Source organism: sulfur-oxidizing endosymbiont of Gigantopelta aegis (assembly GCF_016097415.1).
GTDB lineage: Bacteria > Pseudomonadota > Gammaproteobacteria > GRL18 > GRL18 > GRL18.
Map to the genome: position 1 here is coordinate 2254990 of NZ_JAEHGE010000001.1, position 115343 is coordinate 2370332.

Genomic DNA, 115343 nt, shown 5'->3' on the forward strand with positions numbered 1-115343 from the left:
AACCCAGTGGGATGCTATTAATAATTTTGGGCTTGGCATCATGGGTTGCGTGAATGCTTGCAAGATCGAGGATTTTTAATGTGCTAACAGGATTTTTTTCTTTGTCACGAAGGATCATGACCTTAGGAAGCAATTTATAGTGGGTGTTTTGTTCGATAATAACGGCAATCTCTCTGGAGTTTAACTCGATTAATGAGCCAGCAGGATAAATTCCAATGGATTGAATGAATTCTTCAACCAGATCGGACTGGAACTTGCTGTTGCGAAGCGCATACAAGTGTTCCATTGCCCTTGTTGCGTCCAATGATTTGTAGCTATCGCGCTGATTGGTTATTTTTTCATAATAACAAACGAGTCCTGCAATCTGTGCCGGAAAGATAATTTGATCCTGAGATAATTTTCTCGGGTAGCCCGTGCCATCATAGCGTTCACAATGGGCAGCAATGGTTTCAAGAATTTTTTCTGAGAATCCGCCCATTCTTTTTAATAGGTTTACGGATAAATTGATATGCTTGCGATAGACAGATAGTTTAGCGCCTTCTATTTCGTCAGATTCTTCTAAAAGTTGCCTAGGCAGACGTGCCTTACCAATATTGGCAAGTAGTACCGCGATGGACAATTCAGTGAGTTCTTTTTTCGGTAAGGATAAGTGTCTGCCAAAGGCGATAGCCCAAATAGTGGCTCGGATAGAGCGGTTATGAGTATGGGTGTCTTTGGCTTTAAGGCGAGACAACCATAAAAAAGCATCAGGATTGCGAATGATGCTGTCAACCATATTGCCCGCTGTTTGCTTTATTTGCTCGATATCAAAAAACTTGCCCCTAGAAGCCTGATTCATGATTTCGGTTGCAGTGAGAGTAATATTTTCATAGAGCTTGTGAACGGTTTTAAATTCTTTTTCGAAGGCTACTTTTTCGATATAAAGACTATTGTTACGTTTAAGCTGCTGTTTTTTTGGTTGTAGTGCTTGTGCTTCAATTGAAGGGGCGTTATTAAAGTAACTATCCTGCTTAGCAAAGACTGTCCGTGCTGTTAATTTACTCGTGTTAGCGCCTATTTGTTCTAATTGGCTAATATCAACACGTAATTTAGTGAGGTCTACATCAATGTAAACATGCTGACAAAGTGCAGAAAGTTGTTGAATGTCGTTGTTATCACGAACATAAAAGCCTTCGATAGGATAGGATGTGTAAATCCATGGACGATCCAGTTTTGAGATATACATACCCTGAGTCAGAGATTTGATATCAATTTTTTTACTATTTACCGCCATGATTGAATTCTCTAGCTATACGCACTTGGATTATTATTTTATTTGGGAATATGGTTACTCCCAATAGTATTAGGGTAAATTATAGTAAGAAAATGATTTAAAAGAAGTTGAGTCAATCACAAATACGATAAAAATCTTAAAATTAGCTCACATTTTGATAAAGCAATTGAATTTCTTAGGGAAATTGTCTATATTGATCAATGAATATCTATTTAAAAGTGACTTTAAATAGGTTTTTTGTAAAGAAGTTACAATAATGGATAATAAATAGAACAATAAACCGTTTAACGGTATAACTGCTTGTGATGGAATACGCAGTAAAGTAAAAGGATATTTTAAATTTTTTGAGCACTTTTGAGCACTTTTGAGTAATTTTGAGCAATGTGAGGTTCGTTTATACTGAGTAAGAAGCCTATTTTTAAGCTTTTTATCGATAACTTTTTTATAATAGTGTAAGCAAGGTGACCTAAATAGAATTCGTTGTACCGCACTTTTTGCGGAGAAATTCTGCTAGCATTTGAGCTTATTTAGCTATTGCTGTGTCGAAATTGAGGGTACATGAATTTTTCATGGATAATCACACCATAAACGCTGTATTATTAACCGATTCATCAACCATTGATGGTTTAATTACCTCCTTGCTAGATGGTCATCGATTTAAAATTAAAGCCATTAATTCTGTCGAAGCAGACTATTTTCAACAGATCGTGGATGCTAAGCCTGAATTGATCTTTATTCGCGCCATGCTGGCTAATTTAGATGGGCTTTCTGTTTGCGATCGCATTCGTTCTCACCCAAAATTATGTCAGGCTCGACTGATTTTTATTTCCTCTGACACCTTGAATCGTGAACACGCAATTGATCATCGTGCCAATAAATTTCTCCAATTACCCTTTTCTCGTCAGGATTTAAGTCAGGCGATAACGCCCTTATTTGAGCAAAAAACCAAATTATTATTGGTCGATGACAGTAAAACCTGTCGTCGCCTGATTAAGCCCTCTTTAGAGCAGGAAGGCTATGAAGTCATCGAAGCCGGTAATGGTGAACAGGCTTTAAAAATTATCCGTTCAACGAATATTGATATTATTGTCAGTGATGTTGAAATGCCTGTGCTAGATGGTATTACCTTATGTCGTATTATCCGCCAACAAGAAAAACTCTCGACACCGGTTTTATTATTGTCCTCTCAGCAAACCGATAAGGCAATTATCAGTGGTTTTAATGCCGGTGCGGATGATTACATTATCAAGTCTGATCATTCTGCAACCCGCAAAATAGTCGTGCCCGAATTGTTGTCTCGTATTGAACGCTTATTGAATGCGCAAAAGTCACAGGGGCGCCCAGAACGAATTTTAGTGGTGGAAGATTCTGCCACCATGTTACACCAATTAAAGAATTCTTTGAAAATTCAGGGTTTTCAAATTGATGTAGCTAGAGATGGCTTATCGGCATGGGAAAAGCTGAATGCCAATCAATATGATATGGTGTCACCGACTATGATATGCCTTATGTGGATGGCTTAGAGCTATGTACGCGTATTCGTCAATCAAACAAATTTAATAATCTACCCATTATTATTGAAACCAGCAAGGACTCCAAAGCCGATCAAGTAAAAATTCGCTCTATTGGTATTCAGGCATTCATTACTAAACCCTTTTCACCGGATAGATTAATCGCCGAGGTGGAACGAGTTTTAGCTGAAACCCGCTTAAAGCATAATCAAAATGCCATGAGTCGCTACTTGCCTGATTCAACGATAACACGCATTTCTGCCACTGAAAACAGCCAACATGGCACTATCGCAGAAGATAAATTTCGTACCTTATTATTTTCTGATATTGTGCAGTTTACTCATATTACGGGTCAGCTGACTTCTATGAAGGTGGTTGATTTTCTTAATACCTACTTTGATCGCATGGTGGCAGAACTGATGCATTTTGATGCCACGATTGATAAATTCATTGGCGACGGTATTTTTGCCTCATTTGGCTTACAGGAAGAGGGGGCTTTTCGTGCTGTTTGCGCCGCCGCCGCTATGCTCAAAGCCTTGCCGGAATTAAGAAAATCCACGGGCTTAGATGTGCATATGCGCATTGGTATCCATTCTGGTCACGTGATTATGGGGGATATCGGTAGTCGTTTATCCAGACGGGATTTCACCCTGATTGGTGAAAACGTTAATATCGCGGCACGTTTGGAACATTTGGCCAAGCATGATGGCATTTTGATTTCACATGCAACCTATAAAATGATCAAAAATCGCATTACAGTCATCCCCATTCCGGCTTTAAAATTAAAAGGCATTAAAGAGCCTATGAAGGCTTATTTAGTTAAATCCATTAAATCATATCACTCTTTTTCCAAGTCAATGGATTTGGTTTCTAGTTCAAATAATGCTAGAAAAAATTCAATTGAGAAGGTTTTTAACTCACACTGATGAAGAATCCTGAGGCTAAAATACGCCTGCGTATCATTAGCAAAAGCTTGATTTTATCTGGGCTGTGTTTTTTGCTGTTATTCTCATTACCCTCTCTGGCCAAAGAAGATGCTAGCTTCTATCTAAAGCAAGCTTCTCAGGCCTATAACCAAGGAAACTACCGCAAGGCTGAGGAAGCGTTTCGTCACTTAGTGAAAATGAAAGTGAATTTACATGAAGATTTTTATTATTTTTATGGCAAGACACTTTATCATAATGGACAATACCAAAAGGCCGCTGATAACTTAAACACCTATACTGAAACAGTAGGCAGTAAAAATAAATACTATCGCGATGCAAAGCGTTTACTCTTGCGCTCAGAAAAAAAACTGGCGAAAAAAAATCACCCAGAATCCCAAAAATCATCTGCGTCACAGCAGCGTACTTCTACCAAAGAGTCTCGGTCTGTAAAAAATAAAGAGTCCTTAACTAAGAATGAGTCCTTAACTAAGAATGAGTCCTCAACTAAGAAAGAGCCCTTAACGGATAGAAAATCCTCAACTAAGAAAAAGCCCTCAACCGTTAAAAAATCAACTGCTTCTAAGCCACCCATTCCAAAAATGAAAAAACTCCCCTCTGGTCGGTTCACCATGGGGACAAATCATGGTGCAGATGATCAGCGTCCCCCTCATAAAGTGTCACTCAAAAAAGCCTTTGCCATTGGCCAGTATGAAGTCACTTTTGCACAATATGATGCCTATACCAATGCCACAGGAAAAAAGCAGGCCGATGATCTGGGCTGGGGGAGAGGTAATCGTCCGGTAATCAATGTCACCCTGAAGAACGCTCAGGATTATGCCCGATGGTTAAGCAAAAAAACCGGGCGCACTTTTCGTTTACCGACAGAAGCAGAGTGGGAATATGTGGCACGTACCGGCGTTAAAGCCCAACTCGGTTTTAAGGACTTACTTGGCTTGGGGGATGCAAATTGTGATGATTGCCGATATTTTTGGCAGAGTGATAGCACGGTAGAAGTGGGTGAATATGAGGCGAATAAATACGGTGTTTATGATTTATTCGGTAATGTTTGGGAGTGGACCTGTTCTATTTACACCAAAAAATATTATGGTCAGGAAAAAGTGTGTGCTGACAATCGTCGTTTGTTGGGAAAAACTATAGCAGTACGAGGCGGTGGTTGGGACTCGTTCAGCGCCACTTTGAAATCCTATGTTCGTTATAATAACTTCCCGAATTACTCAAGCCATGACTTAGGTTTTCGTTTAGTTGAAGAATTGAAGTGAAGTGAAGTGAACAACTACTTTAACACAGCGCTTAATATTTATTGATTCTTGTACAATTGTATTCCATACTATTCAAAGTTTATACCGAGCTGATTTTTTTAGGTTAAAGGTGAGAGTTTGCCAATCAGAGGCGTATGACATAGAATTTCTGCAGATATTTCAAAGCGTAGACATATTACATCTGAATTGTGGTGAAATAACATCCATTAATGCATTGGGCTAAAATGCGTTTAATTTACTCAAGACCAAATATAAGAATAAGGTTAAATAATACATGGTAGCAAGTTCCTATGATGCTCAGGATATCGAGGTTTTAAATGGCCTTGACCCCGTAAAACGCCGTCCGGGTATGTATACCCAAATTGAACGTCCTAACCACTTGGCACAGGAAGTCATTGATAATAGTGTTGATGAGGCTATGGCTGGATTTGCGCATCGCATTGATGTGGTCTTATATAAAGATGGCTCCTTGTCGGTTAAAGATGATGGCCGTGGTATGCCAGTTGACCTGCATCCGGAAGAAAAAATTCCCGGTATTGAACTTGTACTGACCCGCTTGCATGCGGGGGGTAAATTCTCCAATGACAATTATCAATTTTCCGGTGGTTTACATGGGGTTGGAGTCTCAGTGGTTAACGCCCTATCGGTGAAGTTAGAAATATGGGTACGCCGTAAGGGTGAAGAGTATCACATGGCTTTTGCCAGTGGTGATAAAACTCAGGATTTGGAAGTTGTTGGTGAAGTGGGTAAACGCAATACCGGTACGACAGTGCGTTTTTGGCCGGACAAGCAATACTTTGATACCATTAAATTTTCTGTACGCCGTCTAAAACATGGTTTGAAAGCTAAAGCCGTTTTATGCCCAGGGCTGGAGATTAATTTTAAAGATGAAAATACTGGCGAAACTGAACGCTGGTATTATGAAAAGGGTCTGTCAGATTATCTCATTGATGAAATAGATGGCCGCGACTGTTTGCCCGCTATTCCCTTTACCGGCCATCTTGAAGGCAACAATGAACAAGCAGAGTGGGCGGTACTTTGGTTAGACAGGGAGACTGAAAACTGGGATGGCACACCGATTATGGAAAGCTATGCCAACCTGATCCCAACACCGCAGGGTGGTACGCATGTGAATGGTTTTCGCACAGGCTTAACAGAAGCCATTCGAGAATTTTGTGAATTTCGTAATTTACTCCCACGGGGAGTTAAGCTAACACCAGACGATGTTTGGGATAGTTGTTGTTATATTTTATCGGTAAAACTACAAGATCCCTTATTCTCTGGACAGACGAAAGAGCGCTTATCCTCTCGTGAATGTGCTTCCTTTGTTTCCGGAGTAGTCAAAGATGCATTTAGCTTATGGTTGAATGAAAACACGGAAGATGGAGAGCGTCTTGCTGAGCAAGTAATCAACCGCGCGAATCAGCGTATTCGTGCGGGCAAAAAAGTCATCCGCAAAAAAGTCACTCAAGGCCCGGCACTGCCGGGTAAGCTGGCAGATTGTACCTCTTCTGATTTTAATGAAACTGAGTTGTTTTTGGTGGAAGGCGATTCAGCCGGCGGTTCGGCCAAACAAGCACGGGATCGCTATTTTCAGGCAATTATGCCCTTACGGGGTAAAATCCTCAACACTTGGGAGGTGGACTCATCTCAGGTGCTCGCTTCTAATGAAGTACATGATATTTCTGTGGCGGTCGGTGTCGAGCCGGGCTCAAGTGACATAAAAGGTTTGCGTTATGGCAAAATCTGTATTTTAGCGGATGCTGATTCCGATGGTTTACATATTGCTACGCTATTGTGTGCATTATTTATTCGTCACTTTATGCCCCTAGTGAGTGCGGGTCACATTTATGTGGCTATGCCGCCCTTATTTCGTATTGATATAGGCAAGCAGGTTTTCTATGCCCTGGATGAATCAGAAAAGAAAGGCATATTAGATCGCATTGAAGCGGAAAAAATTCGTGGTAAAGTCAGTGTGCAACGCTTCAAAGGACTGGGTGAAATGAACCCTTTGCAGTTAAGAGAAACCACCATCGCCCCCGACACCCGACGATTGGTGAGACTTACCGTTGAGGAAGGTGATGAGACACATTTGATGATGGATATGCTCTTAGGTAAAAAAAGAGCCGCTGATCGTCGATCTTGGCTTGAAAAAAATGGCGATCTAGCCGATATTTAATAGACGATGCTATTTCGTCTGTTTTTTATCGATTTGGGGACTCTATGAATGTTTTGGTGGCGGAAGACAGTGATGTGATCCGCGCAATTATTATGCAAATTATATCGGAACTGGGTCATACAGTTTGTGCGGCAGAAAATGGGCTTGAAGCAGTCGAATTATTTAAAGATCAAAATGCCGAAAAAATCGATCTCATTGTCATGGATGCAGAAATGCCTATCATGGATGGTATGACTTCAACATCACAAATCCGCACTCTTGCCGGTGATGATTGGCTACCCATTATTTTTCTCAGTGCTCACTCAGAAGATAGCTATCTACAAAAAGCGCTGGATTCGGGTGCTGATGTTTATTTGCGAAAACCCATCAATAAAGTTGAATTGGCGGCACAAATTAAGGCCATGGGTCGTATTGCTGAAATGAAGAACAAGTTGGATGAAGTAAATGTTCAATTGCATGATCTGGCTAATCAGGATGGTTTGACTAAGATCGCAAATCGTCGTGCTTTTAATGAACGTATTAATTATGAGCTAAAACAAAGTCATCGTAACAAAATTCCCTTTAGCTTAGTGCTCTGTGATATTGATTATTTCAAATTATATAATGATACTTATGGACACCTAGCCGGTGATAATTGCTTAAAGAAGGTGGCCAAAACCATTGAGCGTTCGTTTCGGCGTGAGACGGATATGGTGGCACGCTACGGCGGTGAGGAGTTTGCCGTCTTATTACCCGGCACTAACTCAGATGAAGCTCGGCCATTGGTGGAAAATATGTTGAAAAATATTAATGCTTTGGATATTCCACATAGTTCATCCGAAGTGGCCAAGCACATCACTATCAGTGCCGGTGTTGTGACACATAATGATGAAGAAAATGAAAAAACTTCCAGCACTTTTATTCATTTAGCTGATAAAAATCTCTATAAAGCTAAAGAAGGAGGTCGTAATCAAATTATTGTCTCTGCTTAGTACCCTATTCCTGCTTGTATTTGTCGGATTTATTCATTAGTATCACTGCTATATAACTCAATAATTTCAATGAAAAAAATAATAATTTATGTCTGAAACAATCTTCCAGAACGATGGGGCTGAGTCACAGCCCATTAAAAATTTTTCCGAGCAGGCTTACTTGGATTATTCCATGTATGTCATTTTGGATCGTGCCTTACCGCATATTGCCGATGGCTTAAAACCCGTTCAAAGGCGCATTATCTATGCGATGTCTGAACTGGGCCTTAAGGCTGGTGCGAAACATAAAAAATCGGCTAGAACAGTCGGTGATGTGCTCGGTAAATATCACCCTCATGGTGATACTGCTTGTTATGAAGCAATGGTGCTGATGGCACAGCCTTTCACTTATCGTTATCCTCTGGTGGATGGACAGGGCAATTGGGGGTCATTGGATGATCCGAAATCATTTGCCGCGATGCGTTATACCGAATCAAAACTATCCGTTTTTTCCGAAGTCTTATTGGATGAACTGGGACAGGGCACCGTTGATTGGGAACCCAACTTTGATGGTACGCTAGATGAGCCACGATTATTACCCGCACAAGTGCCCCATATTCTGCTTAATGGTACGACGGGTATTGCCGTGGGCATGGCAACGGATATTCCTGCACATAATCTCAATGAAATAGTCAATGCCTGTATTTTATTATTAGAGACCCCTACGGCCACTTTAGACCAAATTTGTGAAGAGGTTAAAGGCCCTGACTATCCTAGCGATGCAGAAATTATCACCGCCCGCGAAGATATTTTAAAAATGTATCGTACCGGCAATGGTTCAATTCGCATGCGTGGCTGCTATGAAAAAGAAGGCAGTGATATCATTGTTACAGCGCTGCCACACCAGACCTCAGGCAGCAAGGTCTTAGAGCAAATTGCCGCGCAAATGCAGGCAAAAAAATTACCCATGGTATCGGATCTCAGAGATGAGTCGGATCATGAAAACCCCATTCGTTTAGTCATTACGCCACGTTCTAATCGGGTTGATATTGAACCCTTGATGCAACACTTATTTGCCACTACCGATCTGGAAAAGACCTATCGGGTCAATATGAATATGATTGGTCTGGATGGTCGTCCGCAAGTCAAAAATCTGAAAATGATTCTTGAAGAATGGTTGATGTACCGCTTTGAGACCGTGCGCAGACGTTTGCAATACCGTCTTGATAAAGTGAATGAAAGATTGCACTTGCTTGATGGCTTCATGATTGCGTTTTTGAATATTGATGAAGTGATTCATATTATTCGTACGGAAGAAAAACCCAAAGCGGTCTTAATGGCACGTTTTTCTTTGAGTGATATTCAGGCTGAAGCAGTACTCAACCTGAAGTTACGTCATCTTGCTAAGTTAGAAGAGATGCGTATTCGTGAAGAGCAGGATGAATTACGTGTTGAAAAAGATTGGCTGACCAAAACCCTGGGTTCTCGTCAGCGGATGAAAACAGTGATCAAAAAAGAACTACTAGCCGCTGTAAAAAAACATGGTGACAAACGACGTTCGCCCTTAGTGTCTCGTGATGCAGCCAAAGCGATGGAAGAAACTGATTTGGTCGGTGCTGATCCGATCACGGTGATATTGTCTGAGAAAGGTTGGATACGTGCTGCCAAAGGTCATGACACCGATGTCGTTGCATTGAACTATAAGGCCGGGGATGAATATAAGTCCAGTGCCTTGGGTAAAAGTAATCAGCAAGTGGCTATTTTAAGTAGTGATGGACGCAGTTATTCTTTGCCGGGGCATACCCTGCCATCAGCAAGAGGGCAGGGGGAGCCGTTGACGGGACGTTTAGCACCAGCCAATAATGTGAACTTTGTTTCGGTGTTAATGAATAGCAATGAAGAACAAATGTATTTGTTTTGTACCGATGCGGGCTATGGCTTTGTTGCCAAGCTCAAAGATATGTTCAGTAAAAATAAAAAAGGTAAGGCATTGATCAAAGTGTCTAATGGTGCGCGAGTCATGGCACCTATTCCGGTGAATAATTTTGATACAGACAGAGTTGTCGCAGTCAGCAATGAAGGGCGTTTAATTATTCATTCATTGTCAGAGCTGCCTGTTTTGGCTAAGGGCAAGGGGGTGAAGATCATTTCAATTCCTTCATCCCGTGTCGCAGAACGTGAAGAATTTGTTGAAGCGATTATTATTTTACCTGAGGGTGAGAAGCTGACAATTATTTCTGGCAAACGTCATCTGACCTTAAAAATGGCTGATCTGGAACATTATATTCATGAGCGCGGACGTCGAGGGAATAAATTACCCAGAGGCTTGCAAAAAGTGGATGCTATCTATGCAGGTGAAAAGGAATAGTGGCTAAAAAGGAATAGCAAAGTACTTGAATGAATAATCTAACCTATGAATAATTGGCTTATTTAAAAAAATCTTGAGAAATCAAATTCTAGCGATTCGCTGGCTTCATGTAAGAAGGTACCCTGAATAAAGTGTGATGTGTCAACACTTTTCCGGACAGTTTTCTAAATATTTTTTTGGCTGTTTCAAGTGATTTTTGTCATTTTGTATTTCCTATCATTTTAGTTTCTCATGTTAACTTTAAACAGATGAAGAGAAAGGGCTTTGCCCTCTGGAACGATAGAGCCGTTCCATTCACCCAAGGTATTTTCACAACGGTAATGATCCTGTTACAATATCTTCACGGCACAGGCTGAGGAGCCGATGGCCGTCAACGGTAATGGGCGGCATTTATGTCGCCTTTTACCCCTCTTCAATCAATCGATTTAAGCTATTTCCTGCTGTATTTCATAATCGACTGGTGACAAATAATCATTAGCCGAATGAAGTCGCTCCCGATTATAAAATACCTCAATATATTCAAATATTGCCTGCTTTGCTTCTACTCTGGTTTTGAATCGACAATGGTGCGTCAATTCAGTTTTCAAACTATGAAAGAAGCTCTCTGATACAGCATTGTCCCAGCAATTTCCTTTGCGGCTCATAGACTGAATTATGTTATGATCCGACAATATTTTTCTATGACTATCAGAGGCATATTGGCTACCTCGGTCAGTATGCCAAAGCAATCCATCCATTGGTTTACGCTTCCATATGGCCATCAGTAAAGCATCATTGACTAGCTTGGCTTTCATTCGCTCATCCATCGACCAGCCAACAATTTGCCTAGAGAATAAGTCAATGACAACCGCTAAATATAACCAGCCTTCCTTGGTGGCAATATAGGTAATATCACCCACATAGTAGCGATCAGGTTGAGAGACAGTAAACTCTCTTTCCAGTAAATTTGGAGATATACGCTTATTATGCTTGGAATTAGTCGTCGCTTTAAAGCGTCTCTTCGTTTTACAAAACAAACCGGCTTTTTCATTAATCGACCAATTCTCCGGCGGCTTATATGAACGCCTTTTTCAGCCAGTTTTCTTTTTAAGACGACGGGTTCCATAAGTCTTGCGACTGTCTTCAAACAGTTTTTTAGCTGCTCAGTAAGCGCTTCATTTTCTTTCTCTCTATCCGTTTTAGGAGAGCTAACCCAATCATAATAGCAACTACGGGAAACATCCATAAAACGGCACAGAATCGTTACCGGGTAATCTTTAGCCTGATCAGTTATCCATGCGTACTTCACAAAGTTTCCCTTGCAAAGTACGCTGTGGCCTTTTTAATAAATCACGCTCCTGAATCACTTTTGCCAATTCTTTTTTCAGACGTTTTACTTCATCATAAATGTGTTCATCACTTCTATTGGCTACCGTCTTCACCGGTTTGGAATATTTACTGATCCAGGTATGTAGAGTATTTACATTAACACCTAGCTCCCTGGCAGTCTGAGAAACGGGTTGATCCGTCTCATTAGCTAATTTGACAGCTGATTCTTTAAATTCTGATGTATAGCTTTTATTCGGTTTTTTTGTTTGATCATTCATTTTAGGTCACACTTTTTATCTTTTAGTTGTTTTAAGTTGTGTGTCCGGTTAAGTATAGCCACATTAGTGCGCGCCAGACTGCCAAATCACAGATAAAGCTCCAGCCTCTTCGACGAAGGGCACTAGGGTTTTTATGTCCATATTATTAGCCTGGGAACAAACCTGATTAAGGGCTTCAAGTTTTTCGGGCTTGTTGGAAATATCTTGTACCAATTCAAGGTCGAGCTTTAAAAAATCAACCTTTATATGTTTTAAAAGGGTAAATGCATTGGTCTCATTACCAAAATGTTCTAAAGAAAACAGGCAGCCTAAATGATGTAGTTGTTTGATCAGCAATTGCGTATGACGCATGTTTTCAGCGGCCTGCTGAGCCTGAACCTGAAAGATAACGGATTCAGGTGTGATTTTATAGCGTTCTAAATTGTGCTTAACCCAGACAATAAATTTATCATCTGAAAGTGAAGCACGGCTTAATTTAATAATAAACCGGTTGTTATAACCCGCTTTCACTCGCTCAGATAAGGTACGCATTGCTTCGGCAATAATCCAACGGTCGATATGGATAGAATGGTTGGACATTTCGGTGAGAGGCAAAAACTCTCGGGGGAAAATGGTATCGCCCTGTTCATTGCGCAAGCGAATATAAAGCTCATAATTTTCGCTATTGTCACCTAATAAATTCACAAAGGGTTGAAAGACCAAAAACATTCTGCGCTGTTTAATGGCATTATCAATTTCATTTTCCCAATATTTGACGCGTTCTTGATCGTCCATTTCATTGGTGTCGGGCACATGTTGATGGACTCGATTACCACCTTCATCAATTGCCTGTAAACACGCTTTTCTGACATAGGTTAAGCTACTTTGAGCGCCATTGCTGGATGAATCGATGAGTAATATACCAATGCTACAAGTTGTGGCTACACTCCTATCATTTACATCGGCGATATGATCATCTACGGCTTTACGAATTTTTTCTGCCATGGTTAAAATGACTTCTTCATTGTCAGTTTTCATGATTGCAGTAAATCGAGATGTCTCATAGCGGGCTAAAAAGGTATTATCAGTACATGTTTTTTTGATTAAATGGGCAATCTCAACAATGACTTGATCGCTATTGATCTCACCCATTTTTTCTTTAATATCGGTGAAGTTATCCAGAGCAATAAAAAATAAATAGGCCTTGGTTTTATTGTCAATGGCATCTTCGACTGTTTTTTCTAAGTTTTCCAGAAAATAGCGGCGGTTATAGAGGCCTGTTTCCTGACACTGAGCATTCAGTGTGGCTAATTTTTCCTGTAATTTTTCCTGTGCTTTTTTGCTGAAACCATCGTTGCGTATAATGAGTTGAATACAGGTTTCACCGGACATACTGGCAGGTTGAAATTCCATTTTCATTTTAAATTCACTACCGTCATCTTTGATGCCAGTGACTTGTAAGGGATGTTCAAAACGTTCGTTTGCATCAGGTTTGACTGGGGCATTATTGGAGACTTCTGAATAGTGACGTAAATATTCTTTTAATTGACTACTGTCATTTGAAGAAACCAGATCCATAATGGGCATGGCTTCAATGTCATCACGGTCTTGATAGCCAAACATTTTGTAATAAGGATCATTGGAAAGAATGTGCATGCCTTCGTGTATATAAGCAATGGCATCACGAGAACTATCAATTAATTGTTGGCAACGTGATTCTGAATCTTCCAGTTGTTTGCTTAATTGTTGTTCACAACGTAAACCTTTTAAGGCATTGAACTCTTTTTTAATGATGAGTCCTACGAGCTCTTCAGGCTCCTCTGGAATGACGCAAGTGATGCCCATGAGCATATAATCCAGAGTTTCTTGTGCGTTGTAGTTACCACTTAATATAAAGGCTGCACCGATTTGTGTTGATTTGACCTGCTCCATAGCTGTATTCAGATCAAGGACATCAATGTTGGCAGTAAATAAAATAATATCAAAATTCTTTTTATTAATTTGCTTATTGAATTGTTCTGCATTAGAAACGATTCTTGGGCTTAATGTTAAGCCGCTATTACGCAAAGTATTTGTTATTTCTACCGCATCATTTTCAGACTTGTTAACCAATAGTAGTTGAATGATATTATCCTGTTTCACTTATTGTCCTGTCAGTTTGTATTGGTTTGCTCATAAAATATGAGTAAATTTATGAGTTAAATAATTTACTTAACTTATAAAAAAATAAGGTATTATAAGTCGTCCCATATTGAGTCAAATTCAGTGTCACTATCAAGGGATAAAGTTTCCTTGTCATTGTGGTCAGATGATTGCTTTTGATTGGTACCGTAATAATCTTCAGCCAGACAATATTTAAAACGTGAGAAATGTGAGCTGATTTCTAAAGTATCTAATAAGACCACTTTGGTTTCTACACTGGTGATATTAGCGTTGACCAAACGGTATTCATCGAGAATAACCTGGTCTCTTGCCTCATAACCGAGTGCGGTGGTAATAATGGTTTTGGGTTGTTTTAAAATAGGAATTGCGGGGAGCATGATGGCTCGGGATTTCATGCCTTCTTGCATGCTGACATATTTGGCCGTGCCAATGGCAATGGCATTCGGTGCAATAATCTGTACACCGATTTGAATTCTATTTGTTTTGATGCAACGGACCCAACGAATGGTGCCAACAAACCAATAGCCTTCTTTTTGTCCCGAGCCATAACTGATGGCAATGATTTCACCGACTTTAGCATTGATAGAACTATTATGATCCCATAATAGGCAATAGCCTCCAATACTTTCATTAACCATTGACCAATCTTTAGGCGCTTTTTTAGTATTGCTATGGGCTTCATTAAGATCCAAGTCGTTATTGCCGATGTTGTTGGATGCGGCTTTGCTTTGAAAAACCTCACCCCAGATATCACTGACTTTTATTGTTGATTCTATGGTGCGGGAACTAAAATTGTGAGCGGGTAAATTTTCACTGAGAATTAAATCCTCGCCTTTATAGGGGGCTTCATCTTGTAACCAATGTGGTGTCGTATAGCCATTAAGGACATAGTGAACATTGTTGAGCCCAATGGCTACTTTAAGCTGGGATTTTGCCGGACGACGACTGTGTTGACGGGTAGGTGCAATGCCCCAGGATAATGATAATTGTTTTAGAAACTCAATATTGATTTCAGTTGTTTGTATTTCCTGACCGTGAAATTGCTCAATCAGGTGCGCATAATCTAATTTGGATGTATCAATGGTCCAGAGATCTTTGGTTTCTTTAATGTCTTGGGGTGCTATAAAAGCAGGTAATGAATCGTTGGATAGATCGATCACCAGAGCATTCTTATCACTGTCTCTTTTATAGGGACTGATGTCAGCCAATAAGGCCCACTCTTCCAATTGTCTAAAAATTGAGTAGATATGGTGCTGAGCCATACGAAAGGGGTCGGCAATGGAAACCAGAAGTATTTGTAGATAGGCATTCTTAATCGTTATCTCATCACTGCTTTGTAAGGATGGGTCGCCTATTTTTTTATTGAGTAGCTTGGCTTTATAAGCAATGAGGAATAAATGATGTATTTCTTTCCAATGATTTTTTTGCGGTGTATTGTAGAGCTGATACTCTGCAATAAGTGCCAGACTATGGTGTCGCATCATGCGCTCAATCACTAATGCCTTGGTCTTGCGACGATTTGGACAGAGAAAAAAGAGGCGGCAATTAATTAAATCTTTTAAAACGTAAAGGTAACCAAGAATGATTTGCTTGTGCAATTTTTGTACAAGTGTGGCGATACGAGCATGCTTTTCATCTAAGGGGAGTTCTCTATTGAGATTCAGTTTTCTTAAATTAGCAGAGAGCTCAACAATCGTTTCATGAATTTTTTCTAAGAAATAGAGGCGTTTTTTGTAGGGAATCTGCTGTAAGTTACTATCCTTAAGGGTTTTGTAAATCGTTTTTGTGGACACACGAATGTTTGCAAGTGGTAGGGTGTCGAACCATTTATCTATCGCATTGGCTTGAAACTTCAAACCATTTTGAGCTGGTTTGCTTTGTTTCGGCAGGTTTTTAATTAAGGCTTGCTCAGTCGTTTGCAAGTCAGTTCTCCACAAAAGCTATTCTATTGATTTTTATGCCAAAATATAAGAAATCCTTCTCATACATTCTAAGCAAAGACTTAGGAAATGACTATTATTGGTAAAAGTATAGCAGTTTTGTTGTTTTTTTAAAGCTAGAATGACTTAATATCTGAATTAAATCAAAAGGATAAATAATTGATTTAAAAACATTCATTGCTATACGGGCTTTGTTTGTTGTATTGATTCAGTAAAAATATCTAATTTACTCTTTTCTCCGGCAACTTCTCTGACTAAGCGTGGCAACATGTAGCCAGGCAAAATCTCTCTCAATTGTTGGTGTAGTCTAATGGCCACGGCATCACTGATTTCAAAATGCGCACTGCCCTGAACATGATCTAACATATGTAGATAATAGGGGACAATATGGTGTTTAATCAATGTTTCACTGAGTGTTTTTAAAACCTGGACATCATCATTAACGCCTTTTAATAACACCGACTGATTGAATAAGATGATTTGCTGCTCCTGGAGTTTTTTTAGCGCTGCTGCAGTATCAGTGGCAATTTCCTGAGCATGATTGATATGCAATACCATAATGACGCTTAGGCGTGTACTGCTTAATAATTGCAGTAGTTTAGCCGTGACTCGTTGTGGTTCAACCACAGGAAAGCGAGTATGTATTCTTAAACGCTGTAAATGTGGAATGGTCTCTAATTGTGCAATGAGTTCCGCTAGACGTGCATCAGAAAGAGATAATGGGTCGCCACCACTGAGTATCACTTCGCTAATGGAATCATCTTGTTGAATTAACTGAATGTTTTTGTGCATCTGTTTAGCTAAATAGCCTTTATCTTCATAAGGATAGTGACGGCGGAAGCAATAACGACAATTAATGGCGCAACTCGGTGTAACCAAAAGTAATGCTCTGCCATGATATTTTTGTAACAAACCGGGTTGAAATAAACTATTGGCTTCGGCCAATGGGTCTCGGACATAATCAGGGTGAGAGTTTAGCTCTGCCTGAACGGGTAATATTTGTAGTAATAATGGATCTGTGGGATCGCCAGACTGAATTTTATTGACATAGGCTAGCGGTACTTTAAAGTGAAAGTCTTGTGCAGCGGCTTCTGAAAACTGTAGTGCCTCGGGGCTTAAATTGAGGTGCTCCAGTAATTCCAAAGGCTTGGTAAAATACTTTCTCGTCTGGTTTCCAATTGACTTTCGGGGTATCATAGCGTATTAATTTTATCGTGTAATTTTACAAAGAGCATTATCATAGCGATTTTCTTCTTAAGAATATATTTTAAAGAGTAATTTATGGCAAGCTACAGCACAAACGAGTTTCGTTCGGGGTTAAAATTAATGATCGACGGCGACCCCTGTTCGATTGTTGATAATGAAGTGGTTAAACCCGGCAAAGGTCAGGCTTTTAATCGTATCAAAATCCGTAATTTAAGGTCAGGCCGGGTTGTAGAGAGAACCTATAAGTCGGGTGAGTCTGTCGAAGCCGCAGATGTGATGGATACCGATCTACAATACTTGTATAACGATGGCGAGCAATGGCACTTTATGCACCCTGAAACCTTTGAGCAAATGGCGGCGGATAAGACTGCGGTAGGTGAAGCGCATTTATGGCTAAAAGAACAAGATATGTGTACGGTCACATTATGGAATGGTAATCCACTGGCTGTAACACCACCTAATTTTGTGGTGCTATCAGTTACCGATACCGATCCAGGCCTAAAAGGTGATACTTCGGGTGGTGGTGGTAAGCCCGCAACACTAGAAACCGGTGCTGTAGTCCAAGTGCCTTTATTTATTGCCATTGGTGAAGACCTGAAAATTGATACCCGCACGGCCAAGTATGTTTCTCGTGCTAAGGACTAAATAACTCGTTAAATTGATTTATTACTATAACGTTATGACACTATGATAAAGTGGCAAGCCTCAGCATCGTTGCCGCAGATACAACTCCGAGCAGCGGTGCTGAAACAAATCCGTACTTTTTTTGCGCAGCAAGGCGTATTGGAAGTCGATACTCCTTGCTTGTCAGTCTCCACCACCCCAGACCCCTTTATTGAAAGTTTTCACAGCCGCTATACCCCTCTGACGCAAGTCACAGCCAATGAAAACTACTATCTGCATACCTCGCCTGAATTTCCTATGAAGCGTCTTTTGGCTTCGGGTAGCGGTTCTATTTATCAAGTCTGCAAAGTATTTCGTCAAGGCGAAATAGGGCGCAAGCATAATCCAGAATTTACCTTGTTGGAGTGGTATCGTGAAGGCTGGGATCACCATCAGCTAATGCAAGAAGTCGGGCAATTGCTAGCAGACTTAATTGCCCCGTATCGACACTTGTCAGGGGTGTCCTTACTCACCTATAAGGCCGCTTTTCAGCAGAAATTGGGCATTAATCCTCACACCGCAAGTCAGGCAGAATTAATTGCTTGCACGCAGAAAGTGGGTTTGGATAAGGTTTTGGATGCAGATGAACATCGCGACCGTTATTTGGAATTGTTATTTAGCCATGTTATTGAACCGGAATTGGGCATTGACAACGGTATGACATCAATCTGTCTGCTCTATGATTATCCTGCCAGCCAAGCCTCATTAGCACGAATTAAGCGTCACGATGGTGATTTAATCGCAGAGCGCTTTGAAGTCTTTATTGAGGGCATGGAATTGGGCAACGGTTTTCATGAACTGAATGATGCCAAGGAGCAAAGAAGGCGCTTTATTACTGATAATCAAATGCGTCAAGCAAGGGGAATGGATGAAGTGCCTCTGGATGAAAATTTTCTTGCAGCGGTAGGGCATTTACCCGATTGCGCTGGTGTTGCCATTGGTTTAGAACGTTTATTAATGGTCATTAGTCAGGCGCAACATATTAACAATGTCATCAACTTTCCTTTTCAGCGAGCATAAAGATGCACAGTCAGTATGCAATGGTGTTTTATCCCCAGCCAATAGGCTTGAACAACCTTTCGCAGGCAGCGGTTGAACAGATTTTGACGGCATTAAGTGATGCCGGTTTTCTGGGTGATTTTTTTACTAAGGAATATGCGAACGAAACGAATGAAGTGCAGAGTGGTTATTTAATTGGTAGCGATTTTTTACAACTCATTACTTTTTTGGGATGTGCGCCACACATTGAAATTGTCATACCGGAAGAGGCATCAGCCTGGAAGCAATTTTGTCACATTGAAATTCAGCAATATCAGCAGTCAATCTATTATAAGGGACTCAATAACCCCAAATGTAGTTGCCCGCATTGTACCGCTCGTGTGGCAAAAAACTTACCGGATTCATTTAAACATGATAGTCAATGGCAAGCCAATAAGCTCTATATTGAATGCCCGAAGTGTCATGAGAAAAGTTTGGTGGAAAATTTAAACTGGCGTCATAGTGGCGGCTTTGGAGCGTTTTTTATTGTGGTCAATAGTATTTATCCAAATGAAGCAGTACCGACAGAAAAATTGCTTCAAATTTTACAGCAGGCGTCTAAAGGTGTTTTTGCTTCCTGGGATTATTTTTATAGTGAAAATTAATTTTGAATAGAACCTAGGGTGTGCCCTAGACTTGCTCCTTGTTCATTAATGTTATGATGGTCAGAGATAAAAGCTTAGCTACAAAAATATAAATAATTATAACAATCAATGAGAAACCGTTTATGCCATTAAAATTCTATTTTTTATCGACCACTACTTTGTTGATGCTATCATCATTTTTGATGACTGCCAATGCTGCTGTTGTAGTTCCTTGTAGTGGTCTTAATTATGCGAATAATAAACCAACTGAAGCAGATGGCACAAGTTGTCTTGAAATGAATTCATCCGGTGATGCTTATAGTGCTTTATTAAGAGAAGGCAATGGAGCATCGGATCTTGCCGTGCTTTTTTTGCATGGTCGTAACAAGAAACTAGCGGGTCAGGCAATGAAAAATCACCCTAATGGTGATGTTGTAAGGCAATTAAGAACTTATCTTAATACTTCGCTTGGCCTGACAACACTATCAATTGAAACCCCCAATATTTCCAATGATCTTAATAGTAATAATCGTGCTGATTTTTTTGAATATGACGCTGCTGAAGCGATTGTTTTTGATCAGATGCAAGCACGTTTTAATACGGCACTAGATGGATTAAAAACGCAGGGTATTAAACGTGTCGTGGTAATGGGGTTCAGTATGGGTTCGCGTTATGCAACGGCTTTGACGGCAGCTGCTGATCAGGGTGTGCTGGGTAATGGTTTAGATCTGGTTGGTCTTATTGGCACGGGTATGTATATTAATTCTGCAAATTCGACCACTGGGCCAAATGATATTCGTGGTTTTGATACCCTAGGTAACCTAGCTCTAATTGACTCTATTCCTGTACTGGATGTGTTTGGGGATTTGGATGCGCCTGCTGCCAATTCAGCTACTGCCCGTAAAACTGCCTATGCTGGGGCGACAGGATTATATTCACAAGTCTCATTAGCCTGCCCTGATTATGTTAATAATGCCTATTATACCGGTGGTGGTTCCAAAACTTATACCAAGGGAAATTGCCATCAACTCCGTGATGCTCAAGATGCAAATGGCAATACGCTAGTGGATGTGCGGGGTACGGCTAACTCTCCTTTAACGACAACAGTTATCAGTTGGTTTAATAATACTGATTTTGATGCAGTGAAAAGTAATGTTATCAGTGTGCCAGAGCCTTCAACTCTGGTATTGTTATTATTGGGTGTTGGTTTTCTAGGGCGCAAATCGCTGCAAAAATAATTTTGGCAGCGGCTTATCTTCCGGTTTAAACGTTTAAATTTTCATGCTGTATTTTCCCTAGCAATTGCCCAAGCTGCACAGGTAAGTTAGGTTGTAAAGTTGTCTGCCATTTAATTGCATCCTTAGCAAACAATAACACCACTGTTGAGCCCATATTAAAACGACCCATTTCTTGGGCTTTACTGAGTTTATCTTGATCCTGATACTGCCAACGCTGCACCTGTTGACGACGTGGTGGCGTGACCACACCTTGCCAGATGGTTTCAATGCTGGCAACAAAAATCGCCCCTACTTGGATTAAAGCCATAGGTCCAGCTGGAGTATCAAAGATAGAAATAACCCGTTCATTGCGAGCAAATAACCGTGGAATGGTTTTCACTGAGGCATTATTGACCCCGAATAATTGTCCGGGTACATGTAACATTGCTTGCAAGGTACCGTCGATAGGCATGTGAATTCGGTGATAGTCTTTGGGTGAAAGATAAATGGTGGCAAATTTACCATTACGAAAAGTGGTCGTTAATTTGTCATCACCACCGAGTAATTCATTTAATTCAAAATAATGCCCCTTGGCCTGAATTAAACGTTCCTCTTCAATATCACCTAGCTCACTAATAGCCCCGTCAACGGGACAGCAAAGTTCATTTCTTTGGGTCTTATCAAGCCGTGCATCGGCTTTTAATTCCCGGGTAAAAAAATGATTAAAATCTGCAAAATCGCTCGCATTTTCATACACAGATTCACTCATATTGACCTGAAATAATTTGATGAATTGGCTGATTTGAAAATTCTTAAATTCCGTATGCTTAATGCGCATAAAACGATGCATTAATGCCGATAAAAGGTGTTGGGGCAGTAAAAATAATGGCCAGGTTTTAAAGTAATCCAATAAAGACGCTTTAGCGATGTTGGTTTGACTGTCTGATTGTGATGCATTCATGGGTGATTCAATACTCCAAGGCATGAATTTTTAGTAAAATTAAGGTATGATCCCGAAACTTGGCGTTTGGCAGTATCATTATACCCATGATACTTGAAAATGTAGACTTCGTTATTTTAACTAAAAGCCTCAATCATGTAGTGCTTATACACTCAATCGGCTCTTAGTCAAAATGCCTTGCTACATTTCCAAATATCACGGGTATATCTACTTTTTTGTTTGTAAATGATGCTTGCCGAAGCACATAATTTCAGTTTTCTGCTTAATGCAAAAAATTTACGCGCTATTTTAACCTAATTTTATAAGGAATCCTCATGTTTACGAAAGATATGACAATTGCTGGCTATGATGACGAGCTTTGGAATGCAATGCAACGTGAAGAAGTTCGGCAGGAAGAGCATATCGAATTGATTGCGTCAGAAAACTATACTAGCCCTCGAGTCATGCAGGCTCAGGGTTCTGTACTCACAAATAAATATGCCGAAGGCTATCCTTCCAAACGTTATTATGGTGGTTGTGAAAATGTCGATGTGGCTGAACAGTTAGCCATCGACCGGGCAAAAGAATTATTTGGCGCTGATTATGCCAATGTTCAGCCTCATTCTGGTTCTCAGGCCAATGCTGCAGTCTATTTTGCCCTATTAAATGCCGGTGATACGATTTTAGGCATGAGCCTGGCGCATGGTGGTCACTTAACTCATGGTTCTAAAGTGAGTTTTTCCGGTAAATTATTCAATGCCGTTCAATACGGTTTAAATGAAGCAACCGGCGAAGTGGATTATGACGAAGTCGAGCGTTTAGCCAAAGAACATAAGCCAAAAATGATAATTGCCGGCTTCAGTGCTTATTCCCGTGTGATGGATTGGCAGCGTTTTCGTGATATTGCCGATTCAGTCGGTGCCTACTTACTGGTTGATATGGCGCATGTTGCTGGTTTAGTCGCCGCAGGTGTTTATCCAAGTCCCGTACAAATTGCTGATGTCACCACATCAACAACCCATAAAACCTTGCGTGGTCCTCGTGGTGGTATTATTTTAGCCAAGTCAAATCCTGATTTGGAAAAGAAATTAAGCTCTATGATTTTCCCCGGTATTCAGGGCGGTCCTTTGATGCACGTGATTGCCGGTAAGGCGGTTGCCTTCAAAGAAGCGATGGAAGATGACTATAAGGTTTATCAAAAGCAAGTGATAGAAAATGCCCGTGCGATGGCTGCTGTAGTACTTGAGCGTGGTTATGACGTGGTTTCCGGTGGTACCGATAATCACTTATTTTTAGTGAGCTTGATCAGTCGTGAACTGACGGGTAAGGCCGCCGATGCTGCTTTAGGTTTTGCCAATATTACGGTAAACAAAAACTCTGTACCCAATGACCCACAATCACCCTTTGTGACCAGTGGCCTGCGTATCGGATCACCTGCTATTACGACCCGTGGTTTTAAAGAACAAGAGAGTTCAGATTTAGCCGGTTGGATTTGTGATGTTCTGGACGAATTGTGTTCAATGGACGAAGCGGATCGTGTGCCTGAAAAAATCGCAGAAATGAAGACAGTTAAAGAAGTGAAGCAAAAAGTACTGGATTTATGCAAGCGCTTTCCTGTTTACGCCTAATTTAATCCACAGGAAAGTTATTATGCGCTGTCCGTTTTGTAATGCACCAGAAACCAAGGTAATAGACTCTCGTCTGGCCAATGAAGGTGATTCAGTGCGTCGCAGACGGGAATGTTTGACCTGCTCGGAACGTTTTACGACCTTTGAAATGGCCGAATTAGTCATGCCACGCATTATTAAAAGTGATGGCTCTAGAGTACCTTTTGATGAGCAAAAACTTTTACAAGGCATGTCCAAAGCCCTAGAAAAGCGCCCCGTGTCAATGGAAACCATTGAACAGGCAGTAAACCATATCAAATATAACCTGCGTGCGACGGGTGATAGAGAAGTGCCTGCAGAACGTTTGGGTGAATGGGTGATGGACGAATTAAAGATGCTGGATCAAGTGGCCTACGTGCGCTTTGCTTCGGTCTACCGTAGTTTTCAAGATCTGGATGAATTTCGCCAGGAAATTGAACGTCTGGAATCGCCCCAAGGCGTTAACGAATAAGGTGTTAACGACTAATGTGTTAACTGCTAAGCGCTTAACTGACGAATACTACATGGCACGGGCGATTAGCCTAGCCAAAAAAGGCTGGTATAGCACCCATCCTAATCCTCGAGTAGGCTGCGTTATTGTGCGTGAGCAGTCTATTCTTGCCGAAGGCTGGCATCAATATGCAGGCCAGGGGCATGCTGAAGTGAATGCTTTAGCACAATTGAATGATCAGGCTGAGGCTGCGACGGCCTATGTGACTTTAGAACCCTGTAGCCATTTTGGTAAAACGCCACCCTGTAGTGATGCCCTGATTAAGGCAGGCATTAAACGTGTCGTCATTGGCATGGTTGATCCCAATCCCTTGGTGTCGGGCAAAGGCGTGCAACGTTTGCAGGAAAATGGTCTGGAAGTGCTCAGTGGTGTACTGGAAAGTGAAGCAAGGGCACTTAATCTTGGCTTTATCCAACGCATGAGCAAACAGCGTCCGCGAATACGCTGTAAAATGGCGATGAGTTTGGACGGGCGCACAGCAATGGCCAGTGGTGAAAGCCAATGGATAACCGGTGCCGAAGCCCGTGAAGATGTGCAGCGTTTACGGGCAGAGAGCTCGGTAGTTTTGACCGGGATCGGTACTGTATTAGCCGATGATCCCGCAATGAATGTCCGCTCAGCGCAGTATATTGAGAATAAGCGACAGCCTGATAGGTTGGTATTAGACTCTCACTTGAGAATGTCGCCACAGGCAAAAATGCTAGCATTAGCGGGCAATACCCATATTGTGATGGCAGATTTACATAAAACTGAGAAGCAAGGTGAAATTCAGGCCTTGCAGGCTAAGGGTGCAACAATACACTTTTTGCAACAAGCCTTGGAGAAAAAGGCGAGTGGGCCTGCACTGCCTTTAAGTGCTGTGATGCAACTTATGAATACCTTGCAATACAATGAAGTATTGTTAGAAGCCGGTGCGACCTTAACGGGTGCGATGTTGCAAGCAGGCTTTGTTGATGAATTGATTATTTATATGGCACCGAATTTAATGGGTAGTGAGGCACGGGGTTTGTTCAATCTACCCGGCTTAGACACCATGAAACAACGTATTGATTTACAAATTGAGGATATTCGTTCTGTTGGTAGGGACTTTCGTATTACGGCGCGTATTACAGCGAATGCTTAACAAAGCAAAATCAACAGGGCTATAAGAAAAAATGTTTACCGGTATTATACAAGCGATTGGCCAGGTGGCGACGATTGAAGCCAAAGGTCTGGATAGCCGTTTTTATATTAAAACAGGCGCTTTGGATCTCAGTGATGTCGCCATTGGTGATAGTATTGCCACCAATGGTATTTGTCTGACTGCGGTTAGTCTGCCTGGTGATGGGTTCTGGGCTGATGTGTCGGGTGAAACCTTGAAAAAAACCAGCTTTAAACAAATTAAAGTGGGTAGTCGGGTTAACTTGGAAAAGGCAGTATTGCCGACAACGCATCTCGGCGGACATCTGGTCAGCGGCCATGTGGATGGTCTGGGAAAAATAATTGAACGTAGTCATGCGGGACGCTCGATTCATTTTAAGATTAAAGCACCGGATACATTAGCAAAATACATTGCTGCCAAAGGCTCTATTTGTGTCAATGGCATTAGTCTGACAGTTAATGAAGTGAATGGCGCAATGTTTGAGCTGAATATTGTACCGCATACTTTAGACGAAACGACTTTATCCAGCGCTCAGTCCGGTGATGAAGTTAATCTTGAAGTCGATATTATTGCCCGTTATCTGGAGCGTTTATTACTCGGTGATAAAGCCGCAGAGACAACGGGACAACAGGGTGTCACTATGGCTCTATTGGCTGAAAATGGCTTTTTAACCTAAAATAATCAGTTGAATCGTAGCGAGAGCGACTTAGGTGCTGAAGATTAAGGGTTTTACAGGTTATTTTGGCTTTATTCGTAGTCACCCTACGGGTGAAGTCAAAATGTTCTGGAAAATCCTTAAGATTCAGTGCATAAGGCGGTCGCAGTAGGTTCAACTGATTATTTTAGGTTTAAGCCGCTAAAAATTCTGAAGCTGGGCTGTGTCCAGCCTATACATTACATTGTAAAAAAAGATGATAAAACACTATGGCAAATTTTAATTCGATTGAAGAAATACTGGAAGATATCCGACAGGGAAATATGGTTATCATCGTAGATGATGAAGACCGTGAAAATGAAGGCGATCTTTTGATGGCGGCAAGTAAAGTCACCCCGGAAGATGTAAACTTTATGGCCACCAATGGCCGTGGTTTGATTTGTCTGACCTTGACACAACAACGTTGTAAGCAATTACAAATACCGTTGATGGTTGATAGCAATACCGCAGAATACGGTACTAACTTCACCGTATCCATTGAGGCAGCGGCAGGTGTAACGACAGGTATTTCTGCCGGTGATAGGGCTGTGACGGTGCAGGCTGCCGTTGCCCCCGGTGCAAAACCTTCAGATATCGTGCAACCGGGACATATTTTTCCCTTAGAAGCGCAACCTGGCGGTGTTTTGACCCGTGCGGGTCATACTGAAGCGGGCTGTGATTTAGCACGTATAGCTGGCTTGGAACCATCAGCGATGATTGTTGAAATCCTCAATGAAGATGGCAGCATGGCCAGAAGACCAGATTTAGAAGCCTTTGCTGACAAGTTTGATTTAAAGATTGGTACCATTGCCGATTTGATTGAATATCGTCTGAAAAATGAACATTCAGTGGAAAAAGTCAGTGATTGTATTCTGCCGACAGATGCCGGTGATTTCCGTTTAGAAGCCTATCATGATGCTATTTCAGGTCAGGTACACCTTGCCATGATTAAGGGTGAGATTAATCCCGATGAGCCGGTTTTAGTCCGGGTACACATGGAGAATTCCTTCTGTGATATGTTGGGCGCAAAAATGGATGACTGTGGATGGCCTCTCAGTGATGTAATGCAACGCATGGACAAAGAAGGCAGCGGTGTCATTGTTATTTTACGCAGCAATGAAACCAGTTCAGAACTCACTCATCGCATGGATCATTATCAGAAATTACAACAGGGAAAACTGTCTTCTCACCCTGGCAAAACCAAAGATTTACGTACCTATGGCTTAGGTGCACAAATATTGAAATCTATCGGGGTTAAGCACATGAAAGTCATGTCAGCACCGAAAAAAATACATGGTCTATCCGGTTTTGGATTGGAAGTAGTGGAATACTACAACTCAAAAGTTTAGAATTTAAAGACTAGAAAAGAATTAAATCAGGATTGAAGAATGAATATAAAAACATACGAAGGTGAAATGGTTGTAGAGGGTGCTAAATTTGGTATCGTCATCAGTCGTTTTAATAGTTTTCTCGTGGAGTCTTTACTTGATGGTGCATTGGATACTATCCTAAGACATGGTGGTAAAGAAGATGATATCGAAATTGTTCGTGTCCCCGGTGCGGTAGAAATACCGCTGGCGGCCAAACGTATGGCGGCTAGTAAGAAATACGATGCAATCATTGCACTGGGTGCTGTTATTCGTGGTGGCACACCGCATTTTGAATTTGTTGCCAGTGAAAACTCAAAAGGTTTAGCGCAGGTTTGTATGGACTATGACTTACCCGTGGCCTTTGGTGTATTAACCGTTGATACCATTGAACAAGCCATTGAACGCTCTGGTACTAAAGCGGGTAACAAGGGCACCGAAGCTGCCTTATCAGCCATTGAGATGGTTAACCTTCTGAAAAACTTTGCTTAAATTTTAACTAGGAAAGTCATAGTGAAAAATCGAACCAAATCACGTCAATTTGCCGTTCAGGCACTTTATTCGTGGCTACTGACGGAACAGAATGTCTCTGATGTTGAAGTTCATTTTATTAATGATCACGATATGGAAGATGCTGATGTGGCCTATTTTCAGGAAATTTTGCATTTTGTGACGACACATAAAATGGCTTTGATTGACCATATGGAAAGTTTTTTGAGTCGTGCCTTTGCCAGTGTTGATCCGGTTGAACAGGCTATTTTATTGGTCGGTGTTTTTGAATTGGAACAGCGCTTGGACATTCCTTATCGCGTGTCCATTAATGAATCGGTTGAATGTGCAAAAGTTTTTGGTGCAGAAGATGGCCATAAATTCATCAATGGTATTATGGATAAGGTTGCCGGAAAATTACGTGCAGCAGAAATGAATGCACCGCGTAAAAAGAAAGCAAGAAAGAAATAAATAATACGCTAAGGGTCAAATGTCGAAATCAGAATTTCAACTTATAGAAGCTTATTTTTCTGATCCGACTCCTGTGTCTCGTGATGATGTCATACTCGGCATCGGTGACGACTGCGCCATTGTTGCGCCACGTAAACAATCTCAATTAGCAGTATCTATTGATACCCTAATCAGTGGTGTGCATTTTCCTCACAATACCTCTCCTGATGCGATTGCTTATAAAGCACTGGCGGTAAATCTGAGTGACTTAGCCGCCATGGGAGCAGATCCCGCATGGTTTACCCTGAGTTTGAGTTTACCTGAAACGCTACCTTCGTTTTCACGTGAAGCATGGCTGGCACAATTTTCCAGTGCATTATTTTCCCTGGCACAACAGTATAATATTCAATTAATTGGTGGCGATACAACCAAAGGCTCTCTATCAATTACGATTCAGGTGACGGGTTATTTACCCCCCGACGCTCAAATGAAACGGGCTGGTGCTCAAGTCGATGATTTAATTGTGCTGACGGGGGTTTTGGGAGCTGCTGCTATCGGTCTGGATATCGCGTTACAACAGAATGAGTCGTCCTATGCTTGTTTGAGTGAAGCCGAGAAGGCATCGGCGCTTAAGGCGCTGAATTACCCAATACCAAGAGTTGAAGAAGGCTTAAGTCTGCAAGGCATCGCCCATGCTGCATTGGATTTGTCAGATGGTTTATTATCTGATCTGGGGCATATTTTAACAGCGAGTCATGTAGGGGCAGAGATAAGCCTGGAAAAAATCCCTCTGGCAACCTCTTTGGGCTGTTTAGATAAAAACACTGCCTGGGAAAAGGCTTTGACGGGTGGTGATGATTATGAATTGTGTTTTACCATCGCAGCAGCAGACTGGCCTGAACTAGAAAATAAATACCCGCATTTTACTGTGATTGGCCTTATTTGTGCCGAACAAGGCCTGCGCCTGCTGGATCAAGAAAAAGAAATTAAACTATCAATACGAGGCTATGACCATTTTGGATAAGGATGAAATACGCAGTCGTCATCAGGTCTGGACAAATCCCTGGCATTTTCTCGGCTTTGGCTTTGGTTCAGGCTTAGCTAAGTTTGCTCCCGGCACCTTCGGTACCTTGGCGGCCATTCCGCTCTATCTTTTATTGGTGCAATTACCCTGGCTTGCCTATGCTTTAATCACTATCATTGCGTTTTTTATTGGCATCAAAATTTGCCAGATCACATCGGATGATTTAAAAGTGCATGATTTCTCAGGTATCGTCTGGGATGAGTTTGTAGGTTTTTGGATCACCATGTTTCTTATTCCCTTGGATTGGAAATGGGTACTAATCGGCTTTATTCTCTTTCGTTTCTTTGATATTGTGAAGCCGTGGCCCATTCGTTATCTGGATAAGCACGTTGAAGGTGGCTTTGGGATCATGATTGATGATGTATTGGCAGGGATATTTGCCTGGATTTGCCTGTATTTGATCGTTAGTTATTGGTAAATTGAGTATAACTCCATACTAATTTTACACTTAAAATGTAGGATGTGGTGAGGTACGAACCGCATCAATGGTTTAAATAGGAAATTGGTTTAAACAAACATCTATGATGCGGTTCGTGCCTCACCACATCCTACGAATGAAAAGATAAATTGGCTAAAGGATTGTGTGTGAAACGAGTAAAATGGAAACACTTTAACAACTGCAGCTTGGCGGCTCTACTTTTCTTCCTTTGGACTGGAAATAGTTTTGCCAGTCATAAAATAAAAGTCATGGCTTTGTTTACCGATAAGGCGATGGTCATGATTGATGGTCAGACAAAGGTACTAAAAAAAGGTAAAACCTTTAATGGCATTACCCTGATCAGCTCAGATAGTGATGCAGTGGTTTTGCAACTGCATGGGCAAAAAAAATCATTTAAACTAGGCTCTGAAATTTCTACCAGCTTTAAGAAAACTGACCCCTCTAAGGAACTGATTGTCTGGAAAGATTCCCGCAATATGTTCCGTATCGATGGCAGTATCAATAATAAGGCCATGCAGTTTTTGGTTGATACGGGGGCATCATCTATCGCGATGAGTTCTCATGCCGCTAATCGTATTGGTTTGAGTTATAAGCAGGGGGCTTTGATGCAAGCAAGCACTGCATCAGGTGTTGCAACCGGCTATCGTGTTAAACTGGATAAAGTGAAAATAGGCCATATCCTGCTCTATAATGTTGATGCAGTGGTGTTAAGTGGTGCTTATCCTAATGAGGTGTTGCTAGGACAAACCTTTCTCAGTCGTATTCACATGATACGTGATGGTGATAAAGTGCGCTTGAGAAAGAAATTTTAGTGATATTTATAACGGCTCAGGATTCTGGCCTCGTGACCTTTTGATACAAGCACTCCGCCTTTAAATTAGCGCAAAAACACCCAATCATTGGCCGTCGATAATTCAGCATTATAGGCATAACCCGCTTCGCTGAATTCTTTGATTTTCTCAACATCAATGATGTGATTTTTCAAAATATAAGCACTCATCATCCCACGGGCTTTTTTTGCATAAATGCCAATGATTTTATAACTGCCATCATCGCGTGTTTCTTTAAAGACAGGGGTGATGAGCTGACCCTGTATTTCTTTAGTTTTAACGGATTTAAAGTATTCATTTGAGGCCAGATTCACTAAGGTATCACTGCCTGCTTTTTTGAGTTGCTTGTTCAGCAATTGGGTGATTTGACTACCCCAGAATTCATAAAGGTTTTTCCCCCGCTCATTCTCCAGACGAGTACCCATTTCTAAGCGATAGGGTTGCATCAGATCTAAAGGGCGTAGTAGACCATATAAGCCGGATAAAATACGCAGGTGATCTTGCGTGAAGGCGAGATCATCATCAGAAAAACTTTCAATGTTAATGCCCGCATAGACATCACCTTTAAAAGTTAAAATTGCTTGTTTCGCATTTTGCGGATTAAAGGGCTGACTCCAATCATGGTAGCGATCAAAGTTCAGCTTGGCCAAATTACTGCTCAGGTGCATGAGCTTTTCTAATTGCTTGGCAGAGTAGGGCTTCAAGGTTTCGATGAGTTCACTCGCATCTGACAGGCAATCAGGCAGGGTAAAATCATCAGTTTGAGGCAAGCTATCAAAATCCAGTTTCTTAGCGGGTGAAATCACAATAAGCATTATAAATAACCTGTTAAATACTTTAAAAATAGAAGACTATAAAGGACAGATCAAATAAGCCCATTTATCTTTACACTTGTAGGATGTGGTGAGGAACGAACCGCATCAAAAACGTTTGTTTAAAGCCCCATTGATGCGGTTCGTTCCTCACCACATCCTACATTTGAAGTGCAAAGCAGGTTGATCTGTTCTCACTATAGCTATTATCCTAAAATAATCAGTTGAATCGTAGCGAGAGCGACTTAGGTGTTGAAGATTAAGGGTTTTACAGGTTATTTTGGCTTTATTCGTAGTCACCCTACGGGTGAAGTCAAAATATTCTGGAAAATCCTTAAGATTCAGTGCATAAGGCGGTCGCAGTAGGTTCAACTGATTTTTTTAGGATTATACTAACCAGTGTTTCTCATACCACCAGCAATGGCATTAATTGAGCGCAATAAGGGGCTGAGCCAGATATCTTGTTCTTCGTTGGTTAGCAATTCATTTCGATAGCGTTTGAGCAAAGTGAGCTGCACATGTACTAATGAATCTAAATAGGGCTGACGGCGACCCAATGAAAGCCCTAGTGTTGGATTATGTTCCAATAATTCATTAATTTGAGCAACTTTAAATATACTCTCAACAGTTTGCTGATATTCATCACGAATAAGAGGGTAAATCGTATCACGGGTATTATCATCCAGACACAATTCAGAATACTCTTTGGCAATGTTCATATCTGCTTTATAAAGCGCCATCTGGGTATTATCCAGCAATGAATTGAAATAAGGCCAATTCTGATACATTTCACGTAGCCGTTGTAAGTTAGCTTCATCCTGTTGAATATACTGACTCAAGGCCGCACCAATGCCATACCAGGCAGGCAATGTATGGCGAGATTGTGCCCAGCCAAAGACCCAGCCGATAGCACGGACAGAGGTTTTCGAGCGATCGCCGGTTTTTCTATGGGATGGACGTGAACCAATGTTCATCAGGCCAATTTCGCTCACCGGTGTGGCTTCATAAAAATAATCTAAAAAGCCCGGGGTGTTATCGGTGAGTGTGCGGTACTGATGTTCACCAATTTTTGTTAATTGCGCCATGGTTTCCAGATAGTCAGGATTGTCATCCCGCTCAGCCTTAATCAGGCAACTACTGGATTTCATGAGGCCACTAATGCCCATGGTCAATTCGTAGACTGCTGTTTCACTATTACTGTATTTATTGGACAATACTTCACCCTGTTCGGTGAATTTAATTTGTCCATGTACTGAGCCAAATGGCTGTGCCAAAATAGCTTCATGGGTTGGGCCGCCACCGCGACCAATGGTACCACCACGGCCATGAAACAGTCGAATATCAATGCTCTTTTCTTTGGCTAATTCAGTGATGCGACGTTGCGCACCATACAAATTCCAGCTGGAAGCGAGGATACCGCCATCTTTACAGGAATCAGAATAGCCCAGCATGACTTCTTGTAGGTTTCCGGCAGAGCGCAGGTATTTGATGTAAGTATCATTATCAAACAAGGCCAGCATCACCGGCTCGATATGCTCCAGATCTTCTACGGTTTCAAATAAGGGTGATACGGTGATATAGCAAAATGGCTGTCCGTCTTTATCTTTGCCTAAGAGACCGCTGAGGCGAGATAACAACATGACTTCCATGACATGACTGGCAGTATGGGTCATGGAAATAACATATTGATTAAAGAGTTTCGGGCTGATTTCACGACGCAGACGCAATACGACATCAAATACTTGAATAATATTGGCCGTGGCTTCTGATAGCTCACCCTGATTAAAGTGTGGTAATTCATCTTGATCGATCAGGCGAGCTAAAAGTGCCATGCGTTCATCTTCATTGAGACTAGGGTAGTCAGCCTCTAGGCTCATGCATTGTAATAATTCAGCTACCGCATCGCTGTGATAATTTGATTCTTGACGAATATCCAGTTGTTCCAGAAAGAAACCAAAGGTTTCTGCGAGTCGAATGACATTTTTTAACGGCCCAAAGGCTAATTCACAATCATTATGAGAGCATAGTGAGTCTTGAATTAGAATCAAATCCTGATAGAAATCAGCTTCATTTTCATATCCGCTATAATTGGATTGAGCACGTTGTCCCTTAATTTTTGCTTGCACCTGAGCCATACGGTATTCGAGTTTATTGCGCATAATAAATAATTTACGGCGATAGGGCTCAGTTGAAAAAAGATTGGGACGGTTTTCAAATAAATGCTTATAGGTTTTATTATCGTGTTCTAAAGAAGCTGAAAATGCATCGTTTGGGGTACATAAAGCACTGGAATGTGTTAATTGGTGTGATAGCTTATCAACATCACTGATATAACGCTTAAGTATTTCCCGGCTTTGGTAACGTGCAGTGGTTTCGGTAATTTTTGCGGTAACAAAGGGGTTGCCATCGCGATCACCGCCAATCCAAGAGCCAAATTGTAGAAAAGCCGGTATTTTAAAGTTAGCCGCTTCTTCAGGATAGACACGTTGAATTGCACGCTCTAAATATTGATATATAACAGGAATGGCATCAAATAAGGATTCACGGAAATAATATAGGCCATTTTTAACTTCATCAATGACTTGTGGCTTCTCACTGCGTACTTCATCGGTTTTCCATAATACCTGAATCTCGTTATTGAGTTCCTGAGTAAGGCTTTCTTTTTGGTAGGGCCCTAAACGTGGATCATCGAGCTTTTTAATATCAATAAAAATACGTCGCAGACACTCTAAAATAGTACGGCGCTTAGCTTCCGTTGGATGAGCAGTGAATACCGGCATATAGGACAGGCTGTTTAAGAGTTCTTGAAATTGTTCGGCAGAAATACCCTGTTGTTTGAATTCTCTTAGCGTTTCGCTAAATGAGCCTTCCCATAAGGCTTCACCACCATTGGCCTGGCGACGGCGTTCTTTATGTTGTTGAGTTTCTTCCACCACACTGACAAGGTTAAAATAAGTACTGAAAGCACGAATAACCTGTTCAAGTGTCTGTGAGTCAAGTTGCTCGATGAGTTGCATCAATTGTTGACGCTTGTTTTCATCGGGTTCTTTTCTTAGCTCAATGTGACCGGTGCGTAGCTCTTCAACCACATCAAAAACAGTTTCGCGGGTGTGATTTTTTAAAATATCACCCAAGGCCGAGCCAATTTGTTTCACTTTTGAGCGTAGTTCTTTATCGCCGTACATAATTTATCGCCTTAAGACTCGATTGTTAGTGAGAGTCTTCTCTTCGGTTAATAGTATAATTATTGGGTTAAATCGTTGGAATATTTTTGCGGAATGATATGAATGAAATTAATTTAACCCGAGTCAAAATAGGAATAATGGCGGGTATTATACTCTATTTTTATTATAAAGGGTTAATGACAATACGCTTCGCTAAGCAGCGATATCCTATATCAGAGACGTATTAAAAAGTAGGATGCTGCTGAGGTACGAAGCGCATCAAGTATGCAGGGATATTAGTTATGGGGTTCAGGAGGAGGATATTACTATTTTACAGCTAAGCGAATGCTTTTCAAAGAGCGGAATAAACTATACCGCTCTTAAAAATAAATATTGCTATTCAGTTAATAAAACCATTTTCATTATCGTCGTCATCTTCTTCTTCAGAACCACCTGATACCTGAGTAAACGCTTTGTAGTATGCCGTTGGTGTAGAAAATAACTTACCAAAACCATGTTTACCAAACATTTTCAAATCGTAGAAATAAGCCGCAATTCTAAAACGAGCATGTAAGGCAATGATTTTATTATCAGTTACCATGATTTCATAAGGTAAAATAAGCAGTACGTTTAAGCGGTAAATAGTCAACAATATCCATGGTTTTACGGGTATTGAGTGCTTCTTCACCGGTTTCTCTATCATTCATAGATACGCCATAAATAACCTGATTTTTACCCGGTATCTTTATTTTATATACTTTATTGATGCCACTATTGTCTTTCTTAAAGCCTTCTTCCAGCGCTTTTATCGCTGCTGAATGCGTTTTATACTCAGGTAATTCGTAAAAAGAGTGGAAGCCTTCAAGGCCAAAGCTATACTTATAGCGTTTCAATTTTCTAGCAGTTAAGCCTTCACCACCGAAGAATTGTTCAAAACCAAAGGCGCGGGACATTTGATCCAGGATGGGTTGGAGATCAATGTTTTTCATGCGATAAGCATGCTGCATATCATAGGCTGGACCTTAAGGAATTATGAATTTTTAACATCATAAATTTACGCTCCATATAGAGGGTTTAGCCCCAGTTTTGATCGCCCAGATTTTTTATCTCGCTTTATACTATCACGCCGAGTATTGTTTTTAAAAATAGAATCGCTTTTTCAAGAGCCATTCTGATTTTATCGGGGTCATGTATTATTGAATTCATAATATCACCCATAAAGTAACAAGCAGATTTAGCCACTTTGTGTGTTGAAATGGCAACGCCTGTCGCCTTTTGAGCAACATGGGCAATAAACCTTTTAAAATGGCCGCACATAAGGAAGCCCAAATCAGCCCCTCAACAATGGCTTCTTTTTCAGTGACAAATGTCCTCAGATTGGCAAATGATTTCCATTCTTTAAACATCAACTCAATTTGCCAGCGAAGTCGGTACGCTTCAATAATATGTTCTGGTGAAAATGTATCTCGTGGCAAATTTGTCGTTAAATATTGAAAGTAATTGGCCTGGGGTTCCAACTAACAATCATTCGGCAATTAATTATTTTATCTTTTTCTTCCCATTGAATATCCATATCAATTACATCAGTTTTAGATAATTTTTTCTTTTATGTCTTTGAGCTTTTTATTTGAAAATTTCTTAAGCTGTTTATCATCGATCAGTACTTTTTTAACATTAGGGTTTATTGCTGAAGTCGCTTTAATGATGCAATAAACACTGCTTTGTTGTAATACACGATACATGTAATCCTTTTTAAAATAGCCTCTGTCTCCCATAATTAAAGTGTCTTCTAATTGCTCAGGCTTTGGTAAATATTGGGCTTCAGCATTTGTGTCGGGAGTTAATATAATCGTCTCAGGTGTTTCTGAATATAAATCCAATGCAACATGCAACTCAACTGCCGCTGGGTTATAGTGGCTGAAACGACCAGGAAGCTTGTCTTTTAATTTGGGATTAACAGCAAAAGAAGAACCATCCTGTAATAGGATTTTCTTAAATATTTCAAATGGACTACCTTTGTTAAATGCCAGTGATTGATAGGCAAACTCATTGAGTAAATGTTCTAACATATGACGCATAAAAACAGGGAATTGCTTCTTTCGTAGTTGGTTATGAAATGGCTTATAAGCAATATTGATCCCAAACAGATTATTAAATCCTCGATGAAGATCTGCTATTGTTTTTATCTCATGTTGTGAAAGAACCGTTATAAAAGCCATGCCCAATCGGTAAGGTGTTATTTGCCTACAGCGTGATGCCAGTTTTAAGGATTTCCCCAAATCATTTAATGTCTTTTCTGAAAAAACTTTTTGCATTTATTTCCAAGTTGTTTAATATAGATTTTGTTCATTTGATCAGTTCGCTATAAGTATTGGTCTACTTGATCTGATCATTTGAACGCCTAATAGTTCAACTTAAATGCTTAAATATAGCTGTTTTTTTACTCTTTTTTATATTTTTAAAATAATAGCTTATAAATCAATAGCTTTAAAGATCCAGCCTATGTGCTGCATATATACCGGATTAGTATAGGCGATTTGTATTTGGTTATTAACCAGAGTAATACTGATACGTTGTGGCGCTGCAAAACCACCATACTGCGCTTCCGAGGCGAGAGATTTTAGCTCATCACTGGTAATAACGTAGATATGAGCATCGTCATAGGGTGAATATTCAGCAACTAAAGTGAAGGGAGATTGTTGAATTTGTTGGGCAACTTTTTCCTGTGCATCAGCCATTGATATATTGGTTTGTTCGGCAAGCACAAAAGGTTTGAATGTTTCTTTATTAGCGGCTTGCGAAGAAACGCTAAGAGAACATAAAAAGAGGAAAAGCAGTGTTATTACAGAATGGTGAATATTTCGCAAAAACAACATAAATGAACTCCAGGCCTATTTAAGTATTATTATTATTTTAAAATGGATAGAATTGCTCATTACCTTCCATGATTGATTCTTTTTGTACTGACTTCCATTTGTTATGTAAATAATAGATAAGTATATGCTTATAGAGTGGTTTTCTAACTTACCGTGTTTATTATTTATTCCTGTAATTTAACTCAAGTTTTAAAATATTCAAAGCTTATTCAAGAAAAAATGCGCTTTTTATACTATAAATTGTAAAATAGCGTTCAGAAATAAGAAAACAACTTTATCCAGTAAATATTAGCATTTAAAAATAGGGAATAAATGGGGAACTTAACGAAACAACATCAGTTTCTAGATAAACTGATTGCCTATCAAATAAAGGGGCAACTCAATACTGAACAGGCTGAAAATTTATATGAGCTTGTTGAGTCTTTTCTAAAGTCGCCACAGGCCTCGGATTATACTCTAGAGATAATTGCAATTCGTATCGTAAAAATGAGTGTCGATTATGAGGCCTATGTGTCGGCATTGATTTTTAAAATGTTGCCAGATGAATTTACCAAAAAAGAATTGGTGAAGCTGGAAGAGGAATTGTATCACTATATTGAAAAAGAACTCTATGGCAAGGGACTGGATAAACGCATTACCGCGAAGCTAATTGAGCAAATCAGTAAGCAAAACCCAAAACTGAATGAAGCAATGGCTGAAAAAAAGGCGATGGGGAACTGGGGCTGGTTGCTTCCCCATGCTTTGACACAATTAGTTATTGACCAAATTGTTGCAGCCATTGATGAAGCAAAAATAGAGGCTAATCGTGGTAAAAAGAAGGGCAGAAAGATTCGTATTAAAAAAATGGATTGAGGGGGTATTCAACGGACAAATTAATTATCGTCTAATCAGGGGGCGTAAGTTAATCGCTGTGTCATTTCACACATCTATTCAGAGCTAGTTTATCTTTTGCTTAAATAGACTAAAATTAAGTCATGAAGAAACAAACATTGCTTATGTTCCTGCTCTCAGGCGCATTAATACTGACTTTGCTTTTTGCTGGTTATGCCAATGTCGGCAAGCCAACGACGGATACCCTGATTACTTGGCTGGGCTCCGATCCATCCTGTGATTTACAACAAAAAAACTGTAGTTTACTGACGCCAGATGGTGCTCAGATCAGCTTGCTTATTGCCAATCGTCCAATTCCCATGGTCAAACCTTTTCAGATTAAGGTGCAAGTGAGTAATATGGATGTGCAGGAAGTTGCTGTTGATTTTAAGGGTATTGGCATGGATATGGGGCCGAATAATATTACTCTTGAGCAATTAACGCCGGGTGAGTTTTCTGGTACAGGCATTTTACCGGTTTGTGTCCGAAACCACATGGAATGGCGTGCAGATGTTTATATTAAAACCGCCAAGGGTATTGTGGTCGCCCCCTTTCTATTTGCCAGCTCACATTAGCTCACATTTAGAGCAGTCTAATCTCTGCGAATATTTTTGACGTTATCATAAAATACATTGTCTTCACGCTCTTCATAAGTTTTTCGTTCCAACTGACGTTTTTTGTAGAGCTTAATACCAAGAAAAATGAATACAATGATGATTATAGCTAAATAGAAAAGTTGACCTGCCATAGAAAAAATTAACCCCGTTATTTTTTATCTTATCCTATCTTTTACTTTATTCCATATTGCGCAACAGACAAATAATATGCCTCGAACAAGATAATTAACTGTAAGAGGAGCGGGGCGCTTCGATAGATGAGAAAAATTAACTTTTGTTATCGAATTACAATTTTTGGACTTCATACCTGAACAATACTAGAAGTAACGCCTCAAAAGATAGGAAATTGTCAGTGACAGTAAAAAATAAAATTGTTTTATAGTGATTTGGCTTCGACTCAGGTTTCTTCGCTAAGACTTACTTTTGAACTACTTTATTGATTGCGTTTGGATTGATTGTAGCTGGTTGAAAAATAAATGGTACCGATGGGCGGACTCGAACCGCCACGCTATTGCTAGCGGGGGATTTTGAATCCCCTATGTCTACCAATTCCATCACATCGGCATTTAATTGGAAGCACTATTATAGGGAATTATATTTATCTGACAAGTTTTATCTCTGGTTTTTAGTAGAATATCTCGTTTAGATGGTGGTTATTAGGCCGTTATGAATGCTCTTCGCGTTTATATTTGTTAAAATGCCGTCCTATGAATTTATCTGAATTTAATTTTGACCTACCTGAAGAGTTAATTGCCCAATATCCCTTGGCTGAGAGGACGGATAGCCGTTTGCTCTGTTTGGAGGGTGATATGGGGCATTTGACGGATCGTATCTTTAAATCATTGCCGGAATTATTACACGCCGGTGACTTGTTAGTTTTTAATAATACCGAGGTTATTCCGGCGCGCTTGTTTGGCCGTAAAAGCACAGGTGGTAAATTAGAAGTGTTGGTTGAGCGAGTATTGGATGAGCAATCCTTTTTAGCACAAATACGCGCCAGTAAGTCACCGAAAGTAGGTGCTGTGCTGGAACTAGGCATTGATGCTGAAAATGGGGATAGCTTTCAGGTGACGATGCTTGCCCGTGAAGGGGACTTATTTCATCTGCAATTGCTGGATGCAAAAGAACAAACGGTATTTTCTGTGCTGGATCAATTCGGTCACATGCCTCTACCACCTTATGTGGAGAGGGATGATGATAAAAATGACTTGCAGCGTTACCAAACGGTTTATGCGAAAGAAAAGGGGGCTGTGGCAGCACCGACAGCAGGTTTGCATTTTGACGAAGCCTTATTGGCATTACTTGCTGAACAGGGCATAGAATCTGCCTGGGTAACCTTACATGTCGGGGCAGGTACATTTCAGCCGGTTAGAGTAGACAATATTCTGGATCATAAAATGCACTCTGAATATGTTGATGTACCTGCTGAAACAGTTGCTAAAATAACACAAACCCATGCCAATGGTGGGCGAGTCATTGCCGTAGGGACAACCGCAATGAGAAGTCTTGAAAGTGCCTCAATGAATGGCAGTATTGCTGAATTTCATAGTGATACTGATATTTTTATCTATCCGGGCTATGAATTCAAAACGGTGGATGCCATGGTGACCAATTTTCATTTGCCGCAAAGCACTTTGATTATGTTGATCAGTGCTTTCGCTGGGCTGGAGAATGTTAAAAAGGCTTACCAGCATGCTATTGCCGAAAAATATCGTTTTTTCAGTTACGGTGATGCCATGTTTATTACTCCAAAGAGTGCTCGATTGGATAAGCATAAGGTTTAGACACGTAATAAGCTTAATTATTATACGTTAAAGAAAGGTTGTATCTGTATTATGAAATTTGATTTGTTCACCACCGATGGCACGGCACGAAGAGGCGCGATGACGTTTCCTCGCGGCACGATTCAAACGCCTGCTTTTATGCCAGTCGGCACTGTTGCCACAGTAAAGTCCATGACGCCAGAAGATGTGCAAAGCATTGGTGCAGAGATTATTTTGGGTAATACCTTTCACCTCTTTCTCAGACCGGGTATGGAGGTTATTAAGGCACATGATGGCCTGCATAATTTTATGCACTGGCATAAACCTATTTTAACTGATTCGGGTGGTTTTCAAGTGTTTAGCTTGGGTAAATTACGTAAAATCAGCGAAAAAGGGGTGACATTCGCCTCGCCCATTGATGGACGAAAAGTTTTTATGGGACCAGAAGAATCTATGCAGGTGCAACGAATTCTGGGCTCTGATATTGCGATGATTTTTGATGAATGTACGCCATATCCGGCGACTCATGAAGAAGCAAAAGTTTCGATGGAGCTTTCCCTGCTTTGGGCACAGCGTTCTAAAGATGAGTTTTTCTCGGCCTCATTAGCCCCTAAAGGGGATGATAGTGCTGCCTTGTTTGGTATTATTCAGGGGGGCATGTATCCAGAGCTACGTGATGTTTCCCTGAAGGCATTGACGGATATTGATTTTGATGGTTTTGCGATTGGCGGTTTATCAGTCGGCGAGCCAAAAGAAGAGATGATTAAAATTTTAGAACATACGACGCCACAGATGCCACAGGATAAGCCGCGTTATCTGATGGGGGTTGGCCGCCCGGAAGATCTCGTTGAAGGAGTACGTCGGGGCATTGATATGTTTGATTGTGTTATGCCGACACGTAATGCCCGTAATGGCCATTTATTTACCCATCAGGGCGTGGTTAAAATTCGTAATCAAAAGCATCAGTTCGATACGCGCCCTCTGGATGAAACTTGTCAGTGTTATACCTGTCAAAACTACTCGCGTTCCTATCTGCGTCACTTGGATAAAACCAATGAAATGCTCGGCTCGCATTTGAATACCCTGCATAATCTTTTTTATTATCAGGAGCTGATGCAAGGTATGAGAGATGCGATAGCGGCACATCGTTTTGATGACTTTGTTGATGAATTTTATGCTAAGCGAGAACCGGCGAGCTAAATAGAATGTGTAAAATGTGCTAGGTGCTTTCCCTAAGTTAGGGAAAGTCCCTTGAATTTGTGACATAATAGCGCCACTTTATAGGCTGTAAAGCTGTATAACAAAATAAAATTAAGCAAAAATTTAGTAATAATTAAGTAAATTGAGGATATACAATGAGTTTTTTTATCGAAGATGCCATAGCAGAAGGTGGCGCGGCCGCCTCAGGTGCGCCTGATTTAATTTCACAACTAATGGTTTTTGGCGGAATTTTTCTAATTTTCTATTTGCTGTTCATTCGTCCTCAAAACAAGAAAATGAAAGAACACAAGCAAATGGTAGAAGCGCTGGTCAAGGGTGATGAAGTTGTGACCAATGGTGGTATCTTGGGTAAAGTTGTTGCCCTGCATGATAGTTTTGTGACTTTAGAAGTTTCTCGTGATGTGATGGTGAATGTACAACGTTCAGCTGTAGGCGCTATTCAGCCTAAAGGCACTATTAAGAGCATTAAAGACTAATTAATCTGCTTTGCAAAATGTGCAGCAAATGATTTGTTGCACATTATTATCGATCAAATAAAGAAAACAATATGCTAAATCATTACCCTATTTGGAAATACCTGTTAATCCTTCTGGTGATTGTGGCCAGTGCTTTTTACGCTTTACCGAATCTTTATGGTGAAGATCCTGCCTTACAAGTGGCTGCTTCAGCCCGAGGCGTTGAAGTTGATGGTCAAACCCTGAGCCGTGTGGCAAAGAAATTTGAAAGCGAGGGCATACAATATCGCAATGCCAAGCTATTAAGTACCGGCTTGTTATTCCGTTTTGCCAATAAGGCCGAACAGGAGAAAGCAAAAAAGGTGGCAGAAAAAGAGCTGGGTGATGATTACGCAGTAGCACTCAATTTAGCGACAGCCACACCCCAGTGGTTGTTGGATATGAACGCTGAACCCATGTATCTAGGATTGGATTTACGTGGTGGTGTTTACTTCCTGATGCAGGTAGATATGGAAGCTGCCGTCATCAAATCAGTCAATACTTATGTGAGCGACTCGCGCTCGATTTTGCGTAAGGCTAAGGTACGTTATTTAGGTAGCAAGCGAGTGGCGAATGATATTGTCATTCGTTTTAAATCCGCTGACTTACGTGAAAAAGGCTATGAAATTCTGCGCCGTGATATGCGTGACCTGAGTTTCACTGAAAAAGAAAGTGGCAGCACATTTATGTTGCAAGGTCGTCTGAGCGAAGCGAAGCTGAAAGAATTAAAACTGTTTGCCCTGAAACAAAATATCACCACGCTAAGAAAACGTATTGATGAAAAATTTCATGGCCTAGTCGAGCCAATTATTCAACAACAGGGTGATGATCGTATTGTCATTCAATTGCCGGGCATTCAGGATACTGCGGGTGCTAAGGATATTCTGGGCGCAACTGCGACCTTAGAATACCGTGCCGTTGATGAAGAGCATACGGTAGAACAAGCTTTAAATGGTCGTGTGCCTGCGGGCTCAAAAATCTACTATACCCGTGAACGTCATGAAGGCAGTCGGGTGATTCCTTCTGTGCCGGTATTACTGAAAAAACGTGTCATTGTTACGGGTGAACATGTTACCAATGCGCAAGCTGGTATCGATCCGGATTCGGGTGGTGCGAAAGTAAATGTTTCTTTGGATGGCTATGGTGGTAAGCGTATGGGTGCTTTCACCAAGGAAAGCGTTGGCAAGCGTATGGCGGTCGTTTATCTGGAAACAAAACAAGAAACCATGTTGGATAAGCAGGGCAATATTGTTAGAGATGAAAATGGTAAGGCGAAAGTTAAGCGCCATACCACTGAGGAAGTGATCAGTAATGCGGTTATTCGTGGACACTTCTCTAATCGCTTTGAAACCACTGGACTTGATAGTGTCCAGGAAGCGAATGACCTTTCACTCTTACTCAGAGCGGGCGCATTGGCCGCGCCGGTTTATATCATTGAAGAACGTACGATTGGTCCAAGTTTGGGACAGGACAATATTGATAAAGGTTTTAGCTCGGTCATTATTGGTTTTATAGCGGTCTTATTCTTTATGGCATTTTGGTATCGCAAATTTGGCATGATTGCTAATCTGGCGCTGGGCTTGAATCTAATTATTATCGTTGCAGTATTATCTTTATTACAAGCCACTCTGACCTTGCCGGGTATTGCCGGTATCGTACTAACAGTCGGTATGGCGGTTGATGCCAATGTCTTAATTTTTGAGCGTATTCGAGAAGAATTGCGTAATGGTAATTCACCTCAGAACAGTATTCATTCAGGCTATGAAAAAGCTCTGATGACAATTGCTGATGCTAATATTACGACATTGATCGCGGCCTTTGTCCTTTTTGTTGTCGGCACAGGCCCCATCAAAGGCTTCGCTGTCACTTTATCCATCGGTATTATGACCTCTATGTTTACCGCTATTATGGTGACGCGCGCAGTGGTTAATTTATCCTATGGTGGCAAGCGTATTAAAGATATTTCTATTTAATATCTTTCTAATTAATACCTTTGCTATTCGAATCTTACATAAAACATAAACGTAAAAATATAAAACTATGCAAATATTGACAGATACACATATTAATTTCATGGCACAGCGTAAAGTCGCCATGCTTATTTCTGCTGTTTTAATCGTGATTTCATTGGTATCATTAGCCACTCGCGGCCTGCAGTTTGGCTTGGACTTTACAGGGGGCACTTTACTAGAAGTTGCTTATCCTGCTGATGTGAAACTTGCGCCCATTCGAGATGCTCTGCACAGCAACGATTTTAAAGATGCTATTGTGCAGCATTTTGGTACTGAACATGAAGTGCTGGTACGAGTTGCACCCAGAGAAGGCCTATCCAATGCTGATATTTCAACGCATTTGTTTGAGCTGCTTCGAGAGCAAAATTCAGCGGTAGAAAATCGTCGGGTAGAATTTGTCGGACCTCAAGTGGGTGAAGAACTGACTGAAACAGGTGGCATTGCGATGCTGGCGGCTTTAGTGTGTATCTTAATTTATGTTGCCCTGCGTTTTGAATACCGTTTTGCTTTGGGCTCGGTGGCTGCTTTGGCACACGATGTTATCATTGTGCTCGGTTTGTTTTCTGTCTTTGGTATTGAATTTGATTTAACGGTTTTGGCTGCTGTGTTGGCGGTGATTGGTTATTCCTTGAATGATACCATTGTGGTCTTTGACCGTATCCGTGAAAACTTTCGTAAAATTCGCAAGGGTGATGCGATTGATGTGATTGATGCCTCATTAAATCAGACCTTGTCTCGGACATTAATTACTTCCTTAACGACCCTCTTAGTATTGTTTGCTTTGTTTGTTTTCGGTGGGGAATTAATTCATGGTTTTGCAACGGCATTACTTGCCGGTGTTTTAATTGGAACCTACTCATCGGTTTATGTTGCCAGTACCGTATTAGTGGCAATGAATGTCAGTAAAGAAGATCTTGCACCAGTGAAAAAAGAAGGTGAGCAGGAAGAAGAGGTTTACGAAGAAGTATAAGTCATTTCAATATAGCTAAATGCCTCACTGAGCCTTGAAAAAATTACCCTTGGGGTATTTTCAAGGATTATTCTAGGATTATAGGTATATCACATTATTTTCTTGGTATGTTGGTTAGAATGGTATTTTAACCACTCCAGAATAGATTTTATTCTGCTCTGAAAAGAGGACATGCTATGAAACCATCAGCACTGAACGCCATAAAATATCTCTCATACAGCTTGTTTGTTAGCCTGAGTGCCAGCCACTTTGTTGTTGCTCAAAGCGTATCTCAAGGTGAGCAAATACAAGAAAAAATACATCAACAAGAAAAATCCTATCATTCTCAGCAGCAAAAATTAATGGCACTGGATAACAAGCAAGATACCTTGCAAGAAAAACAAAGCCAAAGAGAAAATGAACTTCGGAAGAAAGAGCAGAAACGGTTGTCGCAAGAAAAAAATGCTTATTTAAGCACTGTTGCTGATCAAGAAGCTGACGAATTGGCAGAAAAAGAAGCACTAGAAACAATGTCCCAGCCGGAAATGGAGACCGCTTATGAAAAAGAGCAGAAGTTTAAGCAGTATGATGATAGGTTAGAGATGCAGGGGAGCTATTAGAAAGGAGAGTTATTAGAAGTCGTTATTTAAGCGTTATCTTAATGGGTTTTAATGTAAACGTCAATTAAAACCCACGTTCACAATAAGCTTCAGTTAGCTCAAACTATGATCTTCAATTCGTAATTTGGAGATACAAATGAGCAACCATTCAAAAGATGCTTCGATGAAGCAACACATAGAGGCCTGCCAAGCCAGTAACTTAAGCCAGGCAGTTTATTGTCAACAACATAAGATACCCTCTCATATTTTTAGCTATTATCGAAAGAAGTTGGGTTATGTTAGCTCATCAAAACAGGTCAACACCAACAATCAACTCATTCCCATTAATTTACTGGCCAATTCCCCCACAAGCAATGCAATTAAAGTAAGCCATACCAATGGTTTCAGTTTGGAAATCAATTCTGATACGAACCTGAATCAGCTCAAGTCCATTCTGGATTTGCTCAGGACTGTTTCATGATAACGGGCATCACAGTCAATCAGGTTTATCTGGTTTCTGGTGTTACCGATATGAGAAAAGCAACCAATGGGCTATCACTGATTGTCTCAGAGCAATTGGAACACAATCCCTTTGATGGCAGTGTCTTTGTTTTTTGTAATCGTCAGCGAGATAAACTTAAAATACTGTACTGGGAGCGTAATGGTTTCTGGCTTTACTATCGTACACTTGAAAAGGGAAATTCCAGTGGCCGATGGAAAAAGAACAACCCACTCTTTCGTTAACACTGAGAGAATTACAGTGGTTACTGGATGGTTTATCTTGCACACAACACCATGCTCACCCTGAAATTCATGGTCTGGAAAACAACTAAAAAAGTCCCTTTAGATGCGCATTAAACAGAATAAATACAAGCATTTAACGCTCATTTTTAGTATAATATAACGCATGAGTTCAACAGACAAAATACTACCAGAAGAGATACCAACGCTCAAAAACAGGGTGCTTGAACTCCAGTCAAAAGTGGACTGGTATGAGGAACAATTTCGTCTGTTGCAACATAAACGGTTTGGTACTTCCAGTGAAAAAGTTCACCCCGACTTCTTTAATGAGGCAGAAACGTTCGCCGAAGAAGCACCGGAAGTCCGTGAAACCATTACTTATGAGCGTAAAAAGCCCGGTCGTAAGCCTTTACCTAAAGACCTACCTCGTAAAGTTGTTCGTCATGAGTTATCTGAAGCAGAACAAGTCTGTGACTGCGGTCATCACTTGCATGAAATTGGTGAAGAGACCTCAGAGCAACTGGAAATTGTTCCTGCTCAGGTATATGTTGTAGAACATGTTCAGGTTAAATATGCCTGTCGTGCTTGTGAGGAAGGCGTTAAAACTGCTCCTAAGCCTGCACAGCCCATTCCTAGAAGTTTTGCATCACCCAGCCTGCTGGCCTATATCATTGTTTCTAAATTCCTAGACAGCTTGCCTCTCTATCGACAGGAAGCGATATTTAAACGCTATAAGATAACACTTTCCAGAGCCAGTATGTCCAACTGGGTGCTTAAATCAGCTGAATTACTCAAACCCTTTTATAATCGGTTGTTGTATTATCTCATTAGGCAGAAAATCATCCAGGCCGATGAAACAACGATGCGAGTGATCCATGATGGACGTGAGAATTGCCCTAAATCTTATATGTGGCTCTATCAAAGTGGCGGCTATCATTCCAAGTGTCCCATTGTTTTGTATGAGTATCAGCCTACTCGTGCAGGCCAACATGCCAAAACCTTTTTAACGGGGTTTTCAGGTTACCTGCAAACGGATGGCTTTCCGGTTATCATATATTCGAAAATGAGAACAGTGAAGTCACTTTATTAGGCTGCATGGCACATGCTCGTCGCAAGTTCCATGATGCCTTAAAAGCATTACCCAAGAACAGTCAGAAAAAGCCTGGCATGGTACAAATGGCGATCAGTAAAATTGCTAAATTGTATGCGATTGAAAAACAAATCAAACCGCTCAATGCTGAACAACGTTACCTGATCCGTCAGGAAAAAAGCAAACCACTACTGGATGACTTTAAAAAGTGGTGTGATGATAAAGTGACTAAAACAACAAAAGACAGTAAGTTGGGTGTCGCTATTCGTTATGTGATCAATCAATGGAAGTATCTGACTGTCTATCTTGAAGAGGGCAACCTCCAGATTGATAATAATATGGCAGAGCGGCGGATCAAACCCTTTGTGATTGGGCGCAAAAACTGGGTCATGAACCAAAATCCTCGTGGTGCTGAGGCCAGTGCTATTTTATATTCAATCGTGCAAACAGCGAAAGCAAACAACCTAGAGCCCTTTGCCTTTTTAACACACATTCTGACTGAGTTACCTAAGCTGGGCAGGCATTATGATGATGAGGCTTTAGAGCAATTGTTGCCATGGAATTTGACTGAAAAAATTCAGCCTTTAAATAAAGTGGAATGATACGTCAACGTGGGAAGTTTTGACGTATACTAATAATCTATATATCAATTCATTGATTCCATTATTGTCGTTGGGACGTAACCTAGATGAAATACGTGAAATGTTAGATGGAGATAGTGATAACTCCTCCTTGATTAGGGACTTAATGAATTTTTCAGAGAGAGTGAACAAGCCAGAACTATCAGAGAATTATTACGATTTTGATGGCACGATTGAAACCTTTCCAGAAATTGCTAAGAAGATTAATAATGGTACTTTTTTTGAAACTAATTTGAGTGCTTACTATTTGCTCAGGAAATTAGACATAGATTATGCTCGTTATCGGGAATATCCAAGACCTTAGGTATGAAAATGAATAAATTATTAATTAATATTTTTCTTGTGTTTTTAATGGCTGTAAATATTAGTTTTGCCAAAATTGTGACAGATGATCCAATTGAGCAGGCAGCTATTGAAGCACTTTTGAAAGATGCAAAACTTGGCTGGAATGAAATAAAGCTGACTAAAAACTTAATTGTTGAAGGCCGAAGAAATGGCATACTTTTAGTGCATAGAAAAGGACGGGATAAAAGATGGAAGATAACGAATATTAGTGATAAAAGAATTTATTTTGATATTAAGGGGAATGTAATTGCTATAAATCTAAATAATACTAAATTTAAGAATCTCTCATTAATTAATTCTTTTAAATCTCTGATTCATTTTTCTTGTAAATGTAGAAGTCTTAAGGAATTTAAAAAAATTGAAGGGTTAGTTTCTTTAGAAGGTCTTGATTTTCATCTTTCGAAAATAACTAAAATAGGTGTGCTTAAAAATCTACCCAAATTGATACTTTTAGATTTGGAAAGAACTTATATTTCAAAAATAGAAAATCTTGATGGTATTCCTTCTTTGAAATTTCTTATGTTGAAAGGTACCGACATAAGAAAGCTTGAGGGATTAGACAGCTTAATAAACTTGGAAGTCTTGAGTTTAGATGCAAGTAATGATAGTGACAGAAAAATAATAAAAATTGAAAATATTGGAAATCTTGAAAATTTAAAAAACTGGAAATTAGATTTCATAAAGTTGAAAAGTTAGAAGGATTGGAAACCTTGGTTTCACTCGAAGATTTAACCTTACTTGATTACAGTGCCGACAAGCCTTATTTAAATGGAAATTTCCTGATGGATTTGTTTGCCCAGAGTGTGGCAATAAGACTTATTGCACTCTAGAACATCGCCATCTTTATCAGTGCCACCATTGTCATCATCAGACATCAGCAACCTGTGGGACAATATTTGATAGTACCAAACTGCCTTTATCTAAGTGGTTTTTAGCGATTTGTCAAGACAGCTTTCTCAAATATTAAGATATAATTCTGTTGGTTATTTATAGTATTATTTCTTATCCACATATCCACAGGTCTGCCAGTAGTCCAGAGACGCTTGCGATATATCTCAGGGCTACTGGCTTGGCCTGTGGATATGTGGACAAGGCGGTTGCCAGTAAAGTTGATTATCCTCTCATCATGCTGCCCGTTTTAAGTCTGGAACAACTTCTTTCATCACGCCATAGATCTCGCAGGCGTTTTTCCACCGTGTGTACTGTGTGGTCGTTCATGGTTGTAAAACTCAAAATATTCCTTTAATGAGCTCTTTAGCTCATCAATACTTTGGTAATCCTTGAGGTAAATTTCCTCATATTTTACACTTCGCCAGAGTCGTTCAATCATAATGTTATCCATTGCTCTGCCTTTGCCGTCCATGCTGATTTTTATATCATTGGCCTTTAGAACACCTGTAAATGCTCTGCTAGTATATTGAGCACCTTGATCCGTATTGAAGATTTCTGGCTTTCCATATCGTCGCAGTGCTGTTTCCAGACTACTGATACAAAAGCTTTCTTCCATGCTGGTTGACACTTCCCAGGACAGCACAAAACGGCTACTCCAGTCCATAACAGCACTTAGGTAGACAAATCCATGTGGCATCCGTAAATACGTGATATCTGTGCACCAAACCTGGTTATTCCTATTAATATCAATTCCTTTGAGCAAATATGGATAGAGGTTATTTACTTTGCAAGGCTTGCTGGTATTGGGTTTTGGTGCCACTGAAACCAATCCCATGATCCGCATAAGCCGTTGAACTTTTTACGATTAATTTTATAACATTTCAATCTTAATGCATTACGAATTTGACGACTGCCATAGAATGGATGTTTTATGTACAACTCATCAATCAAATTCATTAATGTTAAATCTTTATTTTGCAGAGGCTTTTTAGGTTGATAGTAATAGCTTGAACGGTTCAGGCCGATAAGCTCACATTGTTTTTGATGCTCAACTGAGGGTGCTCTTTTTCTATGCAACACCGCTTTTCTGCTCTACTCAGTTGAACATCTTCAACTTTTTTGACAGCCAGTCAGCCTCTACTTTTAGTTGACCTATTTGGCTGTACAGGTGTTCTTTTTCCTTTTCATGTTCAGCATCTTTATTCTCTAATTTTTTTTTGAAAAAGTATCGGCTGCACCATCAAGCATCTGCTTTTTCCAGCTATTGACCTGGGTGGTGTGCACTTCAAATTCTGACGCAATTTCTGCGACTGTTTTTTGACCTTTCAAAGCCTCAATGGCTACTTTTGCTTTAAATTTGTTGTTGAATGTTTTTCTTTTTGTGCTCATTTTTTGTTCCCCGTTAGGTTAGCTCTTATATCTTAACCTATTGTCCAGTTTTCGGGGTCCACTATATTAAATGGGAAATGATTGACTGTAAACAATCACCTTCATCTTTTATGTCTGGCAGTGTCAGAATAAGCCCAATTATTCTATCGTTATTTGGCCATCAAATTGGCTAGGTCGCGTCTGACAGATTGTGCTAGCTCATTATCATTGGGCGCAATCATATTGGTAATGGTAATAATCGTATACGTCAAAACTTCCCACGTTGACGTATCATTCCACTTTATTTAAAGGCTGAATTTTTTCAGTCAAATTCCATGGCAACAATTGCTCTAAAGCCTCATCATCATAATGCCTGCCCAGCTTAGGTAACTCAGTCAGAATGTGTGTTAAAAAGGCAAAGGGCTCTAGGTTGTTTGCTTTCGCTGTTTGCACGATTGAATATAAAATAGCACTGGCCTCAGCACCACGAGGATTTTGGTTCATGACCCAGTTTTTGCGCCCAATCACAAAGGGTTTGATCCGCCGCTCTGCCATATTATTATCAATCTGGAGGTTGCCCTCTTCAAGATAGACAGTCAGATACTTCCATTGATTGATCACATAACGAATAGCGACACCCAACTTACTGTCTTTTGTTGTTTTAGTCACTTTATCATCACACCACTTTTTAAAGTCATCCAGTAGTGGTTTGCTTTTTTTCCTGACGGATCAGGTAACGTTGTTCAGCATTGAGCGGTTTGATTTGTTTTCAATCGCATACAATTTAGCAATTTTACTGATCGCCATTTGTACCATGCCAGGCTTTTTCTGACTGTTCTGGTAATGCTTTTAAGGCATCATGGAACTTGCGACGAGCATGTGCCATGCAGCCTAATAAAGTGACTTCACTGTTCTCATTTTCGAATATATGATAACCGGGAAAGCCATCCGTTTGCAGGTAACCTGAAAACCCCGTTAAAAAGGTTTTGGCATGTTGGCCTGCACGAGTAGGCTGATACTCATACAAAACAATGGGACACTTGGAATGATAGCCGCCACTTTGATAGAGCCACATATAAGATTTAGGGCAATTCTCACGTCCATCATGGATCACTCGCATCGTTGTTTCATCGGCCTGGATGATTTTCTGCCTAATGAGATAATACAACAACCGATTATAAAAGGGTTTGAGTAATTCGTATACGTCAAAACTTCCCACGTTGACGTATCATTCCACTTTATTTAAAGGCTGAATTTTTTCAGTCAAATTCCATGGCAACAATTGCTCTAAAGCCTCATCATCATAATGCCTGCCCAGCTTAGGTAACTCAGTCAGAATGTGTGTTAAAAAGGCAAAGGGCTCTAGGTTGTTTGCTTTCGCTGTTTGCACGATTGAATATAAAATAGCACTGGCCTCAGCACCACGAGGATTTTGGTTCATGACCCAGTTTTTGCGCCCAATCACAAAGGGTTTGATCCGCCGCTCTGCCATATTATTATCAATCTGGAGGTTGCCCTCTTCAAGATAGACAGTCAGATACTTCCATTGATTGATCACATAACGAATAGCGACACCCAACTTACTGTCTTTTGTTGTTTTAGTCACTTTATCATCACACCACTTTTTAAAGTCATCCAGTAGTGGTTTGCTTTTTTTCCTGACGGATCAGGTAACGTTGTTCAGCATTGAGCGGTTTGATTTGTTTTTCAATCGCATACAATTTAGCAATTTTACTGATCGCCATTTGTACCATGCCAGGCTTTTTTCTGACTGTTCTTGGGTAATGCTTTTAAGGCATCATGGAACTTGCGACGAGCATGTGCCATGCAGCCTAATAAAGTGACTTCACTGTTCTCATTTTCGAATATATGATAACCGGGAAAGCCATCCGTTTGCAGGTAACCTGAAAACCCCGTTAAAAAGGTTTTGGCATGTTGGCCTGCACGAGTAGGCTGATACTCATACAAAACAATGGGACACTTGGAATGATAGCCGCCACTTTGATAGAGCCACATATAAGATTTAGGGCAATTCTCACGTCCATCATGGATCACTGCATCGTTGTTTCATCGGCCTGGATGATTTTCTGCCTAATGAGATAATACAACAACCGATTATAAAAGGGTTTGAGTAATTCAGCTGATTTAAGCACCCAGTTGGACATACTGGCTCTGGAAAGTGTTATCTTATAGCGTTTAAATATCGCTTCCTGTCGATAGAGAGGCAAGCTGTCTAGGAATTTAGAAACAATGATATAGGCCAGCAGGCTGGGTGATGCAAAACTTCTAGGAATGGGCTGTGCAGGCTTAGGAGCAGTTTTAACGCCTTCCTCACAAGCACGACAGGCATATTTAACCTGAACATGTTCTACAACATATACCTGAGCAGGAACAATTTCCAGTTGCTCTGAGGTCTCTTCACCAATTTCATGCAAGTGATGACCGCAGTCACAGACTTGTTCTGCTTCAGATAACTCATGACGAACAACTTTACGAGGTAGGTCTTTAGGTAAAGGCTTACGACCGGGCTTTTTACGCTCATAAGTAATGGTTTCACGGACTTCCGGTGCTTCTTCGGCGAACGTTTCTGCCTCATTAAAGAAGTCGGGGTGGGCTTCTTTTTCACTGGAAGTACCAAACCGTTTGTGTTGCAACAGACGAAATTGTTCCTCATACCAGTCCACTTTTGACTGGAGTTCAAGCACCCTGTTTTTGAGCGTTGGTATCTCTTCTGGTAGTATTTTGTCTGTTGAACTCATGCGTTATATTATACTAAAAATGAGCGTTAAATGCTTGTATTTATTCTGTTTAATGCGCATCTAAAGGGACTTTTTTAGTTGTTTTCCAGACCATGAATTTCAGGGTGAGCATGGTGTTGTGTGCAAGATAAACCATCCAGTAACCACTGTAATTCTCTCAGTGTTAACGAAAGAGTGGGTTGTTCTTTTTCCATCGGCCACTGGAATTTCCCTTTTCAAGTGTACGATAGTAAAGCCAGAAACCATTACGCTCCCAGTACAGTATTTTAAGTTTATCTCGCTGACGATTACAAAAACAAAGACACTGCCATCAAAGGGATTGTGTTCCAATTGCTCTGAGACAATCAGTGATAGCCCATTGGTTGCTTTTCTCATATCGGTAACACCAGAAACCAGATAAACCTGATTGACTGTGATGCCCGTTATCATGAAACAGTCCTGAGCAAATCCAGAATGGACTTGAGCTGATTCAGGTTCGTATCAGAATTGATTTCCAAACTGAAACCATTGGTATGGCTTACTTTAATTGCATTGCTTGTGGGGGAATTGGCCAGTAAATTAATGGGAATGAGTTGATTGTTGGTGTTGACCTGTTTTGATGAGCTAACATAACCCAACTTCTTTCGATAATAGCTAAAAATATGAGAGGGTATCTTATGTTGTTGACAATAAACTGCCTGGCTTAAGTTACTGGCTTGGCAGGCCTCTATGTGTTGCTTCATCGAAGCATCTTTTGAATGGTTGCTCATTTGTATCTCCAAATTACGAATTGAAGATCATAGTTTGAGCTAACTGAAGCTTATTGTGAACGTGGGTTTTAATTGACGTTTACAGTAATTCAGCTGATTTAAGCACCCAGTTGGACATACTGGCTCTGGAAAGTGTTATCTTATAGCGTTTAAATATCGCTTCCTGTCGATAGAGAGGCAAGCTGTCTAGGAATTTAGAAACAATGATATAGGCCAGCAGGCTGGGTGATGCAAAACTTCTAGGAATGGGCTGTGCAGGCTTAGGAGCAGTTTTAACGCCTTCCTCACAAGCACGACAGGCATATTTAACCTGAACATGTTCTACAACATATACCTGAGCAGGAACAATTTCCAGTTGCTCTGAGGTCTCTTTAATGTGGCTATACTTAACCGGACACACAACTTAAAATAACTAAAAGATAAAAAGTGTGACCTAAAATGAATGATCAAACAAAAAACCGATCTCCTAAAACGGATAGAGAGAAAGAAAATGAAGCGCTTACTGAGCAGCTAAAAAACTGTTTGAAGACAGTCGCAAGACTTATGGAACCCGTCGTCTTAAAAAGAAAACTGGCTGAAAAAGGCGTTCATATAAGCCGCCGGAGAATTGGTCGATTAATGAAAAAAGCCGGTTTGTTTTGTAAAACGAAGAGACGCTTTAAAGCGACGACTAATTCCAAGCATAATAAGCGTATATCTCCAAATTTACTGGAAAGAGAGTTTACTGTCTCTCAACCTGATCGCTACTATGTGGGTGATATTACCTATATTGCCACCAAGGAAGGCTGGTTATATTTAGCGGTTGTCATTGACTTATTCTCTAGGCAAATTGTTGGCTGGTCGATGGATGAGCGAATGAAAGCCAAGCTAGTCAATGATGCTTTACTGATGGCCATATGGAAGCGTAAACCAATGGATGGATTGCTTTGGCATACTGACCGAGGTAGCCAATATGCCTCTGATAGTCATAGAAAAATATTGTCGGATCATAACATAATTCAGTCTATGAGCCGCAAAGGAAATTGCTGGGACAATGCTGTATCAGAGAGCTTCTTTCATAGTTTGAAAACTGAATTGACGCACCATTGTCGATTCAAAACCAGAGTAGAAGCAAAGCAGGCAATATTTGAATATATTGAGGTATTTTATAATCGGGAGCGACTTCATTCGGCTAATGATTATTTGTCACCAGTCGATTATGAAATACAGCAGGAAATAGCTTAAATCGATTGATTGAAGAGGGGTAAAAGGCGACATAAATGCCGCCCATTACCGTTGACGGCCATCGGCTCCTCAGCCTGTGCCGTGAAGATATTGTAACAGGATCATTACCGTTGTGAAAATACCTTGGGTGAATGGAACGGCTCTATCGTTCCAGAGGGCAAAGCCCTTTCTCTTCATCTGTTTAAAGTTAACATGAGAAACTAAAATGATAGGAAATACAAAATGACAAAAATCACTTGAAACAGCCAAAAAAATATTTAGAAAACTGTCCGGAAAAGTGTTGACACATCAAAGCTTTGTGTGGTCTTAGTTCGTTCTATTATTGCCGTAATCCTAGTCTTTCCCTGATACAAACTTAAAGGCTTATCACTAAAATCAAGTTTAACAGTTTCAGGCATGGGGTAGTGTATTTTTTTGAGCTGCCATTGACTATTGTCAGATAATTCAATTTTACTGGCGATGAGATTATCTTCTAATGGTTGGTTTGAGTTAATATGCCAGGGTTTTTTTATATTAATGTCAATGACTAATAAATACTCATCATTTGGTTGTTCTTTTAGCGAGGCAGTAACGACTAGCTTACCCCTAGCACCATAAACAGGTAGTTGATGCTCACCCTGACGTAATTCATGGGCGGCGATATGGAGACTGGAAAAAGCACTGGGTGTTTGCTTTGCATCACTGGCAAAGGCTGATAATATACGTTTGGCATCGTCCTTATATTTTTGTTCACCCGTTCTGCGGGCTAGTCGAAGCAACATTTTTGCTGCAATGGCATTGCCCGATGGCAGAATTTTATCAAAAGCGGATTTGTTACGAATGGGTAAGGGGGCTTTCTTATCAATCGCAGTCTTATAAAAACCGCCTTTTTTAGCATCCCATAGTTGTTGTCGCATCACCTCTAATAATTGTTGTGCACGTTGAAGCCAGAGTGTATTTTGAGTTGCGTCATAGAGGCCGATTAAGGCCTGCAAATAGAAAGCATAATCTTCTAATTGTGCCGGTTCTGAATTATTATGCTTAAAATTTACCCGATACCATGATTGTTGATCATCCTGAGCCATTTTCTGCCAAATGAAGTCAGCGGCTTTTTTCGCCACTGATAGGTATTCTGGGTGCTCTAAGGTTTGGCTAGCCTGTGTCAGAGCACTGATCATTAGCGCATTCCAACTCATAATGATTTTTTCGTCCCGATGGGGTTTGCTACGCTGATTGCGAGCCAGTAATAAGATGGAGCGCAGTTTATCCACATAAGGATAGAACTTTTCCTCCGGTATTTTGAAATCTTGAGCAAAACCAGCGAGTGATTGTGACAGATATAAAATATTATCCTGTTGTAACTCACCATAGGTATCGACAGCAAAAATTTCACGGGAAATTTCTTTATCTATTTGTTGCTCATTATTTTTCTCACTATTTTGCTTATAGTTGTAATCATTTAATACTTGTTCAAATTCACCCAATGTCCAAAGGTAATATTTACCTTCTTCACCTTCAGTATCTGCATCCAAAGCGGAATAAAAAACCCCTTCAGGTGAGTGTAATTCGCTTAAAACAAAGTCAAGTGTTTGCTTGGCCACGCGTAAGTAATTTTTATTGGCTGTGAGCTGGTGAGCTGATAAATACAAGGGCACTAATAAAGCCTGGTTATACAGCATTTTTTCAAAGTGAGGAATTTTCCAATAAGGGTCAGTGCTATAACGATGAAAGCCTCCACCTAATTGATCATAAATACCACCACGTGCCATATAGTCCAAACTGGTCGTCAAAGCAGTCAACGAATCATTGTTTTTTACATAATCATAGCGATAGCTATCATCTAAAAATAAGTCTAACCAAGGTTCACGAGGAAATTTCTGACTTTCACCAAAGCCACCATGATAACCATCAGTAAAACTCAATAAATCTTTAATTGCACGTCTTCTGAGTGGTTCATCTAATGAGCTACTCTGCTGATTGCTTTGACTGTGTTGATGCAAATCCTTAATTAATTGTTGAGCTTGCTGAGTTAATTCCTGTTGTTTGTTTTGCCAGTCATTGTTTTGTGTTTGTAACAATTGCTTAAACTCAGTGAAAGAATAATAACCCCCACCAAAAAAAGGTTCAGCATTGGGCGTTAAAAATAAACTCATTGGCCAGCCTTGCTGCCCCTGAAAATACTGCACCGCCATGGCATACAATTCATCAATATCAGGACGTCGCTCACGATCCACTTTAATGGCAATAAAATGTTGATTAATGAATTGCGCAATTTCAGGATTATCAAAACTTTCTTTTTCCATACGATGACACCAATGGCAGGTGGCATAGCCAATGGATAGAAAAATAGGCTTGTTTTCTCGTTGGGCTTTTTGTAAAGCCTCTTCACCCCAGGCAAACCAATTGATGGGATTATGGGCGTGTTGTAATAAGTAGGGCGAGTCTTCAAAGATCAAACGATTGATATAACAGGGCTGCTTTGTCCCACAAAAATGCTCAGTGTGAGCCTGATAATCGGAATTTTTAGCTTTATAGGCTTGTATCAGCTTATTTTCAAGTTGTGGTGTGATATCGGCTGCAAAGGGAAGTTTTTGTGCTAATGATTGAGAGAATATACCAATTAAAAAAATCACTAGACTGATAGAACAAATATTGTGGTTCATGGGTAGCTTCTTAAATAACGCTTCTTAAATAACGAGTGTTGAGATAACTATAACAAAATAAAAAGCGTTTTTAAAATTTCATAGACTGATACCGTTCGGGGCGTAGAGTGGGCACAAAAGACGTGCCCACGCTACGAAGCTAGCTTGGTTAAATGTTCATTTTTTGTACTTTATCTCATAAATGTTTTCTTAATCGCTTATGATATTAAAAAATAGCATGAATGTTTACTGGGGTAGTCGTTATGAAATACAAAAAAAAGCATCAGCATATCGTTGCAGCACTATTATTAGTCCCGTTCTTTATTGTTTTGAGCGGTACACAAGCAATTGCTGCAACGGCTGTATCAAACACGGGCATGACCAGTCATTTAAAACTGTCTATCATGACCACTGCCAATGACGTCATTGCCCCCTCAATTCCTAAGCAGCTCAAGTCAATATCGGCCAATAATAGCTCTCAAGTTATCATTCAATGGAATGCCGCCAGTGACAATATTGCGGTATCAGCCTATCGTGTTTACCGCAATGGACGCTTGTTAAGTAATGTCAGCAATGGTCAGCAATTGATTGATACCGATATTAGCCCCGGTCAAAGTTATGAATATCAGGTTTCAGCTATAGATGCGAAAAACAATGAATCTAAATTATCTGCGGCACTAAAAATCACAGTCAACTTTGATACGAAACTTTTAATTCCCTCAGAAGGTGGTGAAGGTAAAGCCTTTAATGATGGCGCATCATGGACACATTTTAATAAAGGTGCTGGCTTAATTTGGAAAAATAAAGGCGGTGATTATATCGATGCCAATGGCGTGGCTCAAGGCACAAGCCCTTGGGCTGAGCAAACCATTATTGATACCAATTCGACCAAGCCTATCATGTGGAATGTAACGACGTTAGTGCAAGCATGGAACAATCAAGACTACCCCAATCGAGGTTTTCATCTGCGTCAGGTGTCGGGTTCAACCGGCCCTGTTGATTATGTAACACAAGAGCATAGTGATAGTGCTTTACGCCCCTTGCTGACAGTCACGACAAAAAATTCAGGCACACTGACTTTTTCTCCGCAAGTGGATACTCACCTTACCTCCTATACTTCTACGCTGACAGCGGGTCAAGATACCGGTATGCGGGTGCGTAATAATACCAATAATATCATCTTATGGTTTGATCTAGAGTCACTGAAAGGCAAGCTCATCAGCAGCGCTGAATTAAAACTAACCACCACCGCACAATATACCAATAGTGATTCCGTGCATGGCCTATTCGCCGTGACCACGACACAATGGGATAATACTGCTCCGGTTCAGGGGTTGGCTGCACAGTATCCCAATGATAAAGGCATTGCCAATCATCCTGATGTGTATTTGCACGATTCATTTGATAGCAATGATGTCGTGGATGGAGGACAATATTTATCGCCTACGGCAACCGGTGGTCATGCCAAAAACTATTGGTCATGTGATGATTTATCCCCCGTTGGCCGACAAAAAGATGGCAGTCAATCGACTCCTGCACCCGGCATTCCCGGCTATAAAGCAATGGATAATGGCAATGCGCTCTGCCTGCGAATCAAATATGAAGACGGGCCTCCCAATACTCAGGGTTTGGGAAATTATGGGGTCAGTATTGGCGAGAAAGTAGGTAATTTTTCCAACCAGCAGCAAACCGACGAATTGTTTGTGCGGATCTACATCTTTCTCGGTGAAACCTGGGGTGAAAACATTAAACAACAAGGTGGCAAACGTCCTGGTGGTATCTCTGGACGACAAGTTAACACAGCCTATGCCGCAGGCTGGGGCGGTCGAACCACTAACGGCGCTAATGGTTGGTCTGCCCGTGGCGGTTATGCCGAAGAAGTTCCCTTTGGCAATAATCCATTAGAGGGCTATACCCCATTCACCACCTATTTATATCATGCCGATCAAAGTGGTGCTTATGGTGATGCTATCCGGTGGAACAAAACCCCCAATGGTTTGATCAAAAAAGGTCAATGGCATAGCATTGAGCAACAAGTCACCATGAATACCCGCGATGGCAAAAACATCAAAGGTTCATCCGGTGCCAAAGATGGCATAGTCCGAGGCTGGGTTGATGGTCGTTTGGTGTTTGAAAAAACCAATGTGCGTTTCACTGACATGGACTACATTAATATTGATGTCGCCGACTTTGGTTTATATTATGGCGGTGTTAAAAACACCCCCTATGATCAACACATGGCCATTGATAATATCGTGATTTCCAAATCCTATATCGGCCCGATGAAAAGGCAATAAGCTCAGGCTAATATAAATACTGTTTTACTTGCTCATAGTTTTCCAATACCAGTTGCTGTGCTTCGGGAGACTGTTCGGGGAGGCTGGGTGTCATGCGCAAATATTGCAAATAATAGTTGGCCAGTGCTGCCCGAGTCGTGATTTCTAAGGTTTGCTTCTTCATATTATAATCACGAGCAATAATACTTTGTTGAAATTCAGACAAACGTGGATCGGGAATAATGTTTAAGATAATGTGTGTGTTCCATGCGATATCACCCTCAACCCCATGCTCCGAAGGCAATACTACTTCGGGCACCGAACTAATACGAGACAAAACAAAATCACGATAATCATTGTTTTTTTCACAATGCGCACGTACATGCCAGCGATAACCCGAATACACCAATGAATGAGGAGTGATAACACGCCCTTCATCTGTGCCAGAGGTAAAAGATGAATACTGAATATCAAGTCGGTCAATCTGATAGATTGCAGCAATAATCGGGCGAATATTTTCAGGTACAATATGTCTTGCAGGTGAAAAAATGACTTCTGTATTAGCTGCCTCCATTTTCAAATAGCTGAGATGAGCGCTTAAATCATTGTTACTATTAAGCAATTGCATATATTCATCAAAAGAGCCCTTTGTCACAACGGGCTTAAAATTGTCAGTGGGCTTAAAACCTTTGAGGTGTTTGTCATAAACCAAATTCTCATCTGATATTTCAGTTCTATAACGTTCAATAATTTTCGAGCCCTGTTGACGTCCAATCGCAAACGCATTGACTAAATGAGTCGCTGTTAAACGACCTTCCCATAATGCCATGATTTCTATCAATTGATATTTGAGTAACAAACTTAAACTATAGGTTTCTTGATTACCCACAAAGCTCCGCCATATTTCGATAATTATACTATAATTATACTATAATTATACTATAATTATACTATAATTATACTATAATTATACTATAATTATACTATAATTAAAGTATAGATTATGTGTGGAGTAGAATGATGTCAAAAAATAAAATTCAGTTTCAAGAAGGTTATAGTTTATTTGAGCTTTTTAATGATTATGGCACTGACAAACAGTGCCGACAAGCCTTATTTAAATGGAAATTTCCTGATGGATTTGTTTGCCCAGAGTGTGGCAATAAGACTTATTGCACTCTAGAACATCGCCATCTTTATCAGTGCCACCATTGTCATCATCAGACATCAGCAACCTGTGGGACAATATTTGATAGTACCAAACTGCCTTTATCTAAGTGGTTTTTAGCGATTCATCTTATGACTCAATTGAAGACAGCGGTTTCAGCATTAGAATTAAAGAGACAGCTTAAGGTAAGCTACAATACAGCCTGGAGTATGAAACAAAAGATCATGCAGGTTATGAAAGAACGTGATGACAGTAAACCTTTATCAGGCATCATTCAAATTGATGATGCCTACTGGGGGGTGGTGAGCACAGAGGCGGCTCCAGAGGTCGTGGTTCAGAAAATAAAACACCGTTCGTTGCAGCCGTTTCTACTAATGAAGATGGACACCCGATTGCAATGAATTTAAATGTGCTTAAAGGGTTTAAATCCAGTGAAATAAAACGATGGGCACAAACTCATTTAACACCTGGAAGTACTGTTTACTCAGATGGGTTAAATTGTTTTCCTGCGGTTAAAGAAGCTGACTGTAAGCATGTTCCAATCGTCACGGGTGGTGGTGCGGCAAGTGTTGATAAAATTGAGTTTATCTGGGTTAACACTATGATAGGTAATATTAAAAACTCTATGAAGGGAAGCTATCATTCCATTAACTCAAAACATTTACCTCGGTATCTTGCTGAATTTTGTTATCGGTTTAATAGACGCTTTAACTTAAAAGACATGATGCCAAGGTTTTTATGCGTGGCGATGAAAACGCCACCTATGAATGGAAAGCTCCTAAAAATGGCGGAGCTTTATGGGTAATCAAGATAGGTTTTGTTGATATTATTTTTACCTGTCATTGCGCTTCCCGCTTAAATCGCTATTCCATAACAATACCCCACAATAATGGCATGTGCCTGAAAAAGCGACATGTCACTTTTTGCATCGTATACACCGACAATAAATAAGGATACTCTATCTTATAGCCTTATTAAATGAAAAAGGAAAAGAAAAAGGACAACATCATGCAAAATAGACGTTCACTACTAAAGAACTTTCTTAGTCTACCGCTGTTGTTTGGTTTCCAACAACAAAGTCAGGCATTACCGGTACAGAAAAAAACCGTATTAATTAACCGTTTTTCTATTGCGGGCTTTCAATACTATGATGGCCAATCATGCCTTAAAGAAATAAAGCAAAATGACGTCCTATTATTGTCAGAAGAACCGGATAATCAGTATGATAAATATGCGGTTGAAGTGTCATTCCAGAGTAAAAAGCTGGGTTATGTCCCCAGAACTGATAACAAACATATCAGTCGAATCCTACAGTCAGGAGGAAAATTAACTGTTAAGGTAGATGAGATTGATTCAGAAAAATATGCTTGGGATGCGGTCAGGGTGTTGGTTTATATGGAAGTTTGAATGGTTCAAGTTGCTGATTAAAAAGATAAAATTTAATGTTGAAGGCTGCAGATAAAATAGTGTGATATCTAAAAACTAATTTAGGATTAGAGAGACTGTAAAATTTGTCAAATTACAAAATAGATAGAATTAAAGTTGCACATGTAAAATTAAAAGAAAATGATGAATGGGATGAGCCACATATACTGGATGATCATTTGCGTTGTGTAAAAAAGTTAGCTGCAGAATTTGCCAAGGATATTGATCCTGATTGGGCAGTTTTGTCAGGGATTTGGCATGATTTGGGCAAATATCGAAAAAGATTTCAGGATTATATTCGCTTACAATCAGGCTATGAGCAAGAAAATGCGCATATTGAAAATGGTAAAAGAGCACCTCATTCAACGGCAGGGGCAATTCATTCGACTAAAATGTTACCTCTAGGCTTAGGCCATATTATTTCTTATTTGATTGCAGGTCACCATGCAGGTTTGCCTGATTGGGATGGTGGTAAAGGCAGTCTTAAATACCGGCTTGTAGATGGAATTGAAGAATATCAAGAAGCTCTGGCAGAAAATATACCTGTGGATATCCTGCATGGAGAATGTCCCGAACTACCTGAAGTAGCAAAATCAGTTGAAAGTATCTCTTTATGGATGAGAATATTGTTTTCCTGCTTGGTTGATGCGGATTTTCTGGATACAGAATTATATATGCAACCGAAAAAATCGGCACAAAGAAATACTGGTGCAAGCCTTGAGTTACTTCAAACTCGTTTTACATCTGAAATGGAAGTATTAAAGAAAAACAGTATTAAGTCTGAATTAAATAACATTCGAAATAATATTTTGCGTGAAAGTATGCTTGCCGCGCACTGGCAACCGGGGTTGTTTAGTTTAACGGTGCCGACAGGGGGAGGTAAAACACTATCTAGCCTGGCTTTTGCATTGGAACACGCTCGAATTCATAATAAGAAACGTGTTATTTATGCTATTCCATTTACCAGTATTATTGAACAAAATGCAGATGTATTTAGACGTTTTATCGGTGATGATGCCGTGTTGGAACATCATAGCAGCTTGGATGTTGCGCCTAACAAAGAAAATAACAAATCAAGATTGGCTGCCGAGAATTGGGATGTACCTTTAGTTGTGACCACTAATGTTCAATTATTTGAATCTTTATTTGCATCACGTACCAGCCGTTGTCGTAAACTACATAATTTGGTTAATAGTGTCATTATATTGGATGAGGCGCAACAAATTCCACGGGACTTTCACGCGCCTATTACACAGGTGATGCAGCAGTTATCTGAACACTTTGGTGTGACATGGGTGTTATGTACGGCAACACAACCTGTACTAACTGAGTCAAAAAATACCTTCGGACAGGTTTTATTAAAAGGTTTAAATAATGTTCGTGAAATTGTATCGAATCCGATTGAGCTTTCCATGCAATTAAAGCGCGTTGAAGTGAAGCTTCCAGCAGCGGATGAGCCAAAATTAAGTTGGGATGAATTGGCTCTTAAACTTAAAACAGAGGATAGTGTACTTACTATCGTAAATACCAGAAAGCAGGCTAGGAAACTTTTTGAATTACTGCCTGATGATAAAAATAATCTACACCTATCTGCAAATATGTGCGCACAGCATAGAACAGAAATAATTGAGCAAATTAAAGAACGATTAGAAGAAAGAAGAAATGGAGGTCAAAGGCCATTAAGAGTTATTAGTACGCAACTAATTGAAGCTGGGGTTGATGTGGATTTTCCTGTCGTTTATCGTGCAATGGCTGGGCTTGATTCAATTGCACAATCAGCAGGTCGTTGTAATCGAGAAGGTAAATTAAAAGAATTGGGTAAAGTGATTGTTTTTAAAGCTGAGCATCCATCTCCACCAGGTTTTTTGAAACAGGGTGAGGAAATAACCAGTGAATTAATAGCATCGGGTCAACTCGATGAACCATTGTCACCCAATAGTTTTGCAAAATATTTTTCATTGATGAATGCAAAAGGTGATAGAGATAAACATGGTATTTTGGATTTATTGAGGGCTAGTCAAAGCAGTGACGCACCTCTTGCTATTCAGTTTCGAACTGCGGCAGAAAAGTTTAGGTTAATTGATAACAATGGCGTGTCAATTATTGTGCCGTTCAAACCCGATGGCTCTGATTTAAGTCCGGTAGAGGGATGGATTGGTCAGCTTGAGGCAGATCCTTTGCAAAAATGGGTTTATAAAAAGCTACAACGCTATACTGTTTCAATAACAGAAAATATGGCTAAGCAATTTCAGGTAAATGGCTGTATTGATGTCAGAGCTGGATTGTTTGTACTACTTGATAGTTTTTATCATGTACTTTGGGGTGTTGATACACCGGATATATTGATTTCACCAGAAGATAGTGTGTTTTAAATTAGGGGGGGCTATGGGGTTTTGCTTAGAAGTGACAGGGGATTATGCCTGCTTTACTCGGCCAGAAATGAAAGTAGAGCGAGTTAGTTATGATGTGATTACACCGTCTGCTGCTCGGGCTATATTCGAAGCTGTTTTATGGAAGCCTGCGATTGAATGGCATATCCATAAAATTGAAGTCTTAAAACCGATTCGTTGGGTCAGTATTCGACGTAATGAGGTTGGTGCTGTATTACCTGTTGGCAATATTAATAAAGCCATGAAAGGAGGGGCATTACCTGCTTTATATGTTGAAGATGCTAGGCAACAAAGGGCGGGATTATTTCTAAAAAACGTGGCTTATCGACTTCATGGTAGCTTTTCATTAACAAAAAATGCAGGCGATTCTGATAACGTCGGTAAATTTGTGGAAATGTTTAAACGCAGAGCAAAGAAGGGGCAGTGTTTTAATCAACCTTACTTAGGTTGTAGAGAATTTTCCTGTGATTTCCGACTAATTGAGGAGCTTGAAAATGAAAACTCCACAATTGAGGAAAGCAGGGCACTAGGCTGGATGCTATATGATATGGATTATCAGCAATCAAATAATCCCATGCCATTATTTTTTAATGCTGTTATGAACAATGGTGTAATAGATGTGCCAGAAAAACAAAGTGATGAGGTTCGAGGATGATATTGCAAGCCTTATGTGATTACTATGATCGTAAGCAGGATGATTTACCTCCATTCGGCTTTGAAGAAAAAGCGATCCCCTTTATCGTTGTTATTGATGAAGCCGGTCAATTTATTCAACTAGATGATAATCGAGAAATAGAGGACGGTAAAACCACCATAAAGCCAGTCCGAGTACCAAAAGCATCAGGTAGAAGCGGTGCTAAATCTTATGAAACGGCATATTGTTTGTGGGATCACTATGGTTATATTGCTGCGCAACCCAAACTAGCAAAACCTGCAGATACGCCTAAAGAAAAAGAAATAGAAGATGCAAAAAAACAGCATAGAAGTTTTAAAAATCTAGTTTCTAATTTAAGTAGTGAACTATCTGAAGATTCTGGCGTTAAAGCCGTCGATTTATTTTTAAATTCAGAAAATGAAGTTGAAAAACTGAAAGCACACGAAACATGGAAGGAATGTTTGAAAATAAAAGGGTGCAATTTAACTTTTAGATTATCAGGGAATTCTCATTTAGTTTGTCAATCTCAACAGGTTATTAATTGGGTTGAGCGGCAAGCATTGCCTGAGTCTAGTGTGCACGATGGCTTTTGTTTAATTACAGGAAAAAAGAGTAAGATTGTTCGGTTGCATGATTCTGTGAGTGGTGTTAATCAAAAACCTGCACCCCTAGCGGCTATTAATGAGCCTGCATATACTTCATTTGGAAAAGATAAGGGGTTTAATTTTCCCGTTAGTGCAGAATCTTCTTTTAAATATGCAGCTACATTAAATTACTTGTTACGTAAATCATCACAAACAAAATTTCGTATCGGTGAAACCTCATATGTGTGCTGGTCTGATAAAAATAATGCTTTGGAGAATACCTTAGTTTCAATATTTACAGATGCAAAAGATGATCCCGATGCAACTACTCAGGCTGTAAAGAGTTTATTTTCTACTATTCATAATGGGGCTTATATTGAAAATGATGGTAATGATAAGTTTTTTGTATTGGGGCTAGCGCCAAATTCAGCTCGCATTGTCGTAAGGTACTGGCAAGTAGATACTATAGCAGAGTTTTCTGAAAAAATTGCACAATGGTTTAATGATATTGATATTAGTGGACGCGATCATTCTGGCTATCCACCATTAAAGAAATTACTTCGTACCACTGCACTTCAATATAAAGATGACAATATATCTCCTAATTTACCAGCAGATGTTATTCGAAGTATTTTAACAGGAACAAGGCTACCTGATACATTTCTTCAAGCAACATTACGAAGAGTTAGAGCCGAGCAAGGCAAAGTCAGTTTTAATCGTGCTTGCATAATAAAAGCCTGTCTAAATCGTAAATACCGTTTCTCAACTACTAAGCAGAGGGAATTAACCGTGTCACTCAATAAAGAAGAAAAACGACCAGGCTATTGCTTAGGTCGTTTGTTTGCCGTGTTAGAAAAATTACAGGCAGATGCACAGCCAGGTATCAATGCTACTATTCGAGATCGTTACTATAGCAGCGCAAGTTGTACGCCAAAATCTGTGTTTGGCACATTAATGCGCTTATCAACTCATCATCTTAAAAAATTGGAAAACCCGGGCTGGAGAATTAATGCAGAGAAGCGCATTGGCGAAGTCATGGGCTGTATTTCTGAATTTCCATCGCATCTTAATCTGGAAAATCAGGGGCTGTTTGCCATTGGTTACTATCACCAAAAACAAGATTTTTATACTAAGAATTTGGATAAAGGGGAATAATTATGGGTCTTAATAATCGCTATGAATTTGTTTTGTTATTTGATGTAAAAGATGGAAATCCAAATGGAGATCCGGATGCCGGAAATTTACCACGTATGGATGCAGAAACAGGTATGGGGTTGGTTACGGATGTTTGTTTGAAAAGAAAAGTGAGAAACTTTGTTCAAATGACGCAAACTGATAATGCAAACAGAAAAATATTTGTTCGTGAAAAAGCAATATTGAATAATATGATTGATGAATCACATGAGCAAGAAGGGGTAAAAGATAAAGAGAAAGGTGATAAAACAGAAGCTGCAAAAAATTGGATGTGTAAAAATTATTATGATGTTCGTACTTTTGGTGCTGTTATGAGTACGGGAAAAAATGCCGGACAGGTTCGAGGGCCAATACAAATGACTTTTTCTCGATCAATTGATCCAGTTGTTGCATCTGAGCATACTATTACACGCATGGCCGTCACTACATCTAAAGAAGCAGAGGCTCAAAGTGGTGAAAACCGTACCATGGGTCGAAAATTCACCGTCCCCTATGGTTTGTACCGTTGCCATGGGTTTATCTCTGCTCATCTGGCAAAACAAACAGGCTTTGATGAAGATGATTTGGAATTATTCTGGCAATCATTAATGCAAATGTTTGATCACGATCGTTCTGCCAGCCGTGGTGAAATGAGTGCTAGAGGCTTGTATGTATTTAAACACAGTAATGCGCTTGGCCATGCACCAGCAACAGTATTGCTTGATCGAGTTCAGGTACAGAGAAAAGAAGAATGTGATATTGCCAGAAATTTCAATGACTATCAGGTGGAAATTGATGATTCAAACTTACCTGAGGGTATAGAACTGATTAAATTGTTAGGTTAAAAATAAATGTTTAAGTGACCCATCTCTAAATTAATTATCTACAAAACTCAAGACAAGCCCGAATGAGCAGAAAAAAAATCACAAGCAACCCTACAAATTTATTTACGGAGTTTATTCTCTATACCACGCCAGATAATAAAGTAAAGGTTGAGATATTTTTAAAAGATGAGAATATTTGGCTGACTCAGGATAAAATTGCCGAACTTTTTGGGGTGCAGAGACCGGCAATCACTAAGCACCTGAAAAATATTTTTGCATCTAGTGAGTTAGTTAAGGATTCAGTTAGTTCCAAAATGGAACTAACTGCCCAAGATGGTAAAAACTACAAGACTAATTGTTACAATCTTGATGCAATTATCTCTGTGGGCTATCGTGTCAACTCAATACAGGCAACACATTTTCGCATTTGGGCAACGGAGCGCCTTAAAGAGTACATTATCAAGGGTTTTACCATGGATGATGAACGACTTAAGAACCCTGAGCGTGTCTTTGGCGAAGATTACTTTGAAGAACAGCTGGAACGTATTCGCGATATTCGTTCTAGTGAACGTCGTTTTTATCAGAAAATTACAGATATCTTCGCTCAGTGTAGTGTGGACTACAGGAAGAACACGGAAGAAACAAAACGATTTTTTGCAACAGTTCAAAATAAACTACATTGGGCTATTACCCAACAGACGGCTGCAGAAATTGTTCATGAACGGGCTGATAGTCGAAAACAGAACATGGGGCTTAATTCATGGAAAAATGCTCCCGCAGGCCGAGTTCGAAAACCTGACGTTTGGATTGCGAAAAATTACTTGAATAAAATAGAGCTGGATGAGTTAAACCGTATTGTAACAATGTATTTGGATTATGCTGAAATGCAAGCCAAGAAGATGCAAGTCATGAGCATGCATGATTGGTCTAAAAAATTGGATGCATTTCTTCATTTTAATGAAAGGGAAATTCTGGAAAATGCAGGGAAAATCACTGCTGAAGTAGCTAAAAATTTTGCTGAGTTAGAATTTGAAAAATATCGCATTGTTCAAGATAGATCATTTAAATCAGACTTTGATGAACTGCTAGAGTCACAGAATAAAGATAAGAATAAATGAGCGATGATGCACAAACTATTATGCTCTCCGCCCTACAACATTACGCTTACTGTCCACGGCAGTTTGCTTTAATTCATATTGAGCAGGTTTGGGCTGATAACTATTTTACGGCTCACGGCAATCTATTACATGAGCGTGTTGACAGTTGTGAGCCTGAACAACGCGGTAATGTGCGCTATGAACGAAGTGTTGCGGTAAAATCAAAGCACTTACGTATTACTGGAAAACTCGATCTGTTGGAAATTGAAGGTAATCCTCCGGTGCGATACTTTCCGGTGGAATATAAGCGTGGTAAACCAAAAATTGAAAGCTGGGATAAAATTCAACTATGTGCTCAAGCCCTTTGTCTTGAAGAAATGCGTAACATTACGATTGATAAGGGTGCACTATGGTATTGGCAAGTAAGAAAGCGTGAGCAGGTATCATTGGATGATAAATTGCGTTCTGAAACAATAGCTGCCATTGATGATGCTCATTTGATTTTAAGTTCAGGGAAAACACCATCGCCAACTAACCAAACAAAACGTTGTAGAGCTTGTTCTCTCGTTGATTTGTGCGAGCCTGATACCTTTAGAGAAGATCATTCCAAAAGTTATATTAATGAATTATTTGAACAAGTAAGAAAATAAGGAATACTGTATCAGAATATTATGAAAAAATTACTGAACACTCTTTATATTACGCGCCAAGAAAGCTATCTTCATAAAGAGCGTGAAACTATTATTATAAAAAAGGGCAAGGATAAACTCGGTCAGTTTCCGGCTATCAATATTGCTAACATTCTTTGCTTTGGACAAGTATCTGTATCCCCTTTTCTTATGGGCTTTTGTGGAGAGCAGGGAATTAATCTCTCTTTTTATAGCGAATATGGTAAATTTCTTGCCCGAGTACAAGGTAAACAGTCAGGTAATGTTTTACTGAGGCGAGCCCAATATCGTTGGGCAGATGATACTGAGAAATCAGTCTCTATTGCTCGTTTGATAGTAGCGGCTAAAATTGCCAATAGTCGTGCAGTGCTATTGCGTGAAATACGTAATCATGGCGAAAACATGAAATTATCCGAAGTTTCTACACATTTAGCTGCAAGTATACGTCATGCTCAGCATGCAGATAGTATCGGTGAATTGATGGGAATAGAAGGTGATGCGGCAAGTGCTTATTTTTCAGTTTTTAATGAGTTATTAATTGCTAGTGATTTTAATTTTAGTGTTAGGGTTCGCCGTCCTCCCACAGATGCTGTCAATGCATTGTTATCGTTTGCCTATACTCTGATTGGTAATGAATGTGCATCAGCCTTGCAAGGTGTTGGATTGGATCCTTATGTTGGCTATTTACATCAGGATAGGCCAGGGCGAACCAGTCTCGCTCAGGATTTGTTGGAGGAATTCCGAGCTTCTTGGGCAGATCGTTTTGTGTTGACGCTAATTAACCGTAAACAGATTAAAGCTAATGATTTTATCACTGAAGCGAGTGGTGCTGTTCGCTTAAAAGATGATGCTAGGAAAATATTTTTGACCGCATGGCAAAAACGTAAGCAAACAGAAATACTGCATCCCTATTTGAATGAACAAATTCCTATTGGACTGTTACCTCACTGTCAGGCAATGCTCTTAGCTAGACATATTCGGGGTGACACTGAATTTTATACCCCCTATTTGGTTAAATAATTATGCTTGTACTTGTTACTTATGATGTTAGTGTGATTTCTACCGGAGGACAGCGTCGCTTACGACGAATTGCTAAAACGTGTTTAGATCATGGCATGAGGGTGCAAAATTCTGTTTTTGAATGTGAAGTCACACCTGCACAATTTGTTCAACTTAAAAGCGAGTTAGTAGATATTTTTGATTCAAAAAAAGATAGTTTGCGTTTTTATATGCTTGGGAAAAAAGGACGTCAGAAGGTTGAACATCTTGGAGCAAAGCCTGTTTTAGATCCCATCAATGATGCTTTAATTCTTTAATCGCTAACCCTTCGTTCTCATTCATTCCCCGACAGTTTAGCGGAGCAATAAGTGACTGTTTTTTAAATGAATTTAAATGTAAATCATTTTATGATTAATTTCCTCTGTTTAAGTTTTAAGGTTAGCGGATCCTATCGATTTGTTTTTTTAATTTCAATAGGTTAGACTCGAATATGTCGCGCCTTCACGGGCGCGTGGATTGAAACCCGATTTTCCTTTTTTAAATGGCATTTTTTTAGTGTCGCGCCTTCACGGGCGCGTGGATTGAAACATCTTCGATAACTGTTTGTAATGTTCTTTTCATGTGTCGCGCCTTCACGGGCGCGTGGATTGAAACTCTTGCAATATCAAATTTTCCAGAGGTTGCATTATAGTGTCGCGCCTTCACGGGCGCGTGGATTGAAAACATCGTTATACATTTGAAATGACATTGCTATTAGTGTCGCGCCTTCACGGGCGCGTGGATTGAAACACATTCTGGCAAAAAACACAATCGATGAAATTGTTGTCGCGCCTTCACGGGCGCGTGGATTGAAACAATAAGCGTATTATTAGACTTGTTGTAAAACAATTGTCGCGCCTTCACGGGCGCGTGGATTGAAACTTGAAATAACGCCCGCAAATACCTCAAAAATGATGTCGCGCCTTCACGGGCGCGTGGATTGAAACAAGGCACAACGAGCCTCAAGGTATATTATATCAATGTCGCGCCTTCACGGGCGCGTGGATTGAAACTTCTTAAAGGCGAAGATTTAGGTTTCGGCGTTGGTGTCGCGCCTTCACGGGCGCGTGGATTGAAACTAATACGGATATCTCCCCGCTCCCAAAAATTATTGTCGCGCCTTCACGGGCGCGTGGATTGAAAAACAACATGAACGGGGCAATTGTTGATCTGTTCTCTAATGTCGCGCCTTCACGGGCGCGTGGATTGAAACATTAAATTTTGTAAATTCAGCAATAGATTGTGTCTGTCGCGCCTTCACGGGCGCGTGGATTGAAACACTAAATCCCGCCAACGATCCTAAAATCTCATTTTGTCGCGCCTTCACGGGCGCGTGGATTGAAACATAAAAAATCTGTATCAATCATTAATACAGACTGTGTCGCGCCTTCACGGGCGCGTGGATTGAAACATTACGTCGATTTGCGAGTGCTGTGATATTATCAATGTCGCGCCTTCACGGGCGCGTGGATTGAAACAAGGGAAAAAATTAGTTAATCTTTATCAAGCACCAATGTCGCGCCTTCACGGGCGCGTGGATTGAAACAGAACAAGAAATAGAACATTATTTGCAAACAGAGGTCGCGCCTTCACGGGCGCGTGGATTGAAACTCAAGTCGAACGTCGATTTTTTGATTTATGGAACTGTCGCGCCTTCACGGGCGCGTGGATTGAAACTTAAATTCACCTAACGTTATCGTTCCGCTATTTTGTCGCGCCTTCACGGGCGCGTGGATTGAAACGAGACGATAAACGGTCACATCCCACGCATCAGGGATGTCGCGCCTTCACGGGCGCGTGGATTGAAACCGGACCGGGCAAGAAGTGCATGGAAATCGGAAATGTCGCGCCTTCACGGGCGCGTGGATTGAAACCCGAATTGACAGTAACGACTGCACCTAAAGTTTTTGTCGCGCCTTCACGGGCGCGTGGATTGAAACAACAATTCGGCAATACGTTTTTCTTCATTTTCTGGTCGCGCCTTCACGGGCGCGTGGATTGAAACTGGAGATATAAAAATGATAGAACAAAAAAAATCATGTCGCGCCTTCACGGGCGCGTGGATTGAAACTATTGTTTTTAATAATGACTCTAATCGTATCAATTTGTCGCGCCTTCACGGGCGCGTGGATTGAAACGAGTGAAAATGGGGCAAGTCAAAAAAACATTAGTGTCGCGCCTTCACGGGCGCGTGGATTGAAACAATTACGCGCTGATTTATCAGACTTATATCAAACGTCGCGCCTTCACGGGCGCGTGGATTGAAACAAATTAAGTGAGCCCCGAGGGGATATAAAAATTGTGTCGCGCCTTCACGGGCGCGTGGATTGAAAACACCTGCTAAACCCCGCAATAATTTTCTAAAATTATTGTCGCGCCTTCACGGGCGCGTGGATTGAAACTGATCACAATCTTGCCAATAATGTAAAAGTTACAAGTCGCGCCTTCACGGGCGCGTGGATTGAAACAAATAACAATTAATTCCGCCATCGCCAATAGTATTGTCGCGCCTTCACGGGCGCGTGGATTGAAACATCAGTCAAATTGACGGGTTTGTATTTTTTAAAATTGTCGCGCCTTCACGGGCGCGTGGATTGAAACTGTTGTTATATCTGGTCATCATGTTGATCCATCTTGTCGCGCCTTCACGGGCGCGTGGATTGAAACCATGCACTTCTTGCCCGGGAAGGAAGCCCATTGGTGTCGCGCCTTCACGGGCGCGTGGATTGAAACACCACTCCCGCCACGTAGTAAATGGCCTGAAAGATGTCGCGCCTTCACGGGCGCGTGGATTGAAACAACTCAACAAATAAAAAAGAAATAGATAATATCGTCGCGCCTTCACGGGCGCGTGGATTGAAACAATTAATCAATGATATTGATTATGATTTTTTATATGTCGCGCCTTCACGGGCGCGTGGATTGAAACAAGAAATTATTACTTTTTTCAGGCAAACAACTCAGTGTCGCGCCTTCACGGGCGCGTGGATTGAAACTTTTGGGTGAGCGTAGCGAGGGGCAAAGCCCCTTGTCGCGCCTTCACGGGCGCGTGGATTGAAACACCACTTCCTCCGCGTAGCAAATGACCTGAAAGAGTCGCGCCTTCACGGGCGCGTGGATTGAAACAACTATTTGATAGGGATCATTTTTCAATCGATAAGTCGCGCCTTCACGGGCGCGTGGATTGAAACCCAATACCTTTGCTTTCCTAAATGTTTTCTACAAGTCGCGCCTTCACGGGCGCGTGGATTGAAACAGAAGATTTAGCGACAAAATTTAGTACTGTTAAGTCGCGCCTTCACGGGCGCGTGGATTGAAACAAAAAATGATATTGATAAATTTATAGAAAAAATGTCGCGCCTTCACGGGCGCGTGGATTGAAACCGAAATTGTTTGTGCTCTTGATTTTAATTTTTTTGTCGCGCCTTCACGGGCGCGTGGATTGAAACCTTTTCCGGTTTTTACTTCAATAAAAAAATACGGTCGCGCCTTCACGGGCGCGTGGATTGAAACTGTTGTTGTATCCGGTCATCATGTTGATCCATCGTCGCGCCTTCACGGGCGCGTGGATTGAAACCATGCCCCATTGATCCGGGATGCCCAATTAATAAGTCGCGCCTTCACGGGCGCGTGGATTGAAACCTCCATCGCCAATAGTATAAGCGACAAATTCCCCGTCGCGCCTTCACGGGCGCGTGGATTGAAACAGTCATTTCTCCTTTGTTCGCATATGAAATGGGATGTCGCGCCTTCACGGGCGCGTGGATTGAAACAGTGATATCATTAATAAAACTATTAAATTCATTAATGTCGCGCCTTCACGGGCGCGTGGATTGAAACTTTGCTGATGAAACCGACGTTGGCATCAATATCGAGTCGCGCCTTCACGGGCGCGTGGATTGAAACTTGAAATAACGCCCGCAAATACTTCAAAGAATGGTCGCGCCTTCACGGGCGCGTGGATTGAAACATATCCAGATCAGGTTCATATCCAGATCTAGGTTCGTCGCGCCTTCACGGGCGCGTGGATTGAAACCAGCGCTGCAGTGTAAACTCGATAATTGCTTCTTGTCGCGCCTTCACGGGCGCGTGGATTGAAACAACTCAACAAATAAAAAAGAAATAGATAATATCGAGTCGCGCCTTCACGGGCGCGTGGATTGAAACATTTTTAAATTATGTTGATACAGCGAGCCAAGCGCGTCGCGCCTTCACGGGCGCGTGGATTGAAACGTCCCATTCCGCCGCAGTTAATGTACTGCTCGTCGTCGCGCCTTCACGGGCGCGTGGATTGAAACAGTGGGGTGAGGGAACTGGAACTAGGTCGGAAGTGTCGCGCCTTCACGGGCGCGTGGATTGAAACCTATCTTTTTTGACTTAAATATAAGTCAAGATCGTCGCGCCTTCACGGGCGCGTGGATTGAAACCGGGCACAGAAAATGGAAAAGTTTTTAATATTGTGTCGCGCCTTCACGGGCGCGTGGATTGAAACGGGAAATTGAACTTGAGACGGACGCCCTTTGGGGTCGCGCCTTCACGGGCGCGTGGATTGAAACACTTTGCGCAAACGATTCTGCAGAATCATTTCATTGTCGCGCCTTCACGGGCGCGTGGATTGAAACTGGCTAATAATACAATCGATGAAATTGTATTATTAGTCGCGCCTTCACGGGCGCGTGGATTGAAACATTATTTTTAATAATGACTCTGATCGTATCAATTGTCGCGCCTTCACGGGCGCGTGGATTGAAACTAACTGCAAGATACGTCCCGAAAAATGATTTACCTGTCGCGCCTTCACGGGCGCGTGGATTGAAACTGGAACTGCAAACGCTTATGTTTTGACAAAAATGTCGCGCCTTCACGGGCGCGTGGATTGAAACAATATCGTTAATATCTTTGACTGCAAACCCGATGTCGCGCCTTCACGGGCGCGTGGATTGAAACCGATGTAAAATCCAGGGATATATTTATCATTTTGTCGCGCCTTCACGGGCGCGTGGATTGAAACACCATCGCTGGCAAGTTTTTCCGTCGATATAAGTCGCGCCTTCACGGGCGCGTGGATTGAAACATACATTTTTTGATAAATTGTACAAAATTCAATACGTCGCGCCTTCACGGGCGCGTGGATTGAAACTATTATCAAGTAATTGATCCAAGTTCTGTGCCGTGTCGCGCCTTCACGGGCGCGTGGATTGAAACCATATTGAACGCTGAATCCATGAGCATATCTTGGTCGCGCCTTCACGGGCGCGTGGATTGAAACACTAATAGATAAAAAAGAAGGCAGTGAAGTAGTAAAGGTCGCGCCTTCACGGGCGCGTGGATTGAAACATATTGAATACAAAACAGTTCACAAGGTATTTTGCGTCGCGCCTTCACGGGCGCGTGGATTGAAAAACACAGATTTGTTCTGCAATAATAATTTTCTTATCGTCGCGCCTTCACGGGCGCGTATTGAAACTGATCGCACAGGCTGGGTATGGACACTCACACAAAAAGGTCGCGCCTTCACGGGCGCGTGGATTGAAACTAAAAAAATCATAGAACAAGTAGTTGCACACTGTCGCGCCTTCACGGGCGCGTGGATTGAAACTTGGCAATCGATAATGGACAAAGATTAGAAAATATGTCGCGCCTTCACGGGCGCGTGGATTGAAACAATTACGCACTGATTTATCAGACTTATATCAAACGTCGCGCCTTCACGGGCGCGTGGATTGAAACCAACTTGGTTGGGGGCTTTATCATTCAGTGGGGTCGCGCCTTCACGGGCGCGTGGATTGAAACAAAATCAGTACGTTCGTGATCAACTTCTTTACAGGTCGCGCCTTCACGGGCGCGTGGATTGAAACAATTTTAAATCATGTATTTTAGTCCATGATTGTGGTCGCGCCTTCACGGGCGCGTGGATTGAAACAGATCTTAAAAATACATTAAATAAAATCAAAAAAACGTCGCGCCTTCACGGGCGCGTGGATTGAAACTTGAAATAACGCCCGCAAATACTTCAAAAAATGAGTCGCGCCTTCACGGGCGCGTGGATTGAAACATCTGCAAATACAATTCTAGCGACCACGGCAAACGTCGCGCCTTCACGGGCGCGTGGATTGAAACAACAATTCAGCAATACGTTTTTCTTCATTTTCTGTGTCGCGCCTTCACGGGCGCGTGGATTGAAACCTCCATCCCCAATAGTATAAGCGACAAATTCCCCGTCGCGCCTTCACGGGCGCGTGGATTGAAACATAACACTTGTACTGCAATCACTACAAAAATCAACGTCGCGCCTTCACGGGCGCGTGGATTGAAACAATATGAACGGGGCAATTGTTGATCTGTGATGTGTCAACACTTTTCCGGACAGTTTTCTAAATATTTTTTGGCTGTTTCAAGTGATTTTTGTCATTTTGTATTTCCTATCATTTTAGTTTCTCATGTTAACTTTAAACAGATGAAGAGAAAGGGCTTTTGCCCTCTGGAACGATAGAGCCGTTCCATTCACCCAAGGTATTTTCACAACGGTAATGATCCTGTTACAATATCTTCACGGCACAGGCTGAGGAGCCGATGGCCGTCAACGGTAATGGGCGGCATTTATGTCGCCTTTACCCCTCTTCAATCAATCGATTTAAGCTATTTCCTGCTGTATTTCATAATCGACTGGTGACAAATAATCATTAGCCGAATGAAGTCGCTCCCGATTATAAAATACCTCAATATATTCAAATATTGCCTGCTTTGCTTCTACTCTGGTTTTGAATCGACAATGGTGCGTCAATTCAGTTTTCAAACTATGAAAGAAGCTCTCTGATACAGCATTGTCCCAGCAATTTCCTTTGCGGCTCATAGACTGAATTATGTTATGATCCGACAATATTTTTCTATGACTATCAGAGGCATATTGGCTACCTCGGTCAGTATGCCAAAGCAATCCATCCATTGGTTTACGCTTCCATATGGCCATCAGTAAAGCATCATTGACTAGCTTGGCTTTCATTCGCTCATCCATCGACCAGCCAACAATTTGCCTAGAGAATAAGTCAATGACAACCGCTAAATATAACCAGCCTTCCTTGGTGGCAATATAGGTAATATCACCCACATAGTAGCGATCAGGTTGAGAGACAGTAAACTCTCTTTCCAGTAAATTTGGAGATATACGCTTATTATGCTTGGAATTAGTCGTCGCTTTAAAGCGTCTCTTCGTTTTACAAAACAAACCGGCTTTTTTCATTAATCGACCAATTCTCCGGCGGCTTATATGAACGCCTTTTTCAGCCAGTTTTCTTTTAAGACGACGGGTTCCATAAGTCTTGCGACTGTCTTCAAACAGTTTTTTTAGCTGCTCAGTAAGCGCTTCATTTTCTTTCTCTCTATCCGTTTTAGGAGAGCTAACCCAATCATAATAGCAACTACGGAAACATCCATAAAACGGCACAGAATCGTTACCGGGTACTTTAGCCTGATCAGTTATCCATGCGTACTTCACAAAGTTTCCCTTGCAAAGTACGCTGTGGCCTTTTTAATAAATCACGCTCCTGAATCACTTTTGCCAATTCTTTTTTCAGACGTTTTACTTCATCATAAATGTGTTCATCACTTCTATTGGCTACCGTCTTCACCGGTTTGGAATATTTACTGATCCAGGTATGTAGAGTATTTACATTAACACCTAGCTCCCTGGCAGTCTGAGAAACAGGTTGATCCGTCTCATTAGCTAATTTGACAGCTGATTCTTTAAATTCTGATGTATAGCTTTTATTCGGTTTTTTGTTTGATCATTCATTTTAGGTCACACTTTTTATCTTTTAGTTATTTTTAAGTTGTGTGTCCGGTTAAGTATAGCCACATTACTGGTCTCTAAGTCGCGCCTTCACGGGCGCGTGGATTGAAACTCGGGCTTGTCTACCTTGTCTGCTTTGCAGGCCAAGTCGCGCCTTCACGGGCGCGTGGATTAAAACATTGTTTTTTGCTCTTTTTATATTGCGCTATTGCGTCGCGCCTTCACGGGCGCGTGGATTGAAACATTATATTGTCACAAAAACCCAAGATCGCCCGCGTCGCGCCTTCACGGGCGCGTGGATTGAAACACAAAAAATCTCATTAGAGTGCTAAACGATAATGGGTCGCGCCTTCACGGGCGCGTGGATTGAAACAAATTTGAAACATTTGAAAAATGGTGAGTAATGTGGCTATACTTAACCGGACACACAACTTAAAATAACTAAAAGATAAAAAGTGTGACCTAAAATGAATGATCAAACAAAAAACCGAATAAAAGCTATACATCAGAATTTAAAGAATCAGCTGTCAAATTAGCTAATGAGACGGATCAACCCGTTTCTCAGACTGCCAGGGAGCTAGGTGTTAATGTAAATACTCTACATACCTGGATCAGTAAATATTCCAAACCGGTGAAGACGGTAGCCAATAGAAGTGATGAACACATTTATGATGAAGTAAAACGTCCAAAAGTGATTCAGGAGCGTGATTTATTAAAAAGGCCACAGCGTACTTTGCAAGGGAAACTTTGTGAAGTACGCATGGATAACTGATCAGGCTAAAGATTACCCGGTAACGATTCTGTGCCGTTTTATGGATGTTTCCCGTAGTTGCTATTATGATTGGGTTAGCTCTCCTAAAACGGATAGAGAGAAAGAAAATGAAGCGCTTACTGAGCAGCTAAAAAACTGTTTGAAGACAGTCGCAAGACTTATGGAACCCGTCGTCTTAAAAGAAAACTGGCTGAAAAAGGCGTTCATATAAGCCGCCGGAGAATTGGTCGATTAATGAAAAAAGCCGGTTTGTTTTGTAAAACGAAGAGACGCTTTAAAGCGACGACTAATTCCAAGCATAATAAGCGTATATCTCCAAATTTACTGGAAAGAGAGTTTACTGTCTCTCAACCTGATCGCTACTATGTGGGTGATATTACCTATATTGCCACCAAGGAAGGCTGGTTATATTTAGCGGTTGTCATTGACTTATTCTCTAGGCAAATTGTTGGCTGGTCGATGGATGAGCGAATGAAAGCCAAGCTAGTCAATGATGCTTTACTGATGGCCATATGGAAGCGTAAACCAATGGATGGATTGCTTTGGCATACTGACCGAGGTAGCCAATATGCCTCTGATAGTCATAGAAAAATATTGTCGGATCATAACATAATTCAGTCTATGAGCCGCAAAGGAAATTGCTGGGACAATGCTGTATCAGAGAGCTTCTTTCATAGTTTGAAAACTGAATTGACGCACCATTGTCGATTCAAAACCAGAGTAGAAGCAAAGCAGGCAATATTTGAATATATTGAGGTATTTTATAATCGGGAGCGACTTCATTCGGCTAATGATTATTTGTCACCAGTCGATTATGAAATACAGCAGGAAATAGCTTAAATCGATTGATTGAAGAGGGGTAAAAGGCGACATAAATGCCGCCCATTACCGTTGACGGCCATCGGCTCCTCAGCCTGTGCCGTGAAGATATTGTAACAGGATCATTACCGTTGTGAAAATACCTTGGGTGAATGGAACGGCTCTATCGTTCCAGAGGGCAAAGCCCTTTCTTGACACATCAGGGAGATCATGTCGCGCCTTCACGGGCGCGTGGATTGAAACCTTTTCTTGCCTTGCCTGCGTTGCTTATTTGTGTCGCGCCTTCACGGGCGCGTGGATTGAAACCTGCATTTTAGCAGCAAAGTTTAACATGTTATGGTCGCGCCTTCACGGGCGCGTGGATTGAAACGTCGATGACTTTTTAATGCGAGCTCATGTTTGTCGTCGCGCCTTCACGGGCGCGTGGATTGAAACAATAGTAATACACCAAACAGAATTTTAGATCAGTCGCGCCTTCACGGGCGCGTGGATTGAAACATCAAAATTTCTTCAAACACTAACACTTTTTAGTCGCGCCTTCACGGGCGCGTGGATTGAAACATACTGCATTGTATTAATCATTAGATTCAGCGGTCGCGCCTTCACGGGCGCGTGGATTGAAACTCTACTAAAAGTGGTCGGATCAAATACACTCCATGTCGCGCCTTCACGGGCGCGTGGATTGAAACCATTTTCATATTTTGATCGCAAATGGCAATAGCAGTCGCGCCTTCACGGGCGCGTGGATTGAAACTACCGCCAATCGCGAAGATATTGTCTCATTAAAATGTCGCGCCTTCACGGGCGCGTGGATTGAAACCATTATCTAAAATCCGACCTGAATTGCTCGGGGCGTCGCGCCTTCACGGGCGCGTGGATTGAAACAATAATTGACCCCCGACCGAAAAGGGTTTGTTTTGTCGCGCCTTCACGGGCGCGTGGATTGAAACTCTTGTTGTTTTTGCCATTGTGATGTGTCAACACTTTTCCGGACAGTTTTCTAAATATTTTTTGGCTGTTTCAAGTGATTTTTGTCATTTTGTATTTCCTATCATTTTAGTTTCTCATGTTAACTTTAAACGATGAAGAGAAAGGGCTTTGCCCTCTGGAACGATAGAGCCGTTCCATTCACCCAAGGTATTTTCACAACGGTAATGATCCTGTTACAATATCTTCACGGCACAGGCTGAGGAGCCGATGGCCGTCAACGGTAATGGGCGGCATTTATGTCGCCTTTACCCCTCTTCAATCAATCGATTTAAGCTATTTCCTGCTGTATTTCATAATCGACTGGTGACAAATAATCATTAGCCGAATGAAGTCGCTCCCGATTATAAAATACCTCAATATATTCAAATATTGCCTGCTTTGCTTCTACTCTGGTTTTGAATCGACAATGGTGCGTCAATTCAGTTTTCAAACTATGAAAGAAGCTCTCTGATACAGCATTGTCCCAGCAATTTCCTTTGCGGCTCATAGACTGAATTATGTTATGATCCGACAATATTTTTCTATGACTATCAGAGGCATATTGGCTACCTCGGTCAGTATGCCAAAGCAATCCATCCATTGGTTTACGCTCATCCATATGGCCATCAGTAAAGCATCATTGACTAGCTTGGCTTTCATTCGCTCATCCATCGACCAGCCAACAATTTGCCTAGAGAATAAGTCAATGACAACCGCTAAATATAACCAGCCTTCCTTGGTGGCAATATAGGTAATATCACCCACATAGTAGCGATCAGGTTGAGAGACAGTAAACTCTCTTTCCAGTAAATTTGGAGATATACGCTTATTATGCTTGGAATTAGTCGTCGCTTTAAAGCGTCTCTTCGTTTTACAAAACAAACCGGCTTTTTTCATTAATCGACCAATTCTCCGGCGGCTTATATGAACGCCTTTTTCAGCCAGTTTTCTTTTTAAGACGACGGGTTCCATAAGTCTTGCGACTGTCTTCAAACAGTTTTTTAGCTGCTCAGTAAGCGCTTCATTTTCTTTCTCTCTATCCGTTTTAGGAGAGCTAACCCAATCATAATAGCAACTACGGAAACATCCATAAAACGGCACAGAATCGTTACCGTAATCTTTAGCCTGATCAGTTATCCATGCGTACTTCACAAAGTTTCCCTTGCAAAGTACGCTGTGGCCTTTTTAATAAATCACGCTCCTGAATCACTTTTGCCAATTCTTTTTCAGACGTTTTACTTCATCATAAATGTGTTCATCACTTCTATTGGCTACCGTCTTCACCGGTTTGGAATATTTACTGATCCAGGTATGTAGAGTATTTACATTAACACCTAGCTCCCTGGCAGTCTGAGAAACGGGTTGATCCGTCTCATTAGCTAATTTGACAGCTGATTCTTTAAATTCTGATGTATAGCTTTTATTCGGTTTTTTTGTTTGATCATTCATTTTAGGTCACACTTTTTATCTTTTAGTTATTTTAAGTTGTGTGTCCGGTTAAGTATAGCCACATTATTGGCTCTCTCCAATATAGTCGCGCCTTCACGGGCGCGTGGATTGAAACAATTTCTTGTACTGTTTTACTCCAAACATTTCTGTCGCGCCTTCACGGGCGCGTGGATTGAAACTCACATGGGGAAAAGCGCGCACGGGGAATCAATGTCGCGCCTTCACGGGCGCGTGGATTGAAACGTAAAAACAAAAAATCATGGGACGTTCTGAATTGTCGCGCCTTCACGGGCGCGTGGATTGAAACCCCCAAATACAATTTTAAATAACTCGCAGATAGAGTCGCGCCTTCACGGGCGCGTGGATTGAAACTAACTGCAAGATACGTCCCGAAAAATGATTGACCGTCGCGCCTTCACGGGCGCGTGGATTGAAACCTTGCTTGCCTTGCTTACCCGCGCCAGTTTTAGCTGTCGCGCCTTCACGGGCGCGTGGATTGAAACGATAAAAAAATACGACCGTTAACAATAGCAATGTCGCGCCTTCACGGGCGCGTGGATTGAAACATATCGGGCGCAGCATTGTTAGACGGAGAGCAAAAAGTCGCGCCTTCACGGGCGCGTGGATTGAAACTTTTAATATCAATTTAGTTATATTTTGTTACCATGTCGCGCCTTCACGGGCGCGTGGATTGAAACTTATCTATTAGCGAACTAATCAATGATTTTTGTGTCGCGCCTTCACGGGCGCGTGGATTGAAACAATTTTATAATGTTTAATATCTGATTTTAAACAGTCGCGCCTTCACGGGCGCGTGGATTGAAACGCTTAAATTGTTGATTTTTGTAGTGATTGCAGTAGTCGCGCCTTCACGGGCGCGTGGATTGAAACCCCCATCCCATTTCTCTGCGGATTTTGTTATGACGTCGCGCCTTCACGGGCGCGTGGATTGAAACTTTATATTCGATAAAAATTCTAATAATTCGACGTCGCGCCTTCACGGGCGCGTGGATTGAAACATCGCGCTTGATTGGGTTTTGCATATATTGAGCTGTCGCGCCTTCACGGGCGCGTGGATTGAAACCGCCATCCCCAATAGTATAAGCGACAAATTTCGAGTCGCGCCTTCACGGGCGCGTGGATTGAAACTACAAATCCGTCTTTATAATCGATTATTTTCAGCGTCGCGCCTTCACGGGCGCGTGGATTGAAACAGTTGTTGGTTTTCCATCGTAAATAATACGTTGTCGCGCCTTCACGGGCGCGTGGATTGAAACTAATCTCTATAAGCCACTCTTTAATTTTTTGTTTTGTCGCGCCTTCACGGGCGCGTGGATTGAAACGTACTGCATTGTATTAATCATTAGATTCAGCGGGTCGCGCCTTCACGGGCGCGTGGATTGAAACAATTCCTATAAATTATATTGCCGAGGCTTTTTGCATGTCGCGCCTTCACGGGCGCGTGGATTGAAACGTTTTGCGGGGAGCGTCAAATATGTCAAAGATGAGTCGCGCCTTCACGGGCGCGTGGATTGAAACTATAATTTTTTAGTAATGGCGTTATCTATTTTCTGAGTCGCGCCTTCACGGGCGCGTGGATTGAAACACCGCAAGCACTGGCACATTTGCAGAATTAAAAAGGTCGCGCCTTCACGGGCGCGTGGATAACATAAGCTGCAATAACACAATCTGCCCAGTTTTGGTCGCGCCTTCACGGGCGCGTGGATTGAAACATTAGTAGGCTTTGGGTTTACTGGCGATCAGGCGTCGCGCCTTCACGGGCGCGTGGATTGAAACATAAAATATTATCTGCAATTTTATTTGTTGATATGTCGCGCCTTCACGGGCGCGTGGATTGAAACAGAAACACTTGCTAAAAATTATTTAATTACCGGTGTCGCGCCTTCACGGGCGCGTGGATTGAAACTCCCAAATATAGATCTATTATATACTGTTACGCGTCGCGCCTTCACGGGCGCGTGGATTGAAACCATGTTCGACTTACATCCCCAATTGATTTACGTCGCGCCTTCACGGGCGCGTGGATTGAAACCCTTGAGTGTTTGAAATTGCAGGATCAACTGCAATGTCGCGCCTTCACGGGCGCGTGGATTGAAACCCGGAACGTATCTTGCAGTTAAAAAGCGAATAAGTCGCGCCTTCACGGGCGCGTGGATTGAAACATTGAAAAGTGCAGATTGTTCATCGCGTTTGATGGGTCGCGCCTTCACGGGCGCGTGGATTGAAACTATTGTCAAGTGTCATGTTGACAAATGTATTTGTCGCGCCTTCACGGGCGCGTGGATTGAAACATTGCGTCGATTTGCGAGTGCTGTGATATTGTCAGTCGTGATGTGTCAACACTTTTCCGGACAGTTTTCTAAATATTTTTTGGCTGTTTCAAGTGATTTTTGTCATTTTGTATTTCCTATCATTTTAGTTTCTCATGTTAACTTTAAACAGATGAAGAGAAAGGGCTTTGCCCTCTGGAACGATAGAGCCGTTCCATTCACCCAAGGTGTTTTCACAACGGTAATGATCCTGTTACAATATCTTCACGGCACAGGCTGAGGAGCCGATGGCCGTCAACGGTAATGGGCGGCATTTATGTCGCCTTTTACCCCTCTTCAATCAATCGATTTAAGCTATTTCCTGCTGTATTTCATAATCGACTGGTGACAAATAATCATTAGCCGAATGAAGTCGCTCCCGATTATAAAATACCTCAATATATTCAAATATTGCCTGCTTTGCTTCTACTCTGGTTTTGAATCGACAATGGTGCGTCAATTCAGTTTTCAAACTATGAAAGAAGCTCTCTGATACAGCATTGTCCCAGCAATTTCCTTTGCGGCTCATAGACTGAATTATGTTATGATCCGACAATATTTTTCTATGACTATCAGAGGCATATTGGCTACCTCGGTCAGTATGCCAAAGCAATCCATCCATTGGTTTACGCTTCCATATGGCCATCAGTAAAGCATCATTGACTAGCTTGGCTTTCATTCGCTCATCCATCGACCAGCCAACAATTTGCCTAGAGAATAAGTCAATGACAACCGCTAAATATAACCAGCCTTCCTTGGTGGCAATATAGGTAATATCACCCACATAGTAGCGATCAGGTTGAGAGACAGTAAACTCTCTTTCCAGTAAATTTGGAGATATACGCTTATTATGCTTGGAATTAGTCGTCGCTTTAAAGCGTCTCTTCGTTTTACAAAACAAACCGGCTTTTTTCATTAATCGACCACCTCCGGCGGCTTATATGAACGCCTTTTTCAGCCAGTTTTCTTTTTAAGACGACGGGTTCCATAAGTCTTGCGACTGTCTTCAAACAGTTTTTTAGCTGCTCAGTAAGCGCTTCATTTTCTTTCTCTCTATCCGTTTTAGGAGAGCTAACCCAATCATAATAGCAACTACGGAAACATCCATAAAACGGCACAGAATCGTTACCGGGTAATCTTTAGCCTGATCAGTTATCCATGCGTACTTCACAAAGTTTCCCTTGCAAAGTACGCTGTGGCCTTTTTAATAAATCACGCTCCTGAATCACTTTTGCCAATTCTTTTTTCAGACGTTTTACTTCATCATAAATGTGTTCATCACTTCTATTGGCTACCGTCTTCACCGGTTTGGAATATTTACTGATCCAGGTATGTAGAGTATTTACATTAACACCTAGCTCCCTGGCAGTCTGAGAAACGGGTTGATCCGTCTCATTAGCTAATTTGACAGCTGATTCTTTAAATTCTGATGTATAGCTTTTATTCGGTTTTTTTGTTTGATCATTCATTTTAGGTCACACTTTTTATCTTTTAGTTATTTTAAGTTGTGTGTCCGGTTAAGTATAGCCACATTAGTTTGAATTTGCCCAACCTAAAGCGTCGTCTGATGATGACGATGAAATAACAGATACTCCCTGGAAAATTGCTATTATTGATGATGATGAACAAGTGCATATTGTCACTCAAATGGTCTTAAAGCACTTTTCCTTTGATAATAAACCGGTTCAGTTTTTAAATGCCTATAGTGCAGCCGAAGGCTTGGAATTATTTAAAAATAATGATGATATCGGTGTCTGCTTACTGGATGTGGTAATGGAAACGGAACATGCGGGGCTTGACTTGGCCAGACAAATCCGTGAAGGATTAAAAAATACCTTTACACGTATTGTCTTGCGTACTGGACAGCCAGGAAGTGCGCCAGAAGATGAGGTGATCATTAATTATGATATCAATGACTACAAAGAAAAAACGGAGCTAACACGCTCGAAACTCAATACTCTGATGTATTCCTGTTTGCGTTCTTATCGAGACATTGTGTCTCTTGATCAAACGCGTAAGGGACTTGAACAAGTCATCAGTTCGACGACACAAGTCTTTAGTTTGCAATTTATTGAGGAGTTTTCTAAGGGAATTTTACAACAAGTAACCTCTGTTTTAAATTTTAAAGACAGTGCTTTTTTATGGTAACACCAATGGACTTGCAGCCCATGGTGAGCAGAATAATGATAATGCTAACATCAAAATTATTGCCGGTATTGGTAGTTTTGAGGATAAAATTGGAAATGAAATTTCCCAGGCAATTCCTCAAGAATTATTTAATTTATTAGAGCAGCATAATGAGTTCTTTTATTCCGTTCATGTGAAAGACTCCTACTTGGCCTGTCATCAAAGTCATGGAGCGCCCAAAAATGTATTGTTTTTTCAGGGCATTGGCAAACGTAGCGCCTTACAGCAAAAATTGCTGGATATTTATAGTCGCAATGTTTTGGTGGCCTTTGAAAATATTTGCCTCAAGGTGGAAGGTGAGGAGTCACAACGAGAAATTGTCTATATGCTCGGTGAAGCGGTAGAATCTCGTTCCAATGAAACCGGCTTTCATTTGAAGCGAGTGGCGCAACTATCGGGTATTTTAGCCAGAAAACTTAAATTGCCTGATACCCATGTTGATTTAATCATTCAGGCTTCACCGCTACATGATTTAGGAAAAATTGGTATTCCTGATCATATTTTACATAAGCCGGGTAAATTGATGCTGAAGAATGGGAAGTAATGAAGAGTCATGTCAAAATCGGTCATGATATGATGAAAAATTCGCATAAAAAAGTGTTTCGTATTGGTTCGTTAATTGCTTTAGCGAGTAAGCGATGTTACAAAAGTCCTTGAATATGGATGACGTTTTTGATTATCTAAAAACAGTGCAGGGAGTCAATTTGATCCGAATATGATTGCTTTATTATTAGAGGAAAACAAACGATTGAAAATCTTTATAGGCATTTAAAGTAGAGCTTTTTAGAAATAATACCTTAGTAGTAAAAAGCAGGGGTAAACTTATTATTAAATAGTGATATTGAAAATCAAACCAATAGCCAGTAGAGCGATCAAAGCTGCTGCCGATAGGGTAACAGTTTTAACGATATTCAGTGTTGTTGTCATTTTAGGCTTCCTTCCAATTTTTTAATCAAATCAATCAATGTTTTTTACTACAAAAAGATATAAAAAAGGCTCTGAGGGCATACTTAATAGTGTATGTCTCTCAAAGCCTTTATATGTATGGCTCCCCAAGCATGATTCGAACATGCGACCAAGTGATTAACAGTCACCTACTCTACCGCTGAGCTATTGGGGAATTGTTGCAAACTTCTGTCAGTCATCAGAAGCAACGAAGGCTATTCTATGCATTTTGATTTTAATGTCAAGAAACATTGTAAATAAAATTCATTTTTTTTATAACTGCCATATAAAATCAGTCACTTAACTGCAAGCAGATGTTTTGTTGCTTGTTTTTCCTGTTGCCATTCTAGCGCGTCCTGTACGCGAAATAATGACACGTTGAACAAACTGAGTGCCATTACGACTACAAAGTGTAAATGTGCCATTGGTGCTGCTATGACCATCGGAATAATAGCGCACATAGTTAGAGGAGCCAAAGCCTTTGTATTGCAGTGATAAGCTCTTTGAGAGGGCTTGCTGAACATAAAAACTTCTTCATAAGCATTGCGCTTATTATTGCCATCCTGATCAGAAAAATAAGCCAGCCATCAGACCATTTTGCGCTAGGTGTGCATTGTTGGCCATTATTGCTCTTACACAGCAGCACTCTACTCTTATGTTTAATGGCTTCTGAACGGGCTAGCTGATGATGGTGGAATAAAATATTCAACTGAGCTGATTGGTGATTATGGCTGAGGATGTCAGCAAAGGCAGGCACTGCTGTTGTGAGTAAAATACTGGCATGGCCAGAGTGATGAGCAGTTCAATTAAAGTAAAGCCTCGAAGCTGTTGTTCGTTATGTCGTATCATTGGAAATCCTTTTCAAGTAATGGTGGTAATTAAAGTGAACAAATAAAGTAACTAGTGTCCATCCGTTTATTCTAGAATTATTTGATAATTGTGACCGTAGGGTGGGCACGCTTTTGTGCCCACGCTGAAAATGTGCATATAAAGAACCCTATTTACGGATAAACACTCACTAGATGAAGTTTATAGCAATGGAATTGCTGTCTGAAGAGGTAAAGCGTGGTTAAAGCTGTAAGAAAAGTGTGATTTTTTGTGTCAGACTTAACGTACAATGATATTTTTGCTGTTTTTGTTAATAAACTGTGAAGCTAGGCAAAAAAAAGAACTAAAAATAGACTAAACTAATAGTTCATCGTATAAAAGGATGCAGTGCGAGAAATTAAACACTTTTTGGGGAGAAGTGGAAAGTAGTGATGAGTCATTTTGAACAAAAAAAATACCATGCAGCAATCAGTGGATGAAAATAGTCAGCTCAAAGCACAGCTTAAGCAATTATTGAGCAATGCCCATGAAAACCAGCTGAAACTGAAACGTTTTGAGCAAATAGAGTTTAAATTAATGGCTGCTGAATCCATTGAGCAGTTATTGGTCATTATTCGTGATGAATATACTAGCCTGTTCAAGCTGGATGATTGTGCTTTATTGCTTGAAGATGAGAATCTTTCTTTGCGCCGCCTCATTCCGGATGGGCTTCAAAATACGCCCAATGATCATTTTTTAACCTTATTAAATTTCCCTGTTGAACTGGAAAAATTACACTATTTGCCGACAGAGCTGATGACTGGGTTTTACCATTCTAATCATCATCAATGGCTGATGAATAATCCACATATTGAATCCATTGCAGTGATGCCCTTAATGCGTCATGGTAGAAAAATAGGTGTCTTTTGTTGCGGTAGTTATGATCGCACACGTTTTCAAGCCCATGCCGCTTGTGATTTTTACAGCGTCTGTCTTTTATCATGGCTGTTTGTATCGAAAATGCTCTTAATTTAGAACGCCTTAAACTGAGTAGCATGACTGATGCATTAACTCAGGTGCATAATCGACGTTTTTGATCAACGTTTGCCTCAAGAATTGTCCAGAAATGATCGCGCCTTGACGGCAATATCTTGTTTATTTCTCGATATCGACCATTTTAAACAAGTCAATGACACTTATGGTCATGGGGTGGGTGATGATGTTTTATGTCAGGTGGCTCAACGCATTCAAACCGGGCTGAGAACACATGACATTCTGGCTCGATATGGCGGTGAAGAATTTGCTGTGTTATTACCGGACACCAGCAATGATGAAGCCATGATGGTCGCTCAGCGTATCATCGATGCGGTGAATAAAGATCGTATCGTTATTGATAAAAATGTCATTTTAACTATTACCATTTCTGCGGGTGTTTCAACTCTTATGACTGATGATACAATGATTGATGATACAAGGTCTGATTCATTAAATGATATCAAGTCATTGGGAATGAAATTACTATCAACGGCAGATGAAGCACTCTATGATGCTAAAAAACAGGGTAGAAACCGCGCCATTAATGCCGGTTTGTTAGCCTTGATTGATTCAGTAGAATGTTCACAAAAATTTCAATGTTGAAATTCCCTTACTAAAACAAATAATTTTTAGCTATTCTTTTGGAAAACCTATGCAACTGAGTGACAGCCTCATTAAACGAAAATCCACCCGTGCTTTTTTAAATAAACCTGTTGAGACAGAAAAAATTCAACAGATTTTAAATCTCGCGCGTCACGCCCCCTCCGGTGTTAATACTCAACCCTGGCAGGTTGCAGTGGTGAGTGGTGCAACTAAAAGTCGCCTGCAAGAAAAATTAGAAGCGGCTTTTCGTTCCGGTGTTAAAGCAAAAATGGACTATCAATACTATCCTCAACAATGGCTTGAGCCATTTAAAAGTCGTCGTAAGGCCTGTGGTTTAAAAATGTATAGTACTTTAAATATTGCCCGGGAAGACAAGGACAAACAATTGGAGCAATGGGCAGCTAATTATCGTGCCTTTGATGCCCCGGTAATGCTGTTGTTCTTTTTAGATGCCAGTGCTGAACAGGATCCTTTCTTGATTATGGTATGTTTTTGCAATCTTTGATGCTAGCGGCGGTGGATCAGGGGCTGGCAACCTGTCCCCAGGCAGCACTGACGGAATATCCTGATATTGTAAAGGAAGAACTAGGGCATAAGGAAGAGGATTTATTGATCTGTGGTATGGCATTGGGCTATGAAGATTGTGATGCATTGGTGAATAGTTATCGCACCGAAAGAGAAGACATGAGTGGCTTTACTTGTTTTTTTGACTAAGTTTATGAAAAGAGGGAATATTCAGCCAAATAAACACTAATTAGACAGGCAAGGGCATGAAAATATGCTAAATTAGGGGCTGAAATTTAACTTGGGCACAACTTGGGCACAAATAGAACAATAAGATGACTCAAACACAAGCTAACAATACCTATTCCGTCGATGTGTTAATGCTACAGGCTCGTCAATTGGCGGCTAATTACCGTCGTGCGACAGGCAAAACCCTGGCTGGTGTCACAAGCCATAACTCTTTATGTTTCTTATTATCTGCATCAAATTCTGGTAAATTCATGTGTTTAAACACATTACCCACTTGAATTGAAATATTATGACTATCAATAAAAGCTTGTACTGTAGAGCTGTTTAGTAAACCACAAAGATAATAGGCTGGCTCTGAATCATAAAAATCAACAAAAAACAATTTGTGGTCGGGAACAAAAACTTTTGACCACTGATAGGATCGTTACCTTTTGTAATGACTGCCGCTCTAAATGATTTATTGCCAGGCTGTTCAGGCCATACCACTTTAAATGGTGCGAAAGTATAACTGCCAACATTTGAAATACAGAAATAAGGTGCGTGTTCTGTCATTCGTTTGCTATATGTTGATCTTAAAATAAGCTGGTCTTGATAGGTGCTAAAAAATCCTTCACACTTTGGTTTGTCTTCCATGTCATTTTCACAATCTTCTAATAACTGTTTTGTGATCCCCTTATTAGGCACCAGTACATATAAATCTTTTTTGATTGAGACATAACATTCCTGTATATCTCCAGCCCCCTTAACTAAAGGATATAGAAAATCAGGTTCTATCCAAAACTTTCTTGCTGGTTTTACTTTTTCATTTCTTCCAAAGTCAGGGCAGGTTTTAATTTGCACCAAATTATTATTTTTATTTGTATCAATAATTTTTACAAAATAAATACCATTTAATTCTGTGGTTACTCCTTTTCTGCCGTTAACCCAAGTGCTTGCACCAGTGATCTTTTAAATGCTTTAAAACCACCTTTCGGTGTAATAGCCCATGGTGAATCACCTCCCGTAACAGGGGTTGCCTCACACTTATCAATGTCAACTGAATCAAGAGCTTCTTGTTTTGTGAGGTGAGCAGGGATTGCTTTTTTATTTCCTTTAGCCGCTTCCCATATAGCATAGGGTATAGGATATTTTATTGTGTTACCTTTGCATTTTTTAGCAATAAAAATAGCTGTTTTATTGGCTGCATCAGGAAATGGCTTTAAAGCTTTTAGATCATCAATCCCTACAGGTTGAATGATCTGATTATTTCCGATATAAAATGATCGAAAACCTGCTGAAGATGGTGATTGAAAATGAGTTTGCGTGATAACAAATGCTAAAATTCCGTCTTCATCTTTGAGCCATTTATCTGCAACGGTATAGGTGATCATTCCTGATATATCAAGTTCATTTCCACCATGAAATTTTGTTTTTGAGAAAATTCCATAATGATCACAGGTTGGCTTTATACGTTCACGGTATAATTCGGGTAATTTTGACCATCTGACCCAAGGTGGATTACCAACAACCACATCAAACTTTCCTGCAATAGCAGACCAGAAGAAATTACGCACTATACGAAACCAGATACCATTCCAGTTTCTTTCATGTAAATCCAGAATTTTTTCATAAGTATGCTTGAGTGGTGATCTCCATTCTTTCATTTCATTGGATGTAATTAATTTTTTTGTATTAATTTTTTTCTGTCTCACGCCACTGAGTACTTTTTGAAACTAAATTATCCATTAGTAAAAATACGGAATCTAAACGACTTCTATCAAAAGCCAATTCTGAAGGCAATAAAATTTCAAGATCGGCTACTTCACTACCAATTTTATAAGAGACAATCAATTCATCTTTTTAGGATTTCGAGCTGGGGAATACACTGCATCCGCTAAAAGAATCGGTATTTCTATATCTGTTCCTTTGTTATTGTCTAATAAATCAGAAATAGCGATTAATATATTCACTCGGGCAGTCTGGACTGCTAAAGGATTTAAATTTTCACAACGGTAATTGTTACAATATCTTCACGGCACAGGCTGAGGAGCCGATGGCCGTCAACGGTAATGGGCGGCATTTATGTCGCCTTTTACCCTCTTCAATCAATCGATTTAAGCTATTTCCTGCTGTATTTCATAATCGACTGGTGACAAATAATCATTAGCCGAATGAAGTCGCTCCCGATTATAAAATACCTCAATATATTCAAATATTGCCTGCTTTGCTTCTACTCTGGTTTTGAATCGACAATGGTGCGTCAATTCAGTTTTCAAACTATGAACTGATACAGCATTGTCCCAGCAGCTCATAGACTGAATATTGGACTATCAGAGGCTATCTCGGTCAGTATGCCAAAGCAATCCATCCATTGGTTTACGCTTCCATATGGCCATCAGTAAAGCATCATTGACTAGCTTGGCTTTCATTCGCTCATCCATCGACCAGCCAACAATTTGCCTAGAGAATAAGTCAATGACAACCGCTAAATATAACCAGCCTTCCTTGGTGGCAATATAGGTAATATCACCCACATAGTAGCGATCAGGTTGAGAGACAGTAAACTCTCTTTCCAGTAAATTTGGAGATATACGCTTATTATGCTTGGAATTAGTCGTCGCTTTAAAGCGTCTCTTCGTTTTACAAAACAAACCGGCTTTTTTCATTAATCGACCAATTCTCCGGCGGCTTATATGAACGCCTTTTTCAGCCAGTTTTCTTTTTAAGACGACGGGTTCCATAAGTCTTGCGACTGTCTTCAAACAGTTTTTTAGCTGCTCAGTAAGCGCTTCATTTTCTTTCTCTCTATCCGTTTTAGGAGAGCTAACCCAATCATAATAGCAACTACGGAAACATCCATAAAACGGCACAGAATCGTTACCGGGTAATCTTTAGCCTGATCAGTTATCCATGCGTACTTCACAAAGTTTCCCTTGCAAAGTACGCTGTGGCCTTTTTAATAAATCACGCTCCTGAATCACTTTTGCCAATTCTTTTTTCAGACGTTTTACTTCATCATAAATGTGTTCATCACTTCTATTGGCTACCGTCTTCACCGGTTTGGAATATTTACTGATCCAGGTATGTAGAGTATTTACATTAACACCTAGCTCCCTGGCAGTCTGAGAAACGGGTTGATCCGTCTCATTAGCTAATTTGACAGCTGATTCTTTAAATTCTGATGTATAGCTTTTATTCGGTTTTTTTTGTTTGATCATTCATTTTAGGTCACACTTTTTATCTTTTAGTTATTTTAAGTTGTGTGTCCGGTTAAGTATAGCCACATTATTGTTTATGATGTGTTTTAACACTTCTAAATCACCCCACCCATCATCTGTTGCTTGTATTTTTATTTTCCTGATTAAAGCCAGTAAGAAAGAAGCTGAACCACATGTTGATCAAGAAATCGTTGAGTTAAAAAAATTTTTTACATTGATTCTATCCAGAGTGACTTCAACCAACCATTCTGGTGTATAAAATTCACCCAGACTTTTTCGTAGCTCATTTGGCACGAGATCTTGATAAAACGACTTAAGAACATCTTTTGAACGTGCGGAAGTTAATTTATCCGCTCTATACATGGAGAATGAAAGCAAAATACCTTTTAATCCATCAATTATTACAACTTCTGCACCAAGAATTTTTATCAAAAGAGAGTTGTAAGTATGTATGACAAAAAGTGCAACAGGGATCTTCAATTCTTCAGACTTTTTTGTTCAGAGAAATTGATTGCATAAACAGTCGCCATACCAACATCAGCAACTTCACAGATTCGCCTTAAAGGGATTTATTCATTAGAAGTTTGAAAATAAGATTGTTTTTATGAGGCTGTTTTTGACCAGTTGTAGATTGTTTAACTGAAAATGTTTTCTTACAAGACTTGCATCGATAACGACTAGAACCTGATTTTGTTTTCCCAAAAGACTGGTAAAATTCTTTTCCTAACTTAATACTAATGAGATTATTTTTACATGAATTATCAGGGCATGACACCTCTGGAGTTTCTTTTAAATATTCTTCAATTCTGCTGTAATTCATCCCAAATTCCTTTGATTCTGAGGTGTGCTTTTATCGTCTAAGGCATTTTTTATCTGCAAGGCCAGATCAGGTGTTACCATCGCACCACGTCCCAACATAATACTTGAACAGTGACTACGTTCTTTACAACGATAATAATCATCCACACTCCAGACCTCACCATTGGCAATAATGGGGATCGTCAGCTGATCTGCAAGCGGTGCTAAAGCATCCCAATAAGCAGGTGGACGGTAGCCATCTTTTTTGTCCGGGCGTGAATAGTGAGCCAGTCAGCCCCTGCATCCTGAATCGCCTGGGCATTATCATGAGCCAGGGATTGATCATCAAAGCCAAGGCGCATCTTTGCCGTGACCGGAATATTGGCTGGCACAGCCTGACGCACAGAATAAACTAATTGGTTGATGCGATCAGGAAATTTGAGCAGACTAGCACCGCCATCACGGCGGTTGACAGTCTTTGCAGGACAACCAAAATTGAGATCAATACCTTCAGCGCCAAGACTAACCGCCTTGGCTGCATTGTCGGCCATGGCTGAATTATCACTGCCTAATAATTGTAAAAAAATCGGCGTGCCGGATTTGGTATGGCTGATCTTTTGTCCCGAATCAGGATTTATATTCAACTCAGGAAAACGCCGATAAAAAACACGGGTGGGGAATAAGGTATTAGTGATCCGCAAAAATTCTGTGACACATAAGTCATAGCCACCAATAGCGGTTAAAATTTCACGGGCATAAGCATCCGTTAGTCCATCCATGGGTGCCAAAACTATTTTCATCGTCGATCTTACTCAGGAGTTAGGGAATTAAGTGTTCGAACAAACCGGGCATTGTGGATCGGCAGGTAGTTTTAAGGTACGCCAATCCATTGTATAGGCATCTAATAAGAGTAAGCGTGATACCAAAGGTTTACCAATAGACATAATAAGCTTCATCGCCTCAACGGCCTGGACACTACCAATGATTCCGACCACTGGAGACAAAACGCCATTTTCAGAACACGTAGTTGCCACATCATTTGCATCGTCTTTATATAAACAACGATAACAAGACCCTTCGCCCTGATTGGCAAAGACAATTACCTGACCTTCCATGCGAATTGCCGCACCTGAAACGAGTGGTGTACGAGCTTGATAGCAAACCTGATTGAGTAAAAAACGAGCGTCAAAGTTATCCGTGCCATCTATAACCACATCAGCGCATTGAGCTTGTGCTAGCAAGGCTGGTTCATCAAGCTTGTGGCTTAAAGCAGTGACTTGAATATGGGGGTTGAGTTGTAAGAGGGTTTCTTTGGCTGACTCCGCTTTATTTTGCCCGATGCGTTGCTCAGAAGAATGAATGATTTGTCGTTGTAAATTGGATAAATCGACCTCATCAAAATCACAGATCACTAAGTGGCCAACGCCAGCCGATGCAAGATACATTGCTATCGGTGAGCCTAAACCACCCATGCCGATAATCAATACGCGGGCATTGAGTAGCTTTTCCTGACCCTCAATACCGACATAGGGCAACATGATTTGTCGTGAGTAACGCAGTAATTGATCATCATTCATAATAGCTAATCTACCAGCTTAAAGGACTCTTTATATTGGAGCGTATTTTATCTGATTTAAGAACATGAAGATATGATCAGAGAAAAATAAGCGAATAGAGCATTTGTTAAGTTGTTTTTTAAAAGTGATGTGACTTATTTATTGATATAACTTAAGAAAAAGTTAATAAAGTGAATAATATCTATGGTCAAAACTTTACTTTATGAAACTCTGAGTTAGAATGACTAATAAGGGTTTGATCATTTTCGATCCTAAACAAAAATGTTTTTGGTTATTTTATCCAGTGAGAAAAAAATGAGAATTGTTTTATTAGGCGCACCAGGTTCAGGCAAAGGTACACAAGCAAAAAAATTAATTGAAAAATATGGCGTTCCACAAATATCGACAGGTGACTTATTACGCGCCGCAGTTCAAGATGAAACTCCACTCGGATTAAAAGCCAAACACGCGATGGACTCCGGTGAGTTAGTGACCGATGATATCGTGCTAGGGATTATCGAAGAACGTTTAAAAGAACCTGATGCTTTTTATGGTTTCATCCTCGATGGCTTTCCAAGAAATATCCCTCAGGCGGAAGCATTGGATAATATGCTCAACACGATTTATAAGCCACTGGAAAAAACAATTTTAATTGATGTTGATCTGGACGACCTAATGCACCGATTAACAGGCCGTAGAACCTGTGCCGACTGTGGTCAAATGTATAATGTTTATACCTCTGCACCAATATTAACCGAAGTCTGTGATAAATGCGGTGGTAAACTGATTCAAAGAGCGGATGACAATAAAGAAACCATTGGTCATCGCCTGAAAATATATATAGCTCACAAACTGAACCACTGATTTCTTATTATAAGCAACAAAGCAAAAATGTAGCCATTGAAGGCGCAGGTGATGTCGATGAAATCTTTGCCCGAATAACAGCAATTCTTGATCCACTGGTTAAAACGCCCAAGGCTGTAGAAACAGCTACCATTGAAGGCGAGCTTGAAGAAGTGACAAAATCTGAGAAAGAAGAGAAGAAAGCGGTTACTAAGAAGCCAACTAAGAAGAAGACTGCGACGAAGAAGAAAGTAGCGACTAAGAAAAAGGCTGCGACGAAGAAGAAAGTAACAACTAAGAAAAAAGTGGCTACGAAGAAGAAAGTAACAACTAAGAAAAAAGTGGCTACGAAGAAGAAAGTCGCAATTAAGAAAAAGGCTGCTACGAAGAAGAAAGTCGCAATTAAGAAAAAGGCTGCGACGAAGAAGAAAGTCGCAACTAAGAAAAGGTCGCTGCGAAGAAGAAAGTCGCATCTAAGAAAAAGGTGGCTGTGAAGAAGAAAGTCGCATCTAAGAAAAAGGTGGCTGTGAAGAAGAAAGTCGCAACTAAGAAAAAGGCTGCGACGAAGAAGAAAGTTGCATCTAAGAAAAAGGTGGCTGTGAAGAAGAAAGTAGCGACTAAGAAAAAGGTGGCTGTGAAGAAGAAAGTAGCGACTAAGAAAAAGGTGGCTACGAAGAAGAAAGTCGCAACTAAGAAAAAGGCTGCTACGAAGAAGAAAGTAGCGACTAAGAAAAAGGCTGCTACGAAGAAGAAAGTCGTACCTAAGAAAAAGGCTGCTACGAAGAAGAAAGTCGCACCTAAGAAAAAGGCTGCCACGAAGAAGAAAGTCGCACCTAAGAAAAAGGCTGCCACGAAGAAGAAAGTCGCACCTAAGAAAAAGGCTGCTACGAAGAAGAAAGTCGCACCTAAGAAAAAGGCTGCTACGAAGAAGAAAGTCGCACCTAAGAAAAAGGTGGCTACGAAGAAGAAAGTCGCACCTAAGAAAAAGGCTGCTACGAAGAAGAAAGTCGCACCTAAGAAAAAGGTCGCTGCGAAGAAGAAAGTCGCACCTAAGAAAAAGTCTACTACGAAGAAGAAAGTAGTAACTAAGAAAAAGGTGGTAAAAAAGAAAAAATCGACCACTAAGAAGAAAGTGGCGAAAAAGCGAAGAAGAAAAAAAAGGGGCTGAAAAGCCCTTTTTTTATACCTTATGAGATAAAATCAGCGCCTCTTTTTAAGCGCCTATATCACCAGGCGCTTCATCCAAAGGAAAAGGGCTTTGATTATCCAACCAGGCTTTCCATTGGGCATGATGAGTGACATCGATACCTTCGGTTTTTGCGCTAGATTGTAAATGTGTTTGTAGATCAGAGAGCAGTTCGGAGTCCATTAATTCAAAATGTGACTGCACATTGGCATGAAGCAGGTTGTAGATTAGTTTTAATTCTGTCAGCGGATAATCTGTAATGGTTTTCATGATTGCTATTAATGCTCTGTTAAAAAGTAATAAGGGAGTGAATTTTAAGCTCATATTTTTCATATATTAGCACAAATTTGCGGCAAGCTAGGTGCTTTTGTATACTTCTATTATACCCAAACTGCTCTTAGCTGATAAGGTTAGGCGGACTTTCCAGCGATTTGACAGAAGGATAAGTGCTTGTTCACCTCGATACGCTTTAAAATCATTTTACTGACAGTCATACCTATCGCATTGATTTATTTGCTGATTTTCGGCTTTGGTATTTATCAATTGCAATTGCATTTACGGGCAGATGTTGAAGACGAAATGCGGCGTTTAACGCAGCAATATGCGGGTATCTTCTCTGGCTTTTGAATGAATCAGCACAAATTGCCCGTTCTACAGCGGCTATTATCGAACAAAACCCCACCATTCATGACTACCAGATTTATGCGCAGGTTAAATCGAATCTAAGACATAACCGAATTGTTTATGGCAGTGCCATTGCCTTTGCTCGTGATCCGGACTACGACAATGAATTATTTGCTCCCTATGCATGCATACCGCACCTCAGGTCGGGTCAATACCTTAGATATTGCAGACATAACCGATTATACCGCAGGGCATTGGCAATGGTGGGACAAGGCCAAACAGGCCAAACATCCTATCTGGACCGATCCCTATTTTGATAAAGGGGTTGGCGATATCGTCATGGCTACCTATGCGGTGCCGTTTTTTTATAAGAAGCAGTTTAGAGGGATTGCTACGGTTGATGTGCAATTGGAAATTTTAGAAGAAAAAGTGAATCAGGGTATTGATGTCGATCTGGACTTACTAATCATTACCAATAAAGGGGATTATGTTTACCACCCCGATCCCAAACAAATCCTAGCCAATTCCATTTATAAAGACGCTAAAAAATATCATCAGAATGGACTCAAAGACCTAGCCGATAAAATGATTGCCGGTAAACGGGGAGTCGTCCAATTAGATTCTTGGGAAACTCAGCAAAAGCAGTGGGTGGCTTTTTATCCAATTCAAAATACTGAGTGGCATTGCCCTGAGAGTTCCGGAGAAAGTTGTTTTAGCTCAGGTCAGAAAGAAAGGGCTGCAATTTGCCGCAGTACTACTCTTTTCTCTGCTTTTAATCATTATTACCGTATGGCTAGTGATAGGCCGGATGACTCAGCCTTTAGCACGTTTGACCGAGGGTGTTAAATCAGTTGCCGCAGGTAATCTGGATGCCACAGTGGAAGTAACCAGCCAGGATGAAATTGGTGTATTAACGCAGAGTTTTACTGATATGGCGGCTAAATTAAGTAAGCGTGAACAGGATATTCGTGATGCACGTTCACAAGGATTCAGTCGAATAGTACAGGGCTTAAAAGGGCGTTATTTTTATTTTACCCATGATAAACAGGGTCATATCTCTTATGTCAGCCCTGCGGTCAAAGACATTTTGGGTTATACACCGAGTGATTTTAAAAATTTCTTTAAGCAATATTTTGTCGAAAGCCCACTCAATGATCAGGCGACTCACATGATCGAGCTATCCTTTCAGGGTGAGCAACAAGAAGCCTTTGAACTGGAGTTGATCGCACGCAATGGTGAATTATTACGTTTTGAAATTATTGAAGTGCCGGTGAAAGGTGAGCATGGTGAGATTATTGCTTTGGAAGGTATGGCGCATGATATTACTGAACGTAAGCGTGAAGAAGAAAAATTTCGAGTTTTATTTGAAAGTTCTTCACAGGCTAATTTGTTGTATTCAGATGAGGGAATTCTTGATTGTAACCATGCCTTTTTAGATCTCTTTGGCTTTAGTAAGAAAGAAGATGTGCTGGGATCACGCTTATACTCGCTCACTCGTGCCATTCAGCCTGATGGCGAAGCCTCATTTGATCGATTAAACCAACTAATGGCTCAGGCTGTCGATGTAGGTTATCAGCAATATGAATTAGTTTTTGAGCGCGTAGGCGGTGAAACTTTTCCGGCAGAAATTATTTTAACCGCAGCCACTATGAATGAACAAGCAGTCTTTATTGCTTTGATACAGGACTTAACAGAGCGAAAATTAACTGAACAGGAAATTATTAGTGCTAAGGAAGTTGCCGAAGAAGCCAATAAAGCCAAGAGTGAATTTTTATCCAATATGTCTCATGAATTAAGAACACCTTTAAATGGGGTGCTGGGTTATGCGCAAATTTTGCAAAATGATAAGCAAGTAACTCATGAGCAAATGGAAAGTCTGGATGCGATTAAGAGTTGTGGTCATCACCTGCTCACCTTGATTAATGATGTGCTGGATTTATCGAAAATAGAATCGGGCAATATGGCCTTTACTATCAGTGCCGTGGATTTACCCAAGTTGGTTAAAGGGGTATATGACATGGTGATCCACCGTGCGTCAGCCAAAGGTGTTAAGCTTGATGTGATCATGCAAGAGGGCTTGCCTAAGGGAATAAAAACGGATGCGACTAAATTGCGACAGGTACTCGTTAATCTCTTGGGTAATGCGGTAAAATTTACTCATAGTGGTACGATTTCACTGCATGTCTCTGTCTATGATAAACAAGAATCGCCCAATGTCTGCTTTGTGGTAGCGGATACTGGCATCGGTATTCCTGAAGAAAAACATCAGATAATTTTTGATGCCTTTAAACAAGCTAAAGAAGGTATGGATGCCGGTGGTACAGGTCTTGGTTTGGCCATTAGTCAGCGCCTTATTCAAGAAATGGGTGGCACAGAAATCACTCTGCAAAGCCAGTATGGAGAAGGCAGTGCTTTTTCATTTTGTTTGCCGCTTATAGAGGTCAGTGATGATGAGCTAGAGGTGACATATAGTGAGCATTATGATGATTCAGTGATCCCCAAGCTGCCGGATGGTTTACAGTTAACGGCTTTGATTGTAGATGATCGACAGGTTAATCGTGATATTTTAGAGCGTTTATTACAAGCATCGGGTTTTAAAACCATGTCGGCAAACAATGGTAAAGAGGCCGTGGCCATGAGTCAGAAATATAAATATCCCCTGATCTTAATGGATATTCGTATGCCGGAGATGGATGGGATTCACGCAGCAAAACTCATACGACAAAGCATGGAGCAAGAAGAGAGCCAACAGAAACTTGTTATTATTGCGGTAACAGCCGGTGTTTTTCCGGAATTAAAGACGCAGATAGCAGAAACAGGCATGGATGATTTTATTGCCAAACCCTTTAAAGTGTCTGAGGTGTTTAATAAAATAGCACAGCACTTGGACATACATTTTAAGTATGAAAATGTCACTTTAGAGAATACGCCAGCCGCTGAGTCTGAGCGAGTCTTTGATGAGCATGCACTAGAACAATTAGAGGAATTGATAAAACAAATAAAAGCCGCCAGTGAGATGGGGGATATCAGTCAAATTAATGTCGTGTATAAAGAAATAAGCAAAAATAAACTCTTAAGTGATGAAGCCGATAAGCAATTAAATTTATTGATTAAACAATTTGATTTTGATGGCATACGCAATTTTAAATATTAAAATAAGCCCACAAATATGAATGCAATACATAAAGAAGAACAGGCAACATTATTATTGGTAGATGATAATCCTACTAATTTACAAGTGTTATATCAGACTCTGGAAGGGCATGGCTACAAGTTATTGCTCGCTAAAAATGGTGAAGATGCGCTAAACATTGTTCATAAAGTACATCCGGAACTGATTTTATTGGATATTATGATGCCGGGTATGGATGGCTATGAGGTGTGTTTAAAAATAAAATCTAACCCCGAGCTGGCTGATATTGCCATTATTTTTCTATCGGCATTAGATGATGTAAAAGATAAAGTAAAAGGCTTTGATTGTGGTGCGGTGGATTATGTTGCCAAGCCTTTTCAGTCAGAAGAAGTTATCGCACGAGTAGAAACTCATATTAAAATTCGCCAATTGGAAACCATCTTAGCGCAAAAAAATAAGCGTTTAGAAGAAGATAATGCACTGATTTTGGATGCAATGGGTGAAGGTCTATTGGGTGTTGATAAACAGGGTTTAATCACCTTTATCAATCCTGCGGGTGCAGAAATTATCGGCTGGCTGGAAGATGAGATTCGAGGTAAAAACTTTCATGATGTGATAATGCACACAGATAGTCAGGGCCATCGCCATCCACTGGAAAAAGATGATGTCTTTAACACCCTGAGAGATCGAGTGCAAAGACAAAGTGATAGTAATATTTTTTGGCATAAAGATTCAGGCAGTTTTCCCGTTGAATATACCGTGACCATGATTGAAGGTGAAACGGATATTAGCAGTGTCTGTGTCGTTTTTAAAAATATTGCAGCACGAAAAAACGTGAAAGTGAATTGCACCATGCCCTGCAAACCGTTGAAGAACTGAAAGAGAAATTACAGGTAGAAAATCAGGTTTTACGTGCGCAAAGCAGTTATCTGCAAGCAGAAATTCGCAGTGAACAAAACTATGGCGAAATTATCGGTCAAAGTCAGGCCTTAATAAAAACCATGGAAGAAGCCGAGCAGGTTGCAGGGACGGATACGACAGTATTAATCAATGGTGAGTCAGGCACGGGAAAGGAATCCATGGCGCGGGCTATCCATCAATTCAGTCCCCGAAAAAATCGCCCTTTAATCAAAGTTAATTGTGGTGCAATATCAGAATCATTGGTGGAAAGTGAATTATTTGGTCATGTTAAAGGCGCCTTCACCAGTGCAATTAGTGATCGAACCGGGCATTTTGAGCTAGCTGATAAGGGCACCATTTTTCTGGATGAAATAGGCGAACTTTCCTTAGAAGTACAGGTTAAATTATTACGGGTTTTACAGGAGCAGGAGCTCCAGCGTGTTGGCAGTGGCGAAGTGATTTCTGTGGATGTACGTATTATTGCAGCAACCAATCGTAATCTGAAAAAAATGGTGGATGAGGGTAGTTTTAGAATGGATCTTTTTACCGCTTAAATGTTTTCCCCTTAACCGTACCACCATTAAGGGATAGAAAATCTGATATTCCATTATTATTAGCAAAATTTCTTGATAATTTGAGTCATAAACTGGGCAAAAATTTCCGAGGCATCTCAGAGGTGAGTATGGCATTGCTAATGGATTATCATTGGCCGGGCAATATTCGTGAATTACAAAATGTAATTGAACGCTCTGCTATTTTATCAAAAAGTGAAATAATTGAAGTCGATGATGCACTGGTACCGGTATCGATTGAACAAGTGAAATTACACAAAGATTCAGCTGAACGAGCAGGTGATGAAGTTGATGACAATAAACAAGCGGATAATGCTAGAAAATCAGTGGCTTATCGGACACTGGCCGAAAATGAAAAGCGTTATATTATCAGTGTGTTGAATGATTTAAATTGGCTCATTTGGGGGAAAAGGGGCTGCCGAGATTCTGGATGTGCCGGTCAGCACATTGCGATCCAGAATGAAAAAACTCGGTATTGAGAGACCAGACTAGGAAAGTAAACTGATCAGGCGATAGGACCTGTTTTTCTGACAGGGTGTATTGGTTTACTCAAAATAACTAAAACTGCGCCAATAAAGAAGCCTATGCCAGCATTCAACCAATAAAAATCGTTATTCCAAATGACTTGGTCGATTAAAGAACAGCTAATAGCAAAAAAAGTGGCGGTGGTGAGAATAGTGATTATTTTTTTCATGTTAATTCTCCAGCTTGATGCGCTTTTTAATACATTATTTAAGGTTTTTGCAAAATTATTAAAAAACAGTGTATATATTATACAGATCAGCGTTCAATTTATCTGTAGGTAAAATCTGAAAATGTGTAGTTATTTGACTGAAATTTGTCAGACTTTTACCCCTAAAAACAGCTATTAGTACAGTGGACCCCATTGTCAAGACAGCTTTCTCAAATATTAAGATATAATTCTGTTGGTTATTTATAGTATTAGTCTTATCCACATATCCACAGGTCTGCCAGTAGTCCAGAGACGCTTGCGATATATCTCAGGGCTACTGGCTTGGCCTGTGGATATGTGGACAAGGCGGTTGCCAGTAAAGTTGATTATCCTCCTCATCATCTGCCCGTTTTAAGTCTGGAACAACTTCTTTCATCACGCCATAGATCTCTGCAGGCGTTTTTCCACCGTGTGTACTGTGTGGTCGTTCATGGTTGTAAAACTCAAAATATTCCTTTAATGAGCTCTTTAGCTCATCAATACTTTGGTAATCCTTGAGGTAAATTTCCTCATATTTTACACTTCGCCAGAGTCGTTCAATCATAATGTTATCCATTGCTCTGCCTTTGCCGTCCATGCTGATTTTTATATCATTGGCCTTTAGAACACCTGTAAATGCTCTGCTAGTATATTGAGCACCTTGATCCGTATTGAAGATTTCTGGCTTTCCATATCGTCGCAGTGCTGTTTCCAGACTACTGATACAAAAGCTTTCTTCCATGCTGGTTGACACTTCCCAGGACAGCACAAAACGGCTACTCCAGTCCATAACAGCACTTAGGTAGACAAATCCATGTGGCATCCGTAAATACGTGATATCTGTGCACCAAACCTGGTTATTCCTATTAATATCAATTCCTTTGAGCAAATATGGATAGAGGTTATTTACTTTGCAAGGCTTGCTGGTATTGGGTTTTGGTGCCACTGAAACCAATCCCATGATCCGCATAAGCCGTTGAACTTTTTACGATTAATTTTATAACATTTCAATCTTAATGCATTACGAATTTGACGACTGCCATAGAATGGATGTTTTATGTACAACTCATCAATCAAATTCATTAATGTTAAATCTTTATTTTGCAGAGGCTTTTTAGGTTGATAGTAATAGCTTGAACGGTTCAGGCCGATAAGCTCACATTGTTTTTGATGCTCAACTGAGGGTGCTCTTTTTCTATGCAACACCGCTTTTCTGCTCTACTCAGTTGAACATCTCAACTTTTTTGACAGCCAGTCAGCCTCTACTTTTAGTTGACCTATTTGGCTGTACAGGTGTTCTTTTTTCCTTTTCATGTTCAGCATCTTTATTCTCTAATTTTTTTGAAAAAGTATCGGCTGCACCATCAAGCATCTGCTTTTTCCAGCTATTGACCTGGGTGGTGTGCACTTCAAATTCTGACGCAATTTCTGCGACTGTTTTTTGACCTTTCAAAGCCTCAATGGCTACTTTTGCTTTAAATTTGTTGTTGAATGTTTTTCTTTTTGTGCTCATTTTTTTGTTCCCCGTTAGGTTAGCTCTTATATCTTAACCTATTGTCCAGTTTTCGGGGTCCACTATATAGTGCTGATTTTTTTATTATATTTTAGAACTGAAATACAATTTACACTGTTTTTGTGACAGAATAATGAACCTTAAAACGATTAATTTTAAAACAACTGTGAACAATTCATGTCTTCTATGCTCGACACCATCAAAACTGTAGAAACCCCCGAGGGTGTTGAGCTTAAATTAACCTGTGCTGGGTTTTATGTGCGTAGCATCGCCTGGTTGTTGGACATTTTGATACAGGGCCTGATTATTATTGTTTTTGCCCTATTGCTGAGTCGCTTGGGGGATTTTGGTCAGGGTATCTTATTGATTGTGATGTTTTTGCAGCAATGGCTCTATCCGGTATTCTTTGAAATTTATTTTCAGGGGCAAACACCGGGGAAAAAGAAAATGAATATTCAGGTGCTACAAATTGATGGCACCATGGTGACTTGGGAAGCCTCTTTACTCAGAAATTTACTCAGAACCGTCGATTTTCTGCCTTTTTTCTATGCCTTGGGTGTGGTTTCTATGCTATTGAGTCGAGATTTTCGGCGTCTGGGCGATTTGGCTGCCAATACCATTGTGGTTTATACCCGCAAGCTAAAGGACAATAGTCAACTGGTGCCTGAAGTAGCTGCTATTGCCCCTAACATAGCTCTCAGCGGTATAGAACAGCAAATTATTGTTAATTATGCTGAACGCTTTAAGGGCTTTTCTCCGGAACGTGCAGAAGAACTGGCCAGGCTAGCAACACCTTTACTGGATGGTGTTATTGTCCAGAAAAAACAAACAGCCAGTGAAACAAATGCCAGTGAACGTCTGCTGGGTATTGCTAATTACCTGATGGGGCGTCGATGAATCAGGCACAATTTATAAAAGCCCATGAACAGCAATGGCTTATTTTGGAAGTGTTACTTAATTCTCGTTTGAAAAAGGTGTTATTGCAACAAGCCGCTTCTGAACGATCACTCTCTGGAAAAAAACACCTGACCTTTTGGCAGAAAAAACAGACGAAAAAAAATCATGCTTATCTACAAAGTTTAAATAATGAAAAATTGACCTCACTTAAGCCCAAATTACTTATACAAGCAGATTTTCCTGCTCTGTATCGGAATGTTTGCCAGCATTTATCATTAGCACAATCCCGCCGTTATAGCCCTTATTTAATAGAACGCTTAAGTTTTCTGGTGAATGAAGCACACCAACGCTTTTATCAGAAAAATAATAGGCGGGGAAGCAGTGTTCTGGCTTCTTTTATCCATTTTTTCAGCAACAGCTTTCCACAAATAGTACGCAGCGAGAGCCGTTGGCTATGGCTTCGTCTGCGGTATTTTATCTACCGCTTATTTTAATGATCGTGTTAATTCAGATCTGGCCTGAGTTTGTCTATAGTGTTATGTCACCGGATAGCGTGGCGGGTATGGAAGCCATGTATGATCCTCAGGCTGAACATATAGGCCGTGAACGTGGCTCAGAATCCGATGCACGTATGTTTGGTTTTTATATTTTAAACAATACCGGCATTGGTTTTAGAACCTTTGCCACCGGTTTACTCTTTGGTATTGGTAGTATTTTCACCCTACTCTTTAATGGCTTGCATATTGGTGCGGCGGCGGGTCATCTGACCCAGATCGGCTATGGCAATACCTTTTGGCCTTTTGTTTCCGGTCATAGTGCCTTGGAACTCAGTGCTATTGCGCTCAGTGGTAGTGCGGGTTTGAAAATAGGCTTTTCATTGTTGATGCCGGGACGAAAAAGCCGTTATCAGGCATTATTGGATGCTGCCTCAGTGGCGGTAAAAATAATGGCTGGTGCTGCAGTAATGTTTTTTATGGCTGCTTTTGTTGAGGCCTTTTGGTCATCATCTCAGACCATTGCGCCGCTGATTAAATATGCTGTAGGCGCATTGATGTGGCTGCTGGTATTTGCCTATTTTGCCTTTGCAGGACAGAAGACAGTCGAGCAGAAGAGTGGGAAAAAGAAGGCCAATTTTATGAAGTTAGAAGAATGAATCTTCAAGCGCTGACCTTTGCCGTTCGTCCAAGAAGCCCATGGGAAGCAATGGATGTTGCTGTGCGCTTAGCGGTAACACATTGGCGACTCTTATTAGCCAGTTGGTTAGTCTGTGTTTTGCCTATTTTTTTAATAGTGAATGTTCTGCTCTTGCAAGCCCATCCTTATTGGGTGTTTTTTATCCTGTGGTTTTTAAAGCCGCTTTATGATCGCGTGCCGCTATTCGTTTTATCCAGAGTCATTTTTGCCGAAAAGACCAGTTATAAAGATGTCATTTCAGCGATCCCAAGTTTCTTTAAAACCGGTATTTTTTCTGCCTTGACCCTATATCGTCTCGACCCAGGACGTGCATTTTCCTTGCCTGTGAGTCAACTTGAAGGCTTGAAGGGCAAGCGCCGTAGAGAGCGAATGAAAAGCTTGAGACGAAATGCCAACAATCGTGAGGTGATGCTTTTTGTCTTGTGTTTTCATTTGGAATCGCTGGTTTCATGGGGTTTAATTGGTATCGTATTAATGATGTTGCCAGTGGATATTGCCATACAAAGTGCGGGTAATTTGTTTACTGAAGAGCCAAGCTTATTAGCCAATGCCTTATCAATGGCACTTTATTTTATGGTGATGATGGTGGTTGAAACACTCTATGTCGCCGGTGGTTTTATTTTATATTTAAATCGACGGATAATTTTAGAAGGCTGGGATATTGAATTGGTTTTTAGAAAGCTCGCTCAACGTGCTAGCCAATCAAAATTAAAGCCAATTGCTGAAAATAAAATGACTATTAATAAGGGGGCATCACTATTAGCAATCACTCTGAGCTCGCTATTGTTATTGGGTAATGTTTTTGGTCAGATCCGGTCTATGCCAATACGCTTAATATGGAAACGGCATCGGCATCTTATCGCAAAATACTCCCGCCAATTGCGCAACCAAAACTTGCAGCGGAGGCTTCCAAAGAAACGATTCAGGCAGTATTGGCCGATCCTGTTTTTAATCGAATGAAGCAGCTTGAATCACTTAAATACATGGGCGAAAAAATAAAAAAATGAGGATGGCTTAGATATTGAATCCGGCGCTTTAGTTAGATTATTTGAAAGCATTGGACAGATCCTGGCATTTATCTTTGAGGCTGGCTTATGGCTTTTAGCACTTATTTTTACTTGATTACCCATAAAGCTCCGCCATTTTTAGGAGCTTTCCATTCATAGGTGGCGTTTTCATCGCCACGCATAAAAACCTTGGCATCATGTCTTTTAAGTTAAAGCGTCTATTAAACCGATAACAAAATTCAGCAAGATACCGAGGTAAATGTTTTGAGTTAATGGAATGATAGCTTCCCTTCATAGAGTTTTTAATATTACCTATCATAGTGTTAACCCAGATAAACTCAATTTTATCAACACTTGCCGCACCACCACCCGTGACGATTGGAACATGCTTACAGTCAGCTTCTTTAACCGCAGGAAAACAATTTAACCCATCTGAGTAAACAGTACTTCCAGGTGTTAAATGAGTTTGTGCCCATCGTTTTATTTCACTGGATTTAAACCCTTTAAGCACATTTAAATTCATTGCAATCGGGTGTCCATCTTCATTAGTAGAAACGGCTGCAACGAACGGTGTTTTATTTTCTGAACCACGACCTCTGGAGCCGCCTCTGTGCTCACCACCCCAGTAGGCATCATCAATTTGAATGATGCCTGATAAAGGTTTACTGTCATCACGTTCTTTCATAACCTGCATGATCTTTTGTTTCATACTCCAGGCTGTATTGTAGCTTACCTTAAGCTGTCTCTTTAATTCTAATGCTGAAACCGCTGTCTTCAATTGAGTCATAAGATGAATCGCTAAAAACCACTTAGATAAAGGCAGTTTGGTACTATCAAATATTGTCCCACAGGTTGCTGATGTCTGATGATGACAATGGTGGCACTGATAAAGATGGCGATGTTCTAGAGTGCAATAAGTCTTATTGCCACACTCTGGGCAAACAAATCCATCAGGAAATTTCCATTTAAATAAGGCTTGTCGGCACTGTTTGTCAGTGCCATAATCATTAAAAAGCTCAAATAAACTATAACCTTCTTGAAACTGAATTTTATTTTTTGACATCATTCTACTCCACACATAATCTATACTTTAATTATAGTATAATTATAGTATAATTATAGTATAATTATAGTATAATTATAGTATAATTATAGTATAATTATAGTATAATTATCGAAATATGGCGGAGCTTTGTGGGTAATCAAGTATTTTTATTTTCTTATTAGTGAAATATCGAGACCGTTTACAAATAGGCTTAGGGCGGCTGTTTAAAGCCAAAGAAAAGCCAGCCGAATTACCAGAAATGTTATTTGGCCTGGATTTACGGGAAGAATCTTTACCCGCTGATGTGGTCGCACAGGCTTTACAGCTTTACCAGGCACAGGAATATCGAGCCTCAATGGCATTATTATACCGTGCGAGTTTGGCTTATTTGGTAAAAAATTATGAATTTAGTTTGCCAAATGGTGCTACAGAAGGGGATTGCCTGGACTTAGTGACAAAAAATCTTACCTTGCCCAGTGAAGCTGAAGGCAATTATTTTGTGACTCTCACAAGAGCATGGCAGCAAATAGCCTATGCCCATCGAAATATTTCTGAGCAAGAATTTCAAGCCTTGTGCGATAATTGGTCATTATACTATTCTCAAACCCAAGCTCCAGACTCAAGAAGAAAGGGGGCTGACGATGAATAAATCTACGCAGATTTTACTCACCCTTTTGCTGCTGATAATCAGTTTGGCCACAGGCTATTGGTTTTATAATAATTTTGAATGGCTCGATGAAGAAAAGGAAGTGGGTTTTCAGGGGATAGCACAAACCAACAATCTATTAGCGGCTGAGTTTTTTCTTAGAAAAATGGGCATAGATGTTCAGCAAGTGAATGGTTTAGTGGCATTTCGTGACTTGCCATCAGCACAACATAGCATACTGATCACGACGCAACGTGAAACCATTAACAAAGAATTGAGCAAAAACTTATTAGCCTGGGTACGTGAGGGTGGACACCTGATTGTTGAAGCTCGAAAAACGACTGAACCCGAAGAAGATGACTTGCTATCTCAATGGCAAATAAGCGCTCAGGCAATTGAAGCACAGGAAGGGCAGGAAGATAAAGGGCAGGCAATTGATGACGCGGTGAAATCCATTCTGCAACAGAATGATACTGAAGCAGAAGATATACCCGTAGCAGTTCAATTGTCGAATAAAACAATGATAGATGTCAATTTTCCGTATGATCTCAGCTTATATAAAGAGTCGTCAGATACCCCGTTGAGCTGGTTAGTGCATGATAAGAGTGCGGCGTATATTATGCAACTTTCATTAGGGCAGGGCTTACTCACGGTTTTAAATTCAACAAAAATATTTAACAATGAACAAATAGCGCAATTTGATCATGCGCGATTATTGCATTATTTAACGCAATATAATGGTCATGATGTGGGTGTCTGGCTCATACGCGTTGATGATATGCCCGCCTTGTGGCAATGGTTATGGGATTATGCCTGGCCAGCCATGTTGAGTTTAAGCCTGCTATTTTTAATTTGGCTCTGGCGTGCGCCACTACGTTTCGGGCCACGATTCAGTGATAAGGCTATCGAGCGGCGTCGTTTGCTGGAACATATACAGGCCAGTGGTCATTATCGTTGGCATCATGAGCAATCGGGATATTTATTAGCCCAGGTTCAGGCTGATTTATGGGATCATCTACAGCGCTCACATCCGACGATACATAGAGAGAATCCAGCACTTGCCTATAGGAAATTGGCTGATATTACAGCAATTCAAATAGAGCTTATTGAGCAAGCATTGACGCCGGTTGACAGTATGAGTGAGCAGGAATTCATTAATCATATTAAAGTAATGGAAAAAATCCGCCAGCATTTATAGGCTGAATTCGTATAAAAATAACAGTAAAAACTATAGTAAAAAAAGTAGGAATATTTTATGGAAAATACAGCAACAATGACTCAGCTTTGCCAGTCGATAAAAAGCGAAATGGCCAAGGCTGTGATTGGACAAACCGAGGTCATTGAGCAAATATTAGTTGCCTTAATTGCCAGTGGTCATGTCCTAATTGAAGGTGTGCCGGGGCTGGGTAAAACATTAATGGTGCAAGCATTGGCAAAAACCTTTGATGGTGATTTTGCACGTATTCAATTTACCCCGGATTTAATGCCGAGTGATGTGACTGGACATGTACTCTATGATATGAAATCGGAAAGTTTCAAAGTAAGAAAAGGACCGGTGTTTACCAATCTCTTGTTGGCCGATGAAATTAATCGCGCGCCAGCAAAAACACAGGCTGCACTGCTTGAAGTGATGCAAGAGCAACAGGTGACATTGGAAGGGCGTTCCATGTCAGTCTCACACCCCTATATGGTCTTAGCGACTCAAAATCCGATTGAGCAGGAAGGGACTTATCCACTGCCTGAAGCACAATTGGATCGTTTCTTATTTAAAGTGTTAATCGCTTATCCAGAAGATAAAGAAGAGCTACAACTGGTACAGCACATTACCAACAAAAAGCTGGGTGATAAATTGGATGTTTCCAATGTTGCTTGCTGTTTACAAGCAGAAACAGTTTTAGAGTTACAACAACATGCTGCTTCATTAGAAGTGGATGAGCAAGTAGTGCAGTATGCGATTAATATTGTTCGAGCTACACGAGAATGGCCGGGGATTTCTATCGGTTCAGGGCCTCGGGGGGGGATTGCCCTGATTCGAGCGGCCAGAGCTTATGCTGTGGTTGATGGTCGCGATTTTATTACCCCTGATGATGTCAAAAAAGTGACCCTGCCTGCCATGCGGCATCGAATTATTCTTTCGCCTGAAATGGAATTGGAAGGTGTGCATGTTGATCAGGTCTTGAAAAATATACTTGATAAAATAACAGCGCCAAGACATTAATGATTGATCTTGTCGTGAATTTTTTTTACTCCCTCTGGCATCGTTTGAAGCCGGGGAGGCAGTTGTTTTTCTTGTTAATGGCCTTGACTGTTTTGGGTGTCATCGTATCCGTGTGGCCAGAAAATTTATGGCTGTGGCAGGGGAGCTTAATACTGGCAAGCACTATCCTATTAATTGATTTATTACGTCTTTATGGTTTTAAAAAATTTCATATTGAACGTCAGGCGCCAGGCAAAATATCACTCGGATTATGGCATGATATTCACTTAATACTGCATTATGAAGCGGGTCATTTTTCGGCTAAGAAAATTCACCTTAAGGTGTTTGATCATTATCCCGTTAATTGTGAATACCGTTATTTACCTCGCCAAGTCACCTTAATGTCAGAACAAAAAGTGACTATTGATTATCAAATAAAGGCTCTAAAACGCGGCAATGAAATTTTTTCCGGAGTGCAATGTTTACTGGCTTCACCCTGGGGTTTCTGGTTGAGAAATTATCGTGCAAAAACGATTTCAACCACCATGGTTTATCCTAATTTTGCCGCTATTAGTCAATACGCGCTATTGGCGACAGAAAACCGTTTAAGTCAGTTAGGAATCAGAAAAATTCGTCGCCGTGGTGAAGGTATGGATTTTAATCAATTGCGAGAATACCGTGAAGGTGATTCCCTCAGACAAATAGACTGGAAGGCGACTTCACGCTTATGAAAATTAATTTCCAGAGAATATCAGGATGAAAAAGATCAGGAAATTATATTTCTGCTGGATTGTGGGCGGCGTATGTTGTCTCATGATGATGAGTTGTCGCACTTTGATCATACCCTTAATGCGATGTTATTGGTTTCCTATATTGCGCTGCATCAGGGTGATGCGGTTGGTTTTTCCACCTTTGGAACTGGCGATGATAATGAAGAGCAAGCTCAGTCTCCCACTCAATCAAAGCGTTGGATTCCGGCACGAAAAGGCATGGCAACCATACAATCCTTATTAAACAATGTGTATGACTTGCACGCTCATGCAGTCACACCGGATTATACTAAAGCCGTCACACAATTATTATTACGTCAGAAAAAACGTGCCTTGATTATTGTGCTGACTAATTTGAGAGATGAGGACAGCCATGACTTGCTCAATGCGCTACAATTACTCAAGCGTAAACATTTGGTGGTGCTTGCCAGTTTAAAAGAACAGGCTTTAGAACAAGTGATGGAAAAGCCGGTTGATGATTTTTCTGATGCCTTACTCTTTGCCTCAACGTGTGACTACCAAAGACAAAGAAAAAAAATG

Annotated in this window: 103 protein-coding genes, 2 tRNA genes, 14 pseudogenes and 5 CRISPR repeat arrays (2 of these 124 only partly in view); of the genes and pseudogenes, 72 read left to right on the forward strand and 47 right to left on the reverse strand. The window is 40.6% G+C overall.

Annotation, left to right across the window (positions count from 1 at the left end):
- On the reverse strand, nt 1-1273 hold the 5' portion of the coding sequence (locus tag JEU79_RS11345; protein WP_198264221.1) for a cyclic di-GMP phosphodiesterase. The gene continues 83 nt to the left of window position 1, outside the view; only the first 1273 of its 1356 coding nucleotides appear in the window; the start codon lies at nt 1271-1273; its stop codon lies beyond the left edge, outside the window.
- Nucleotides 1274-1842: 569 nt separating this feature from the next.
- Here JEU79_RS11345 and JEU79_RS11350 point away from each other — a divergent pair.
- From JEU79_RS11350 to parC, 6 genes are all read left to right on the forward strand, one after another.
- Nucleotides 1843-2796 (forward strand): response regulator, encoded by a 954-nt coding sequence (locus JEU79_RS11350; RefSeq protein ID WP_198264222.1) that lies wholly within the window; start codon nt 1843-1845, stop codon nt 2794-2796.
- Entirely contained in the window at nt 2784-3710 is a 927-nt protein-coding gene (locus JEU79_RS11355; RefSeq protein ID WP_198264223.1) for an adenylate/guanylate cyclase domain-containing protein, read from the forward strand. Before JEU79_RS11350 ends, JEU79_RS11355 begins: the two co-directional genes overlap by 13 nt.
- Before the next feature lie 71 nt (nt 3711-3781).
- Complete coding sequence (locus JEU79_RS11360) at nt 3782-4990, forward strand: SUMF1/EgtB/PvdO family nonheme iron enzyme (protein ID WP_198264224.1); 1209 nt, start codon at nt 3782-3784, stop codon at nt 4988-4990.
- Between the two features lie 274 nt (nt 4991-5264).
- Nucleotides 5265-7169 (forward strand): DNA topoisomerase IV subunit B, encoded by a 1905-nt coding sequence (parE, locus tag JEU79_RS11365; protein ID WP_198264225.1) that lies wholly within the window; start codon nt 5265-5267, stop codon nt 7167-7169.
- A gap of 44 nt (nt 7170-7213) precedes the next feature.
- On the forward strand, nt 7214-8140 hold the full coding sequence (locus JEU79_RS11370) for a GGDEF domain-containing response regulator (RefSeq protein ID WP_198264226.1): 927 nt from the start codon (nt 7214-7216) through the stop codon (nt 8138-8140).
- A gap of 88 nt (nt 8141-8228) precedes the next feature.
- Nucleotides 8229-10487: a DNA topoisomerase IV subunit A gene (gene parC / locus JEU79_RS11375; protein ID WP_198264227.1), complete on the forward strand. Its 2259-nt coding sequence runs from the start codon at nt 8229-8231 to the stop codon at nt 10485-10487.
- A gap of 425 nt (nt 10488-10912) precedes the next feature.
- On the opposite strand, the pseudogene JEU79_RS11380 reads toward parC, so the two are convergent.
- From JEU79_RS11380 to epmB, 4 genes and pseudogenes are all read right to left on the reverse strand, one after another.
- Nucleotides 10913-12073 (reverse strand): annotated as a pseudogene (locus JEU79_RS11380) (IS3 family transposase).
- A gap of 63 nt (nt 12074-12136) precedes the next feature.
- The gene (locus JEU79_RS11385) at nt 12137-14194 is read right to left on the reverse strand and encodes a sensor domain-containing phosphodiesterase (protein WP_198264228.1); all 2058 of its coding nucleotides are present in this window, start codon (nt 14192-14194) and stop codon (nt 12137-12139) included.
- 92 nt (nt 14195-14286) lie between these two features.
- The gene (locus tag JEU79_RS11390; protein ID WP_198264229.1) at nt 14287-16152 is read right to left on the reverse strand and encodes a hypothetical protein; all 1866 of its coding nucleotides are present in this window, start codon (nt 16150-16152) and stop codon (nt 14287-14289) included.
- Nucleotides 16153-16335: 183 nt separating this feature from the next.
- Nucleotides 16336-17352, reverse strand: a complete 1017-nt coding sequence (epmB, locus tag JEU79_RS11395; protein ID WP_281400876.1) for an EF-P beta-lysylation protein EpmB — start codon at nt 17350-17352, stop codon at nt 16336-16338.
- Between the two features lie 84 nt (nt 17353-17436).
- On the opposite strand from epmB, the gene efp reads away from it, so the two are divergent.
- The 4 genes from efp (at nt 17437) to JEU79_RS11415 (ending at nt 20884) form a co-directional block, all read left to right on the forward strand.
- Complete coding sequence (efp, locus tag JEU79_RS11400) at nt 17437-18006, forward strand: elongation factor P (protein WP_198264231.1); 570 nt, start codon at nt 17437-17439, stop codon at nt 18004-18006.
- A 42-nt stretch (nt 18007-18048) separates the two neighbouring features.
- Complete coding sequence (gene epmA, locus JEU79_RS11405) at nt 18049-19044, forward strand: EF-P lysine aminoacylase EpmA (protein ID WP_198264232.1); 996 nt, start codon at nt 18049-18051, stop codon at nt 19042-19044.
- A gap of 20 nt (nt 19045-19064) precedes the next feature.
- Nucleotides 19065-19667, forward strand: coding sequence for a hypothetical protein (locus JEU79_RS11410; protein WP_214660552.1), 603 nt, complete (start codon nt 19065-19067; stop codon nt 19665-19667).
- 122 nt (nt 19668-19789) lie between these two features.
- Nucleotides 19790-20884, forward strand: a complete 1095-nt coding sequence (locus tag JEU79_RS11415; RefSeq protein ID WP_198264234.1) for a PEP-CTERM sorting domain-containing protein — start codon at nt 19790-19792, stop codon at nt 20882-20884.
- Between the two features lie 25 nt (nt 20885-20909).
- Here the strand turns inward: JEU79_RS11415 and asd are convergent, their stop codons facing one another.
- A complete protein-coding gene (gene asd / locus JEU79_RS11420; RefSeq protein ID WP_246540183.1) occupies nt 20910-21848 on the reverse strand; it encodes an archaetidylserine decarboxylase in 939 nt (312 codons plus the stop codon).
- A 290-nt stretch (nt 21849-22138) separates the two neighbouring features.
- Between asd and glyA the strand changes: the two genes are divergently transcribed.
- The 10 genes from glyA to JEU79_RS11470 all read left to right on the forward strand — a co-directional run bounded on the left by glyA (nt 22139) and on the right by JEU79_RS11470 (nt 30436).
- Nucleotides 22139-23431: a serine hydroxymethyltransferase gene (gene glyA / locus JEU79_RS11425; protein WP_198264235.1), complete on the forward strand. Its 1293-nt coding sequence runs from the start codon at nt 22139-22141 to the stop codon at nt 23429-23431.
- Nucleotides 23432-23453: 22 nt separating this feature from the next.
- Complete coding sequence (nrdR, locus tag JEU79_RS11430; RefSeq protein WP_198264236.1) at nt 23454-23921, forward strand: transcriptional regulator NrdR; 468 nt, start codon at nt 23454-23456, stop codon at nt 23919-23921.
- Nucleotides 23884-25083, forward strand: a complete 1200-nt coding sequence (gene ribD / locus JEU79_RS11435; RefSeq protein WP_343074963.1) for a bifunctional diaminohydroxyphosphoribosylaminopyrimidine deaminase/5-amino-6-(5-phosphoribosylamino)uracil reductase RibD — start codon at nt 23884-23886, stop codon at nt 25081-25083. The genes nrdR and ribD overlap by 38 nt, the downstream gene beginning before the upstream one ends.
- A gap of 31 nt (nt 25084-25114) precedes the next feature.
- On the forward strand, nt 25115-25777 hold the full coding sequence (locus tag JEU79_RS11440) for a riboflavin synthase (RefSeq protein ID WP_198264237.1): 663 nt from the start codon (nt 25115-25117) through the stop codon (nt 25775-25777).
- A 248-nt stretch (nt 25778-26025) separates the two neighbouring features.
- Complete coding sequence (ribBA, locus tag JEU79_RS11445; protein ID WP_198264238.1) at nt 26026-27144, forward strand: bifunctional 3,4-dihydroxy-2-butanone-4-phosphate synthase/GTP cyclohydrolase II; 1119 nt, start codon at nt 26026-26028, stop codon at nt 27142-27144.
- Nucleotides 27145-27183: 39 nt separating this feature from the next.
- Complete coding sequence (gene ribH, locus JEU79_RS11450) at nt 27184-27654, forward strand: 6,7-dimethyl-8-ribityllumazine synthase (protein WP_198264239.1); 471 nt, start codon at nt 27184-27186, stop codon at nt 27652-27654.
- Between the two features lie 21 nt (nt 27655-27675).
- The gene (gene nusB, locus JEU79_RS11455; protein ID WP_246540186.1) at nt 27676-28122 is read left to right on the forward strand and encodes a transcription antitermination factor NusB; all 447 of its coding nucleotides are present in this window, start codon (nt 27676-27678) and stop codon (nt 28120-28122) included.
- A gap of 19 nt (nt 28123-28141) precedes the next feature.
- Nucleotides 28142-29125 (forward strand): thiamine-phosphate kinase, encoded by a 984-nt coding sequence (gene thiL, locus JEU79_RS11460; RefSeq protein WP_198264240.1) that lies wholly within the window; start codon nt 28142-28144, stop codon nt 29123-29125.
- Complete coding sequence (locus tag JEU79_RS11465; RefSeq protein ID WP_198264241.1) at nt 29109-29603, forward strand: phosphatidylglycerophosphatase A family protein; 495 nt, start codon at nt 29109-29111, stop codon at nt 29601-29603. Before thiL ends, JEU79_RS11465 begins: the two co-directional genes overlap by 17 nt.
- A gap of 269 nt (nt 29604-29872) precedes the next feature.
- Complete coding sequence (locus JEU79_RS11470; protein ID WP_198264242.1) at nt 29873-30436, forward strand: retropepsin-like aspartic protease family protein; 564 nt, start codon at nt 29873-29875, stop codon at nt 30434-30436.
- 65 nt (nt 30437-30501) lie between these two features.
- Here the strand turns inward: JEU79_RS11470 and yaaA are convergent, their stop codons facing one another.
- The 7 genes from yaaA to JEU79_RS11505 form a co-directional block, all read right to left on the reverse strand.
- A complete protein-coding gene (yaaA, locus tag JEU79_RS11475) occupies nt 30502-31269 on the reverse strand; it encodes a peroxide stress protein YaaA (RefSeq protein ID WP_198264243.1) in 768 nt (255 codons plus the stop codon).
- 389 nt (nt 31270-31658) lie between these two features.
- A complete protein-coding gene (gene ppc, locus JEU79_RS11480) occupies nt 31659-34451 on the reverse strand; it encodes a phosphoenolpyruvate carboxylase (RefSeq protein WP_198264244.1) in 2793 nt (930 codons plus the stop codon).
- Nucleotides 34452-34830: 379 nt separating this feature from the next.
- Entirely contained in the window at nt 34831-35031 is a 201-nt protein-coding gene (locus JEU79_RS11485) for a hypothetical protein (protein ID WP_198264245.1), read from the reverse strand.
- 4 nt (nt 35032-35035) lie between these two features.
- Entirely contained in the window at nt 35036-35419 is a 384-nt protein-coding gene (locus tag JEU79_RS11490) for a hypothetical protein (RefSeq protein ID WP_198264246.1), read from the reverse strand.
- A 213-nt stretch (nt 35420-35632) separates the two neighbouring features.
- Entirely contained in the window at nt 35633-35905 is a 273-nt protein-coding gene (locus tag JEU79_RS28555; RefSeq protein ID WP_198264247.1) for a transposase, read from the reverse strand.
- Nucleotides 35906-36019: 114 nt separating this feature from the next.
- Entirely contained in the window at nt 36020-36745 is a 726-nt protein-coding gene (locus JEU79_RS11500; RefSeq protein WP_198264248.1) for a hypothetical protein, read from the reverse strand.
- Between the two features lie 156 nt (nt 36746-36901).
- Complete coding sequence (locus tag JEU79_RS11505) at nt 36902-37306, reverse strand: hypothetical protein (RefSeq protein ID WP_198264249.1); 405 nt, start codon at nt 37304-37306, stop codon at nt 36902-36904.
- Between the two features lie 312 nt (nt 37307-37618).
- Between JEU79_RS11505 and JEU79_RS11510 the strand changes: the two genes are divergently transcribed.
- The gene (locus JEU79_RS11510; protein ID WP_198264250.1) at nt 37619-38158 is read left to right on the forward strand and encodes a hypothetical protein; all 540 of its coding nucleotides are present in this window, start codon (nt 37619-37621) and stop codon (nt 38156-38158) included.
- Nucleotides 38159-38280: 122 nt separating this feature from the next.
- Complete coding sequence (locus tag JEU79_RS11515) at nt 38281-38751, forward strand: hypothetical protein (RefSeq protein WP_198264251.1); 471 nt, start codon at nt 38281-38283, stop codon at nt 38749-38751.
- Between the two features lie 519 nt (nt 38752-39270).
- Here JEU79_RS11515 and JEU79_RS11520 read toward each other — a convergent pair.
- Nucleotides 39271-39357: transfer RNA gene (locus JEU79_RS11520), tRNA-Leu, on the reverse strand.
- Between the two features lie 143 nt (nt 39358-39500).
- Here JEU79_RS11520 and queA point away from each other — a divergent pair.
- The 13 genes and pseudogenes from queA to JEU79_RS11580 all read left to right on the forward strand — a co-directional run.
- Nucleotides 39501-40577: a tRNA preQ1(34) S-adenosylmethionine ribosyltransferase-isomerase QueA gene (gene queA, locus JEU79_RS11525; RefSeq protein ID WP_198264252.1), complete on the forward strand. Its 1077-nt coding sequence runs from the start codon at nt 39501-39503 to the stop codon at nt 40575-40577.
- 51 nt (nt 40578-40628) lie between these two features.
- Nucleotides 40629-41756: a tRNA guanosine(34) transglycosylase Tgt gene (tgt, locus tag JEU79_RS11530; RefSeq protein ID WP_198264253.1), complete on the forward strand. Its 1128-nt coding sequence runs from the start codon at nt 40629-40631 to the stop codon at nt 41754-41756.
- 155 nt (nt 41757-41911) lie between these two features.
- Complete coding sequence (gene yajC, locus JEU79_RS11535; RefSeq protein ID WP_198264254.1) at nt 41912-42253, forward strand: preprotein translocase subunit YajC; 342 nt, start codon at nt 41912-41914, stop codon at nt 42251-42253.
- A gap of 71 nt (nt 42254-42324) precedes the next feature.
- Nucleotides 42325-44244: a protein translocase subunit SecD gene (gene secD, locus JEU79_RS11540; RefSeq protein ID WP_198264255.1), complete on the forward strand. Its 1920-nt coding sequence runs from the start codon at nt 42325-42327 to the stop codon at nt 44242-44244.
- 67 nt (nt 44245-44311) lie between these two features.
- On the forward strand, nt 44312-45253 hold the full coding sequence (secF, locus tag JEU79_RS11545) for a protein translocase subunit SecF (protein WP_198264256.1): 942 nt from the start codon (nt 44312-44314) through the stop codon (nt 45251-45253).
- Nucleotides 45254-45429: 176 nt separating this feature from the next.
- Nucleotides 45430-45852, forward strand: a complete 423-nt coding sequence (locus tag JEU79_RS11550) for a hypothetical protein (protein WP_198264257.1) — start codon at nt 45430-45432, stop codon at nt 45850-45852.
- Between the two features lie 136 nt (nt 45853-45988).
- The gene (tnpA, locus tag JEU79_RS11555; RefSeq protein WP_198262602.1) at nt 45989-46312 is read left to right on the forward strand and encodes an IS66 family insertion sequence element accessory protein TnpA; all 324 of its coding nucleotides are present in this window, start codon (nt 45989-45991) and stop codon (nt 46310-46312) included.
- Nucleotides 46309-46575 (forward strand): IS66 family insertion sequence element accessory protein TnpB, encoded by a 267-nt coding sequence (gene tnpB, locus JEU79_RS11560; RefSeq protein WP_198263387.1) that lies wholly within the window; start codon nt 46309-46311, stop codon nt 46573-46575. Before tnpA (JEU79_RS11555) ends, tnpB (JEU79_RS11560) begins: the two co-directional genes overlap by 4 nt.
- A gap of 163 nt (nt 46576-46738) precedes the next feature.
- A pseudogene (gene tnpC / locus JEU79_RS11565) lies at nt 46739-48105 on the forward strand (IS66 family transposase); the annotation flags it as partial.
- Nucleotides 48103-48264: a transposase domain-containing protein gene (locus tag JEU79_RS26355; protein ID WP_246540520.1), complete on the forward strand. Its 162-nt coding sequence runs from the start codon at nt 48103-48105 to the stop codon at nt 48262-48264. The pseudogene tnpC (JEU79_RS11565) and the gene JEU79_RS26355, both read left to right, overlap by 3 nt.
- 145 nt (nt 48265-48409) lie before the next feature.
- The gene (locus JEU79_RS11570) at nt 48410-48607 is read left to right on the forward strand and encodes a hypothetical protein (RefSeq protein ID WP_198264258.1); all 198 of its coding nucleotides are present in this window, start codon (nt 48410-48412) and stop codon (nt 48605-48607) included.
- Between the two features lie 8 nt (nt 48608-48615).
- Nucleotides 48616-49344, forward strand: a complete 729-nt coding sequence (locus tag JEU79_RS11575; protein WP_198264259.1) for a leucine-rich repeat domain-containing protein — start codon at nt 48616-48618, stop codon at nt 49342-49344.
- Between the two features lie 49 nt (nt 49345-49393).
- A pseudogene (locus JEU79_RS11580) lies at nt 49394-49588 on the forward strand (transposase); the annotation flags it as partial.
- 222 nt (nt 49589-49810) lie between these two features.
- Here the strand turns inward: JEU79_RS11580 and JEU79_RS11585 are convergent.
- The 8 genes and pseudogenes from JEU79_RS11585 to JEU79_RS11615 all read right to left on the reverse strand — a co-directional run bounded on the left by JEU79_RS11585 (nt 49811) and on the right by JEU79_RS11615 (nt 54815).
- Nucleotides 49811-50928: pseudogene (locus JEU79_RS11585) on the reverse strand (IS3 family transposase).
- Between the two features lie 270 nt (nt 50929-51198).
- Nucleotides 51199-51411, reverse strand: coding sequence for a transposase domain-containing protein (locus tag JEU79_RS26360; RefSeq protein WP_198265352.1), 213 nt, complete (start codon nt 51409-51411; stop codon nt 51199-51201).
- Nucleotides 51397-51618: pseudogene (locus JEU79_RS27435) on the reverse strand (IS66 family transposase); the annotation flags it as partial. The gene JEU79_RS26360 and the pseudogene JEU79_RS27435, both read right to left, overlap by 15 nt.
- Nucleotides 51619-51700: 82 nt before the next feature.
- Nucleotides 51701-52126, reverse strand: a complete 426-nt coding sequence (locus tag JEU79_RS27440) for an IS66 family transposase (protein WP_198264261.1) — start codon at nt 52124-52126, stop codon at nt 51701-51703.
- 9 nt (nt 52127-52135) lie between these two features.
- Nucleotides 52136-53666 (reverse strand): annotated as a pseudogene (tnpC, locus tag JEU79_RS11600) (IS66 family transposase).
- A gap of 99 nt (nt 53667-53765) precedes the next feature.
- Nucleotides 53766-54095 (reverse strand): IS66 family insertion sequence element accessory protein TnpB, encoded by a 330-nt coding sequence (gene tnpB, locus JEU79_RS11605; RefSeq protein ID WP_198262810.1) that lies wholly within the window; start codon nt 54093-54095, stop codon nt 53766-53768.
- Nucleotides 54092-54415 (reverse strand): IS66 family insertion sequence element accessory protein TnpA, encoded by a 324-nt coding sequence (tnpA, locus tag JEU79_RS11610; protein ID WP_198262602.1) that lies wholly within the window; start codon nt 54413-54415, stop codon nt 54092-54094. The genes tnpB (JEU79_RS11605) and tnpA (JEU79_RS11610) overlap by 4 nt, the downstream gene beginning before the upstream one ends.
- 79 nt (nt 54416-54494) lie before the next feature.
- The gene (locus JEU79_RS11615; protein WP_198265975.1) at nt 54495-54815 is read right to left on the reverse strand and encodes an IS66 family transposase; all 321 of its coding nucleotides are present in this window, start codon (nt 54813-54815) and stop codon (nt 54495-54497) included.
- 38 nt (nt 54816-54853) lie between these two features.
- Between JEU79_RS11615 and JEU79_RS11620 the strand changes: the two genes are divergently transcribed.
- The gene (locus JEU79_RS11620) at nt 54854-55639 is read left to right on the forward strand and encodes an IS3 family transposase (RefSeq protein WP_198264262.1); all 786 of its coding nucleotides are present in this window, start codon (nt 54854-54856) and stop codon (nt 55637-55639) included.
- 257 nt (nt 55640-55896) lie between these two features.
- On the opposite strand, the gene JEU79_RS11625 is transcribed toward JEU79_RS11620, so the two are convergent.
- Nucleotides 55897-58251 carry a thioredoxin domain-containing protein gene (locus tag JEU79_RS11625; protein WP_214660553.1) on the reverse strand — a complete coding sequence of 785 codons (2355 nt, stop codon included), beginning with the start codon at nt 58249-58251 and terminating at the stop codon, nt 55897-55899.
- A gap of 272 nt (nt 58252-58523) precedes the next feature.
- Here JEU79_RS11625 and JEU79_RS11630 point away from each other — a divergent pair, with 272 nt between their 5' ends.
- Nucleotides 58524-60557: a DNRLRE domain-containing protein gene (locus JEU79_RS11630; RefSeq protein ID WP_198264264.1), complete on the forward strand. Its 2034-nt coding sequence runs from the start codon at nt 58524-58526 to the stop codon at nt 60555-60557.
- A gap of 7 nt (nt 60558-60564) precedes the next feature.
- Here the strand turns inward: JEU79_RS11630 and JEU79_RS11635 are convergent, their stop codons facing one another.
- On the reverse strand, nt 60565-61425 hold the full coding sequence (locus JEU79_RS11635) for a BrxR family helix-turn-helix transcriptional regulator (RefSeq protein ID WP_246540188.1): 861 nt from the start codon (nt 61423-61425) through the stop codon (nt 60565-60567).
- Nucleotides 61426-61556: 131 nt separating this feature from the next.
- On the opposite strand from JEU79_RS11635, the pseudogene JEU79_RS11640 reads away from it, so the two are divergent.
- From JEU79_RS11640 to cas2, 10 genes and pseudogenes are all read left to right on the forward strand, one after another.
- Nucleotides 61557-62506 (forward strand): annotated as a pseudogene (locus JEU79_RS11640) (IS1595 family transposase).
- A 203-nt stretch (nt 62507-62709) separates the two neighbouring features.
- On the forward strand, nt 62710-63108 hold the full coding sequence (locus JEU79_RS11645) for an HIRAN domain-containing protein (RefSeq protein WP_198264265.1): 399 nt from the start codon (nt 62710-62712) through the stop codon (nt 63106-63108).
- Between the two features lie 104 nt (nt 63109-63212).
- Nucleotides 63213-65498 (forward strand): CRISPR-associated helicase Cas3', encoded by a 2286-nt coding sequence (cas3, locus tag JEU79_RS11650; protein ID WP_246540190.1) that lies wholly within the window; start codon nt 63213-63215, stop codon nt 65496-65498.
- A gap of 13 nt (nt 65499-65511) precedes the next feature.
- Nucleotides 65512-66171, forward strand: a complete 660-nt coding sequence (gene cas5c, locus JEU79_RS11655) for a type I-C CRISPR-associated protein Cas5c (protein WP_198265978.1) — start codon at nt 65512-65514, stop codon at nt 66169-66171.
- On the forward strand, nt 66168-67910 hold the full coding sequence (gene cas8c, locus JEU79_RS11660) for a type I-C CRISPR-associated protein Cas8c/Csd1 (protein WP_198264266.1): 1743 nt from the start codon (nt 66168-66170) through the stop codon (nt 67908-67910). The genes cas5c and cas8c overlap by 4 nt, the downstream gene beginning before the upstream one ends.
- 2 nt (nt 67911-67912) lie before the next feature.
- Nucleotides 67913-68773 (forward strand): type I-C CRISPR-associated protein Cas7/Csd2, encoded by an 861-nt coding sequence (cas7c, locus tag JEU79_RS11665; RefSeq protein WP_198264267.1) that lies wholly within the window; start codon nt 67913-67915, stop codon nt 68771-68773.
- A gap of 62 nt (nt 68774-68835) precedes the next feature.
- The gene (locus JEU79_RS11670) at nt 68836-69870 is read left to right on the forward strand and encodes a virulence RhuM family protein (RefSeq protein ID WP_198264268.1); all 1035 of its coding nucleotides are present in this window, start codon (nt 68836-68838) and stop codon (nt 69868-69870) included.
- Complete coding sequence (cas4, locus tag JEU79_RS11675) at nt 69867-70499, forward strand: CRISPR-associated protein Cas4 (protein ID WP_198264269.1); 633 nt, start codon at nt 69867-69869, stop codon at nt 70497-70499. Before JEU79_RS11670 ends, cas4 begins: the two co-directional genes overlap by 4 nt.
- Before the next feature lie 21 nt (nt 70500-70520).
- Nucleotides 70521-71537 (forward strand): type I-C CRISPR-associated endonuclease Cas1c, encoded by a 1017-nt coding sequence (cas1c, locus tag JEU79_RS11680; protein WP_198264270.1) that lies wholly within the window; start codon nt 70521-70523, stop codon nt 71535-71537.
- Nucleotides 71538-71539: 2 nt separating this feature from the next.
- On the forward strand, nt 71540-71833 hold the full coding sequence (cas2, locus tag JEU79_RS11685) for a CRISPR-associated endonuclease Cas2 (protein ID WP_198264271.1): 294 nt from the start codon (nt 71540-71542) through the stop codon (nt 71831-71833).
- A gap of 175 nt (nt 71834-72008) precedes the next feature.
- Nucleotides 72009-76959: direct repeats of the CRISPR family, unit length 31 nt; unit sequence GTCGCGCCTTCACGGGCGCGTGGATTGAAAC.
- 101 nt (nt 76960-77060) lie between these two features.
- Nucleotides 77061-77872: direct repeats of the CRISPR family, unit length 31 nt; unit sequence GTCGCGCCTTCACGGGCGCGTGGATTGAAAC.
- 317 nt (nt 77873-78189) lie between these two features.
- On the opposite strand, the pseudogene JEU79_RS11690 reads toward cas2, so the two are convergent.
- Nucleotides 78190-79339, reverse strand: a pseudogene (locus JEU79_RS11690) (IS3 family transposase); the annotation flags it as partial.
- Between the two features lie 86 nt (nt 79340-79425).
- Nucleotides 79426-79718: a CRISPR direct-repeat array (repeat unit 32 nt; unit sequence GTCGCGCCTTCACGGGCGCGTGGATTGAAACA).
- Between the two features lie 125 nt (nt 79719-79843).
- On the opposite strand from JEU79_RS11690, the pseudogene JEU79_RS28560 reads away from it, so the two are divergent.
- A pseudogene (locus JEU79_RS28560) lies at nt 79844-80956 on the forward strand (IS3 family transposase); the annotation flags it as partial.
- Nucleotides 80957-81147: 191 nt separating this feature from the next.
- Nucleotides 81148-81885: direct repeats of the CRISPR family, unit length 31 nt; unit sequence GTCGCGCCTTCACGGGCGCGTGGATTGAAAC.
- 308 nt (nt 81886-82193) lie between these two features.
- Here the strand turns inward: JEU79_RS28560 and JEU79_RS11715 are convergent.
- The 4 genes and pseudogenes from JEU79_RS11715 to JEU79_RS11730 form a co-directional block, all read right to left on the reverse strand.
- Nucleotides 82194-82523, reverse strand: a complete 330-nt coding sequence (locus JEU79_RS11715) for an IS3 family transposase (RefSeq protein WP_198264273.1) — start codon at nt 82521-82523, stop codon at nt 82194-82196.
- Nucleotides 82421-83056, reverse strand: coding sequence for a DDE-type integrase/transposase/recombinase (locus JEU79_RS11720; protein ID WP_198264274.1), 636 nt, complete (start codon nt 83054-83056; stop codon nt 82421-82423). The genes JEU79_RS11715 and JEU79_RS11720 overlap by 103 nt, the downstream gene beginning before the upstream one ends.
- Nucleotides 83057-83110: 54 nt before the next feature.
- Nucleotides 83111-83353, reverse strand: coding sequence for a transposase (locus JEU79_RS11725; protein ID WP_198262486.1), 243 nt, complete (start codon nt 83351-83353; stop codon nt 83111-83113).
- A gap of 84 nt (nt 83354-83437) precedes the next feature.
- A CRISPR array of direct repeats spans nt 83438-85665; the repeat unit is 31 nt; unit sequence GTCGCGCCTTCACGGGCGCGTGGATTGAAAC.
- 328 nt (nt 85666-85993) lie between these two features.
- Nucleotides 85994-87152, reverse strand: a pseudogene (locus JEU79_RS11730) (IS3 family transposase).
- Nucleotides 87153-87312: 160 nt separating this feature from the next.
- Here JEU79_RS11730 and JEU79_RS11735 point away from each other — a divergent pair.
- The gene (locus tag JEU79_RS11735) at nt 87313-87831 is read left to right on the forward strand and encodes a DUF3369 domain-containing protein (protein ID WP_198264275.1); all 519 of its coding nucleotides are present in this window, start codon (nt 87313-87315) and stop codon (nt 87829-87831) included.
- The gene (locus tag JEU79_RS27455; protein WP_198264276.1) at nt 87815-88414 is read left to right on the forward strand and encodes a DUF3369 domain-containing protein; all 600 of its coding nucleotides are present in this window, start codon (nt 87815-87817) and stop codon (nt 88412-88414) included. The genes JEU79_RS11735 and JEU79_RS27455 overlap by 17 nt, the downstream gene beginning before the upstream one ends.
- Nucleotides 88415-88915: 501 nt before the next feature.
- Here JEU79_RS27455 and JEU79_RS11745 read toward each other — a convergent pair.
- The 4 genes from JEU79_RS11745 to JEU79_RS11760 form a co-directional block, all read right to left on the reverse strand.
- Nucleotides 88916-88990: transfer RNA gene (locus JEU79_RS11745), tRNA-Asn, on the reverse strand.
- A 125-nt stretch (nt 88991-89115) separates the two neighbouring features.
- Nucleotides 89116-89274, reverse strand: a complete 159-nt coding sequence (locus tag JEU79_RS11750) for a GspH/FimT family protein (protein WP_198264277.1) — start codon at nt 89272-89274, stop codon at nt 89116-89118.
- Between the two features lie 4 nt (nt 89275-89278).
- Nucleotides 89279-89572 (reverse strand): GspH/FimT family pseudopilin, encoded by a 294-nt coding sequence (locus JEU79_RS28565; RefSeq protein WP_425511146.1) that lies wholly within the window; start codon nt 89570-89572, stop codon nt 89279-89281.
- The gene (locus tag JEU79_RS11760) at nt 89521-89664 is read right to left on the reverse strand and encodes a prepilin-type N-terminal cleavage/methylation domain-containing protein (protein WP_198264279.1); all 144 of its coding nucleotides are present in this window, start codon (nt 89662-89664) and stop codon (nt 89521-89523) included. Before JEU79_RS11760 ends, JEU79_RS28565 begins: the two co-directional genes overlap by 52 nt.
- Before the next feature lie 420 nt (nt 89665-90084).
- On the opposite strand from JEU79_RS11760, the gene JEU79_RS11765 reads away from it, so the two are divergent.
- From JEU79_RS11765 to JEU79_RS11780, 4 genes and pseudogenes are all read left to right on the forward strand, one after another.
- Nucleotides 90085-90657, forward strand: a complete 573-nt coding sequence (locus JEU79_RS11765; protein ID WP_198264280.1) for a GAF domain-containing protein — start codon at nt 90085-90087, stop codon at nt 90655-90657.
- A gap of 48 nt (nt 90658-90705) precedes the next feature.
- Nucleotides 90706-91260 carry a GGDEF domain-containing protein gene (locus JEU79_RS11770; protein WP_281401061.1) on the forward strand — a complete coding sequence of 185 codons (555 nt, stop codon included), beginning with the start codon at nt 90706-90708 and terminating at the stop codon, nt 91258-91260.
- 49 nt (nt 91261-91309) lie between these two features.
- Nucleotides 91310-91974 (forward strand): annotated as a pseudogene (locus JEU79_RS11775) (nitroreductase).
- A gap of 125 nt (nt 91975-92099) precedes the next feature.
- Nucleotides 92100-92291, forward strand: coding sequence for a hypothetical protein (locus tag JEU79_RS11780; protein WP_198264282.1), 192 nt, complete (start codon nt 92100-92102; stop codon nt 92289-92291).
- 46 nt (nt 92292-92337) lie between these two features.
- On the opposite strand, the gene JEU79_RS11785 is transcribed toward JEU79_RS11780, so the two are convergent.
- The 10 genes and pseudogenes from JEU79_RS11785 to JEU79_RS11820 all read right to left on the reverse strand — a co-directional run bounded on the left by JEU79_RS11785 (nt 92338) and on the right by JEU79_RS11820 (nt 97585).
- Entirely contained in the window at nt 92338-92856 is a 519-nt protein-coding gene (locus JEU79_RS11785; protein WP_214660554.1) for a hypothetical protein, read from the reverse strand.
- A 59-nt stretch (nt 92857-92915) separates the two neighbouring features.
- The gene (locus JEU79_RS11790; protein WP_198264284.1) at nt 92916-93656 is read right to left on the reverse strand and encodes an Eco57I restriction-modification methylase domain-containing protein; all 741 of its coding nucleotides are present in this window, start codon (nt 93654-93656) and stop codon (nt 92916-92918) included.
- Between the two features lie 28 nt (nt 93657-93684).
- Nucleotides 93685-93843 (reverse strand): hypothetical protein, encoded by a 159-nt coding sequence (locus JEU79_RS11795; protein ID WP_198262479.1) that lies wholly within the window; start codon nt 93841-93843, stop codon nt 93685-93687.
- Nucleotides 93844-94106: 263 nt separating this feature from the next.
- On the reverse strand, nt 94107-94304 hold the full coding sequence (locus tag JEU79_RS26385; RefSeq protein ID WP_246540195.1) for an IS3 family transposase: 198 nt from the start codon (nt 94302-94304) through the stop codon (nt 94107-94109).
- A gap of 18 nt (nt 94305-94322) precedes the next feature.
- Complete coding sequence (locus JEU79_RS26390) at nt 94323-94862, reverse strand: IS3 family transposase (RefSeq protein WP_246540197.1); 540 nt, start codon at nt 94860-94862, stop codon at nt 94323-94325.
- Between the two features lie 30 nt (nt 94863-94892).
- Nucleotides 94893-95210: a transposase gene (locus JEU79_RS26395; RefSeq protein ID WP_198265150.1), complete on the reverse strand. Its 318-nt coding sequence runs from the start codon at nt 95208-95210 to the stop codon at nt 94893-94895.
- A gap of 180 nt (nt 95211-95390) precedes the next feature.
- Nucleotides 95391-95642, reverse strand: a complete 252-nt coding sequence (locus JEU79_RS11805; protein ID WP_198264285.1) for a hypothetical protein — start codon at nt 95640-95642, stop codon at nt 95391-95393.
- Between the two features lie 127 nt (nt 95643-95769).
- Complete coding sequence (locus JEU79_RS25765; protein WP_214660555.1) at nt 95770-96030, reverse strand: IS1/IS1595 family N-terminal zinc-binding domain-containing protein; 261 nt, start codon at nt 96028-96030, stop codon at nt 95770-95772.
- Nucleotides 96027-96808 (reverse strand): annotated as a pseudogene (locus tag JEU79_RS11815) (tRNA dihydrouridine synthase). The gene JEU79_RS25765 and the pseudogene JEU79_RS11815 overlap by 4 nt, the downstream one beginning before the upstream one ends.
- A 27-nt stretch (nt 96809-96835) precedes the next feature.
- Nucleotides 96836-97585 (reverse strand): HesA/MoeB/ThiF family protein, encoded by a 750-nt coding sequence (locus JEU79_RS11820; RefSeq protein WP_198264287.1) that lies wholly within the window; start codon nt 97583-97585, stop codon nt 96836-96838.
- Nucleotides 97586-97879: 294 nt separating this feature from the next.
- Between JEU79_RS11820 and JEU79_RS26400 the strand changes: the two are divergent.
- From JEU79_RS26400 to JEU79_RS11830, 3 genes and pseudogenes are all read left to right on the forward strand, one after another.
- Nucleotides 97880-98520 (forward strand): annotated as a pseudogene (locus JEU79_RS26400) (adenylate kinase); the annotation flags it as partial.
- A gap of 60 nt (nt 98521-98580) precedes the next feature.
- A complete protein-coding gene (locus JEU79_RS26405) occupies nt 98581-98901 on the forward strand; it encodes a hypothetical protein (RefSeq protein WP_246540644.1) in 321 nt (106 codons plus the stop codon).
- Nucleotides 98898-99575, forward strand: a complete 678-nt coding sequence (locus JEU79_RS11830) for a hypothetical protein (protein WP_198264288.1) — start codon at nt 98898-98900, stop codon at nt 99573-99575. Before JEU79_RS26405 ends, JEU79_RS11830 begins: the two co-directional genes overlap by 4 nt.
- Before the next feature lie 45 nt (nt 99576-99620).
- Here JEU79_RS11830 and JEU79_RS11835 read toward each other — a convergent pair whose 3' ends face one another.
- Nucleotides 99621-99863: a hypothetical protein gene (locus JEU79_RS11835; protein WP_198264289.1), complete on the reverse strand. Its 243-nt coding sequence runs from the start codon at nt 99861-99863 to the stop codon at nt 99621-99623.
- 180 nt (nt 99864-100043) lie between these two features.
- Between JEU79_RS11835 and JEU79_RS11840 the strand changes: the two genes are divergently transcribed.
- From JEU79_RS11840 to JEU79_RS11865, 6 genes are all read left to right on the forward strand, one after another.
- Entirely contained in the window at nt 100044-100220 is a 177-nt protein-coding gene (locus JEU79_RS11840) for a hypothetical protein (protein WP_198264290.1), read from the forward strand.
- A gap of 117 nt (nt 100221-100337) precedes the next feature.
- Entirely contained in the window at nt 100338-101063 is a 726-nt protein-coding gene (locus JEU79_RS11845) for a PDC sensor domain-containing protein (RefSeq protein WP_214660556.1), read from the forward strand.
- Nucleotides 101026-103371, forward strand: coding sequence for an ATP-binding protein (locus tag JEU79_RS11850; protein ID WP_198264292.1), 2346 nt, complete (start codon nt 101026-101028; stop codon nt 103369-103371). Before JEU79_RS11845 ends, JEU79_RS11850 begins: the two co-directional genes overlap by 38 nt.
- 15 nt (nt 103372-103386) lie before the next feature.
- A complete protein-coding gene (locus JEU79_RS11855; protein WP_198264293.1) occupies nt 103387-104229 on the forward strand; it encodes a response regulator in 843 nt (280 codons plus the stop codon).
- Nucleotides 104196-104804, forward strand: coding sequence for a sigma-54 factor interaction domain-containing protein (locus JEU79_RS11860; RefSeq protein ID WP_198264294.1), 609 nt, complete (start codon nt 104196-104198; stop codon nt 104802-104804). Before JEU79_RS11855 ends, JEU79_RS11860 begins: the two co-directional genes overlap by 34 nt.
- Before the next feature lie 80 nt (nt 104805-104884).
- On the forward strand, nt 104885-105301 hold the full coding sequence (locus JEU79_RS11865; RefSeq protein ID WP_198264295.1) for an AAA-type ATPase lid domain-containing protein: 417 nt from the start codon (nt 104885-104887) through the stop codon (nt 105299-105301).
- A 26-nt stretch (nt 105302-105327) separates the two neighbouring features.
- Here the strand turns inward: JEU79_RS11865 and JEU79_RS11870 are convergent, their stop codons facing one another.
- Complete coding sequence (locus JEU79_RS11870; protein WP_198264296.1) at nt 105328-105516, reverse strand: hypothetical protein; 189 nt, start codon at nt 105514-105516, stop codon at nt 105328-105330.
- Between the two features lie 421 nt (nt 105517-105937).
- A pseudogene (locus JEU79_RS11875) lies at nt 105938-107047 on the reverse strand (IS3 family transposase); the annotation flags it as partial.
- Between the two features lie 177 nt (nt 107048-107224).
- On the opposite strand from JEU79_RS11875, the gene JEU79_RS11880 reads away from it, so the two are divergent.
- The 4 genes from JEU79_RS11880 to JEU79_RS11895 are packed head-to-tail and all read left to right on the forward strand — an operon-like array spanning nt 107225 to nt 110098.
- Complete coding sequence (locus tag JEU79_RS11880; protein WP_198264297.1) at nt 107225-107944, forward strand: RDD family protein; 720 nt, start codon at nt 107225-107227, stop codon at nt 107942-107944.
- Nucleotides 107941-108438, forward strand: coding sequence for a stage II sporulation protein M (locus JEU79_RS11885; protein WP_214660557.1), 498 nt, complete (start codon nt 107941-107943; stop codon nt 108436-108438). Before JEU79_RS11880 ends, JEU79_RS11885 begins: the two co-directional genes overlap by 4 nt.
- On the forward strand, nt 108438-109097 hold the full coding sequence (locus JEU79_RS11890) for a stage II sporulation protein M (RefSeq protein WP_214660558.1): 660 nt from the start codon (nt 108438-108440) through the stop codon (nt 109095-109097). Before JEU79_RS11885 ends, JEU79_RS11890 begins: the two co-directional genes overlap by 1 nt.
- Nucleotides 109094-110098 (forward strand): hypothetical protein, encoded by a 1005-nt coding sequence (locus tag JEU79_RS11895; protein ID WP_198264300.1) that lies wholly within the window; start codon nt 109094-109096, stop codon nt 110096-110098. Before JEU79_RS11890 ends, JEU79_RS11895 begins: the two co-directional genes overlap by 4 nt.
- 162 nt (nt 110099-110260) lie before the next feature.
- Here the strand turns inward: JEU79_RS11895 and JEU79_RS11900 are convergent, their stop codons facing one another.
- Nucleotides 110261-111208 (reverse strand): IS1595 family transposase, encoded by a 948-nt coding sequence (locus tag JEU79_RS11900; RefSeq protein WP_198262526.1) that lies wholly within the window; start codon nt 111206-111208, stop codon nt 110261-110263.
- Between the two features lie 241 nt (nt 111209-111449).
- Here JEU79_RS11900 and JEU79_RS11905 point away from each other — a divergent pair, with 241 nt between their 5' ends.
- The 5 genes from JEU79_RS11905 to JEU79_RS29090 all read left to right on the forward strand — a co-directional run.
- On the forward strand, nt 111450-111839 hold the full coding sequence (locus tag JEU79_RS11905; RefSeq protein ID WP_214660559.1) for a DUF4129 domain-containing protein: 390 nt from the start codon (nt 111450-111452) through the stop codon (nt 111837-111839).
- A complete protein-coding gene (locus JEU79_RS11910; RefSeq protein ID WP_198264302.1) occupies nt 111832-113034 on the forward strand; it encodes a DUF4350 domain-containing protein in 1203 nt (400 codons plus the stop codon). The genes JEU79_RS11905 and JEU79_RS11910 overlap by 8 nt, the downstream gene beginning before the upstream one ends.
- A 57-nt stretch (nt 113035-113091) precedes the next feature.
- Nucleotides 113092-114054 carry an AAA family ATPase gene (locus tag JEU79_RS11915; protein ID WP_198264303.1) on the forward strand — a complete coding sequence of 321 codons (963 nt, stop codon included), beginning with the start codon at nt 113092-113094 and terminating at the stop codon, nt 114052-114054.
- Between the two features lie 62 nt (nt 114055-114116).
- Nucleotides 114117-114764, forward strand: a complete 648-nt coding sequence (locus JEU79_RS29085; RefSeq protein ID WP_198264304.1) for a DUF58 domain-containing protein — start codon at nt 114117-114119, stop codon at nt 114762-114764.
- A gap of 6 nt (nt 114765-114770) precedes the next feature.
- Nucleotides 114771-115343, forward strand: the 5' portion of a protein-coding gene (locus JEU79_RS29090; RefSeq protein ID WP_484637458.1) for a DUF58 domain-containing protein. The gene runs 111 nt beyond the window's last position; 573 of the gene's 684 nt are visible here — the first part of the coding sequence; its start codon is at nt 114771-114773; the stop codon falls past the right edge of the window.

Bases quoted from the DNA above. Each gene is read 5' to 3' on its own strand.
- cas1c (WP_198264270.1), top strand. From the start codon at position 70,521: ATGAAAAAATTACTGAACACTCTTTATATTACGCGCCAAGAAAGCTAT.
- JEU79_RS11415 (WP_198264234.1), top strand. From the start codon at position 19,790: ATGCCATTAAAATTCTATTTTTTATCGACCACTACTTTGTTGATGCTA.
- cas4 (WP_198264269.1), top strand. From the start codon at position 69,867: ATGAGCGATGATGCACAAACTATTATGCTCTCCGCCCTACAACATTAC.
- JEU79_RS11790 (WP_198264284.1), bottom strand. From the start codon at position 93,656: ATGAAAGAATGGAGATCACCACTCAAGCATACTTATGAAAAAATTCTG.
- JEU79_RS11890 (WP_214660558.1), top strand. From the start codon at position 108,438: ATGATCGTGTTAATTCAGATCTGGCCTGAGTTTGTCTATAGTGTTATG.
- JEU79_RS11485 (WP_198264245.1), bottom strand. From the start codon at position 35,031: ATGGTAACTGATAATAAAATCATTGCCTTACATGCTCGTTTTAGAATT.
- JEU79_RS11900 (WP_198262526.1), bottom strand. From the start codon at position 111,208: ATGTCAAAAAATAAAATTCAGTTTCAAGAAGGTTATAGTTTATTTGAG.
- JEU79_RS11880 (WP_198264297.1), top strand. From the start codon at position 107,225: ATGTCTTCTATGCTCGACACCATCAAAACTGTAGAAACCCCCGAGGGT.
- JEU79_RS11850 (WP_198264292.1), top strand. From the start codon at position 101,026: ATGACTCAGCCTTTAGCACGTTTGACCGAGGGTGTTAAATCAGTTGCC.
- JEU79_RS25765 (WP_214660555.1), bottom strand. From the start codon at position 96,030: ATGAATTACAGCAGAATTGAAGAATATTTAAAAGAAACTCCAGAGGTG.
- JEU79_RS11550 (WP_198264257.1), top strand. From the start codon at position 45,430: ATGAAACCATCAGCACTGAACGCCATAAAATATCTCTCATACAGCTTG.
- JEU79_RS11895 (WP_198264300.1), top strand. From the start codon at position 109,094: ATGAATCTTCAAGCGCTGACCTTTGCCGTTCGTCCAAGAAGCCCATGG.
- tnpB (WP_198263387.1), top strand. From the start codon at position 46,309: ATGATAACGGGCATCACAGTCAATCAGGTTTATCTGGTTTCTGGTGTT.
- JEU79_RS11630 (WP_198264264.1), top strand. From the start codon at position 58,524: ATGAAATACAAAAAAAAGCATCAGCATATCGTTGCAGCACTATTATTA.
- JEU79_RS11910 (WP_198264302.1), top strand. From the start codon at position 111,832: ATGAATAAATCTACGCAGATTTTACTCACCCTTTTGCTGCTGATAATC.
- JEU79_RS11620 (WP_198264262.1), top strand. From the start codon at position 54,854: ATGAATGATCAAACAAAAAACCGATCTCCTAAAACGGATAGAGAGAAA.
- cas5c (WP_198265978.1), top strand. From the start codon at position 65,512: ATGGGGTTTTGCTTAGAAGTGACAGGGGATTATGCCTGCTTTACTCGG.
- JEU79_RS11570 (WP_198264258.1), top strand. From the start codon at position 48,410: ATGAATTTTTCAGAGAGAGTGAACAAGCCAGAACTATCAGAGAATTAT.
- tnpA (WP_198262602.1), top strand. From the start codon at position 45,989: ATGAGCAACCATTCAAAAGATGCTTCGATGAAGCAACACATAGAGGCC.
- JEU79_RS11760 (WP_198264279.1), bottom strand. From the start codon at position 89,664: ATGATACGACATAACGAACAACAGCTTCGAGGCTTTACTTTAATTGAA.
- JEU79_RS11505 (WP_198264249.1), bottom strand. From the start codon at position 37,306: ATGTTGTTTTTGCGAAATATTCACCATTCTGTAATAACACTGCTTTTC.
- parE (WP_198264225.1), top strand. From the start codon at position 5,265: ATGGTAGCAAGTTCCTATGATGCTCAGGATATCGAGGTTTTAAATGGC.
- glyA (WP_198264235.1), top strand. From the start codon at position 22,139: ATGTTTACGAAAGATATGACAATTGCTGGCTATGATGACGAGCTTTGG.
- thiL (WP_198264240.1), top strand. From the start codon at position 28,142: ATGTCGAAATCAGAATTTCAACTTATAGAAGCTTATTTTTCTGATCCG.
- parC (WP_198264227.1), top strand. From the start codon at position 8,229: ATGTCTGAAACAATCTTCCAGAACGATGGGGCTGAGTCACAGCCCATT.
- cas8c (WP_198264266.1), top strand. From the start codon at position 66,168: ATGATATTGCAAGCCTTATGTGATTACTATGATCGTAAGCAGGATGAT.
- cas7c (WP_198264267.1), top strand. From the start codon at position 67,913: ATGGGTCTTAATAATCGCTATGAATTTGTTTTGTTATTTGATGTAAAA.
- JEU79_RS26360 (WP_198265352.1), bottom strand. From the start codon at position 51,411: ATGAACCAAAATCCTCGTGGTGCTGAGGCCAGTGCTATTTTATATTCA.
- JEU79_RS11515 (WP_198264251.1), top strand. From the start codon at position 38,281: ATGAAGAAACAAACATTGCTTATGTTCCTGCTCTCAGGCGCATTAATA.
- JEU79_RS11350 (WP_198264222.1), top strand. From the start codon at position 1,843: ATGGATAATCACACCATAAACGCTGTATTATTAACCGATTCATCAACC.
- epmB (WP_281400876.1), bottom strand. From the start codon at position 17,352: ATGATACCCCGAAAGTCAATTGGAAACCAGACGAGAAAGTATTTTACC.
- tgt (WP_198264253.1), top strand. From the start codon at position 40,629: ATGAAATTTGATTTGTTCACCACCGATGGCACGGCACGAAGAGGCGCG.
- ribBA (WP_198264238.1), top strand. From the start codon at position 26,026: ATGGCAAATTTTAATTCGATTGAAGAAATACTGGAAGATATCCGACAG.
- JEU79_RS11370 (WP_198264226.1), top strand. From the start codon at position 7,214: ATGAATGTTTTGGTGGCGGAAGACAGTGATGTGATCCGCGCAATTATT.
- queA (WP_198264252.1), top strand. From the start codon at position 39,501: ATGAATTTATCTGAATTTAATTTTGACCTACCTGAAGAGTTAATTGCC.
- JEU79_RS26395 (WP_198265150.1), bottom strand. From the start codon at position 95,210: ATGATCAAACAAAAAAAACCGAATAAAAGCTATACATCAGAATTTAAA.
- JEU79_RS11490 (WP_198264246.1), bottom strand. From the start codon at position 35,419: ATGAAAAACATTGATCTCCAACCCATCCTGGATCAAATGTCCCGCGCC.
- nrdR (WP_198264236.1), top strand. From the start codon at position 23,454: ATGCGCTGTCCGTTTTGTAATGCACCAGAAACCAAGGTAATAGACTCT.
- secF (WP_198264256.1), top strand. From the start codon at position 44,312: ATGCAAATATTGACAGATACACATATTAATTTCATGGCACAGCGTAAA.
- JEU79_RS11870 (WP_198264296.1), bottom strand. From the start codon at position 105,516: ATGAAAAAAATAATCACTATTCTCACCACCGCCACTTTTTTTGCTATT.
- asd (WP_246540183.1), bottom strand. From the start codon at position 21,848: ATGCCTTGGAGTATTGAATCACCCATGAATGCATCACAATCAGACAGT.
- JEU79_RS11905 (WP_214660559.1), top strand. From the start codon at position 111,450: ATGTTATTTGGCCTGGATTTACGGGAAGAATCTTTACCCGCTGATGTG.
- JEU79_RS11410 (WP_214660552.1), top strand. From the start codon at position 19,065: ATGGTGTTTTATCCCCAGCCAATAGGCTTGAACAACCTTTCGCAGGCA.
- JEU79_RS11715 (WP_198264273.1), bottom strand. From the start codon at position 82,523: ATGGATGAGCGTAAACCAATGGATGGATTGCTTTGGCATACTGACCGA.
- JEU79_RS11820 (WP_198264287.1), bottom strand. From the start codon at position 97,585: ATGAATGATGATCAATTACTGCGTTACTCACGACAAATCATGTTGCCC.
- JEU79_RS11510 (WP_198264250.1), top strand. From the start codon at position 37,619: ATGGGGAACTTAACGAAACAACATCAGTTTCTAGATAAACTGATTGCC.
- JEU79_RS11855 (WP_198264293.1), top strand. From the start codon at position 103,387: ATGAATGCAATACATAAAGAAGAACAGGCAACATTATTATTGGTAGAT.
- JEU79_RS11845 (WP_214660556.1), top strand. From the start codon at position 100,338: ATGGCAGTGCCATTGCCTTTGCTCGTGATCCGGACTACGACAATGAAT.
- JEU79_RS11725 (WP_198262486.1), bottom strand. From the start codon at position 83,353: ATGAATGATCAAACAAAAAAACCGAATAAAAGCTATACATCAGAATTT.
- JEU79_RS11780 (WP_198264282.1), top strand. From the start codon at position 92,100: ATGACTCAAACACAAGCTAACAATACCTATTCCGTCGATGTGTTAATG.
- JEU79_RS11440 (WP_198264237.1), top strand. From the start codon at position 25,115: ATGTTTACCGGTATTATACAAGCGATTGGCCAGGTGGCGACGATTGAA.
- yajC (WP_198264254.1), top strand. From the start codon at position 41,912: ATGAGTTTTTTTATCGAAGATGCCATAGCAGAAGGTGGCGCGGCCGCC.
- cas2 (WP_198264271.1), top strand. From the start codon at position 71,540: ATGCTTGTACTTGTTACTTATGATGTTAGTGTGATTTCTACCGGAGGA.
- JEU79_RS11645 (WP_198264265.1), top strand. From the start codon at position 62,710: ATGCAAAATAGACGTTCACTACTAAAGAACTTTCTTAGTCTACCGCTG.
- tnpB (WP_198262810.1), bottom strand. From the start codon at position 54,095: ATGATAACGGGCATCACAGTCAATCAGGTTTATCTGGTTTCTGGTGTT.
- JEU79_RS11465 (WP_198264241.1), top strand. From the start codon at position 29,109: ATGACCATTTTGGATAAGGATGAAATACGCAGTCGTCATCAGGTCTGG.
- ribH (WP_198264239.1), top strand. From the start codon at position 27,184: ATGAATATAAAAACATACGAAGGTGAAATGGTTGTAGAGGGTGCTAAA.
- JEU79_RS11835 (WP_198264289.1), bottom strand. From the start codon at position 99,863: ATGAAAACCATTACAGATTATCCGCTGACAGAATTAAAACTAATCTAC.
- JEU79_RS11670 (WP_198264268.1), top strand. From the start codon at position 68,836: ATGAGCAGAAAAAAAATCACAAGCAACCCTACAAATTTATTTACGGAG.
- tnpA (WP_198262602.1), bottom strand. From the start codon at position 54,415: ATGAGCAACCATTCAAAAGATGCTTCGATGAAGCAACACATAGAGGCC.
- JEU79_RS11470 (WP_198264242.1), top strand. From the start codon at position 29,873: ATGGCTTTGTTTACCGATAAGGCGATGGTCATGATTGATGGTCAGACA.
- JEU79_RS11885 (WP_214660557.1), top strand. From the start codon at position 107,941: ATGAATCAGGCACAATTTATAAAAGCCCATGAACAGCAATGGCTTATT.
- epmA (WP_198264232.1), top strand. From the start codon at position 18,049: ATGATAAAGTGGCAAGCCTCAGCATCGTTGCCGCAGATACAACTCCGA.
- efp (WP_198264231.1), top strand. From the start codon at position 17,437: ATGGCAAGCTACAGCACAAACGAGTTTCGTTCGGGGTTAAAATTAATG.
- JEU79_RS11575 (WP_198264259.1), top strand. From the start codon at position 48,616: ATGAATAAATTATTAATTAATATTTTTCTTGTGTTTTTAATGGCTGTA.
- JEU79_RS11500 (WP_198264248.1), bottom strand. From the start codon at position 36,745: ATGCAAAAAGTTTTTTCAGAAAAGACATTAAATGATTTGGGGAAATCC.
- JEU79_RS26385 (WP_246540195.1), bottom strand. From the start codon at position 94,304: ATGAGCTGCTGGGACAATGCTGTATCAGTTCATAGTTTGAAAACTGAA.
- yaaA (WP_198264243.1), bottom strand. From the start codon at position 31,269: ATGCTTATTGTGATTTCACCCGCTAAGAAACTGGATTTTGATAGCTTG.
- ppc (WP_198264244.1), bottom strand. From the start codon at position 34,451: ATGTACGGCGATAAAGAACTACGCTCAAAAGTGAAACAAATTGGCTCG.
- secD (WP_198264255.1), top strand. From the start codon at position 42,325: ATGCTAAATCATTACCCTATTTGGAAATACCTGTTAATCCTTCTGGTG.
- JEU79_RS11915 (WP_198264303.1), top strand. From the start codon at position 113,092: ATGGAAAATACAGCAACAATGACTCAGCTTTGCCAGTCGATAAAAAGC.